The organism is Psychroserpens citreus (assembly GCF_055686305.1).
In genome coordinates this window covers 3468231-3583573 of record NZ_CM145999.1, presented here as the reverse complement: position 1 = coordinate 3583573, position 115343 = coordinate 3468231, and the positions used below count along the sequence as shown (strand labels likewise).

Annotated in this window: 108 protein-coding genes and 1 other RNA gene (2 of these 109 cut by a window edge); 63 read left to right on the top strand and 46 right to left on the bottom strand. The window is 32.8% G+C overall.

Annotated elements, in window-relative coordinates:
• The 3 genes in view from ACTU6T_RS16050 to ACTU6T_RS16040 are tightly spaced (each overlapping or abutting the next) and all read right to left on the bottom strand, a layout consistent with a single transcriptional unit that may run on beyond the window.
• Positions 1-212 carry the beginning of an HAD family hydrolase gene (locus tag ACTU6T_RS16050; protein ID WP_460219214.1) on the bottom strand. 406 nt of this gene lie to the left of the window's left edge, so only the first 212 of its 618 coding nucleotides appear in the window; the start codon lies at positions 210-212; the stop codon falls past the left edge of the window.
• Positions 199-1203 (bottom strand): bifunctional diaminohydroxyphosphoribosylaminopyrimidine deaminase/5-amino-6-(5-phosphoribosylamino)uracil reductase RibD, encoded by a 1005-nt coding sequence (gene ribD / locus ACTU6T_RS16045; RefSeq protein WP_460219213.1) that lies wholly within the window; start codon positions 1201-1203, stop codon positions 199-201. Before ribD ends, ACTU6T_RS16050 begins: the two co-directional genes overlap by 14 nt.
• On the bottom strand, positions 1200-1664 hold the full coding sequence (locus ACTU6T_RS16040; protein ID WP_460219212.1) for an LEA type 2 family protein: 465 nt from the start codon (positions 1662-1664) through the stop codon (positions 1200-1202). The genes ribD and ACTU6T_RS16040 overlap by 4 nt, the downstream gene beginning before the upstream one ends.
• Positions 1665-1673: 9 nt before the next feature.
• Here ACTU6T_RS16040 and ACTU6T_RS16035 point away from each other — a divergent pair, with 9 nt between their 5' ends.
• Positions 1674-2210, top strand: coding sequence for a GNAT family N-acetyltransferase (locus ACTU6T_RS16035; protein WP_460219211.1), 537 nt, complete (start codon positions 1674-1676; stop codon positions 2208-2210).
• Positions 2207-3064 carry a peptide chain release factor N(5)-glutamine methyltransferase gene (prmC, locus tag ACTU6T_RS16030; RefSeq protein ID WP_460219210.1) on the top strand — a complete coding sequence of 286 codons (858 nt, stop codon included), beginning with the start codon at positions 2207-2209 and terminating at the stop codon, positions 3062-3064. Before ACTU6T_RS16035 ends, prmC begins: the two co-directional genes overlap by 4 nt.
• Here prmC and ACTU6T_RS16025 read toward each other — a convergent pair whose 3' ends face one another.
• Genes ACTU6T_RS16025 through ACTU6T_RS16015 form a run of 3 tightly spaced genes read right to left on the bottom strand, consistent with a single transcriptional unit; the run spans position 3065 to position 8514 of the window.
• Positions 3065-5500, bottom strand: a complete 2436-nt coding sequence (locus tag ACTU6T_RS16025) for a beta-mannosidase (protein WP_460219209.1) — start codon at positions 5498-5500, stop codon at positions 3065-3067.
• Between the two features lie 28 nt (positions 5501-5528).
• Entirely contained in the window at positions 5529-6236 is a 708-nt protein-coding gene (locus tag ACTU6T_RS16020; RefSeq protein WP_460219208.1) for a copper homeostasis protein CutC, read from the bottom strand.
• 1 nt (position 6237) lies between these two features.
• Positions 6238-8514 carry a beta-N-acetylhexosaminidase gene (locus tag ACTU6T_RS16015; RefSeq protein WP_460219207.1) on the bottom strand — a complete coding sequence of 759 codons (2277 nt, stop codon included), beginning with the start codon at positions 8512-8514 and terminating at the stop codon, positions 6238-6240.
• A 48-nt stretch (positions 8515-8562) separates the two neighbouring features.
• Here ACTU6T_RS16015 and ligA point away from each other — a divergent pair, with 48 nt between their 5' ends.
• Positions 8563-10557, top strand: a complete 1995-nt coding sequence (gene ligA, locus ACTU6T_RS16010; protein ID WP_460219206.1) for an NAD-dependent DNA ligase LigA — start codon at positions 8563-8565, stop codon at positions 10555-10557.
• Positions 10558-10655: 98 nt separating this feature from the next.
• Entirely contained in the window at positions 10656-11402 is a 747-nt protein-coding gene (locus tag ACTU6T_RS16005; protein ID WP_460219205.1) for a hypothetical protein, read from the top strand.
• On the opposite strand, the gene ACTU6T_RS16000 is transcribed toward ACTU6T_RS16005, so the two are convergent.
• A complete protein-coding gene (locus ACTU6T_RS16000) occupies positions 11399-11782 on the bottom strand; it encodes a DoxX family membrane protein (protein ID WP_460219204.1) in 384 nt (127 codons plus the stop codon). The two genes, ACTU6T_RS16005 and ACTU6T_RS16000, sit on opposite strands and share 4 nt — an antisense overlap.
• 179 nt (positions 11783-11961) lie before the next feature.
• On the opposite strand from ACTU6T_RS16000, the gene ACTU6T_RS15995 reads away from it, so the two are divergent.
• A complete protein-coding gene (locus ACTU6T_RS15995) occupies positions 11962-12708 on the top strand; it encodes a hypothetical protein (RefSeq protein WP_460219203.1) in 747 nt (248 codons plus the stop codon).
• On the opposite strand, the gene ACTU6T_RS15990 is transcribed toward ACTU6T_RS15995, so the two are convergent.
• Both ACTU6T_RS15990 and ACTU6T_RS15985 read right to left on the bottom strand, forming a co-directional pair.
• The gene (locus tag ACTU6T_RS15990) at positions 12709-13620 is read right to left on the bottom strand and encodes a bifunctional metallophosphatase/5'-nucleotidase (RefSeq protein WP_460219202.1); all 912 of its coding nucleotides are present in this window, start codon (positions 13618-13620) and stop codon (positions 12709-12711) included.
• 2 nt (positions 13621-13622) lie between these two features.
• Entirely contained in the window at positions 13623-14339 is a 717-nt protein-coding gene (locus ACTU6T_RS15985) for a 5'-nucleotidase C-terminal domain-containing protein (RefSeq protein WP_460219201.1), read from the bottom strand.
• Between the two features lie 114 nt (positions 14340-14453).
• Between ACTU6T_RS15985 and ACTU6T_RS15980 the strand changes: the two genes are divergently transcribed.
• The 15 genes from ACTU6T_RS15980 to ACTU6T_RS15910 all read left to right on the top strand — a co-directional run bounded on the left by ACTU6T_RS15980 (position 14454) and on the right by ACTU6T_RS15910 (position 31572).
• Entirely contained in the window at positions 14454-14972 is a 519-nt protein-coding gene (locus tag ACTU6T_RS15980) for a DUF6913 domain-containing protein (RefSeq protein WP_460219200.1), read from the top strand.
• On the top strand, positions 14972-15853 hold the full coding sequence (gene dapA, locus ACTU6T_RS15975; RefSeq protein ID WP_460219199.1) for a 4-hydroxy-tetrahydrodipicolinate synthase: 882 nt from the start codon (positions 14972-14974) through the stop codon (positions 15851-15853). Before ACTU6T_RS15980 ends, dapA begins: the two co-directional genes overlap by 1 nt.
• A 121-nt stretch (positions 15854-15974) precedes the next feature.
• A complete protein-coding gene (locus tag ACTU6T_RS15970; protein ID WP_460219198.1) occupies positions 15975-16790 on the top strand; it encodes an outer membrane protein assembly factor BamD in 816 nt (271 codons plus the stop codon).
• A 12-nt stretch (positions 16791-16802) separates the two neighbouring features.
• Positions 16803-17132, top strand: a complete 330-nt coding sequence (locus tag ACTU6T_RS15965) for a DNA-directed RNA polymerase subunit omega (RefSeq protein WP_460219197.1) — start codon at positions 16803-16805, stop codon at positions 17130-17132.
• A 7-nt stretch (positions 17133-17139) separates the two neighbouring features.
• Positions 17140-18351: a bifunctional phosphopantothenoylcysteine decarboxylase/phosphopantothenate--cysteine ligase CoaBC gene (gene coaBC, locus ACTU6T_RS15960; protein WP_460220783.1), complete on the top strand. Its 1212-nt coding sequence runs from the start codon at positions 17140-17142 to the stop codon at positions 18349-18351.
• On the top strand, positions 18344-19234 hold the full coding sequence (porD, locus tag ACTU6T_RS15955; protein ID WP_460219196.1) for a type IX secretion system protein PorD: 891 nt from the start codon (positions 18344-18346) through the stop codon (positions 19232-19234). The genes coaBC and porD overlap by 8 nt, the downstream gene beginning before the upstream one ends.
• A gap of 108 nt (positions 19235-19342) precedes the next feature.
• A complete protein-coding gene (recN, locus tag ACTU6T_RS15950; protein WP_460219195.1) occupies positions 19343-20995 on the top strand; it encodes a DNA repair protein RecN in 1653 nt (550 codons plus the stop codon).
• 48 nt (positions 20996-21043) lie between these two features.
• Complete coding sequence (locus tag ACTU6T_RS15945; protein WP_460219194.1) at positions 21044-21859, top strand: enoyl-ACP reductase FabI; 816 nt, start codon at positions 21044-21046, stop codon at positions 21857-21859.
• Between the two features lie 191 nt (positions 21860-22050).
• A complete protein-coding gene (locus ACTU6T_RS15940) occupies positions 22051-24510 on the top strand; it encodes a T9SS type A sorting domain-containing protein (protein ID WP_460219193.1) in 2460 nt (819 codons plus the stop codon).
• 264 nt (positions 24511-24774) lie between these two features.
• Positions 24775-26583, top strand: a complete 1809-nt coding sequence (locus ACTU6T_RS15935) for a T9SS type A sorting domain-containing protein (protein ID WP_460219192.1) — start codon at positions 24775-24777, stop codon at positions 26581-26583.
• A gap of 72 nt (positions 26584-26655) precedes the next feature.
• Entirely contained in the window at positions 26656-27666 is a 1011-nt protein-coding gene (locus tag ACTU6T_RS15930) for a glycosyltransferase family 2 protein (protein ID WP_460219191.1), read from the top strand.
• An 88-nt stretch (positions 27667-27754) separates the two neighbouring features.
• Entirely contained in the window at positions 27755-28624 is an 870-nt protein-coding gene (locus ACTU6T_RS15925; RefSeq protein WP_460219190.1) for a CdaR family protein, read from the top strand.
• Complete coding sequence (gene coaE / locus ACTU6T_RS15920) at positions 28621-29220, top strand: dephospho-CoA kinase (protein ID WP_460219189.1); 600 nt, start codon at positions 28621-28623, stop codon at positions 29218-29220. The genes ACTU6T_RS15925 and coaE overlap by 4 nt, the downstream gene beginning before the upstream one ends.
• A 99-nt stretch (positions 29221-29319) precedes the next feature.
• On the top strand, positions 29320-30858 hold the full coding sequence (locus tag ACTU6T_RS15915) for a sensor histidine kinase (protein ID WP_460219188.1): 1539 nt from the start codon (positions 29320-29322) through the stop codon (positions 30856-30858).
• A gap of 3 nt (positions 30859-30861) precedes the next feature.
• Positions 30862-31572, top strand: coding sequence for a response regulator transcription factor (locus tag ACTU6T_RS15910; protein WP_460219187.1), 711 nt, complete (start codon positions 30862-30864; stop codon positions 31570-31572).
• 90 nt (positions 31573-31662) lie between these two features.
• Here the strand turns inward: ACTU6T_RS15910 and miaA are convergent, their stop codons facing one another.
• From miaA to ACTU6T_RS15870, 8 genes are read right to left on the bottom strand one after another with little or no spacing between them, the layout of a single operon-like run.
• Complete coding sequence (gene miaA / locus ACTU6T_RS15905; RefSeq protein WP_460219186.1) at positions 31663-32571, bottom strand: tRNA (adenosine(37)-N6)-dimethylallyltransferase MiaA; 909 nt, start codon at positions 32569-32571, stop codon at positions 31663-31665.
• Positions 32561-33397, bottom strand: coding sequence for an ion transporter (locus tag ACTU6T_RS15900; RefSeq protein ID WP_460219185.1), 837 nt, complete (start codon positions 33395-33397; stop codon positions 32561-32563). The genes miaA and ACTU6T_RS15900 overlap by 11 nt, the downstream gene beginning before the upstream one ends.
• Positions 33398-33419: 22 nt before the next feature.
• Positions 33420-35375 (bottom strand): DUF3857 domain-containing protein, encoded by a 1956-nt coding sequence (locus ACTU6T_RS15895; RefSeq protein ID WP_460219184.1) that lies wholly within the window; start codon positions 35373-35375, stop codon positions 33420-33422.
• 10 nt (positions 35376-35385) lie between these two features.
• Complete coding sequence (locus tag ACTU6T_RS15890; protein WP_460220782.1) at positions 35386-36747, bottom strand: exonuclease domain-containing protein; 1362 nt, start codon at positions 36745-36747, stop codon at positions 35386-35388.
• A 12-nt stretch (positions 36748-36759) separates the two neighbouring features.
• On the bottom strand, positions 36760-37422 hold the full coding sequence (locus tag ACTU6T_RS15885) for a YggS family pyridoxal phosphate-dependent enzyme (RefSeq protein ID WP_460219183.1): 663 nt from the start codon (positions 37420-37422) through the stop codon (positions 36760-36762).
• Positions 37423-37425: 3 nt separating this feature from the next.
• Positions 37426-38664, bottom strand: coding sequence for a DUF1015 domain-containing protein (locus ACTU6T_RS15880; RefSeq protein ID WP_460219182.1), 1239 nt, complete (start codon positions 38662-38664; stop codon positions 37426-37428).
• A gap of 55 nt (positions 38665-38719) precedes the next feature.
• Positions 38720-39610: a 3-hydroxyacyl-CoA dehydrogenase family protein gene (locus tag ACTU6T_RS15875; RefSeq protein ID WP_460219181.1), complete on the bottom strand. Its 891-nt coding sequence runs from the start codon at positions 39608-39610 to the stop codon at positions 38720-38722.
• Positions 39611-39647: 37 nt separating this feature from the next.
• Positions 39648-40607, bottom strand: coding sequence for a Gfo/Idh/MocA family protein (locus ACTU6T_RS15870; RefSeq protein WP_460219180.1), 960 nt, complete (start codon positions 40605-40607; stop codon positions 39648-39650).
• A gap of 155 nt (positions 40608-40762) precedes the next feature.
• Between ACTU6T_RS15870 and ACTU6T_RS15865 the strand changes: the two genes are divergently transcribed.
• Entirely contained in the window at positions 40763-41404 is a 642-nt protein-coding gene (locus ACTU6T_RS15865; RefSeq protein ID WP_460219179.1) for a protein-L-isoaspartate(D-aspartate) O-methyltransferase, read from the top strand.
• Positions 41405-41416: 12 nt separating this feature from the next.
• On the opposite strand, the gene ACTU6T_RS15860 is transcribed toward ACTU6T_RS15865, so the two are convergent.
• Together ACTU6T_RS15860 and smpB are read right to left on the bottom strand one after the other, a co-directional pair.
• A complete protein-coding gene (locus ACTU6T_RS15860) occupies positions 41417-43876 on the bottom strand; it encodes a DUF5686 and carboxypeptidase regulatory-like domain-containing protein (RefSeq protein ID WP_460219178.1) in 2460 nt (819 codons plus the stop codon).
• A gap of 171 nt (positions 43877-44047) precedes the next feature.
• Complete coding sequence (gene smpB / locus ACTU6T_RS15855) at positions 44048-44506, bottom strand: SsrA-binding protein SmpB (protein ID WP_460219177.1); 459 nt, start codon at positions 44504-44506, stop codon at positions 44048-44050.
• Between the two features lie 85 nt (positions 44507-44591).
• Here smpB and ACTU6T_RS15850 point away from each other — a divergent pair, with 85 nt between their 5' ends.
• Positions 44592-45356: a DUF6503 family protein gene (locus ACTU6T_RS15850; RefSeq protein ID WP_460219176.1), complete on the top strand. Its 765-nt coding sequence runs from the start codon at positions 44592-44594 to the stop codon at positions 45354-45356.
• On the opposite strand, the gene ACTU6T_RS15845 is transcribed toward ACTU6T_RS15850, so the two are convergent.
• From ACTU6T_RS15845 to ACTU6T_RS15825, 5 genes are all read right to left on the bottom strand, one after another.
• Entirely contained in the window at positions 45342-45860 is a 519-nt protein-coding gene (locus ACTU6T_RS15845; protein ID WP_460219175.1) for a SixA phosphatase family protein, read from the bottom strand. The genes ACTU6T_RS15850 and ACTU6T_RS15845 overlap by 15 nt on opposite strands.
• 131 nt (positions 45861-45991) lie before the next feature.
• Positions 45992-46654 (bottom strand): deoxyribose-phosphate aldolase, encoded by a 663-nt coding sequence (gene deoC, locus ACTU6T_RS15840; RefSeq protein WP_460219174.1) that lies wholly within the window; start codon positions 46652-46654, stop codon positions 45992-45994.
• Positions 46655-46874: 220 nt separating this feature from the next.
• Positions 46875-47735 carry a TraB/GumN family protein gene (locus tag ACTU6T_RS15835; RefSeq protein ID WP_460219173.1) on the bottom strand — a complete coding sequence of 287 codons (861 nt, stop codon included), beginning with the start codon at positions 47733-47735 and terminating at the stop codon, positions 46875-46877.
• Positions 47736-47792: 57 nt separating this feature from the next.
• Positions 47793-48281, bottom strand: coding sequence for an acyl-CoA thioesterase (locus ACTU6T_RS15830; protein WP_460219172.1), 489 nt, complete (start codon positions 48279-48281; stop codon positions 47793-47795).
• Positions 48282-48328: 47 nt separating this feature from the next.
• The gene (locus ACTU6T_RS15825; protein ID WP_460219171.1) at positions 48329-48925 is read right to left on the bottom strand and encodes a TetR/AcrR family transcriptional regulator; all 597 of its coding nucleotides are present in this window, start codon (positions 48923-48925) and stop codon (positions 48329-48331) included.
• A gap of 176 nt (positions 48926-49101) precedes the next feature.
• Between ACTU6T_RS15825 and ACTU6T_RS15820 the strand changes: the two genes are divergently transcribed.
• Positions 49102-49728 carry an OmpW/AlkL family protein gene (locus tag ACTU6T_RS15820; RefSeq protein WP_460219170.1) on the top strand — a complete coding sequence of 209 codons (627 nt, stop codon included), beginning with the start codon at positions 49102-49104 and terminating at the stop codon, positions 49726-49728.
• Positions 49729-49924: 196 nt separating this feature from the next.
• Here ACTU6T_RS15820 and clpB read toward each other — a convergent pair whose 3' ends face one another.
• Positions 49925-52534: an ATP-dependent chaperone ClpB gene (clpB, locus tag ACTU6T_RS15815; RefSeq protein ID WP_460219169.1), complete on the bottom strand. Its 2610-nt coding sequence runs from the start codon at positions 52532-52534 to the stop codon at positions 49925-49927.
• A gap of 207 nt (positions 52535-52741) precedes the next feature.
• Between clpB and ytxJ the strand changes: the two genes are divergently transcribed.
• On the top strand, positions 52742-53125 hold the full coding sequence (gene ytxJ, locus ACTU6T_RS15810) for a bacillithiol system redox-active protein YtxJ (protein ID WP_460219168.1): 384 nt from the start codon (positions 52742-52744) through the stop codon (positions 53123-53125).
• A 74-nt stretch (positions 53126-53199) separates the two neighbouring features.
• Here the strand turns inward: ytxJ and ACTU6T_RS15805 are convergent, their stop codons facing one another.
• Positions 53200-54384: a hypothetical protein gene (locus tag ACTU6T_RS15805; RefSeq protein WP_460219167.1), complete on the bottom strand. Its 1185-nt coding sequence runs from the start codon at positions 54382-54384 to the stop codon at positions 53200-53202.
• Between the two features lie 116 nt (positions 54385-54500).
• Positions 54501-55793, bottom strand: a complete 1293-nt coding sequence (gene fahA / locus ACTU6T_RS15800) for a fumarylacetoacetase (protein WP_460219166.1) — start codon at positions 55791-55793, stop codon at positions 54501-54503.
• A gap of 190 nt (positions 55794-55983) precedes the next feature.
• Between fahA and glyA the strand changes: the two genes are divergently transcribed.
• Complete coding sequence (glyA, locus tag ACTU6T_RS15795; protein ID WP_460219165.1) at positions 55984-57255, top strand: serine hydroxymethyltransferase; 1272 nt, start codon at positions 55984-55986, stop codon at positions 57253-57255.
• 68 nt (positions 57256-57323) lie between these two features.
• Here the strand turns inward: glyA and ACTU6T_RS15790 are convergent, their stop codons facing one another.
• The 4 genes from ACTU6T_RS15790 to ACTU6T_RS15775 all read right to left on the bottom strand — a co-directional run bounded on the left by ACTU6T_RS15790 (position 57324) and on the right by ACTU6T_RS15775 (position 61241).
• Positions 57324-58880: a right-handed parallel beta-helix repeat-containing protein gene (locus ACTU6T_RS15790; protein WP_460219164.1), complete on the bottom strand. Its 1557-nt coding sequence runs from the start codon at positions 58878-58880 to the stop codon at positions 57324-57326.
• 113 nt (positions 58881-58993) lie between these two features.
• Complete coding sequence (locus tag ACTU6T_RS15785; RefSeq protein ID WP_460219163.1) at positions 58994-59752, bottom strand: peptidase associated/transthyretin-like domain-containing protein; 759 nt, start codon at positions 59750-59752, stop codon at positions 58994-58996.
• 65 nt (positions 59753-59817) lie between these two features.
• Positions 59818-60207, bottom strand: a complete 390-nt coding sequence (locus ACTU6T_RS15780; RefSeq protein WP_460219162.1) for an acyl-CoA thioesterase — start codon at positions 60205-60207, stop codon at positions 59818-59820.
• Positions 60208-60209: 2 nt separating this feature from the next.
• Entirely contained in the window at positions 60210-61241 is a 1032-nt protein-coding gene (locus ACTU6T_RS15775; RefSeq protein WP_460219161.1) for a glutaminyl-peptide cyclotransferase, read from the bottom strand.
• Between the two features lie 87 nt (positions 61242-61328).
• Here ACTU6T_RS15775 and ffs point away from each other — a divergent pair.
• The 4 genes from ffs (at position 61329) to fsa (ending at position 63519) form a co-directional block, all read left to right on the top strand.
• Positions 61329-61427: signal recognition particle sRNA small type (ffs, locus tag ACTU6T_RS15770), an RNA gene on the top strand.
• Between the two features lie 62 nt (positions 61428-61489).
• Entirely contained in the window at positions 61490-62293 is an 804-nt protein-coding gene (locus ACTU6T_RS15765; protein ID WP_460219160.1) for an SDR family oxidoreductase, read from the top strand.
• A 45-nt stretch (positions 62294-62338) separates the two neighbouring features.
• On the top strand, positions 62339-62761 hold the full coding sequence (locus ACTU6T_RS15760; RefSeq protein ID WP_460219159.1) for a hypothetical protein: 423 nt from the start codon (positions 62339-62341) through the stop codon (positions 62759-62761).
• A gap of 104 nt (positions 62762-62865) precedes the next feature.
• Positions 62866-63519: a fructose-6-phosphate aldolase gene (fsa, locus tag ACTU6T_RS15755; RefSeq protein ID WP_460219158.1), complete on the top strand. Its 654-nt coding sequence runs from the start codon at positions 62866-62868 to the stop codon at positions 63517-63519.
• A gap of 36 nt (positions 63520-63555) precedes the next feature.
• On the opposite strand, the gene ACTU6T_RS15750 is transcribed toward fsa, so the two are convergent.
• Positions 63556-64995 carry a TlpA family protein disulfide reductase gene (locus ACTU6T_RS15750; RefSeq protein ID WP_460219157.1) on the bottom strand — a complete coding sequence of 480 codons (1440 nt, stop codon included), beginning with the start codon at positions 64993-64995 and terminating at the stop codon, positions 63556-63558.
• 244 nt (positions 64996-65239) lie between these two features.
• Between ACTU6T_RS15750 and ACTU6T_RS15745 the strand changes: the two genes are divergently transcribed.
• Positions 65240-66865 (top strand): ABC-F family ATP-binding cassette domain-containing protein, encoded by a 1626-nt coding sequence (locus ACTU6T_RS15745; protein ID WP_460219156.1) that lies wholly within the window; start codon positions 65240-65242, stop codon positions 66863-66865.
• A 21-nt stretch (positions 66866-66886) separates the two neighbouring features.
• On the opposite strand, the gene ACTU6T_RS15740 is transcribed toward ACTU6T_RS15745, so the two are convergent.
• The gene (locus tag ACTU6T_RS15740; RefSeq protein WP_460219155.1) at positions 66887-67123 is read right to left on the bottom strand and encodes a putative signal transducing protein; all 237 of its coding nucleotides are present in this window, start codon (positions 67121-67123) and stop codon (positions 66887-66889) included.
• Between the two features lie 370 nt (positions 67124-67493).
• Here ACTU6T_RS15740 and katG point away from each other — a divergent pair, with 370 nt between their 5' ends.
• Positions 67494-69701, top strand: coding sequence for a catalase/peroxidase HPI (gene katG / locus ACTU6T_RS15735; RefSeq protein ID WP_460219154.1), 2208 nt, complete (start codon positions 67494-67496; stop codon positions 69699-69701).
• Between the two features lie 68 nt (positions 69702-69769).
• Positions 69770-70240, top strand: a complete 471-nt coding sequence (locus tag ACTU6T_RS15730) for an ankyrin repeat domain-containing protein (RefSeq protein ID WP_460219153.1) — start codon at positions 69770-69772, stop codon at positions 70238-70240.
• Between the two features lie 65 nt (positions 70241-70305).
• Here the strand turns inward: ACTU6T_RS15730 and ACTU6T_RS15725 are convergent, their stop codons facing one another.
• Positions 70306-70944, bottom strand: coding sequence for a peroxiredoxin (locus ACTU6T_RS15725; RefSeq protein WP_460219152.1), 639 nt, complete (start codon positions 70942-70944; stop codon positions 70306-70308).
• A 105-nt stretch (positions 70945-71049) separates the two neighbouring features.
• Positions 71050-72525 carry a Na+/H+ antiporter NhaC gene (gene nhaC, locus ACTU6T_RS15720; RefSeq protein ID WP_460219151.1) on the bottom strand — a complete coding sequence of 492 codons (1476 nt, stop codon included), beginning with the start codon at positions 72523-72525 and terminating at the stop codon, positions 71050-71052.
• Between the two features lie 102 nt (positions 72526-72627).
• Here nhaC and ACTU6T_RS15715 point away from each other — a divergent pair, with 102 nt between their 5' ends.
• A complete protein-coding gene (locus ACTU6T_RS15715; RefSeq protein ID WP_460219150.1) occupies positions 72628-73653 on the top strand; it encodes a metal-dependent hydrolase in 1026 nt (341 codons plus the stop codon).
• A gap of 52 nt (positions 73654-73705) precedes the next feature.
• Here the strand turns inward: ACTU6T_RS15715 and ACTU6T_RS15710 are convergent, their stop codons facing one another.
• Entirely contained in the window at positions 73706-74932 is a 1227-nt protein-coding gene (locus tag ACTU6T_RS15710) for an aminotransferase class I/II-fold pyridoxal phosphate-dependent enzyme (protein ID WP_460220781.1), read from the bottom strand.
• 168 nt (positions 74933-75100) lie between these two features.
• Between ACTU6T_RS15710 and ACTU6T_RS15705 the strand changes: the two genes are divergently transcribed.
• Both ACTU6T_RS15705 and ACTU6T_RS15700 read left to right on the top strand, forming a co-directional pair.
• Positions 75101-75559 carry an Lrp/AsnC family transcriptional regulator gene (locus ACTU6T_RS15705; protein WP_460220780.1) on the top strand — a complete coding sequence of 153 codons (459 nt, stop codon included), beginning with the start codon at positions 75101-75103 and terminating at the stop codon, positions 75557-75559.
• Positions 75560-75586: 27 nt separating this feature from the next.
• Entirely contained in the window at positions 75587-76213 is a 627-nt protein-coding gene (locus ACTU6T_RS15700) for a CPBP family intramembrane glutamic endopeptidase (protein ID WP_460219149.1), read from the top strand.
• On the opposite strand, the gene ACTU6T_RS15695 is transcribed toward ACTU6T_RS15700, so the two are convergent.
• Together ACTU6T_RS15695 and ACTU6T_RS15690 are read right to left on the bottom strand one after the other, a co-directional pair.
• Positions 76210-76899, bottom strand: a complete 690-nt coding sequence (locus ACTU6T_RS15695; protein WP_460219148.1) for a LytR/AlgR family response regulator transcription factor — start codon at positions 76897-76899, stop codon at positions 76210-76212. The genes ACTU6T_RS15700 and ACTU6T_RS15695 overlap by 4 nt on opposite strands.
• The gene (locus ACTU6T_RS15690) at positions 76896-77948 is read right to left on the bottom strand and encodes a sensor histidine kinase (RefSeq protein WP_460219147.1); all 1053 of its coding nucleotides are present in this window, start codon (positions 77946-77948) and stop codon (positions 76896-76898) included. Before ACTU6T_RS15690 ends, ACTU6T_RS15695 begins: the two co-directional genes overlap by 4 nt.
• A 204-nt stretch (positions 77949-78152) precedes the next feature.
• On the opposite strand from ACTU6T_RS15690, the gene ACTU6T_RS15685 reads away from it, so the two are divergent.
• The 4 genes from ACTU6T_RS15685 to ACTU6T_RS15670 all read left to right on the top strand — a co-directional run bounded on the left by ACTU6T_RS15685 (position 78153) and on the right by ACTU6T_RS15670 (position 82735).
• Entirely contained in the window at positions 78153-79574 is a 1422-nt protein-coding gene (locus ACTU6T_RS15685) for a serine hydrolase domain-containing protein (protein WP_460219146.1), read from the top strand.
• A gap of 134 nt (positions 79575-79708) precedes the next feature.
• Positions 79709-80218 (top strand): hypothetical protein, encoded by a 510-nt coding sequence (locus tag ACTU6T_RS15680; RefSeq protein ID WP_460219145.1) that lies wholly within the window; start codon positions 79709-79711, stop codon positions 80216-80218.
• Positions 80219-80332: 114 nt separating this feature from the next.
• Positions 80333-81733, top strand: coding sequence for a dihydrolipoyl dehydrogenase (gene lpdA / locus ACTU6T_RS15675; RefSeq protein ID WP_460219144.1), 1401 nt, complete (start codon positions 80333-80335; stop codon positions 81731-81733).
• A 186-nt stretch (positions 81734-81919) separates the two neighbouring features.
• Positions 81920-82735: a DUF6090 family protein gene (locus tag ACTU6T_RS15670; RefSeq protein WP_460219143.1), complete on the top strand. Its 816-nt coding sequence runs from the start codon at positions 81920-81922 to the stop codon at positions 82733-82735.
• Between the two features lie 7 nt (positions 82736-82742).
• Here the strand turns inward: ACTU6T_RS15670 and ACTU6T_RS15665 are convergent, their stop codons facing one another.
• Complete coding sequence (locus ACTU6T_RS15665) at positions 82743-84473, bottom strand: tetratricopeptide repeat protein (RefSeq protein ID WP_460219142.1); 1731 nt, start codon at positions 84471-84473, stop codon at positions 82743-82745.
• Positions 84474-84650: 177 nt separating this feature from the next.
• Here ACTU6T_RS15665 and ACTU6T_RS15660 point away from each other — a divergent pair, with 177 nt between their 5' ends.
• The 3 genes from ACTU6T_RS15660 to ACTU6T_RS15650 are packed head-to-tail and all read left to right on the top strand — an operon-like array spanning position 84651 to position 86268.
• Positions 84651-84974, top strand: coding sequence for a hypothetical protein (locus ACTU6T_RS15660; RefSeq protein ID WP_460219141.1), 324 nt, complete (start codon positions 84651-84653; stop codon positions 84972-84974).
• 18 nt (positions 84975-84992) lie between these two features.
• Entirely contained in the window at positions 84993-85400 is a 408-nt protein-coding gene (locus ACTU6T_RS15655) for a DUF2721 domain-containing protein (protein WP_460219140.1), read from the top strand.
• A gap of 4 nt (positions 85401-85404) precedes the next feature.
• Complete coding sequence (locus ACTU6T_RS15650) at positions 85405-86268, top strand: DUF922 domain-containing protein (protein WP_460219139.1); 864 nt, start codon at positions 85405-85407, stop codon at positions 86266-86268.
• 5 nt (positions 86269-86273) lie between these two features.
• Here the strand turns inward: ACTU6T_RS15650 and ACTU6T_RS15645 are convergent, their stop codons facing one another.
• From ACTU6T_RS15645 to ACTU6T_RS15635, 3 genes are all read right to left on the bottom strand, one after another.
• Complete coding sequence (locus tag ACTU6T_RS15645; RefSeq protein WP_460219138.1) at positions 86274-86864, bottom strand: hypothetical protein; 591 nt, start codon at positions 86862-86864, stop codon at positions 86274-86276.
• A gap of 67 nt (positions 86865-86931) precedes the next feature.
• Entirely contained in the window at positions 86932-87648 is a 717-nt protein-coding gene (locus tag ACTU6T_RS15640) for a LytR/AlgR family response regulator transcription factor (protein ID WP_460219137.1), read from the bottom strand.
• The gene (locus ACTU6T_RS15635; protein ID WP_460219136.1) at positions 87641-88702 is read right to left on the bottom strand and encodes a sensor histidine kinase; all 1062 of its coding nucleotides are present in this window, start codon (positions 88700-88702) and stop codon (positions 87641-87643) included. Before ACTU6T_RS15635 ends, ACTU6T_RS15640 begins: the two co-directional genes overlap by 8 nt.
• 189 nt (positions 88703-88891) lie before the next feature.
• Here ACTU6T_RS15635 and ACTU6T_RS15630 point away from each other — a divergent pair, with 189 nt between their 5' ends.
• From ACTU6T_RS15630 to ACTU6T_RS15615, 4 genes are all read left to right on the top strand, one after another.
• A complete protein-coding gene (locus ACTU6T_RS15630) occupies positions 88892-89314 on the top strand; it encodes a MotA/TolQ/ExbB proton channel family protein (RefSeq protein WP_460219135.1) in 423 nt (140 codons plus the stop codon).
• 175 nt (positions 89315-89489) lie between these two features.
• Complete coding sequence (locus tag ACTU6T_RS15625; RefSeq protein WP_460219134.1) at positions 89490-90065, top strand: RNA polymerase sigma factor; 576 nt, start codon at positions 89490-89492, stop codon at positions 90063-90065.
• The gene (locus tag ACTU6T_RS15620) at positions 90065-90247 is read left to right on the top strand and encodes a hypothetical protein (protein ID WP_460219133.1); all 183 of its coding nucleotides are present in this window, start codon (positions 90065-90067) and stop codon (positions 90245-90247) included. Before ACTU6T_RS15625 ends, ACTU6T_RS15620 begins: the two co-directional genes overlap by 1 nt.
• A gap of 21 nt (positions 90248-90268) precedes the next feature.
• Complete coding sequence (locus tag ACTU6T_RS15615; RefSeq protein ID WP_460219132.1) at positions 90269-91099, top strand: mechanosensitive ion channel family protein; 831 nt, start codon at positions 90269-90271, stop codon at positions 91097-91099.
• Positions 91100-91230: 131 nt separating this feature from the next.
• Here the strand turns inward: ACTU6T_RS15615 and ACTU6T_RS15610 are convergent, their stop codons facing one another.
• Complete coding sequence (locus tag ACTU6T_RS15610) at positions 91231-92010, bottom strand: S1/P1 nuclease (protein WP_460219131.1); 780 nt, start codon at positions 92008-92010, stop codon at positions 91231-91233.
• 6 nt (positions 92011-92016) lie between these two features.
• Positions 92017-93384 (bottom strand): DEAD/DEAH box helicase, encoded by a 1368-nt coding sequence (locus ACTU6T_RS15605; RefSeq protein WP_460219130.1) that lies wholly within the window; start codon positions 93382-93384, stop codon positions 92017-92019.
• Between the two features lie 86 nt (positions 93385-93470).
• On the opposite strand from ACTU6T_RS15605, the gene ACTU6T_RS15600 reads away from it, so the two are divergent.
• The 4 genes from ACTU6T_RS15600 to ACTU6T_RS15585 are packed head-to-tail and all read left to right on the top strand — an operon-like array spanning position 93471 to position 98770.
• Positions 93471-94775 carry an anthranilate synthase component I family protein gene (locus ACTU6T_RS15600; RefSeq protein ID WP_460219129.1) on the top strand — a complete coding sequence of 435 codons (1305 nt, stop codon included), beginning with the start codon at positions 93471-93473 and terminating at the stop codon, positions 94773-94775.
• Positions 94776-94827: 52 nt separating this feature from the next.
• The gene (gene tilS / locus ACTU6T_RS15595; protein WP_460219128.1) at positions 94828-96153 is read left to right on the top strand and encodes a tRNA lysidine(34) synthetase TilS; all 1326 of its coding nucleotides are present in this window, start codon (positions 94828-94830) and stop codon (positions 96151-96153) included.
• Between the two features lie 60 nt (positions 96154-96213).
• A complete protein-coding gene (gene ade, locus ACTU6T_RS15590) occupies positions 96214-97839 on the top strand; it encodes an adenine deaminase (RefSeq protein ID WP_460219127.1) in 1626 nt (541 codons plus the stop codon).
• Between the two features lie 19 nt (positions 97840-97858).
• Positions 97859-98770, top strand: a complete 912-nt coding sequence (locus tag ACTU6T_RS15585) for a YheT family hydrolase (RefSeq protein WP_460219126.1) — start codon at positions 97859-97861, stop codon at positions 98768-98770.
• A 48-nt stretch (positions 98771-98818) separates the two neighbouring features.
• Here the strand turns inward: ACTU6T_RS15585 and ACTU6T_RS15580 are convergent, their stop codons facing one another.
• Positions 98819-100291, bottom strand: coding sequence for an SLC13 family permease (locus tag ACTU6T_RS15580; protein WP_460219125.1), 1473 nt, complete (start codon positions 100289-100291; stop codon positions 98819-98821).
• Positions 100292-100476: 185 nt separating this feature from the next.
• Between ACTU6T_RS15580 and ACTU6T_RS15575 the strand changes: the two genes are divergently transcribed.
• From ACTU6T_RS15575 to ACTU6T_RS15515, 13 genes are all read left to right on the top strand, one after another.
• A complete protein-coding gene (locus ACTU6T_RS15575) occupies positions 100477-103062 on the top strand; it encodes a hypothetical protein (RefSeq protein WP_460219124.1) in 2586 nt (861 codons plus the stop codon).
• Between the two features lie 39 nt (positions 103063-103101).
• A complete protein-coding gene (locus ACTU6T_RS15570) occupies positions 103102-104640 on the top strand; it encodes a YifB family Mg chelatase-like AAA ATPase (RefSeq protein ID WP_460219123.1) in 1539 nt (512 codons plus the stop codon).
• Between the two features lie 60 nt (positions 104641-104700).
• The gene (locus ACTU6T_RS15565; protein ID WP_460219122.1) at positions 104701-105975 is read left to right on the top strand and encodes an LVIVD repeat-containing protein; all 1275 of its coding nucleotides are present in this window, start codon (positions 104701-104703) and stop codon (positions 105973-105975) included.
• 119 nt (positions 105976-106094) lie between these two features.
• A complete protein-coding gene (locus ACTU6T_RS15560) occupies positions 106095-106649 on the top strand; it encodes an RNA polymerase sigma factor (protein ID WP_460219121.1) in 555 nt (184 codons plus the stop codon).
• Entirely contained in the window at positions 106646-108046 is a 1401-nt protein-coding gene (locus tag ACTU6T_RS15555) for a hypothetical protein (RefSeq protein ID WP_460219120.1), read from the top strand. Before ACTU6T_RS15560 ends, ACTU6T_RS15555 begins: the two co-directional genes overlap by 4 nt.
• A gap of 244 nt (positions 108047-108290) precedes the next feature.
• Positions 108291-109409, top strand: a complete 1119-nt coding sequence (locus tag ACTU6T_RS15550) for a DUF2891 domain-containing protein (protein ID WP_460219119.1) — start codon at positions 108291-108293, stop codon at positions 109407-109409.
• Entirely contained in the window at positions 109402-110628 is a 1227-nt protein-coding gene (locus ACTU6T_RS15545) for an Nramp family divalent metal transporter (protein ID WP_460219118.1), read from the top strand. The genes ACTU6T_RS15550 and ACTU6T_RS15545 overlap by 8 nt, the downstream gene beginning before the upstream one ends.
• Positions 110629-110631: 3 nt before the next feature.
• The gene (pxpA, locus tag ACTU6T_RS15540) at positions 110632-111366 is read left to right on the top strand and encodes a 5-oxoprolinase subunit PxpA (RefSeq protein WP_460219117.1); all 735 of its coding nucleotides are present in this window, start codon (positions 110632-110634) and stop codon (positions 111364-111366) included.
• 9 nt (positions 111367-111375) lie between these two features.
• The gene (gene pxpB, locus ACTU6T_RS15535; protein WP_460219116.1) at positions 111376-112107 is read left to right on the top strand and encodes a 5-oxoprolinase subunit PxpB; all 732 of its coding nucleotides are present in this window, start codon (positions 111376-111378) and stop codon (positions 112105-112107) included.
• Positions 112100-112951, top strand: coding sequence for a 5-oxoprolinase subunit C family protein (locus tag ACTU6T_RS15530; protein WP_460219115.1), 852 nt, complete (start codon positions 112100-112102; stop codon positions 112949-112951). Before pxpB ends, ACTU6T_RS15530 begins: the two co-directional genes overlap by 8 nt.
• Before the next feature lie 88 nt (positions 112952-113039).
• The gene (locus tag ACTU6T_RS15525) at positions 113040-113552 is read left to right on the top strand and encodes a hypothetical protein (protein ID WP_460219114.1); all 513 of its coding nucleotides are present in this window, start codon (positions 113040-113042) and stop codon (positions 113550-113552) included.
• A gap of 9 nt (positions 113553-113561) precedes the next feature.
• A complete protein-coding gene (locus ACTU6T_RS15520; protein WP_460219113.1) occupies positions 113562-114272 on the top strand; it encodes a hypothetical protein in 711 nt (236 codons plus the stop codon).
• Positions 114224-115039, top strand: coding sequence for a sensor histidine kinase (locus ACTU6T_RS15515; RefSeq protein ID WP_460219112.1), 816 nt, complete (start codon positions 114224-114226; stop codon positions 115037-115039). Before ACTU6T_RS15520 ends, ACTU6T_RS15515 begins: the two co-directional genes overlap by 49 nt.
• Here the strand turns inward: ACTU6T_RS15515 and ACTU6T_RS15510 are convergent.
• Positions 115036-115343, bottom strand: the 3' end of a protein-coding gene (locus ACTU6T_RS15510; RefSeq protein WP_460219111.1) for an RluA family pseudouridine synthase. The gene runs 400 nt beyond the window's last position; the window shows 308 of its 708 coding nt (coding positions 401-708); the start codon falls outside the window, past its right edge; its stop codon occupies positions 115036-115038. The two genes, ACTU6T_RS15515 and ACTU6T_RS15510, sit on opposite strands and share 4 nt — an antisense overlap.

Below are 115343 nucleotides of genomic sequence, written 5' to 3'. Positions count from 1 at the left end.
TGCTTAGAAAGTTTAGGAAAATTAGTAGTGTAAAACTCTAAAAACTCATTTGTTGTCATCAATCCTTGTTCGTAAAGAGAGTTGATTGCTATAAGATCTTCAGGTAATTCTTTTAAGCCAAAAAGATGAAGCGCATTTTCCATTGCACCTTGCTTATCTAAATTGATGAATACGTCACCAAAATCGAAAATGAGTGTTTTAATTGTTGACATATATATTTAATGTATCATTTAATATGTGATCTTCGGAAATAAGCTGACCTTGAAACTTTGGACCTTTAATCCCATTGTTAAAAACCGAAGTTCCAGTAAACACGCGAGCTTCATCCCAGAGATTTTCATTAATGAATGTTTGAATAGTTTTTGACCCACCTTCAATAATAATTGAATTAATTCCTTTTGAATGCAAAAAACTTGCAATTTGCTTGGCAAGCGGTTGATTGAAATCGAGATCGTTTTCAGTAAGACTTATAGTTTCTGCATGAACATTAAATATTGAATGATCTTTTGATAGCTTATTTATTTTGTCTATGACAACTCTTGTAGGTTGTTGTCCTGTCCAATCTCTAACGGTCAAGCTTGGATTGTCTTCAATAACTGTATTTGTACCAACTAATATAGCCTGTTCTTCTGCACGCCATTTATGCACCAATTGTCTTGAGAATTCATTTGTAATCCAAACGGGTTCTTTTTTATTCTTTGATTTCGGAGCAATAAAACCATCACTAGTTTCTGCCCATTTCAGAATAATATATGGACGTTTTTTATTGTGAAACGTAAAAAAACGTTTGTGGTGTGATTTACATTCAGATTCCAAAACACCAACTGTAACGTTACATCCTGCAGTTTGAAGTTTTTTAATGCCTTTTCCTGCAACTTTAGGATTGTCATCAATACATCCAATGACAGCTTCGGGAATATGGTGTTTTATTATAAGATCACTACAAGGTGGCGTTTTTCCAAAATGAGAGCATGGTTCGAGAGTTACATATAGAGTAGCTTCATTTAAAAGAGCTTTGTTTTTTACTGAATTAATTGCATTCACTTCAGCATGTGAGCCACCGTAAGAACTCGTATAACCTTCACCAATGATTTGATTAGCATGCACAATGACGGCGCCAACCATAGGGTTTGGAGCCGTAAATCCTAGGCCGTATTTTGCAATCTCTAAACAACGCGTCATGTATGTCTCGTGACAACTCAAAATTTTATTTTTATCATTTTAGTTTCATCTACGGGATACGTATAAGAAATACCAAGTGCCTTATAAATGATGTCGCCTTTATATTGTACTTTAATTTCTTTAGTTAAGAGGCTGTTCAGAATGGAGCCTAAGGCAGTTGTATTTTCCTTTTTTAAGATACTGTCTGTACTAACTAAGACTCTAAGTGGAATCGTAAATTCTTTTTTTGCAGGTACTTTAAAACTTTCAGAAGACACATGTGCTACTTTTACGTCGTTAACAAATACTGAAATATTATCACTTTCTAAAGCGCCTCCAACATCGTTCGGATTTTGAAAAATTGCATTAGCTTTTAGCGTGATTGTTCTCGAATTTGCATTTTCTAGATCAATGTCTTCTATAGCTACAAATAAAGGTTTTTCTTTTACAGAACAACTCAATATTGTTGCACAAACTGTTAATAATAAAATAAGCTTTCGCATGTTATTAAAATGGATTTATCTGTATCTTCACATCAGCAAAAATACTACAATAAAGTGAGTACAAATAATATCATAATTAGAGAAATTCAACCTGAAGATAATCCGCAAATTGAAGCTATTATTAAAGCCTGTTTTCCTGAATTTAAAATCCCACTAAAAGGAACGGCGTATGAAGACGCAGAAACCCCTTTTATGTATGAATCGTACCAAGGAGAACGTGAAGTATATTATGTTGTTGTTAAAGATCAAGAAGTCCTTGGAGGAGGAGGGGTCAAGCCATTAAAAAACTATGATGGCAATGTTTGTGAGCTTCAAAAAATGTATTTCTCTCCTAAGGTTAGGGGGAAGGGGTTTGGTAAAAAAATGTTTACCAAATGTTTAGAAGCTGCCAAAGATTTTGGTTTTGAGACTTGCTATTTAGAATCGGCATCGCAACTTAAAGCGGCTATCCATATCTATGAGCAATTCGGATTTGAGCACAGGAACGAACCTTTAGGTAATACAGGACACTATTCTTGTGGTGTTTGGATGACTAAAGCACTATGAGGTTAAAGGATATTCAGGATATTTATCATAAAGAGTTAGATGCTATCTACGGAAAAAATGAAGTAGATGCGTTTTTCAATCTTGTTGTTGATCATTATTTGAAACTCGATAGGGTATATCTTTTAATGGAACCTGATTATTCGATTACAAAAATAGAAGAGCAGCCACTATTTGAAACTTTGAGTCAGTTGAAATTAGAGACACCTATCCAGTATATTTTAGGAGAAACTGAGTTTTTTGGTTTGCCCTTTAAGGTTAATGAATATACATTAATTCCGAGGCCAGAAACAGAGGAGCTAGTGGCTTTAATCTTGGAAGATTTTAAAGGACAATCTTGTAAGATTCTTGATATAGGTACTGGTACAGGTTGTATTGCTATTTCATTGGCAAAGCATATAGAATATGCAAGTGTATCTGCTGTTGATATTTCCGAAGATGCAATAAGCATAGCAAAACAAAATGCCGAGATTAATACTGTTGATGTAAACTTTATTACAGATGATATTTTAAATTCTTGCCATACCGGATCTATTTCTGGCTCTCATAATTATGATGCTATTGTCTCTAATCCACCTTATGTACGACATTTGGAGAAAACCGAAATAAAACCTAATGTACTAGATCATGAGCCGCACCTCGCGTTGTTTGTAGATGATGAAAATCCGTTACAATTCTATAGAGCGATTTGTGAATTTGCACAAACACAATTAAAAGAGAGTGGTGTTTTGTATTTTGAGATTAATGAATATCTCGGTAAGGAAATGGTTGAACTCTTAACTAATTTTAATTTTAAAGATATTGAATTAAAACAAGACTTGTTTGGTAAGGATCGAATGATAAGAGGTGTTAAGTGATTAGTCTATCAAGTCATTTAAGGTCTTTATCTTTAAATCATCTAAATGTTCTGCCTCAGTCTCAAATTCAATTTCTAGTATTTCACCAGGTTTCAAATCAAAATAGTTATCACTAAAATGGCCCTTGGCATTGGTGTGAAGAAATACATTCTTTTGAAGTGTAGTGCTGTGTAAGAAGATTTTGAATCCTTTTTGGGTTTTAGCAATGCTTTGGTTTACTGGTGCTTTTTTAAGTTTTAGATCTTTAGGTTTTGCTAAATAAGAGATATAGCTTTTGTCGTTTAATGTCGTTAACACATAAACGTCTTCATAGTCAATATCTAAATCCTTTAAATCAAGTTCATTAACTAAAATACTTGAAGTATTATATAGTGTGGCGTCAAAATTATGTGCCCAAAGCATATCGCCATCAAAATTGAATATCATTTGAAACTCATTATGTATATCTATTTGTTTCAAACCATCATTTATCAAATACGTTTTTAAACTATTGTTTTCAACACTAGTTGATACTATTATATTATCAAAACTTTTTTTAGCATGATAATGCAACGCTTTCCAATTTCCGAAGTAATCAATACTTGACCACGATACAGCTGGCCAACAATCATTAAGTTGCCAATACAAAGTACCCATATTGTAAGGTCTAGCTCTACGATGAGCCTCAATGCCTTTTGTGATACCGTAAGCTTGTAATAACTGACTCACATATACGTAATCTTCAGCATTAGTTGGAACAGGGAAGTCACGTTTCATGTAGTTGTCTATAATCTGGAAACCTCGACTATGCTTTTGATGATTTTTAAAGCCTTGCGAAGTAATCTCAATGGAATCATTCTGGTTGATAAACTTAATCGTTTCATAACTAGGAAATGATTGAAATCCAAATTCACTCATAAATCGTGGTACGTTTTTTTCTAAGTGTTTAAAAGGATAACCATCATGCCAAATCCACCAGTCATGAGCATCGCCTTCAAACTTGTATTTTGGATTTCCTCGACCATATTTTGGTGAAGATTCCCAGTATGGTACATTAGTAAGATCTTTAACAGTATTTGGTAAAATAGAATCAAATACTTTTAAATAGTTATTCCATATGTTCACTTTTTCTGCCTCACTTCTATGAGTTTGCCAACCCCAACGATGCCAACCTTCTGAACTTTCATTATTACCGCACCATAAGGCAATTGAGGCATGATTACGAAGTCGTTTTACGTTTTGAGTTGCTTCCTTTTGTACAGTGTTTAAAAAATTATAATCTCCTGGATACATAGCACATGCAAACATAAAATCTTGCCAAATAAGAATGCCCTTTTCATCACATAAATCATAGAATATATCATTTTCATAAATACCACCTCCCCAAACTCTAAGCATATTCATATTAGCATCCACAACATCATCTAAAAGTTTTTCATAATGTGCATCAGTCACTTGGCTCTGCATGCTATTCTGCGGAATGTAGTTAGCACCTTTCATATATACAGGAATATCATTTATTTTAAAATAAAAAGACTCTCCAAGGCTATCTTTTTTAGTAACTAAATCAATAGTTCTGAGTCCTTTTTTCATTGAAATACTGTCAAGAATTTTGTTATTGTCTTTAACTACTACTTTAATATCGTATAAATAAGGTTCGCCTAAATTGTGTGGCCACCAAAGCTTTGGATTGTCGATTTTAAATTTGAATTCAGGTGTTATATTATTAGAGATATCCTCAAAAGTTTTATGAAGCTTATTATTGACATAAATTTCATAACTCAAAGCATTAGTGCTGCTGTTATTTGAATCCAAGTACATTGACAGGGCAGCGTTTTTTTGATTTAATTTATCGGTTCTAATATAGGTGTTATTGATTTTGTAATCATTCCATGTTTTCAATGTAATTGGTCGCCATATTCCACTCGTATTAAGTTTTGGGGCCCAATCCCAGCCATATTGAAATTGTGCTTTCCTAGTAAAAATTCTATTCCCTTCAGGAAGTTGATATGCTAGTTTGGTTTTCTCGCGTTCTTCGGAAATGGACGTGCGTTCAAATACGATGCGCAAATTGTTTTCAGGTTGCAATACTGACTTTACATTCACTGAATAGGATCTAAAAGCGTTATTCGTTTTCAGAATTAAACTATCGTTCAAAAATACCGAAGCGTAAGTGTCTAAGCCTTCAAAATTAAGCGTAATATGTGTTTTGTCTAATAGTTCATGGTCTACTGAAAATGTTGACTGATATTCCCAATCGGTTTGAGAAATCCATTGTAAACGATTTTCATTGTCGCTTATAAATGGATGTTCAATTTGTTTATTATTTAATAAATCTGAATGAACATTTCCAGGAACACTAGCCGATTTCCAGATGGAATCTTCTATGGATTTAAATTGCCAATTGTTATGTAAATCTATTGAAATAGGAACATCACCCTTGGGTTGACAGGACATTAAAACGAAGAGGATTATGGCAAATACACTATACCTCATTATTCATGATTTTTAAAAGGGCTTTAATTTCTTCAATACTTGAAACTGTTTGAGGTGTATTCCCAAAATACTCAGAAGATTTTTTATTTACAACTTTAGAAGCTGAGGCATGGAGCTCTTTGAAACCTGCATCTTTAAACTGTTTTGCATTTCCAGAGGATATTCCAGCTCCAGCTAAAATGGTAATTCGATTTTTGGCTTGCTGAAGTAATGCTTGTAAAGTGTGTAATCCATCAATAGCTTTAAGTTGTTGTCCAGAGGTTAGTATTCTGTCTGCGCCTAAATCAATGAGTAATTCTAGTGCCTCTGATGCATTTGGTACAATATCAAACGCACGATGGAAGGTAAATGACATGGGCTTTGATAATTCTATTAATTCTCGAGTTCTAAGGCTATCTATAGTTCCATCTTGATGTAATACACCAGAAACGATACCATGACATCCTAATTCTTTACAGATTTTAATATTGCTTTTCATTATATCAAATTCTTTTTCAGAATAATAAAAATTTCCGCTTCTCGGTCGTATCAATACAAAGATTTCTATATTTAGTTCTGAGACTACATTTTGAATTAAGCCATAACTAGGTGTAATACCACCAATAGATAATTCATTACAAAGTTCGATTCGGTGTGCTCCAGCATCTTGAGCGTTTTTCGCAGATTGGTAGGAGTTAGCGCAGATTTCTAGAAACATATTAATGAATTATAATTTCGTCAATAAATGTCCAAGCTTTATTACCAGCACCTTGTTTTCCGTCTGGAATGATTCCGTAATTTGGGACTTTAAGTCTAATGTATCTTGAGCGCTGCATTGGGTGAAATTGTGTTGAAAGAATGATATCTTCGTCTTGCTTTAAATGATTTATCAGTAAATCATTATCAAGCTCTAGTTTCACTTTATGTGGCGCGTATATCCATTGACCATTACTATTAAAAAAACGGGTCTCTACTGAATTAATTAAGACTTCTTCTCCGAGGTCAATGGTTACTTCAATATCTTCGCCCCAAAAGCCTAACCATTCTTTATCCCCAAAGCGTGAATCACTTCCAGAAATACTATTAATTAATCCCTCAGGACCACTTCCAGAATATGATGAATGTGCTTTTTTGTCAATGTTAATTGACTTGCCTACTGCTTTATGATAATTGAACTGTTGCTGAAATGTCACACCTAATTTAGTTTTAGAATTAGGATCAAAAATAGCCGCTTTAATAGTTTTAGATGTGTCAATCAGTATTGGTCTAGTATAAGTGCGAGAGTCAAAATTTGGTTCACTCCCATTGATGCTTAGACGTATTGATTGATTTGGTAAAACTGTATTTAATTGATAAAAAACCTCATTGTCCTGAGTTTTAATATCGCCTTCAATTTCATATAAATGATTCGCGTAATTTATATTCAAAGCATCTAAACGCTTATTGAAATGCTCAACGCGTTGAGCAAATGCTGTAAAATCTTTGGTCTTACTGTTAGACCAAAGCACTTCACTCATTGCTAGTATACGCGGAAAAGCCATATATTCTACTTGGTTGTGGGTTGGCATATATTCTGTCCAAATATTTCCTTGAGCACCTAGAACATATTTTGCATCAGCTTCGTTTAGCTCTGCTGGAATTGGATTAAAATGATACACTTTTTCTAAGGGTAAAAATCCACCAATTGCTATAGGTTCATCTGGATTTGTTGATTGGTAATAATCAAAATAGCAGTGTGATGTTGGTGTCATAATCACATGATGTTTCTGTTTAGCGGCTTCAATAGCACCTTTTGTACCTCTCCATGACATAACTGTAGCGTTTGGAGCTAAACCTCCTTCGAGAATCTCATCCCAGCCAATGATTTGTTTGCCTTTAGAGTTAAGATACGTTTCAATACGTGTGATAAAATAGTTTTGAAGCTCATGCTCGTTTTTTAGGTTTTCAGATTTGATGCGATTTTGGCATTTGTTGCAAGCTTTCCATTGGGTTTTTGGAGCCTCATCTCCACCTATATGAATGTAAGGGCCAGGAAACAATGCTATTACTTCATCTAAAACGTCTTCTAAAAAATCAAATGTTTCGTCTTTAGAGCAATAAATATGTTCAAAAACACCCCATTTGGTAGCAACTTCAACTTGCGCTCCAGTGCAGCCTAAGTTTGGGTAGGCACTAATAGCAGCTTGAGCGTGTCCGGGTAATTCAATTTCAGGAATAACTGTAACATGACGCATTTTTGCATAAGCAACAATGTCTTTAACTTCTTCTTGGGTGTAGAAACCACCATAACGTTTTCCATCAAACTGATGAGGTTGATCACTGTAATGTCCTATTAAAGTCTCATTTCTAAAAGCTGCAATTTCTTGCAGTTTTGGATAAGATTTGATTTCTATTCGCCAACCTTGATCTTCTGTAAGGTGCCAATGAAACGTATTCATTTTAAGCATGGCCAAAGCATCAATATATTTTTTAATAAAATCTACTGAAAACAAATGGCGACCAACATCTAAATGCATTCCACGATATTGAAATTGTGGAGCGTCGGTGATAGTTATACACTGAATATCTACACTATTTTCATTCATCGTATGATTTTCAAAATCTTCAGGCAATAATTGTCTTAAAGTTTGAACCCCATAAAAAGCACCACGATCTGTTTTGGCTTTAATTTTAATTTGATAAGACTCAATAGTCAATGTATATCCTTCATCATTCTCTATAGTGTCATCAAAGATAAACTGTATGCTATTGTCATCATCATTTAATTGGATATTACTTCCTTGCTCTATAAAGGTTTTTAGAAAATTTCCAGAGATGTTAAACCTGTCATCATATGAGATGCCGATACTATTATCTAACACAAAATAACCTTCATTAATAAATTGAGTAGAAGGCACAGGAATAATTTGTGGTACTTTGGCTGAATATTCTTCAGTATTGCAGCTTAATAAAAAGCTAATAAAAACAGAAAGAACTACAATTTTTTTGAATGACATTTTAGTATATTAGATGCTTTAAAGATAACTTTTTTCACGACGATTTTAATGAGTATAGCACAAAAAATAAATCAGCTTCGCGATGAGCTTCGCAAGCATAATTATAACTATTATGTTCTAGATAATCCTACCATTAGTGATTATAATTTTGATATTAAATTAAAAGAATTACAATCCTTAGAGGATGCTCACCCCGAATTTTATGATGCCAATTCACCTACCTTAAGAGTAGGCGGTGAAATTACCAAGAACTTCAATACAGTTGTACATGAATATCGTATGTATTCGTTAGATAATTCCTATTCTAAGGAGGATTTATTGGATTGGGAGAAGCGAATTAAAAAAATGATTGATGGAGATGTAAATTATACTTGTGAACTAAAATATGATGGCGCGTCGATAAGTTTAACTTATGAAAATGGTAGCCTACTTCGTGCTGTAACTAGAGGTGATGGAACTCAAGGTGATGATGTAACTGCAAATATAAAAACTATAAAATCTGTGCCATTGCAGTTAAAGGGAGATTTTCCACAAAAATTTGATATTAGAGGCGAAATTGTATTGCCATTTGAAGGGTTTCATAGATTGAATGAAGAGCGTCTAGAAGCAGGAGAGGAGCCCTATAGAAATCCTAGGAATACAGCATCTGGAAGTTTGAAACTTCAAGATAGTGCTGAGGTAGCAAAACGTCCATTAGAATGTTTATTGTATAATATCACAGGGACTAATTTAGGTTTTGATACTCAATTAGAGAGTCTTCAAAAAGCGCGTGATATGGGATTTAAAGTTCCTAATGCTGCAAGATTTGCTGATTCTATTGATGAGGTTTTAGCATTTATTGAATACTGGGATGTGCATCGTCATGATTTGCCTTATGAAACCGATGGCGTTGTAATAAAGGTGAATAATTTGCAGCAACAAGAGGAATTAGGATTTACCTCTAAAGCACCACGTTGGGCTATGGCTTATAAGTTTAAAGCAGAGCAAGTGTCAACAAGACTTAACGAAATCACTTATCAAGTTGGTCGAACTGGAGCTATTACGCCTGTTGCTAATTTAGAACCTGTAGAATTGGCTGGAACTACTGTAAAGCGAGCGTCTTTGCATAATGCAGATCAAATTGAAAAGCTAGATATACGAGAAGGCGATGAAGTTTATGTTGAAAAAGGAGGAGAAATTATACCTAAAATTATTGCTGTAGATTTATCCAAACGCCCAGATTATTCGAAACCAACAAAATATATTACAAAGTGCCCAGAATGTCAAACCGAATTGATACGTCAAGAAGGAGATGCAAAGCATTATTGCCCAAATTACAATGGTTGTAACCCGCAAGTTATAGGACGTATACAACATTTTATTTCTAGAAAAGCCATGGATATTGAAGGTTTAGGGGGAGAAACAGTAGCGCTTTTGGTAAATGAAGGCTTAATTTCAAATTATTCAGATTTATATACTTTAACTAAAGAACAAGTCTTGCCTTTGGAGCGTATGGCTGACAAGAGCGCTGAAAATTTAATAAATGGAATAGCAGCGTCAAAAGAAGTTCCATTTGAACGCGTTCTTTTTGCCGTAGGAATACGATATGTAGGAGAAACTGTTGCTAAGAAACTGGCAAAGCATTTTAAAAGTATTGATGCCTTAGCAGCTGCTAGTATTGAAAATTTGATTTCTGTAGATGAAATTGGAGGTCGTATTGCAGAGAGTGTAGTGGAGTTCTTTTCTTCCGAAGACAATATAATAATTATTGAAAAGTTAAAGATTCACAAACTTCAGCTTGAACTGTCTGCTGAAAAATTAGCGAACCAAACAGATAAACTTAAAGGGTTGTCAATAGTAGTTTCTGGTGTTTTTGAAACGGTATCTCGAACTGAACTTAAAAAACTTATAGAAGATAATGGCGGAAAAGTCTCATCTTCAATATCTTCTAAAACAAATTATTTGGTTGCTGGAGATAAAATGGGCCCGAGTAAGCGTGCTAAAGCAGAAACACTAGGAGTGCAGATAATTAGTGAAAATGACTTCTTGTTGAAATTGAAATAAAATTCTTACATTTATAATTATTTCATCGATTAAACGCAAAATAATACGTTTATATGTATAATTTGTATATATTTGTTCTAGCTATTAATGATCAAATTATGCAATTAACTAAAATATTAGGTGTTATACTTATACTTTTAAGTATTGTCTTTTTAGGACTTCAATCTTTGGGACGTGAGCTCGATGCATTTGGTATTAAAGCATTAGCGATGTCTTTGTTAATAATGCTCTATTTTATTCGAGTTAAAAACAAGCATATTCTATTTATTTTGTTTTTAGTGACGTATGCTGCTGCAGAAATTCATAACTATTTGACCTTTAATTCAATGCCATCTGAAACTGCTATTTATGATATTCCTTATTTAATAGGGAATGGATTGTATGTGTCTGCTTACTTATTTTTAATTGCCAGAATCTTTTCAATCATGAACTTTAAGAAGGCAATAAGTAGATTTCCAATTCAGTCGATGTTGCTTTTTGTTCTTGGTTTTTTTGTAGTGTATATGATCACAGATTTATCTCGACCAGTATTATGGTTTGATGATTACTCGTATAACGTAGAATTGATTTATAATTCAGTTATTATGTTTTTAGTGTGCTTGGCTTTAATCAACTACATGTATAATGACACTAAGAAATCTATGAATTTACTTGTTGGATCTATATGTATCGTATTCTCTGAAGTTATCCAAATTGCATACTATTATATTACAGATATGGATAATACACTGAGTGTTATATATTCTTTCTTTTTGGTTGGTGCTTTTGTGTTCTTTTACCTTCAATCGCGATTAGCTCAAGAATATAATGCTGTATATGAGCAACATCAAGAATTAAAAGCTTAGAGTTTTCCGCCTATGTAAGGAATATCTTTTCTGTAGATGTATAATATAATTGCAGATAGAATAAATGTCACTAACGCTGTGTAGAATAATACACCGCTATCACCATTAATTTCAATTCCTAATTGAGTGAGATGCATCATAATTGCTCCACCAATAATACCAATCGTTAGAGCTGCTCCAGACCAAGCTGTTTTTCTAAATAATAATAGCAAACCAGCAATAAGTTCGGCAACACCAATACCAATTCTGCCAAAGGGTTCTAATCCAACTTTTGTGAAAATGTATACACTATCTGGATGAGCAGTAAATTTAAATCGCAAGGTTTGAATTAAAATGACAGCAACGATAATTCTTAAAATTATTGGGAGATATTTTTTCATAATATAAAATTGTATGTTGTGTTAGACGCATAGAAATTAAAAACATACGTTAATGTGATAAAAAATCAAAAAAATCGATAAAATGTTGATATTATACGACGAAATACATATTTTTTGTTATATTTGTCTTACCCAATTATAAATCTACCATGTTAAAGACGCAAAAATTAAAGCCAAATATGGCATTAGTATTCGTTTTATTTGTGCTATTACTGTGCTCGGCACTAGCAGCATATTTCAATGTGTTAGTATTGCCAATGATTGTAAAGCTTATTACAGTTACAATTCTATTAACGTTTTATTATTGCCAGCTAAACAAAATGGCCAATGTATTTTTGACTATTTTTTTGGTCTTTTTTATTGGAGATGCTTTTTCAGTTTTCGATTTAGGTGAGTATTCATCTAAATTATCAAAAATAATGTATGTGGTTGCATATTTGATATTGATATTTGTGCTGCTAGGAAAACTTAAAAGGGTCAAGTTTGAAGGATTGGTAACGATTTATTTAGTCTTGGTGCTATTACTAAATTCGTATTTTTTATACGCTTTATATGAGGTTGCTAAAGATAGCTTTGTAGATGATGTTAATCTAGTGCTCTATGTGATTCACGGAATTACATTAATAGCAATGACTTATTTTGCTTTTGCTGTATATTTAAGTAGAGAAACTGCGCAATCCATTACTTTTTTATTAATGGTGTTTTGTTTTGTGTTTTCAGACGTGCTCAATTACATCTGTAACTTATATGTTTACTTCTGGATATTTGAGGTGTTTGAAGGTGTTTTACATACAGCTGGATTATTCTTACTTTATAAGTATGTGTATGATCATCATACCAATAGAAATAGTGATAAACGTATTAACTTTTCAGAATATTTTATACCTACAACAGATCAACTAAAAGATATTCAGGTACACTTTTAATTATACAATAATAGAAGTGCCATTAGCAGCTTTATTCTTATCAGAATCAAAGTAAAAGTCTATTTTTCCAAGATTTATACCATAACATCCTACCTGATTGACTAACATGTTCTTTCCTTCAGTATTTTTTACAACTGTAGGTTTCTTTAAAAATGTATGCGTATGACCTCCAATAATTAAATCAATATCTTTAGTTGTTTCAGCTAATTTTAAATCACTTATTTTTTCTGGACGATTACGATAGTTATAACCTAAATGAGACAAGCAAATAATTAAATCACATTGCTCATCTTGCTTTAAAATTCGGGTCATTTCTTGAGTGGTTTCTGTAGGATCAAGATATTTTGTCTCTTTGTACATACGCTGCTCTACAAGGCCTTGAAGCTTAATTCCTAATCCAAAAATCCCTATTTTAATCCCATCTTTTATAATGATGCGATATGGTTTTACATGTGTGTCTAAAATGGTATTTGAAAAATCATAATTTGCAGACACAAAATCAAATTTGGCATGAGGTAATTGTGCGTAAAGCCCATCAATACCATTGTCAAAATCGTGATTTCCAATAGTTGCTACATCATATTTAAGCATGCTCATAAGCTTAAATTCTAATTCGCCACCATAATAATTAAAGTAAGGCGTGCCTTGAAAAATATCTCCTGCATCTAATAACAAAGTATTAGGATTTTCTTTTCTAATATTGGCGATTAAAGTTGCACGTCTCGCAACACCACCTTGATTAGGGTTTCTTCCATCCTCTGGTCCAAAAGCATCAATATGACTATGCACATCATTGGTGTGGAGGATCGTGATTTTTTTTGTTGAAGATTTAAAGGAGGTTAATCCCATTCCACCTAGACCAATTAATGCCGAAGCTGCAGCTGTTTGTTGTATAAATTCTCTTCTTTTCATAATTAGTTATTTAGCTGAATAAATCGGTTATCAATTACTGGATTAAGTGTGTCGATTGTTTTGAAATAATCAATGAGCACATTTCGGATTTTATAATCCAGAACGTAGAGACTATCATTGGTTTTAAAAAAGTTCATACGATCTCCACCATTGTATAAGTAGTCATTAGTTGCTACATTATATGTTTTATTGAAATCTAATGCTTCGCCATTAAGTCCTGCAGATTTAAAATTTCCGTCAGAATCTAAAACAATATTTAATTTAGAAATAGGATGAGCTCGTTTTGCTTTTACAAGATAATCAATAAGTTCTTGTACTTGAGCTCCTTTAAGTTTAACTACCACAGTTGAATTATCAAAAGGCATCACCTCATATGCTGTTCTTGTGGTGACATTACCCTTAGAAATAATAGCGCGAATTCCGCCATGATTTAATAGTACAAAGTCGATATCTTCACCAGTTCTACTATTGAAAATAGGATTTGAATGCTCATAAACTGCGTCAGCCATCATATTACCTATTGCAGTATTAAGTTCGCCATCACTTTTTGAAAAAGTGTCTACAGCATAAGCTAAGACACTATCTAGATCTTTGTTAACATGATCTCTATAAGGTGTGATAAAATTTTCAATACTTTGGTCAATTTTTATACTATCTGAAATATTTATTTGCTGACCCTCAATTTTATTCAGGTGAACATCTTGCTTGCACGAACTCATAACGATGAGTAGAACAAAGAAACATATATGTTTATAATTCATGGATTATATTATGAAAGGTTTAATAATTGTTACAATGTGTTTTTACTACATTTGTACAAAGCATAAATATAAATGATTTTAAAGGTATTTAAAGAAAAATCCAATCAAAAATACATCAACAAATTGTTAAATGCTAGACGTGTTGCAGTTAGCAATACTAAAATGAATTCGGTTGGGGTTATTTTGAATATAAGTGAGTTTTCAGATTTTGAAGCCTTTAGAACTTATTTTAAAAGTTTGGGTTTACAAGAAGCTCGAACAAAAATTATTGCTTTTGTTGAGGACCCAAAAGATTCAAATGTACTTTGGGATACGTATTTTAACCCAAAAGATTTTGGATGGAAAGGAAAAATAAATAATATCGACTTACAAAGCTTCATTGACACTAAGTTTGATGTGCTTATAAGTTTTTACAGAACACATCACCTTGAGCTTAATTTAATAACTGCACTATCTAATGCGAATTTTAAAGTAGGTTTGACTAATGAAGATCAACGACTTTATGATTTAATGATAGATGTTAAACCTAAGGAGTTTTTGGTATTTAAAAAAGAATTGAAAAAGTATTTAACAGTTTTAAATAAATTATAATGACTAAATTTCATGGTACAGGTGTTGCTATTATTACACCTTTTAATGATGATCTTACAGTAGACCATAATGCATTGGCAAACTTGGTGAACTTTAATATCGACAACGGTATAAATTATATCGTAATTAGTGGCACAACAGGAGAAAGCGTTACCATTACTAAACATGAAAAGGAGGCTATTATAAAGACTATTGTTGAAGCTAATAATGGACGAGTGCCTTTAGTATTAGGAATTGGAGGTAACAACACTGCTAATGTTATATCAGAAATCAAATCAACAAATTTAGACAATATTGATGCTCTATTATCGGTGTCACCATATTATAGTAAACCAACTCAGGAAGGGATTTATCAACATTTTAAGGCAATTTCTGAAGCCTCTCCTATAGATGTGATTTTATATAATGTGCCTGGACGTACATCATCCAATATGTTGCCAGAAACTACATTGCGTCTAGCGACAGATTTTAGTAATATTATTGCAGTTAAAGAAGCTGGGAATAATGTACATCAATACCTAAAACTGTTAAGAGATAAACCAGAGGATTTTCTTGTTATTTCTGGAGATGATGATTTAGTTCTTGGTGTAGTGTTAGCTGGTGGAGCAGGAGTTATTTCGGTGTTAGGGCAAGCTGTACCTAAGCAATTTACGACTATGATTAATCTAGGATTAGAAGGAAAAGCAAAGGATGCTTATAAGATTCATTTTGAATTAATGGAATTGACATCTCTTATTTTTTCTGAAAATAATCCTGCTGGAATTAAAGCGGTTTTAGAAGCTTTAGACTTGTCTAAAGCTCTAGTAAGATTGCCACTTGTTGAGGCAACAAATGAACTTAAACAAAAGATTAAAAATGCTCTTCAAAATCTAGATTATTAGATTAAAAGTTAAATATTACTTAAACATAATGAGAGCCTGAATTCAACCGTTATTTTTGAGTATAATTTTTTGTTTTTATAATACGTTATAAATACGTACTTTTGCAACCTGTTTTTTATTTATGAAGAAATTAATTTACTTACTAGCAATACTATTAGCATGTTCATCGTGTAGCGAATATCAAAAGGCTTTGAAGTCCGAAGATACAGCTACTAAATTTAAGATGGGAACAGAAATGTATGAAGCTGGTAAATGGAATAAAGCAAATAGAATTTTTAAACAAATTGTTCCAAATTACGCTGGAAAACCTCAAGCTGAAAAGTTGATGTATATGTATGCTAAGACATTTTATGAGATGAAAAGTTACTTAGAAGCGGGTTATCAAATGGGGCGTTTTGAACAATCCTATGCTAATAGCGAGAAGGTACAAGAAATTGCTTTTTTAGCAGCGAAGAGTTATTACATGGTGTCTCCTGTATATAGTAAAGAACAGATAGAAACCGTTGAAGCTCTAGAAAAATTACAGTTGTTTGTTAATAAGTATCCAGATTCTGAGTATTTGCCACAAGCCAACCAGCTCATTAAAGAGCTAGATTATAAATTAGAGAAAAAAGCATTCGAAATTGCTAAACAATATAACAAAATTGCATACTTTGAATCTTCAGATTATGAAGCAGCAATAAAAGCCTTTGATAATTTTTTAGCAGATTATCCTGGTACGAGTTTTAGAGAAGAAGCTATGTTTTATAGATTGGATTCAGCCTATAAATTAGGAATAAATAGTGTTGAAGCTAAAAAAGAAGGACGTTTAAACACGGCAATTAATTATTATAATACATTTCATAAGTATTATCCTGATTCTGAATTTAAAGCGGATGCCGATAAAATGAATGATGAAATGACTGCAGCAATGCAACAATTTAATACAAAAAGTTAATTTACATATATAATGGATTTAAAAAAGACCAATGCTCCTGTAACTACAGAAACCTATGATAGAAATATCATTGATAAGCCAACAGATAATATCTATGAGGCGATTTCTGTAATCTCAAAAAGAGCAGAACAAATCAACACAGACATTAGACGTGAGTTAGTTGACAAATTAGAAGAGTTTGCTACTTACAACGATAGTCTTGAAGAAATCTTTGAAAACAAAGAGCAAATAGAAGTCTCTAAGTTCTATGAAAAATTGCCTAAGCCTCATGCTTTGGCGGTTCAAGAGTGGTTAGATGACAAAATTTACTACAGAAATACTGACGACGACGCTCAAGAATAATACAGCTATGTCAATATTGAGCGGCAAAAATATACTACTCGGCATAACAGCTGGTATTGCTGCTTACAAGACAGCCAGCCTTGTAAGGCTATTTATTAAAGCAGGCGCAAACGTAAAGGTCGTTATGACGCCTGCTTCTAAAGACTTTATTACACCTTTAACACTATCTACACTATCTAAAAACCCTGTATATTCTTCGTTTACAAATGAAGATGATGATAATGCTATGTGGAATAACCATGTAGAATTGGGGTTGTGGGCAGACCTTTTTATAATAGCTCCTGCTACTGCAAATACATTGTCTAAAATGTCTAATGGAACTTGTGATAATTTATTGATGGCCACGTATCTTTCTGCAAAATGTCCAGTGTACTTTGCGCCAGCAATGGATTTAGATATGTATAAACATCAATCTACTAAACATTCTTTTGAAACTTTAGAATCCTACGGAAATGTAATGATACCAGCAACATCAGGCGAATTGGCCAGTGGTCTTGTAGGTGAAGGTCGTATGGCAGAACCTGAAGATATTCTTACTTTTATTGAAAGTGATGTGTTGGGAAAATTACCATTACGTGGTAAAAAAGTATTGATAACGGCTGGGCCAACATATGAAGCTATAGATCCCGTTCGATTTATTGGTAATCATTCTAGCGGAAAAATGGGATTCGAAATTGCTAAAGCAGCCGCTAATTTAGGTGCTAAGGTTGTTTTAATCTCTGGACCTTCCTCACAAAAAGTCTCTCACAGTCTGATTAATGTGATACGAGTGAAGAGCGCACAAGATATGTATAATGAGGCGCATACGTATTTCAATGATGTTGATATTGCGATACTCTCGGCAGCCGTTGCAGACTATAGACCAAAAAATGTTGCTGATAAAAAAATAAAAAAGAAGGAATCTACGTTTACTATAGAGCTTGAGAAAACTAAAGATATTTTAAAATCTCTAGGTGTTATTAAAAACAAACAATTCCTTGTAGGTTTTGCATTAGAAACCAATAATGAACTAGAACACGCTAAAGGTAAATTAACATCTAAAAATTTGGATTTGATTGTTCTTAATTCGCTTAATGATAAAGGTGCTGGTTTTGGTGGTTCGACAAATAAAGTTACTTTTATAACAGCTTCTAATGAGGTTATCGCTCATGAGTTAAAATCTAAAGCTGAAGTGGCTCAAGATTTAATGCAACAAATTTTAAAACAAACACATGCGTAAATATATATACAGTCTTCTTATCATTCTAATCACTGCTAAGTCTTGGTCACAAGAACTCAATTGTAATGTTGTAGTTAATGCTCAGCAAACAGGAAATGAAAATGTTCAGGTGTTTAAAACTTTAGAGCGTCAGTTAAGAGAGTTTGTTAATAATACGCAATGGACTAACAAGTCCTATAAAAACCAAGAACGTATAGATTGCGGAATGGTCATTACCATAAATGATTATGATACAGATCGATTTAAAGCCACTCTGCAGATTCAAAGTTCAAGACCAGTTTATGGCTCTACCTATGGAACACCTATCTATAATTTTAATGACAAGGATTTTAATTTTCAATATTTAGAATTTCAGAATTTTGTATACAATCCAACTCAGTTTGAGTCTAATTTAATTTCAGTTATTTCTTTTCATATATATATGATGTTAGGTTTGGATGCCGATTCGTTTGCTCCAAATGGAGGTGATGAGTACTTTAAACAAGCGCAAACGATTTTAAATTATTCCCAACAAAATAATGCTAAAGGATGGAAACTTGAAGATGGTCAGCAAACTCGGTTTGTATTAATTGATAATATCTTGTCTCCTACCTTTATAGATTTTAGAAATGTAATGTATGATTATCATCGTAATGGATTAGATCTGATGAGCGAAGATGCCAAAAAAGGGAAACAAGGTATTGCAGATGCTATTGACGGACTTAAAAAAATGAATAGCCGACGCCCTAATTCTTTTTTAATGCGAGTGTTTTTTGATGCCAAATCAGACGAAATTAAAGATGTATTTAGTGGTGGACCTAATGTTAATGTTGCCGAACTCACATCAACTTTGACTAAAATTGCTCCAATGCACTCATCAAAGTGGAGAGCGATTAAATTTTAGGCACTTTCTTTAGTGCTAAATTTACTTACCATATATTATTAAGTTTTGCGTTTTATAATTTGTAAAGTGTAAATTTGTAGTCTATCTAATAGTAGTCTTCATACATTTATGTTAACACATCTTACCATAAAAAATTATGCGCTTATTGATGAACTTCAAGTGAGTTTCAATAACGGATTAACTATAATTACAGGTGAAACAGGAGCAGGTAAATCAATTCTTTTAGGTGGTTTATCTCTTATACTGGGAAAACGTGCTGAAATGAGTAGTGTGAAAGATGCATCGAAAAAGTGTATAGTTGAGGCAACCTTTGATATTGCAAAATATAATTTAAAACCTTTATTTAAGTCCGAAGATTTAGACTACGAATCTTTAACTATCATACGTCGCGAAATTTTACCTTCAGGAAAGTCAAGAGCATTTATAAATGATACACCAGTTAATTTAGATAGCCTTCAATTGTTAGGTGTACGATTATTAGATATTCATTCACAGCATCAGACCTTACAATTAACTAGTGATAGTTTTCAGTTTCAAATCATTGATGCACTAGCAGATAATGCTAAACGTCTAAATCAATATGCTAACACACTTAAAGATTATAAACGTTTAAAGGTTGATTTAGATAATCTTCAGCAGCAAAAATTAGACGCCATTAAGGAGTTGGATTATAATTTATTTCTTCTTAAAGAGCTGGAAGATGCTAGATTAAAACCTGGTGAATTAGAAACTTTAGAAGGTGAGTATGAAAGCCTTAATAATGTTGAAGAGATTAAAGATAAATTATCAAACGCACATCAATTACTCAACAATGAAGAGGTAGGTGTAATGACATATCTTACAGAGGTTAAAAATCATTTGACAAATTTGTCTAGCTATGGTAAACAATATGATTCAATTTATCAACGTGTTAATAGTTGTTTGATTGAAATTGATGATGTGTTTTCTGAAATTGAACAGCTTGAGAGTCAGTTGGAAGCAGATCCTAATCGCTTAGAAGTTGTAAATGCAAAATTACAAGTACTTCATAACTTGATGCAAAAGCATACTGTGGCTTCAGTTGAAGAACTTTTAATTATAAAAGCTGAGTTAGATTCTAAAGTTTCTGTTACTGAAAATTTAGATGAATTAATTTTAGTACAAAATCAAGCTATTCAAACTATTGAAGCTGAGCTAAAATCCTTGTCAGTAAGCATACATCAAAACAGAAAAAAAATAATTCCTGAACTAATAACGGAGTTAGAAAACACCTTATCTACTTTAGGCATGCCCAATGCTAAATTTAGTATAGAATTGGAGACTTCAGATTCATTTTTAAGTAATGGAACAGATAGGCTTGAGTTTTTGTTTTCTGCTAATAAAGGGGGGCAATTTAATGATCTTAAAAAAGCAGCCTCTGGTGGAGAGTTATCCCGAATAATGCTAGCGATAAAATCAATATTGTCAAAGTATACGCAATTGCCAACCATAATGTTTGATGAAATTGACACAGGCGTTTCTGGTGAAATTTCAAATAAAATGGCAACTATAATGCAGCATTTGAGTAAGAAAATGCAAGTGTTTACTATTACGCATTTACCACAAATTGCGGCTAAAGGAGATGCGCATTATAAAGTGTATAAAGAAGATATTGATGATGTTACACAAACTCAACTCAAAAAATTAGCGCCAGAAGAACGTATTGTTGAAATTGCTCAAATGCTAGGAGGTACGAATGTTTCAAATTCGGCCCTAGAACATGCCAAGCAATTACTCAATTAATAGTATCTTTGAATTTAAATAATCAACTAACATTTTAATTATTATAGCATGTCATACAACTTATTAAAAGGAAAACGCGGAATTATATTTGGAGCTCTAGACTCAAATTCGATTGCTTGGAAGACAGCTGAGCGTGTCCACGAAGAAGGTGGAACTTTTGTGCTTACTAATGCGCCAATTGCTATGCGAATGGGGCAAATTAATGAATTGGCCGAAAAAACTGGATCTCAAATTATTCCTGCAGATGCAACTTCTGAAGAAGATTTACAAAACCTTGTAGAAAAATCGATGGAAATATTAGGAGGCAAAATTGATTTTGTATTGCATTCAATAGGTATGTCTGTAAATGTTAGAAAAGGACGAGCGTATACTGATCAAAAATATGATTGGACCCAAAAAGGTACAGATGTGTCAGCAATGTCATTCCATAAAGTGATGCAAACCCTGTATAAGGCAGATGCGATGAACGAGTGGGGAAGTATTGTGGCTTTAACTTATATGGCTGCTCAGCGTGTATTTCCAGATTATAATGATATGGCAGATAACAAAGCCTATTTAGAAAGTATTGCACGTAGCTTTGGGTATTTCTTTGGAAGAGATAAAAAAGTAAGAGTAAACACCATTTCTCAATCTCCAACACCAACAACAGCTGGTCAAGGAGTTAAAGGCTTTGATGGCTTTATTGCCTATGCAGAGAAAATGTCTCCTTTAGGAAATGCAACTGCAATGGATTGTGCCAATTATACAGTTACCTTGTTTAGTGATTTAACTAAACGCGTAACACTACAAAACCTATATAATGATGGAGGATTTAGTAACATGGGTGTGAGTGATGCTGTGATGGATACGTTTATTCAAGAATAGATAAATGACATAAATAACCGCCATAAATTATTTGAAATTAAACCATTATACTTTGTATGATGGTTTTTTTGTTGACAAATCATTTTATTCATCGATGTTTTTTGCGTTTAATCGATTAGTAGGCTAGGCATAAATTTATTATTAATAATTAACATAATTTTAGAGAATAACTAATTTAAAACTGACTAAAAATGAAAAAAATTACTTTACTCTTATTTGTGTTTGCCATATTTACATGGCAATCTAATGCCCAATATGGTTGTGATTCTGGTGTAGCAATTACAGATGGTTACACAGCTACTGGAATTACTAGCCCTGGTACAGGAGGAGCTGAGGATTGGAATGATCCTAACCCTTCTATGATTAATATGTGTACTAATTCTGGCGGATCAGCATTAAGCGGCTTTTACTTTGATGATGATGTATATTTATTTACCTATACAGCTGGTGTTGATGACGAAGAGGTTTCTATGACTATCACTTCTAACACTACTTGGACTGGATTAGGAATTTTTGCTTCATGTACGGGTACCGCTTTAGATGATTGTATGGGATCTAGTGGAAGCTCTTCTGGAGGAACATTAACAGCTACAGCAAACATTTCTGGTGGTCAAACCGTCTATATTGCTGTTGGGCAATGGGGAACTCCTAATGCACTTGATTTTGATGTTGATTCATTTACGGCTTCTCCTTTAGTGAATCCACCAAATTGTGATGCAGCCTTAACATCTCCTGCAAATGGAGAAACGGATGCTAATCTTAACAATGGTATTACTTGGTCTGCTGCGACTGGAGCTCCTACAGGTTATAAAGTGACTATAGGTACAACTATGGGAGGAAATGATGTTGCTGATAATGTTGATGTTGGAGATAATTTAACTTACGCTGTAGCTTTCTCAGCTGCTACAACGTATTATACAACTATCACACCTTATAACTCAAATGGAGATGCTACTGGTTGTACTGAAGAATCATTTACTACAACAAGTGCGCCTGCTTGTCCTACTCTTACGACTACTCTAGATGCATGTGGTAATTTCGATGTTGAAGTTACTTGGGATGCAGTTGGAAATGCTGATAGTTACAGCGTAACTGTTGGTACAACTATGGGAGGAAATGATGTTGCTGATAATGTTGATGTTGGAAATAATCTTAATTATACAATTACTAACACTACAGTAAGTACTGATTACTATGTAACAGTTAATGCTGTTAATTCGGCAGGAACGTCTTCAGGTTGTACTGAAGCAATGTATACTACAGCTGCAGCTGCATGTTACTGTGATTCAACTCCATCAAGTAACGATGGAAATGGAATTGCTAGTTTAACTGTTGATGCAACTGACTTTACAAGTGGAGGAGATATTACTTATGAAGATTTCACAGGCTCTCCAGTTGATTTGCCAGCTGGAATCGTAGCAAATGTTCAAATTGTTTTTGAAACAGGGTATACCTATGATACTAATATTTGGATTGATTTTAATGATGATTTCAACTTCTCGGCTGATGAATTAGTGTTTGATGGCGTGTCTACTGCAGATAACCCAACTACGCTTGATGCTTCTTTTCAAATGCCTGTATCAGCAGCATTAGGTACACATAGAATGCGTATTGGAACAGCAGATTCAGGTCAAGCTACTCCAGATCCATGTTACACTGGATCTTATGGTGTAACTATGGATGTAGATGTTAATATTGTAATGGCTAGCTGTAATGCAGCTGATGCTACTGCGGCGATAAATGATGACTGTGGAAACAGCCAATTTTATGTTGATGTCGACGTGACTACTGTTGGAGATGCAACACAAGTTAATGATGGTACAAATACATATGCTATATCAGGTGCTGGAATTGTTCAAGCTGGACCTTATGCAAGCGGAGCAACTGTATCCTTAACTGTGGAGCACACGGATCCTACGTGTGATTTTAGTCTAGGTGATTTTTCATATACTTGTCCTCCAGTTAACGACGACTGTTCTGGAGCTATTGATGTGACCGTTGATGTTGGTTTCTGTGATGGGACAAATAATAATGGAGATAATACAGGAGCAACCGATTCAGGATTAGGCTTGGCAGCTTGCTTTAACTATGGTGAAAATGATGTATGGTTCTCGTTCACAGTACCAGCAACTACTGCTACTGTAGATATTTCTACTGATTTCCTTGGAGGTACTAATGTTGATACTGAAATCGCATTATACTCTGGAGTTTGTGGTAGTTTAACAGAAGTTGCATGTGATAATGATGGTGGAACTACAATTTTAAGTAATGGTTCATCTTGGAATTCATTAATTACAGATCAAGCTGTAACAGCTGGTGAAACATACTATGTTCGTGTTTCTGGTTATAATGCAGCTAGAGAAGGAACATTTTGTCTTGAATTGACTACTAATCAAACATTAAGCATTGATGATTTTGAAAGACTTGGGTTCACTTATTTCCCTAACCCAGTTAATAATACATTAACAATAAATGCTCAAAACGCAATTGATAATGTGTCTATACTAAACATGTTAGGTCAAGAAGTATTAAAAGCTGCTCCTAATAGCGTAAATTCTGTATTAGATTTATCACAATTACAAACTGGAGCGTATTTTGCTAAAGTTACAATTGGTAATTCTACTGAAACAGTTAGAATCATTAAGCAGTAATTGCTTTAAGATTAATAGCTTATATTTAAAAAAGAGGTCAGAAATGGCCTCTTTTTTTGTTTGTATATTGTAGAAGTAATAACACATAAGCTTTTATCAGATTGGTTTGAGTGCCAAATAAGCGCTATAAATAATGAAGGCTGCCTGTTTTAATTATGGGCATTTAACGATTATTGAACACTTTTAAACGATTTTGCAGCTTTATTTTCAGATTGTTATAGATTTATCCTAAATTTATATGCTATTAATTAAATTCAATGAAATATGAAAAAAATTACTTTTATCTTATTATTCGCACTTGTATGCAGCTTTAGTTTTGCTCAAACGTTTACAGATAGTGGTGGACCTTATGATATTCAAAACGGAGAAGGAGGTACAGGAGCAACTTGTGGAACGGCATTTGAATTGTCTTTACCATTAACGGTTTCAGGTATTGGAACTTTAGGAACTACTAACATATTACAGAGTGTAACCTTAAATATAACTCACAGTTGGAATGATGATATTGTAATTAGTTTGCAAGATCCTTCAGGTACAGTGACTGTATTATTAACTGATGATAATGGCGGAAATGGAGATGGATTTGTTGATGTGATTCTTCAGGATGGTTCACCTGAATTGCCTGATGGAAATACAGATCCTATTACAGGAACATTTGCACCAGACGAACCACTTTCTACTTTTAATGCAGCGTCGATTTCTGCAGATGGAGATTGGGTATTGTTAGTTTGTGATGATGCTGGCGGAGATACTGGTCAAATCGAAAATTGGTCACTAACATTTGCTCCAGCGCCTTCATGTGCTGATCCGGAAGCATTTACTGCCGTATCTAACTCTGGAACTACAGCAGATTTAGCTTGGACTCAAGTTGGTAGTGTATCTTTATGGGACATTGAATTAGTTGATATTACTGCTACAGGAACAGCTACTGGGACGCCTACATCGACGGGAGTATCTAACCCAACAACATTAACAGGCTTAACTCCTGAAAATGATTATGAAGTATATGTAAGAGCAGATTGTGGTATGACAGATGGTGTTAGTAATTGGGTTGGCCCTGTTGCGTTTACAACACCACCACTATGTAATATAGTAACAACTGTGCCTATAGATGCACTAACGGATATTAGTATAGACTTTTCTTGGGATGCACCAGCTACAGGTACTCCAGTTGGCTATAACTGGGAAATCGTTGAAGATGGTACCGGGCAAGGAGGAACGGTTTTAGCTAGTGGATCAACTACTGAGCCAACAAGAAGCGCCTCTTCTGGTGATGTATTAACCTTAGATACTGATTATGATATTTGGATTCAAACAGATTGTGGTGCCGATGGTACTAGTGTTTGGAATGGTCCATTTGAGTTTTTAACGCAACCTGGCCCAGCACCAGCAAATAATGATTGTGCTGGAGCACAATCTGTAACTCAGGAAACTTCAATTGTTGATGCTGCTTCAGCTACTGCGATTCCAGGATCTATTGTTGGAGCAACGCCTTCTGGTCTTGATGCCGAAGTGTGCAACGGTTTTACTGGTACTGCCAACGATGATGTTTGGTATTCTTTCGAAGCTTTAACAGCTAATGTGAATATCACTTTCGAATTTACAAACTTTGATGGTGTAGCTCAATTATATTCTGGATCGTGTGGATCGTTAGCTGTTGTTGATTGTTCAGATAGTACGTTTGGTACTGGTCCTCAAGAAGAGATTAATGCTACAGGTCTTACTGTGGGTGAGACTTACTATACTAGAATTTATCAATATAATACATCTAACACAGCTGGAAAGGTATTTAATGTAAAAGTATGGTCACCAGATGTGTTATCTGTTGAATCTTTAGATAATGAAAACGCATTTAGATACTTCCCTAATCCAGTTAATAACGAATTAACGTTAAGTGCTCAGAAGGATATTCAAAATGTAGCAATTTTCAATATGTTAGGTCAAGAAGTTTTAAGAACCGCTCCTAATACTGTTGAAAGTACAATTGATATGAATGGATTAAGTCAGGGTGCTTACTTCGTTAAAGTAACTATTGATAATACTACAGATACAATAAGAATTATTAAGCAATAAGCTTATTTACATAATTTTCAAAAGCCACCTATATGGTGGCTTTTGTTTTTTGTTTACTTACCTTTGTGCAGTATGAGTGCATTACATTATTCGTTTATAATACCAGTATATAATAGACCCGATGAGGTTGATGAATTACTTGGAAGTTTTAAGGATTTGGAAGGGAATTTCTCTTTTGAAATAGTCATCGTTGAAGATGGGTCTTCAATAGATTGTAAGTCTGTTATTGACACCTATAGTAATGACTTAAACTTGTCGTACTTTTTTAAGCCTAATTCTGGTCCAGGAGATTCTAGAAATTATGGAATGCGAAAAGCTTCTGGAGATTATTTCATCATCTTGGATTCTGATTGTCTTTTGCCTCCTCACTATTTAAAAGTAGTAGATGATTACTTGTCTTCTAAATATGTAGATTGTTATGGAGGTCCCGATGCAGCACATGAATCGTTTACTAATTTACAAAAGGCAATAAATTTTGCTATGACTTCTTTTATTACTACTGGAGGAATTCGAGGTGGTAAGACTTCAGGTTATAAATTTCAGCCTAGAAGTTTTAATATGGGTTTATCAAAAAAAGCATTTTTTGCCTCAAATGGATTTGGGAAAATTCACCCTGGCGAAGACCCAGATTTATCGATAAGACTAAATGAATTAGGTTTTGAAACTGTATTAATACAAGAGGCATTTGTATTTCATAAACGACGTATTTCTTGGCAAAAGTTTTATCAACAAGTGCATAAGTTTGGATTAGTAAGACCTATACTTAATAAATGGCATCCTAAAACGAGACGATTAACTTATTGGTTTCCTACGGTATTCTCTTTAGGATTTATACTTGCTATTCTAGCTTTTATTATTGGTTTAAAATGGCCTTTAGCTTTATACGGTTGCTATCTTGTATTAGCATTTGCTATGGCATTGTTTTTATCAAAAAATGTAAGTGTTGCATTTCAATCCATTTTAGCTATTTTTATTCAATTCTTTGGATATGGTTATGGGTTTTTAAAATCAACTTTTGCGATTGATATTTTAAATAAAAAACCTGAAACCCGATTTCCGAAATTATTTTTTAAAGATGCTTAATCGTGTACAATCTAAATTAACTCAATCCCTTAGGAATAAAAGACTTAATGTTTTTGGTTTTTTCTTTCTATTGGCATTCTTGATATTAGTGGTTACGAAGCTCTCTGAAACTTATGTCGAAACCATTCCGTTTAAAGTAGCTTATAAGAATCTTCCAGAAGCAAATATCATAGTACTTGATAGTACACCTAAGGTGTATGTTACAGTGTCTACACATGGTTTTAATTTAATGTCCTATTATTTTCAGGATAAAACTTATCTATTAGATATTAATGATAACACAAGTAAAACTGATGATAATTATATTTGGATTGCAGAAAAAGGGGCTTATGACTTAAAAGAACAATTGGGAAACTCGGTAAAAATAGTTTCAGTTAAACCAGATACATTGTTATTGCCTTATGGTGTTTTAAGTGTGAAAACGATACCAGTAACGTTAATGTCTCAGCATAGTTTTGCATCGGGTTATGATACACTAGAAGGTTTTAAACTAATTCCAGATTCTGTAAAAGTTATTGGAGCAGAGCAAGAGATAGCTGAAATTAATTCGGTTGACACTAAGCTATTAGAATTAAATGATGTACGTGCCAGTATTGATGATTATATAGATTTGGAATTTCCTAATTTATCTGAACGGTTAAAGCTTTCGGAAAAACGTGTAAAAGTTAAAGCTAATGTTGAGAAGTTTACAGAAGGCACTTTTGAAATTCCAGTTACAATATTGAATTTGCCAAAACAATTGGAAATTAACTATTTTCCAAAATATATTAAGGTAGCCTATTACTTAAGTTTGAAGGATTACAAAGATGTAAAGCCTACTGATTTTAGAATTGAATGTAATTACGATGATGTAAAAGGAGATAAATCGTTTTTTACACCACAACTTATAGTGAATTCTGAAAAAATAAAATCTGCCAAAATGAAGCAGAATAAAGTTGAATATATTATAGTAAAATGATTGTAATAGGACTTACTGGAGGTATTGGTAGTGGTAAAACTACAGTAGCATCCTTTTTCAAGGCGTTTGATATTCCTGTTTATATAGCCGATGTTGAGGCTAAAGGCTTAATGATGAGATCTAAAGTTATTAGACGAAAGTTGATTGCTCTTTTTGGAGAAAAGGCTTATGACCACAATCAACTTAATAGAGCTTATATTGCTTCAAAAATTTTTAATGATAAAAGTCTTTTAGATCAAATGAATACCATAGTGCATCCTAAAGTAGCGGCTCATTTTAAGCGCTGGTTGAAAAAGCAAGATGCACCTTATGTTATTAAAGAAGCTGCTATTATTTTTGAACATCATAAAGAGAGTCAATACGATTTAATCATTACTGTAATTGCAGATATTGAGGATCGAATTAAAAGAGTAATTAAACGAGATAATTCTAACAGATCTAAAATTGAAGCGATTATAAATAATCAAATGTCAGATGAGGATAAAATGGAAAAATCTCATTTTGTGATTGTTAATAATGACCTTGAGGACGCTAAACTACAGGTTGATAAAATCCATCAGTTGATACTTAACCATATCAAAAAAAACAAAAATTAACATATTTGTTAATGTAAGGTTAAACCTTAAGAGTTCTAAATGTTAAAATACTAAATTTGACTGATGGGCAAAAGGCTATTCATTTTATTGGTGGTTTTAATGAGTTTATCACTCATAGGTATCATTTTCGTTCAGGCATTTTTTATTAATAATACCTTGCAAAATGAAGGGAAGCAGTTTACATCTGATGTTAAGCGTTCCTTGATTTCCGTTTCCAAGGCAATTGAAGACAAAGAGCTTCTAAGTTATGATCGACTTTTTAAAGAAGTAATTAAAAACGGAAGAACGCCAGATACCACAGAAATAAAACAGCTATTGATTTTTGATTCTTTTGATGAAGAAACAAACTTAGCAATTCGTTTTAAAAGCGCCATTTCTGAAGAAAGTTTTAAAGTCCCAGCATTGTTCTTTGACATTGGTACAGATAGTATAAGCATTAGTCGTTTCACTAATAGAAACGAAACTAAAGTTTTTGAACGTAGCCCAATTGATGGTAAGATTAATTTAAATCCTATTCAAAAATTTACAGATTATAATACTTGGGATGATATTAGTCGACTTCAATATAAAATGGGATATCAAAAAGTGTATAAAAATTACCCAGTTTATAAACGTATTTCTAATGAGGAAGTTTCTGAGTTGTTAGAATCTCAATTTAAAATTAGTGGTATTAATACTGAATTTGAATACGCCATATATGATAAAGATTTGGCGACTAAGATACAATCAGAAGGCTTCGAATTAAATCCATCAACAACTATTGGAATCCCAGTGTTTATGGATGCGGAGAAAAAAAGCAATTATTCATTATATGTGGACTTTCCGCAGCGAAAAAATTATTTATTATCGTCAATAATTGGAATGATTGTATTGTCAATCATATTTACCTCTATTATTATACTGGCATATTCGAGTGCGATTTATCAGCTAATTAGACAACGTCAAATATCTCAAATAAAAACAGATTTTATCAATAATATGACGCATGAATTTAAGACGCCTATAGCAACAATTAACTTGGCTTTAGATTCTATTAGAAACCCAAAAATTATTGGGGATAAAGAGAAGGTAATGCGTTACTTAAGAATGATTAAAGATGAAAATAAACGTATGCATGCTCAAGTAGAAAATGTGTTGCGTATTTCGAAATTAGAAAAAAATGAGCTCAATATTAGTAAGGAAAGAGTAAAGTTACACGACCTAATCGAAGATGCCGTGACTCATGTTGAATTGATAGTTGAAGATCGAAAAGGTTATGTCAAAACGCATTTAGAAGCCGATAAATCGTCGGTATTAGCTAATGAGACGCATTTTACAAATGTAATTGTTAATATTTTGGATAACGCTATTAAATATAGTGATGATGCACCAAAAATTGATGTTTATACTGAAAATATAGGGACTAATATATTGCTTAAAATTTCAGATCAAGGCAATGGAATGTCTAAGCAAGTTCAAAAGCGTGTGTTTGAGAAGTTTTATCGAGAACATACAGGAAATGTACACAATGTTAAAGGTCACGGTTTAGGTTTGGCTTATGTGAAACGAATCGTTGACGACCATCAAGGTCATATATCAGTAGAAAGTGAAAAAGGAAAGGGTAGCACGTTTACAATAAAACTACCGTTAATATCATAAATTATGGAAGAGCAAAATAAAAAAATTCTTTTGGTAGAAGACGATCCAAACTTTGGAACCGTTTTAAAAGACTATTTAAACATGAATGACTATGACGTAGTTCATGCTAAAAACGGAATGGAAGGTTTCGAGAAATTCAAAAAAGATGATTATGATCTTTGTATTTTGGATGTCATGATGCCTTATAAGGATGGATTTACTCTAGCTAAAGAAATTAGGGAAAAAAATACAGATGTGCCAATTATTTTCTTAACAGCAAAAGCGATGAAAGAAGATGTGCTTAAAGGTTATAAAGTTGGTGCAGATGACTATTTAAATAAACCATTTGATAGCGAAGTTTTATTGATGAAGATTAAGGCTATAATGCAACGTAAAGCTACAGATACGATTGCAGATAGTAAACAATTTGAGTTCAAAATTGGAAGGTTTGATTTAAACTCTAAATTACGTTTCTTAAAGTTTGATGGTAAAGATCCAATTAAATTATCTCCCAAAGAAAATGAGTTATTGAGAATGTTGGCGCTTCATGAAAACGATTTGATGCCACGCGAACTTGCATTAACTAAAATTTGGAGAGATGATAATTATTTTACGTCTAGAAGTATGGATGTATATATTGCGAAATTACGTAAATACTTGAAATTAGATGCTAATGTTGAAATTCTAAACATTCATGGAGAAGGGTTTAGATTAGTTGTTAATCAAGAAGCTTAAGTATAACTTATAAATATAAAAAAAGCCAATCTATTAGATTGGCTTTTTTTATATTTAATCTGTAGATTTTCCTATTGTATTAGTTTGATTTCATACAATGTGCTTGTCTATAGTGGCTATAATATCGGAAACATTTGTTTGATAATCAAACCAAAATATATCTTCATTTTTTTTGAACCAAGTAAGTTGTCGTTTGGCAAAACGCCTTGTGTTTTTCTTAATTTCTGAAATTGCAAATTCAAGCGTCCATTCACCATCCAGATACTTAAAAATCTCTTTATAGCCTACAGTGTTGAGCGCATTCAAATCTTGTTTTGATTTTAAGAGTTTTACTTCATCAATTAAACCTTGGTCAATCATGAGGTCGACACGCCTATTGATTCGATCGTAAATAATGGTTCTTTCTGCGGTTAACCCAATCGTAATGGTTTTGAACGCTCTGAGTTTATTTGTATTTTTTAAAAAAGAAGTATAGGTTTTTCCACTAGTTAAACAAACTTCTAAGGCTCTTATAACACGTTTTGGGTTGTCAATAGCAATAGTTTCAAAAGCTTTAGGGTCTAATTGTTTTAACTGTAATTGTAGTGCTTCTAATCCGTTAGTTTTAAGCTTGGAGTTTAAGTCTTCCCTTATGTTATTGTTTACTTTTGGTAAGTCGTCAAGTCCTTTAATAACAGCATTTACATATAAACCCGATCCACCAACCATTATTGCTATAGGTTGTGCTTCATGAAGTGTTTTTAATTTGGCAATAGCATCTTTTTCGAAAGCGCCAACATTATAATCATCATCAACAGAAAGATGTTTAATAAAATGATGAGGAGCCGCAGCTAATTCTGTTGAAGTAGGCGCAGCAGTACCTATGTGCATATCTTTATAAAATTGTCGAGAATCTGCCGAAATGATTTCGGTATTATAATGATTGGCTAATTTAATACTAAGGGATGTTTTGCCTATAGCAGTTGGACCAACAATGGAAATTAAATATTTAGTTTTCATTTAAAGCATGTCCGCAATTATGACAAAAATGAGAATCATCTCTGTGGTTTTCAGCTAAACAATTAGAACAAGATTGGGTGTTTGTTTGAACTTCATGTTTGTTAACCTTTGTCATTTCTGATGATACAATCCCAGTTGGAACTGCAATAATTCCATAACCCATTATCATAATTAATGATGCAATTAATTGCCCCAAAGGTGTTGCGGGAGCAATGTCTCCGTATCCAACTGTTGTGAGGGTAACAATGGCCCAATAAACACTTCTGGGGATACTAGTAAACCCGCTTCCTTCTTCACTTTCTACTAAGTACATTATTGTGCCCAATATGATACAAAGTATGATAACAAATGATAGAAATACTGCAATTTTAGCACGACTGGTTTTTAAAGCTCTTACAAAAATTGTCGAAGCACCTATGTATCTCGTAAGTTTTAAAATTCTAAAGACACGTAAAAGACGGAGAGCTCGAAAAGCAACTAATGAGTGTGAACCGACTAAAAACAGAGATAAATATTTTGGAATAGTCGATAATAAATCAATGACACCATAAAAGCTTGTCATATACTTTATTGGTTTTTTTACTGTAACAATTCTAGCTATATATTCAAACGTGAATAGAATGGTAATTACCCATTCTGAAATATTAAGAAAATCATGATATTTTGTATCAATACTCTTAACACTTTCTAGCATTACTAAAATAATACTAGCAATAATGACAAAAAGTAGTACAACATCAAATAATTTACCAGAAGGTGTATCTGCCTCATAAATTATATCATGAAGTTTTTCTCTCCAATTTCGATGTTTAGTAGTTTTACTCATGATTCCAAATGTACTAAAAAGTTTAGTCTTTCTTTTTCAATACAATTAATGAATTCTTTTGAATATCAACAATAGTAGAGAAGTAGCTCTTCAATACATCGTAATAGTCAGAACTATATATGGCTTCTTTGAAGTTGAATTTAAAGAATACGACTACGGAGTTTTCTGTAACGTTGGTATTAAATATTAAAGTCCCTGTTTTGTTGGGCAAACTATAATTTACTGATTTTGGAACATCAATAACTTCATACCCTTCAGTCTTTAACTCTACAGAATATAGGAATGCATCTTTATATCCAAAATCGATAGGATAAGTACGTTCTTGAAGTTTTAATGGGTTTTTGTCAATAAATGTGATTTGAAACGGATTAACATATAGGTTGTCTCCAACAGTTTCAAGAGTTTGTTCTACTTCAAAAGCTTCTGAAAATTCTGACGATGTTTTGTTTGATATTTCTGATGTGTGTTCATTAAATTGTATGGATGGATATTTATTGATGTAATAGTTTAAATATTCTTCAGGATTTTTAGTATAACTTTTTTTCGCGCTTAAAGCATGTTGTCCCGTGTGATTTCCATAGATAGTTCCTTGTAATATATCGTTTTCTATACTTAGATTAACGCGATATTTTTTTATGCTCACACGATTAGGTTCAATATCAACCCAATATCCACCATCTTTAAAGTCAAGCAAACGCCCATACTGGTTGAGGCATCTAAACGGTAATTGTCCAAAAGTTAGATATTCATCGGTAGCATCTAGCATGTAAGTTGAGTCTCCAATAGTTGCTTGTACAATAAGGTAGTTAAAATCTGAAATTACTGGGTAAATACGTGTTGCTAGTCCATTATTTCTAGTTGATAAGAGTACAGGTTTAACATCGATATCATTAGCTTCCAATAAATTGTGAAGAAGGATGTTTATTTCTGAAACATTACCCGATTTATTTTTGACCAAATCTTTGACTGAAGCATCACTAAAAATTCTAAATTCACCATCCCATGTGTATGTTTGCTGTACAAAATCATAAATGGCTTTTGCTTTTTTTAGAGGATCAGTTAAGTTAGTGATATCGGTACTTAGAAGATCTTTTATAACACTACTTTTCTTTAACTGTCTGCCAATGTTATTATCGCTTTTAAGTTCTCCTTCAACACTTTTCCAAGTTTTTGTAATATTATCTACTCTGCCATCAAAACCTCTAAATACTTTTAGTTCATATACAATTCGGGCAATGTAATTTTCTTTTGTGGTCATAAATTCCTCTTCAACAAATGCAGGAATATCTTTCATCACATAGATGTAATCACCACAGTTTGAAGATCCAGCGCCACTAACAGATAGACAGTTTTTTCTTAAAGAAGATGTATTAGTATGCAATTTTTTACCTCCAACTAATTTGATGTTATATTCCCAGTTTCCAGGGATACTTGGCCTATATTCACTATATAACTTCGGAATATCTTCTTGAAAATACCAACTCTTATACTTAAACATATATGGAGATTCTAGTATATAGCTGTATACTATTACCGAGCCTTCTTTTATGTTTGGAAACGTGAACTTAACTAAAGTATAATTCTCATTATAATCTTCTTCAAAAATAGCAGACTTCTCTAATTTTATTTTAGAAACCTGACCATTTTCAAGATTATAGACGGTTGCCATAATTTTTTTTACACGCTCTTTTTTGCCATTTTCACCGTAGAGATAAATAGTTTCTGTTGCGTGGTCAAAACCTTCTCTATTTAGAATTTTGAGTTTTTTCTTTATTTCGGTTTTTAGTAGAAATGTTTCTCGATCCACATAACTTTTACCTGTTTCATATATAATTAAAGCATTAGCAGTAGAGTCTTTGTCATAAATATTTAACTCTAAATCTTGTTTTGTGACCACAAAATCTTCGTCATTAAAGCCAGATTGTGCCTGAATATTTATCGTAATTAATACAAGTATTAAACGTAATACTAATTTCATTGGGGTGTGTTTAAATTGCTATAGTTTTTAATTTTTTGTTACGTCTTAAATAACTTTGAATAATGTGTTGTGTATCTCTATTATTCTCCATTGGAGTGATAATAGACTCTAAGACGTCTATGTTATTGATTTGGTGGTTAAGATCATAAAAACCTAAACCTTTAAATGCGCCATTTTCAATATAAATAACACTTTTTTCATCAATATCTCTACCTTGATCTATAATGACCATATTTTTATTGTCGTAACTATTTTTGGCTATAAGTTCTTCAACACGCTTATTGTAATCTTCTGAAGTTTCTTTCAAAATACATGCGCCATTGCAACTTTTTATGGTGTAGTTAAAGCAATTAGATTTTGTTGGGTATAAACCAGTTAATTTTTGACATAAATTGTATTGTTCTATAACCTTAAACATAAAACTCTTGGCGCTTTGCATGTTGCTGAAGGTTGTGATAGGTTTTTCGTTAGAATTGGTTTTGGCAATTTTAAGGTTAATATATCCATTTTCATCTTTGAAACTATAGAGTCCATGAGTGAATATGTTCCTTCTTAAAGCTCTGTTATATAAGGGTTTATTTCTTTTTATTTCAGCACTTTCTTTAAGCAAGGCTACTAATTCGCTTCCAGTTGCTTCATAGGTTACAGACTTTACTAATAATTGTAATTTTTTTGATTTTGTACTCGTATTAGTTAGGTGTTGGTTAATACGATGTTTAATGTTCTTACTTTTTCCTATGTATATAATTTCGCCATTTTCATCATGAATATAATACACACCTGTTACAGCTGGAAGTTTGTCTATGATGACTTTGTGATTTTCGTTAAGGCGTTTTATAATTTCAGTTTTAACGTGATCTTTAATGATGTGCTTATCTAAATCTTTAGACAGTAACATTTTAAATAGTTTTACCGTAGCCATGGCATCTCCATTTGCACGATGTCTATCACTTACAGGAATACCTAGTGCTCTAGTAAGCTTTCCTAAACTATAAGAGGCTTGATCGGGAATGAGTTGCTTAGATAGTTCTACTGTACATAGTGTTTTGCGTTTAAAACCAAAGCCAAGTCGTTTAAATTCTGTTCTTAAAATGCGATAATCAAATTGAGCATTATGCGCAACAATGATACAATCTTCGGTGATTTCAACAATGCGTTTAGCTACCTCATAAAACTTAGGTGCTGTTTTGAGCATATTGTTGTTAATACCAGTTAAATTAACCACAAAGGGTTGTATTTCTCTTTCTGGGTTGACGAGACTTATAAATTTGTCAATGACTTGATGGCCATCAAACTTATAGATGGCAATCTCTGTTATGCCTTCTTCGTTGTACTTGCCTCCTGTAGTTTCTATGTCTAGTATCGCGTAGATAAATATGTGCTTTTAGTTTGAATAATTACGACTGCCAAATATACTACTTCCTACACGAATCATTGTGCTTCCACAATCAATTGCTAATTGATAATCTCCACTCATTCCCATGCTTATAATATCTAAGTTGGTATTGATTGTTTTGAGTCTGTCGAAAGTGGATTTTAATCGTTTAAATTCCTCTTCAATTTGTGAAGTGTTATCAGTGAAAGTTGCCATTCCCATTACGCCTTTTATATTAATGTGTTTTAATTCTAAAACGTCTTTCGATGTCAATAAGTATTCCGCCTCTTTTGGAGATATGCCATGTTTACTGTCTTCTTTAGCAATTTTTATTTGTAGTAAACAGTTGATGGTCCTATTGTACTTCTTTGCTTGCTTGTCTATTTCCCTGAATAGTTTTAAGCTATCTACACCATGAATTAAACTCACAAATTCTGCCATATATTTTACTTTATTTCGCTGTACGTGTCCAATCATATGCCATTCAATATCCTTAGGCATTTCCTCATATTTATCAACCATTTCTTGGATTTTGTTTTCTCCAAAAATGAGTTGTCCAGAGTTGTAAGCTTCCATAAGAGTACTTACGGGTTTTGTTTTAGACACAGCTACTAAAGTGACTTGTTTTGGAATTTGGGAACGTATATTGTTTAGGTTTTCAGCTATGTTCATATATTAGAATTCATAAATAGTAACACCACTCCGGAGTTTAGGTTCAATAAATGTGCTTTTTGGAGGCATTTTAAGTCCATCGTCAGCGATGTGCTTCATCTCATGTATATCTACAGGAACCATACCAAACCCAACTGCAAACTCACCATTATCGATACGATCTTTAACATTTATGATGTCCTTTTTCCCGTTAATGTAATCTATGCGTACATCATTTCGTAAATCGTTTATTCCTAAGATAGGATTTAAAATGGTGTTATACAGGATTTGTGGGTCTAAAGCATCTAATGCTGTTTTAAAATTATATAGAGATTTCCTCAAATATAAAGAATAAAATTCACCATCTAAATACATGCTGAAATGATGTTTTTTAGAGGGTTTATAAGGCATAATACCTCTATTTTCTATTCTGAAAATAGTATCTAACTGAATCAAAAATTCTTCTTTAGATAAGCCGTTTAAATCTTTGACTAAACGATTGAACTCATGAATTTTTAATTCTGATTCAGGAATCATAAAGGTCATGAAGTGATTATAAGGCTCGTCACCTTTATGTTTTGAATTGTTAGCTTTTTCTTCTTTATACAAAAGGTACGAAGATGCCGAACGATGATGTCCATCAGCAATATAAATCGTAGGCATTTGCTCGAACTCAGCTTTTATAATATCTATAGATGTTTTATGCTCTAATTTCCAGAGGTAATGCGTATCTCTATAAGTTGTTGTGAATTCAAATTCAGCACGCTCTTGTTGTGTTTCTTTAATGATTGCAGATATTGCTGAATTATCAGGATAAGTGAGTAGTACAGGTTCTGCATTAAATCCAACTGTTTTTAAATACTCTTTAAAAATGCGTTCACGATACTCTATGGTGTCTTCGTGTTTTTTGATGACATCGTTTTCATAATCTTCAGCACATGCAGCGGCAACAATGCCATTAAAAACTTGGTGGTCTCTATCTACAATCTTATAAATGTAGTACGTTGGTGTGTCATCCTGAACAAAAATATGGTCTTCTTTAAATTCTAAATATCTATTTTTTACTAATGTATAGCGTTCGGTTCCTGTGATCTCTCTGTCGTATTTATAACCTGGATTTACAATGTGTAAAAATGAAAACGGATTATAATCTAGCCGTGCTTCTCGTTCTGCTTGAGTATAAGTTTGATAAGAACGAGAGGCAACTAAACTCACCTTGTCACGTGTAGGTCTTACTGCTTTAAAAGGAAGTATTTTTGCCATAATTTAGTAATAAGGGTATGTAAGACTCATATAGGAATGACTTAATACTAAAGATCTATTTTGAAAATTGCTTAGCGACAGTTTCTGCTTTTCTACTTTCAGAATAATCATAAAAGCCTTCTCCAGATTTTACTCCTAATTTTCCAGCTCTAACCATATTAACCAATAAGGGGCAAGGTGCATACTTTGGGTTTTTAAATCCGTCGTACATCACATTAAGAATAGAAAGACAAACATCTAGACCAATAAAATCTGCTAGTTGTAATGGGCCCATAGGATGAGCCATTCCTAATTTCATGACGGTGTCAATCTCTACAACACCAGCAACACCATTGTATAATGTTTCAATAGATTCATTCAGCATAGGCATTAAAATACGATTGGCAACAAATCCAGGATAATCATTTACTTCAGTAGGTGTTTTGCCTAAAGTTCTAGATAATTCCATGATTGTATTAGTAACGTCGTCACTTGTATTATAACCACGAATAATTTCTACTAATTTCATGATTGGCACAGGGTTCATAAAATGCATTCCTATAACCATTTCTGGGCGAGAAGTTACAGCCGCAATCTGAGTTATTGAAATAGAAGAAGTGTTAGTTGCTAAGATAGTATCTTCGCCACAAGCTTCGTCTAGTTGTTTAAATATATTTAGCTTTAAATCGATGTTTTCCGTAGCAGCCTCAACAACTAAGCTAGCATATTCTACGCCAGCATTCAGATCTGTGAAAGTGGTGATATTGTCTAAAGTTGCTTGTTTGTCTGCTTCAGAAATTTTTTCTTTTGCGACCATCCGGTCTAAGTTTTTTGAAATAGTATTCATGCCTTTCTGTAAAGAGGCTTCACTTATATCTATTAGTTGAACTTTAAATCCAGATTGAGCAAAAGTATGAGCAATTCCGTTGCCCATTGTTCCTGCTCCAATAACTGCTACATTTTTCATATTTATGTATGTTTTTTCTTGTATTGGGAGTAAATATTTAAAATTGATTAATAATCATCGTGGCAACACGCAAAGCTTCGGTGCCATCATGAAGTGTGACAATTGGTGTTGTGTTATTATTTATAGCATCTGCAAAGGTTTCTAACTCATCCAAAATAGCATTATTATTAGCAATTTCAGGATTGTCAAAATAGATTTGCTTTTTGATACCTTCGGCATTTTGTAAGATCATATCGAAATCTCCAGGCTGTTCAGGAGCATCTTTCATTTTAACAACTTCACATTTCTTTTCTAAGAAATCTACTGAGATATAAGCATCCTTTTGAAAAAATCTTGTTTTTCTCATGTTTTTTAAGGAAATACGACTTGCTGTTAAATTGGCTACACAGCCATTTTCAAATTCAATACGAGCGTTGGCGATATCTGGTGTCTCACTAATAACAGAAACTCCGCTAGCTGATACATTTTTTACTTTAGACCTAACAACACTTAGAATGATATCGATATCATGAATCATTAAATCTAATACTACAGGAACGTCTGTTCCTCGCGGATTAAATTCGGCCAGACGATGTGTTTCAATAAACATTGGATTTTTGATTTGTTCTCTAACCGCAGTGAATGCTGGGTTAAAACGCTCTACATGTCCAACTTGTCCACGGATATCATGCTCAGCTAATAATCGTCTAACATCTTCAGCTTCTTCAACCGTATTTGTAATTGGTTTTTCAATAAAAATATGCTTGCCTTTTGCTATCGCTTTTTTGGCACAATCATAATGCGATAAGGTAGGGGTAACGATGTCAACCATGTCAACGGCTTCAATAAGGGCTTCAATAGAATCAAAGTACTTATAACCAAATTCGGTCTCTACTTTTTTTGCATTTGTTTCATCAGCATCATAAAACCCTATGAGGTCATATTTATCAGATTGATTGAGAAGTCTTAAATGAATTTTACCTAGATGTCCAGCACCAAGTACACCAGCTTTTAGCATTGTTTTACGTTTTCAACAAAAATAAGATTTTTACTGCTTTTTTGTGTGAAAATACCAATAAAAAATCGACGATTTAATGAAGATAAAAATTCCATCAAATTTAACTTTCAGTATAAAAATCTTTCAGTTATTTTAGCATAGTAAACCTAACCACTTTGAAAGATACATTTAAACACCAAGGCCTACGCCAACAATTAGTTGCAACCTTAAAGAAGAAAGGAATTTTGGATGAGAAAGTCTTACAGGCTATAGCTACAATACCTCGACATCTTTTTATGGATTCTAGTTTTTTGGATCATGCTTATCAAGACAAGGCATTTCCAATTGCTGCTAATCAAACTATTTCTCAACCGTATACTGTAGCTTTTCAATCTGAACTATTACAAATAGAACCTGGCGATACAGTATTGGAAATTGGAACAGGAAGTGGATATCAAACAGCGGTTCTATGTTTGTTAGGCGCTAAAGTGTTTAGTATTGAACGCCAGCATGAACTCTATAAAAAAACGAGTAAATTTTTACCTAAGTTAGGCTATCGAGCAAAGAAGCTCATTTTTGGAGATGGTTATATTGGATTAGAAGCCGAAGCGCCATTCGATAGTATTATTGTTACTGCTGGAGCTCCTTTCGTGCCAAAGCCCTTGTTAAGTCAATTAAAAATTAATGGAAGACTAGTCATTCCGGTAGGTGATGATATACAAATCATGACCTTATTTATTAGAAAAGGACCAAAAGAATTTGAACAACATGAATTTGGCGAGTTTAGATTTGTACCTTTATTGGAAGATAAAAATTAATTAGAATTTTAATTAAAAGAATTTCAAGCCGAAAAGAAGAGCATCACTCTGGAAACCGCTTTGATAAGATCTTACATAATCAAGCCTTAGAAACCTAAATTTCCCCCAGCCAATATTGTCAAGGCCAATGGTATATTCTTGATAGGGTTTATTGTTAGGTGTTGCTAATGCATGGGCGCCAACAACTAAATTAAAATTAAGCTTTTTAAGTAGTGGAACTCTTCCTAGTAGAAATCCATTAAAATCGTGCTCAGCATGCATTTCTAAATAAGAATCGTTGGTGCTAGCCGTATAATATGGTAAATTATTAAATACATTGAGATAAGATCCTGAGCCTATCTGTGTTTGATTACCGTTAAAATGTTGATAATCTACAAAAGCAATATCATCGGCATTAAAAAATGTTCCCGCTTTTATGTTATATTGAAAACGCCCTTTGTCTCCTGCATTGAGCCCTTGGCGAATTCGGATTTTAACTTGATCAAAATTATAATCATCAATAGAAGATGAGAACCCTTTTTCATAACCTAAAATAAGGGTTGGGAATTTAGAATTTGGAATATTATATTTTCCATCAGGATAACTCAAGTAATTTTGCGCAAAATTAATACGAGCTGTCATATTAAACTTCATAATATTGTGCGTGTCGAAAGGCGCAATGCCGTATGCGGTTTCGTCTAATGGATTATTACTCGTATAAACCCGATCATTTTGTGGATACCAAGCTTGATCTGTTGTATTAAATAAGGCTTTGCGTCGTTGATAACCTAAACTGGCATTAACTCTCAATCCATTGAATAATTCATTTGAATAGGAGGCTTGTACAAAACTGTTTTCATATAGTTTCATAAAGTTTTGTTCACTAAATAATGAAAACCCAGTATTTAAACTTTTTGAAATTGGATTACTCGAATTGAACTGTTGTGTGATAACACCACCAGCTAATGTGAGATAGGGCCTACTCTTATTATTAAATTTATAAGTAGCAGCAATGGTACCTCGAAGGCGGTCATCACTAAATCCATAATTGATATTTCCTCTTACTGAGAAGTAACGTTCGTAATCATTGTAATTCTTAGTGTAAAACGCTCCAATATTTGCGTTCCAGCCTTGAACTGTGTTGAAACTTATGGCTTCAATAGGAGAGGAGACACCAACACTCCAGTTTTCGTATGAATTCGTATAGGTATAGCCGCCAATTATGTCTCCTAGTTTGAATTTATTTTTAATAGTGTCAACAGAATCCTGATACGTTTTTGATGCTTTAATTGTTTGAATACTATCTTTTTTAATATAGTCTGTAACTTCTTCCACTGTTAAAGGTATAGGTCTAATTGTCGTCCAATAGATGGAATCTTTTTCGTTAGCATTTTCAACAAAAGACACAATCTCTCTTGTGAAATTTTTTCGAGTCAGTCCAGGGTTAAAACTATAATTACTATAAACAGCGGTGAAACGACCATCGCCTTTTATTCCAAACAGACCATATTTGAAATCAATATTTTGAGACATTTTAGCCCATATATTATCTTGTTCTGAAAACGAATAGGTTTGAGTTATGGTTACTTTATCTACCGCAGGAAGTCTTGCTTGAGTGCCAGTAACATCTAATTCGACGGCATAGATAGTCCATTGATCCTCTACAATATAGATGTAGCCCTCAAAAACTGGGTCATTTTCTCGTCTAGGAGTGACTTTGATTTTATTAATTAGGTGTCCTTTGTCATCATAGAAAACTCCTTCTAATTCAAATCTGTAATATCCAAATGCATTATTCGCGATTGGTGTGATGATTTGATTTCCAATAGATACGGAGTTTTCATATAAATCAAAATCAACATCTATAGCGTTGTTGAAACTAAATCCTTTGCTATCACCACTAACTTTTGATGCTAATATTTTTTCTTTAAGTTTATTAGGTCTTAAAAATTCTAATTTTGAGACGGTTTCTGATAGGTAAATTACACCACTTCTAGTAGAATCTAGACCATCAATTTCTATGTCTTCACCTAAGATTTTTTTTGGTGCATCTTTAATTCTTATAAGCCCTCGAGAGTAGAAATCGGAGGTATAGCTTAGAATTTTGTTTTGATTTTCTTTACGCTTAGAAATAGCTTTACGCATAATAATATTAGCTGGATTCTCTTCAGTATTAATGACTACTTCATTTAAAGAAATTTCTTCATCTATAAGTGTTGCATTTAAGGTAAACGGGAAAGCATCAATACGTACTGTTTTTTTTACGGTTTTATAACCTAAATACTGAAAAACTATAGTATAGGATTTAGGATCAGAAATATTGAGTTCATAATTACCATCTTCATTACTGGTAGTTCCAATATATGTGTTTTCGATGTATATATTGACAAAAGGTAAAGGTTCATTGTTGGTGCCAGTAACACTGCCTCTTATTTGGGAAAAAGAATTAAATGCAAGTAATACTAAAATTGTAGAGAGTAAAGTTTTTTTCATAAAAGTTGATTGATGGTGTTTTTTATATAGACGTACTTTTTTACTAAAAGGTTGCCAGCTAAAGGTCAAACATAGCTATAAAAATAGAGGAGCTTTGTTAAACAATGCTAAATAAAACTAACACAATTGTTAAATATTTTCTTACAACAATATTAGTGCCAAATCCGATCGTTATTTGTAGATTTTCTTAATTCGATCGAGGTTGCGTTTATTGTCTCTGTCTTTTATCGTTTCTCGTTTATCGAAGAGTTTCTTACCTTTTCCTAAAGCGATTTCAAGCTTAGCTAATCCTTTTTCATTAATAAACAAGCGTAACGGTATAATTGCGTTTCCTTTAATGTTGATTTCCTTTTCTAGCTTTTTGAGCTCACGTTTGTTTAGTAATAATTTGCGCTCTGCTTTAGGTTTGTGATTGTAGTAGTTTCCGAAGACATATTCTTGAATCGTCATATTAATAACGAATAGTTCCCCACGATCATTAAATTCACAAAAGCTTTCTGCTATTGAAGCTTTACTGTCTCTTATTGATTTAATTTCGGTCCCAGTTAACACAATTCCAGCTGTATACGTGTCGAAAATTTCGTACTCAAACTTTGCTTTTTTATTTAGTATGTTTACTGTTTTTTGCATGGAGAGCAAAGGTAATTATTTTTAACATTTATAAACTGTTATTAAATAATATGTTTTCCGACTTAAGTTTGAAACTATTAATTATATGAAATATTCACTTTTAGTAATAATTGGACTTTTATATTTTGGTTGTAAAAATGATGTAAGAGATACGATTTCAGCAAAGACGATTATTGATGATACGATATCTGTTTCTGGAGGAGATATTATTTCTTCGTCTCTAATAGCATTTGACTTTAGAGATAAGTATTATACAGCAAGTCGAGATAATGGAAATTTTCAATTAGAGCGCTCATTTAAGGATTCAACATCTCATTCGATATCACAAGTTAGGGATGTTTTGAGTAATCAAGGGTTTCAACGTTTTGTTGATGAATTAATAGTTGAGGTACAGGATTCTATGGTCCCTAGATATTCGGCATCAGTCAATTCTGTTCATTACTTTTCGGTACTTCCGTATGGGTTAAATGATCAGGCGGTTAATAAGACTAGATTAGATGATGTTTCGATTTTGGATAACACGTATTATACCATCAAAGTCACATTTAATCAAGATGGAGGAGGAGAAGACTTTGAAGACGAATTCATATATTGGATAAACAAGAAGACGTTTAAGACTGATTATCTAGCTTATTCTTATGAAGAAAATCACGGCAAAGGCTTACGTTTTAGAGAGGCTTATAATGAGCGATATATAGAGGGGGTTCGTATTGTAGATTATAATAATTATAAACCCGAGAACTCCTCAATTGGCTTAATAGATTTGCCTCAACAGTTTGAGAATGGGACATTAAACCTGCTCTCTAAAATTGAACTAAAAAATGTTACAATCGATTTAATTGATAGATAATACTTGATCGATTATATGTCCATCAGAAATGGTTACTATATAAAGATTACCATTATTATTGTCATCAATATCTGGATATTTTCTTTTTTTCAAAATTGAATTCACAAATGCAGGTGTAGTATTGCTATGTCCAACGACTAATACTGTTTTGCCTTTTGTGGCTTTTGCAAATTCTTCAGAATATAAAGCTCTTGGATCGTAAAATTTTACTTCCAACTCATTTTCTAAAGCTGTAGGTTCAGCGGTTTGCATTGTTCTGTTGTATTGCGTTGAGTATACTGCATCAAATTTGATGTTTTGTAGAATGACAGTCCAATTTTTTGCTCTTTCTTTACCTGTCTCTGTAAGGTCTGGGTTTCTATTAGTTTTATCGCTTCTGTCTTTTTCTGCATGTCGAATAAAATAATAAGTTGTTGTTTCAACTTCATTATTAGTAGTCATAGTTTGGGAAAATGACGGAAGACAGAATATAGCAATGAAAATAAATGTAAATAAAGATTTCATTAATTTAGGATTTAGTTATTTAAAGGTGATTGTAATTTTGAATATTATAAAGCGTTTTACGAATATAGACGACTCAGTTTTTAATTATAAAAAAACTTTGTTAAATCTTAATAGTATAGAACTCCCAATTATTAATAATCGGCATCAGACAGTTCGCCGTTAGAAATGTTTACGCCTTTTGAAGTACCTATACGTTCAACACCAATATCAATGTATTTTCGAGCAGTTTCGTAATCACTGATACCTCCTGAAGCCTTTATTTTGCAATGGTTTCTTACTGTCTTCCTAATGATTTTCACAGCAGTAAGCGTGGCGCCACTTTTGGTAAAACCTGTAGATGTTTTTACAAAATCTACTTTAGCATCTAAGCATATTTCTGAAGCTTTAACTATTCCATTTTTTGACAGTTCGCTAATTTCAATAATTACTTTTAAAGGTGTTCTTCCAATGGCAGTTTTTACGTCTTTTATATCTTTAAATACTTCAACGTAATTCTTGCTTTTAAAAACGCCAAGATTCATAACCATATCAATTTCATGAGCACCATCATTAATGGCTTGTTTGGCTTCAAATACTTTAGCTTCGGTAGAACTTGCGCCTAAAGGAAAGCCAACTACTGTGCAAATTTTTACATTAGTATCTTTAAGAAGTTGTTTGGCTAAGGGCACATAGCAACTGTGCACACAGACAGAAAAAAACTTGTGTTTTTTTGCTTGATTACAATGGTCAATAATGTCACGTTCAGTGGCAGAGGCACTTAACAAGGTGTGATCTATATATGAGTTTACGTTCATATTTAAGTAGGTGATTTATTCACTAATTCTTGATTTGAAGAAGAATTAGCTTGCTTTAACTAATGTAAATTTGGGAATTAATAGCAACTCAAAGTTAGTAATTAAATCTTATAATCATAACCTAAAATGCTAAAGTTTTATTGTGTTTTAAGGGAGTTTTGAACATGTTGTAAACAAAAAAGCCTCTATTTCAGAGGCTTAGATTCTATTTTGATCAATATTAATGAACCGCTTTAACAGTATAACCTGCTTCTTTAAGAAGGTTAATGACACCATTTTTACCTGCAAGATGAGCTGCACCAACACCATAAAAAGTAGGTTGTGCTTTAGAATAGTTCTCAATTTTTGAAATCCAATTCTTATTTCTATTATCTAACATTATGTCTTTATGTTTACTTGTAGATAGATTAACATCCTCTGCTACTAGCTTATCTAATCCTTCTATATCTTCATCATTATAAAGTTCTAACATCATATTAAATGATGCTTTGTCATAAGCCATATTATCTTTTGCAGAACGTAATAAGTCTTTTACTTGATCTTTGTACGGAATGTTATCAAATACGTCCAATTGTTCTTGAACAGTCTCAAGACCTAACACTTCTTCGTTTTGCTCATGTGCAACTTTCATTAGAGCCTCTTCATAAGATTGCACTTGACATCCTAAAAGCTGTGGGTAAAACATGGCCGTAATTAAAAAAGGTTTCATGTTGCCTAGCATGTCTAAAGGCATTCCTAATTGACTCTTTACAAAATCGGAAATTGTTTTATAGTCTTCTTCATTAACTAAGTTTTTAATGGTTTGTCCATCTTTCATATAAAGTCCTTTCATCATATTCATTTGCATGGATGGGTCATCCATATCTAATTCTAAAACTAATAAAGAAGTATCATTTAAAGCTTTTTTTACGTCATCGTCTAAAGATGCATCACAAGTCATATGTATAGTACCAAATAGATATGACGATTTTTCTAAACCATTACCCGAGATTTCCCACAGTAAAGATTTGTCTAGTTTTTGCGCGCTAATAGTGTTTGTAAGGCCTAAACATAATGTTAAGCATATGAGTAAGTTTTTCATATAGACGGTTTCAATTTGCTAATAGGTATGTTTTTCCTCGGAAATGTTACAAATACGTCAATTTTCAACTTTTACGGGTTTAAAAGAAGCTACACGATTTTCGAAATTGGTATCAGAAACTGGGTTTACAATAGATTCGAATAATGTTACCAAATCTTCGGAATGTGTTTCTCTTGTTTGTTTTAGTAAATTAAAATGTACGAAGCCACACCAAATTATAGCTTTAAGTTGTGTCATGTCTTCATTATACATGCGCATTTCAACTTTTAAATGACTAGAATCATGATGAATCAATTGAGATTCAATAGTCACAGTTTCCATCAAAAAAGCTGGTTTTAAATAGGCAATTTGATTGCTACTAGATACCCAGCTTATTCCTTTTTTTTGAGCCATTTTATATATGTCGATATTATAGTGTTGAATCAATTGATCTTCTCTATGATTCATGAAATAATCGATATACCTCCCATTATTAAGGTGGTTAAATGGATCACAATGTTGAAACCTGATTTTTGTTTGACTACGTACTGTTTTTGGTAAATTCATTGTGTTTGTTTTAATTATACCAAACGGTATATTTTTGATTAAAAAAATTATGCTTTCATATCGTTATGAATCATTTGATCTATTTGATTCATTGTGTCTTTCATATAAAATTCATCATCCATGGTGTAGGTCATAAATACTGCACCTTGTATCATAGTATCCAATCGCTTTGCGTATTGCATGGCGTTTATTTCAGTCGAAATTTCTCCTGCTTCTATGCCATTTTCAATAATCGTTGCTACTTGATCTTGAATTTTTTCTATTACAATTTTAACATTTTCTAGTAGTAAGGTGTTTTGATTATTGGCATCAACACCAATATTTAAGACAGGGCAGCCTCCTAATTGCTTGCTGTAATCATAGTAGTTACGGTAAAAATCAGAAATCAAGAATAGTTTTTGGATAGGAGAATCACTAAGTTCTATGTGATTGGAAATGCGTTTCATTAATGCTTTTACAGTAAACTTAAATGCTGAAATGGCTAAAGCTTCTTTGTTTTTAAAGTTACCGTAAATAGCACCTTTTGTTAGACCAGTTGCTTCTGTAATATCACTCATGCTTGTTGCTGCATACCCATTTTGATTAAAAATGGGAGCAACGGTCTCTAAAATATATTGCTTTGTGAGTTCTGCTTTTGTTTGCATGAATCAAATATATAAAAAATATACTTAACGGTATATTTTATGTCAAATTTCTTATTTTATAATATTTGTAGATACAGATTTAAAATAGGTGAAAACAAAAGTATTGAACAATGATTTTTATCATAATTGGAACTTTATTTTCAAAATATCTTTGTGTAAATAATAAATCAAACACCATGAAAAAAATAATTTTCGCACTGCTTATGACTGGCCTTTTTTCTTTAACACATGTTACTGCTCAAGAGGCAAACGCAAATGATGATGCAGCAACATTTAATAAATGGCAAGCTCGTTTTAGAATTATAGCTATAGTGCCTTCTCCAGATGATGATATTGATGGAGCAAATGTAGATATTTCTACAACCTTTGTTCCTGAGCTGGATTTTACATACTTCTTTAATAAGCATCTTGCTGCAGAGTTGATTTTGGCTACCACAAAACATGAAGTTGAAATTGAAAATGTTGCAGATTTGGGTTATGTGTGGTTATTGCCTCCAACACTTAATTTGCAATATCATTTTTATGCTGATGATTTTAAGCCTTATGTAGGAGCTGGTATTAACTACACCATATTCTATGAGGCAGATGCTGGAGATTTAGATGATATTGAGTATGAAAACACCATTGGGTTTTCATTGCAGGCTGGTGTAGACTATAATTTAAACGATAAATGGTTTTTAAATCTTGACATTAAAAAAATATTCTTAAAAACGGATGTTACTCCTAATGATGATGCTTCTGCAAAAGCTGAAGTGAACATAGACCCACTTATTGTAGGTTTAGGTGTAGGATTGAAGTTTTAATTCCATTGTATTAATAGTGAAAGAGGTCGCAGAAATGCGACCTTTTTTATATTAATTAAATGCATTGTATTCTTATCAGACTTGGTTATATAAAAAACGGAAAAGCAACGCTCATTTTATTACTAAAACTTACGTTGCTTTTCAACTAACCAACCACTTAAAAGACTGTTGTATAGCAGTTTTGTTACACTGAAGTTTAAATTTCTTCTGAAATAAAACTCGCTTCATTTCTAAATACCAGTTTATCATCAAATGCATCAAGTAAAATGATACTATCTGTAGTGACCTCTCCTGATAAGATTTCTTTACTTAAAGCGTTTAAGACCTCTTTTTGAATCACTCGTTTAACAGGTCGAGCACCATATTCAGGATTATATCCTTTGTCAGCAAGATAAGCTATAGCCTCTGGTGTTGCATCGAAAGTAATATTCTGTTTAGACAAAATCTTTTGTACGCCTTTGAGTTGCAATCCAACAATATCTTTTATATGAGCTCGAGTTAAGGGCGTGAACATAATAGTGTCATCAATTCGGTTTAAAAACTCTGGGCGAACACTTTGTTTTAATAAACCTAGTACATCCACTTTTGCCGATTCTATTGCCGAATCGATATCTTTAGTTGCTTCAAATCGCTCTTGAATTATATGACTTCCAAGATTTGATGTCATTATGATAATTGTGTTTTTGAAATCAGCAACACGGCCTTTGTTATCTGTCAATCGACCTTCATCTAATACTTGCAATAAAATATTAAAGGTGTCTGGATGCGCTTTTTCAATTTCATCAAGCAATACTACTGAATACGGTTTCCTTCTTACAGCTTCAGTTAGCTGTCCGCCTTCATCATAACCAATATAACCTGGAGGTGCGCCTACCAAGCGGCTAACACTATGACTTTCTTGAAATTCGCTCATATCAATTCTAGTCATTGCATTCTCATCATCAAACAAATATTCTGCTAATGCTTTTGCTAATTCAGTTTTACCTACTCCAGTCGTCCCTAAAAATAAGAAGGTTCCAACAGGTTTTTGCGGATTTTGTAAACCGGCTCTCGAGCGTCTTACAGCATCACTTACGGCAATTATAGCTTCCTCTTGACCCACTACGCGCTTATGTAACTCATCTTCTAATTTTAGAAGTTTATCACGTTCGCTTTGCAGCATTTTGGTAACAGGAATGCCAGTCCACTTAGCTACTACTTCAGCAATATCATCATAGGTAACTTCTTCTTTAATTAGAGAATTACCAGATTGATTTTCTTTTAATTCATTTTGATACGCTTCTAAAGCTTCTTGGGCTTCTTTAATTTTTCCGTAGCGAATTTCAGCGACTTTTCCGTAGTCTCCTTCACGCTCTGCACGTTCGGCTTCAAGTTTATAATCTTCAATATTAGATTTGGTCGTTTGAATATTATCAACGACTTCTTTTTCACTCATCCATTTTGCATTAATCTCATTACGTTCCTCTTTGAGGTTCGCTAAATCATTGCGTAAGGATTTTAATTTCACTTCATCTTTTTCACGCTTAATTGCTTCGATTTCTATCTCTAATTGCATAATTTTTCTATCCAAAACATCTAGTTCTTCAGGTTTCGAATTGATTTCCATACGTAATTTTGAAGCAGCTTCATCCATTAAATCTATGGCTTTGTCTGGTAGAAAACGATTGGTGATATAGCGTTCAGAAAGTTCTACTGCACCAATAATAGCTTCATCTTTAATACGTACTTTATGATGAGTCTCATATTTTTCTTTAATGCCTCGAAGTATAGAAATCGCACTTTCTGTATCTGGCTCATCGACCATTACTTTTTGAAAACGACGCTCTAAGGCTTTATCCTTCTCGAAGTATTTTTGATATTCATCTAATGTTGTTGCACCAACAGCGCGCAGTTCACCACGAGCTAAAGCAGGTTTAAGAATGTTTGCTGCATCCATAGCGCCTTGTCCACCACCAGCACCAACAAGCGTATGGATTTCGTCAATAAATAATACGATGTCACCTTCGCTAGTGGTTACTTCTTTGATAACTGCTTTTAATCGCTCTTCAAATTCACCTTTAAATTTGGCGCCTGCAATGAGAGCTCCCATATCGAGCGCATAAATTTGTTTATCGATTAAGTTTTCTGGAATATCACCATCCACAATACGATGTGCTAAACCTTCGGCAATTGCTGTTTTCCCAGTTCCTGGTTCACCAACGAGTATTGGATTGTTTTTAGTTCGACGTGATAAGATTTGTAGAATTCGTCTAATCTCTTCATCACGACCAATCACAGGGTCTAGTTTTCCGTCTTTAGCTAATTGATTTAAATTCTTAGCGTATTTGTTTAATGAGTTGTATGTATCTTCTTGACTCTGAGACGTCACACGATCACCTCTACGCAGTTCTTCGATTGCTGCATTCAACGCTTTTTCAGTGACACCTTGGTCTTTAAGCATCTGAGCAATCTTACTTTTTGATTTAAAAATGGCTAAGATTAAATGCTCTACGGAAACGAAATCATCATTCATTTTTTTAGCGATGATAGACGCTTCGTTAAGTGCTTTGCTAGCGTCACGTGAAATCATTAAATCAGCTCCTGAAACTTTAGAAAAACTTTCAATTTGCTTATCTAACGCTAGTTTTAAAACATCAATATTGACATTCAATTTTTTTAGTATGAATGGTAATACGTTTTCATCAACTTCGAAAATAGCTTTTATAATATGCTCATTTTCTATCTGCTGATGTCCCATGCTTTGAGCTAGCTGCTGTGCTTGTTGTATGGCTTCTTGAGATTTTATGGTATAATTATTAAAATTCATATATCTGAAATTATTTTTTTATTAGTATTTTACGATAGGCTTAGGTCAATAACCTTACCAATTGTAAAAGACAATAATGAAACGACAAAATGACCGGTTTAGTGCGTAACGACGTGACTTTTCGTCAGTTTGTAAGGCTTAAATAAAGATACGACTTATAGGATGTAAGCTTGTATTGTACAAGTGAAATTTATGTAAAGATTAACTATGGGATTTTTAAAAAATATATTTGGATCTACTGAGCCAAAAGAAGAAAAAGTATTGCCTTGGCAAGCATTAACTGATGTATCTCAATTGAGTGAAATTGAGAAGCGCTCAGCAACCAAAACGCAAGTCATTTTTAAACATTCTACACGCTGTGGGATTAGTAGTATGGTAATGAAGCAATTTGTAAGTATGTTTGAGCTTGATGCTAATATTGATTTGTACTATTTAGATTTATTAAGCTATAGGGAAGTCTCTAATGAAGTTGGGTATAAGTTTCAAGTGATGCATCAATCTCCACAATTAATTATTGTTAAAAAAGGAGTAACAGTAGCTCATGCTTCTCATGGTGCTATTAATGATATTGATTTAGAGCGCTTTGTTTAATTAAAATTATAAAAAAAACAAAACTCCCAAAGCATTCGCTTTGGGAGTTTTGTTAATGAACAATATATAGATAATCAACTTCTTTGTACTCTATAAGAGCTGATGATGTTTTTTAATTGTTGTTTTAAGTCTTCGCCTGTATCATAGACCATTTGCGAATCGCTTGGGAAATGAAGTGGTCTATTTCTCAATAATTCTCGTTCGGTTCTATTAAGTGCTCTACGATCTCCTCTAACAGTTGCATAGATATGCTCAAAAATAAATTCACTATCGATTGGAAATGCATCTAGAATCTGATTCGTTTTTAAATCTGTATACACAACATTAGCTTGAACAAGGGTTGATTTAAATTGGCTTACTTCAAAATATCTAGCCCTTACATTTACAATTTTATCGATTTGAATTTTGTTACCAAGGCTATCTGTAACGAAATTACCTTCATTATCTTTTTGATATTCCCAACCATCTATAATATTACGTTGTTTCAATTCTTGTCTTCTGTCCACCTGTTCTGGTGAAATATTGATACGCTGTAACTGCAATTGCATAGCGTAATCATAATTTATATCATTAACAGCATTCGCGTGATAGATTGTCCAAAACTGATTTAAACCATAAGTGTCAAAGTTTAATAAATCGGCTTCTAATTGTTGAGGGATGATTTGGTGTGTTTGGTTTTCAATAGATACCATCACATAATCAATGCCTTTGTTATGGGCTTCAGTTATTAACTCCCTTGTTTCCTCAAAATTTGGATTGATACGTTCTATATAACTGAAAAGGTTATAGGCTTTTCTTGCATTATATTTATCTTCAGAGTCTAATAAAGCAATACCTTCATCTATCAAATATTCAGATGTTTTGTATCTATAGTCAACTATTTCTGAAGAATAATCGTTGAATTTAAACGTAATTGGTTTGCCACCAATTTGTAATGGCATCACGCGCTTAATCGCATTTTGTCTTGCTTCCAGATCTAAATAGCGTTCGTAAATGGTTTTATATTGTTCAGGATTGCCATCTTTTTTTAAATGTGCAATATCTTGTAAATCTTCCTCTAAGACTTTGTGGTATGCGTCTTTGAGCATTATAACATAAGCTTGCTTACGTTTTTTGTCTTTATTGCGTTCAAGTTTTTTTAAAGCATCATTAATGGCTTGGTCATAGTTTCCATGACTAATGGCGCTTTCAATATGTTTTCTTCCGCTACAAGATGTTAGTACCAGAAGAAGTACTGTTGTAAGTAGTAATTGCTTCATAATTCTGGATTTAAATGATTATTTATACTATAAATCCAAATATGGTGCCAAACAAAAAACTCGAAGTTGAAAATTAGTTTTTCAGGCTTCGAGTTTAAACAGTATTTTTAAAATAATTATTTCTTTTTCTTCGGATTAAAGATAGGTAGTAGCTGTGTTTTTACAGACCCAAATCCAATGCGAGTACCATCATTTTCACAATAACCTCTCATAATAACGGTGTCATAATCGTTGATAAATTTGCGCTCAGTACCATCTTTCATTTTTAAAGGTTTGGTGCCTTTCCAAGATAATTCTAGCATAGAACCATACGAATCTTCGGTTGGTCCAGAAATGGTACCACTTCCCATCATATCACCAGAATTTACAGGGCAGCCATTTACAGTATGATGTGCTAGTTGTTGGGACATATTCCAATACATATATTTAAAGTTGGATTTAGCTACGGTCGTTTCTTTGGCACCTTTGGGTTGAATTGCGGCTTCTAAATGAATATCAAAACTTCTTTTTCCTTTGGATTGTAAATAGTCTAGAGGTTTTGGATTTTGTTTAGGACTTTCAACTCTAAATGGTTCTAAAGCATCAAGAGTTACAATCCATGGTGACATAGATGATGCGAAATTTTTTCCTAAGAATGGCCCTAAAGGCACATATTCCCATTTTTGAATATCACGAGCAGACCAGTCATTGAATAGTACCAAACCAAAGATGTATTCTTCAGCCTCGTCGATTGGAATTGGTTCTCCTAAATCGTTCGCATCTGTGGTGATAAAAGCCATTTCTAATTCGAAATCTACTAATTTTGAAGGTCCAAATACAGGTGTTTTTGCCCCTTCAGGCATGGTTTGTCCTTGAGGACGATGAATTGGAATGCCAGATGGGATTATTGAAGAACTACGTCCGTGATATCCCACAGGTAAATGTAACCAGTTTGGCATTAGCGCGTTTTCTGGATCTCTAAACATAGTACCAACATTAGTAGCATGTTCTTTACTGGCATAGAAATCTGTATAATCACCAATTTGAATTGGTAATTGCATTTCAATTTCATCTAAACGGAATAATACAATTTCTTTATGCGGATTGTTATTTTTTAGTTTGTCGTTTTCGACATCAAAAATTTCGGCAATACGATTACGGACTAAACGCCAAGTTTTTCTGCCATCTGCGATGAAGTCATTCAAGGTGTCTTGAAGAAAAATATCATCAGTTAAAGGAATGCCTTCAAAGTAACCAAGTTGATGTAGAGCACCAAGATCGATAGCAGTATCTCCAATTCGCGTACCAATTGTAATGATATCATCGCGAGTTAGAAATACACCAAAAGGAATATTTTGAATAGGGAAATCTGAGTTTTTTCCAACATGTAACCATGAAGACCTATCAGGATTATTTGCAGATAAAGGCATATTATAGAGGATTTTGTTGTTTTATATTTCTATTCAAACCTACATATTTAATTGGACAAAACCATGAAATTTTAAATGAATTTTACCTGTTGATAACCTGCTCATAAAAGATGAACTTAAACTCGTTTTTTTAAATCTTTTTAAGGTAATGATTTCTTATTTTTGAGGAAATTTAATTTAAACAAGACATATGCAACGTGATTCACAGATTTTCGAGCTAATAGATGCTGAAAACGACAGACAAATAAACGGTTTAGAACTAATTGCTTCTGAGAACTTTGTAAGTAACCAAGTCATGGAGGCTGCAGGTTCTGTGTTAACTAATAAATACGCCGAAGGTTATCCAGGAAAACGTTACTACGGAGGTTGCGCTGTTGTAGATGAAGTAGAGCAAATTGCTATAGATAGAGCTAAAACCTTATTTGGTGCGGCTTATGCTAATGTGCAACCACATTCTGGGAGTCAGGCTAATACTGCTGTTTTTGCTGCTTGTTTAAAACCTGGAGATACCATATTAGGTTTTGATTTGTCACATGGAGGACATCTAACACATGGCTCACCTGTAAATTTTTCAGGAAAACTGTATAATCCTACATTTTATGGAGTGAAAAAAGAAACTGGGCGTATTGATTATGATATGTTGTCTGATGCTGCAGAAAAAGAACAACCTAAGTTAATCATTGCTGGAGCATCGGCTTATTCTAGAGATATTGATTTCGCTAAGTTTAGAGAGGTTGCAGATAATGTAGGTGCAATATTAATGGCAGATATATCGCATCCTGCAGGTTTAATTGCAAAAGGCATTTTAAGTGACCCTCTGCCGCATTGCCATATTGTTACAACAACAACACATAAAACTTTACGTGGTCCAAGAGGTGGTTTAATTATGATGTGTGAAAACATTGAAAATCCATTTGGAATTCGTCTTAAAAATGGAAACTTAAGAAAAATGTCTGGACTATTAGATTCTGCTGTTTTTCCTGGAAATCAAGGCGGACCATTAGAGCACATTATTGCCGCCAAGGCGATTGCTTTTGGTGAAGCACTTTCTGATGATTTTATGCACTATATCCTACAAGTAAAACATAATGCAGCTGCTATGGCGAAAGCATTCGTTGATAGAGGTTATCATATCATTTCTGGAGGTACAGATAACCATATGATGCTTATCGATTTGCGAAATAAAAATATTACTGGTAAAGAAGCAGAGGAAGCTTTAGGTGTTGCAGATATTACTGTAAATAAAAACATGGTACCTTTTGATGATAAGAGTCCGTTTGTAACTTCTGGTATTCGAATAGGAACAGCTGCGATTACTACACGAGGTTTAAAAGAACCTGATATGGAAACTATCGTTGGTTTTATTGATGAGGCACTTATGAATTATCAGAATGAAGCTAAACTTGAAGGAATTGCTCAAAAAGTAAATGCTATGATGAGTGACAAGCCTTTGTTCGCTTAGATTTTACTCTTAAAAATAAAAAAGCCACTTTATTTAAAGTGGCTTTTTTATTTGTTTATACCTTGAAATTAGTCTTCATCAAAAGTAGTATGTTGATAGGCACCTACATCTGGAGGTGTAGTTCTATCAACATCTAATATATCTTTAAGGATCAGAAAATCTGTAGTTCCTATACCATTTGCTGCAGAATCATCACCAATCATTAGCATGTTTTCAAATGGTAATTTAAAATTTGGGTCACTATTAAAAACACAGCTGTCATATAAATCTGTATTACTAAAATTATAGTTCTCTCCCGTGAAGTTATTGTTGGTATTCTGAAAACGAATCAAACAGTTAGTGAATTTAAAGTTGAATTCAGCATCTCCATTATCTGCTTCTTCCAAAATAAATTCTGGATTATCATTTCCGAAGATAATACAGTTGTTAAATTTGGCTTCATTCAAGTCATTAGGCACTTGCATGTTATTTTCGTTTAATGCGAAGTTATTTAGAAATACGGATGGAAACTCTCTAAAGCTATTATTCCAGTAATTCGCAATTGTGCAGTGCGTAAAATTATAACTACCTCCAATGGTTCCAGCAAATGAGGATTGCCCAGAATTATTAATCACTAGATTCTCTCCTGTTACAGAACTCGCTCGAGCCCAAATTCCGTAGTTGCTTGAATTATAAATTTGGGAATTAGTAATGTTAAGTTTATCATCATTTTGATTGCCATCAACTAAAATTCCGATAGTCCCATTTTTAATAGTAGCATAATTAATATCAATATCTTGGCTTCCGCTAAATAACCAAATGGTTCCCCATTGCCCAGGTACATTAGCAAATAAAGGTTCTAATCTGTCACCTTCAAAAATGACCTCATTTTCTAATAAATCTTGATCGGTACTTAATTCGCCATCGACTTTTAATGACGCATTATTAGTAACTAGCAGCCCAGAATTTGCATGAAAATGTACACGAGCACCTGCTTCAATAGTTAGAACATCTCCTTCATCAACAGCTGCATATCCATAAATAACATAGGGTTTTTCATTTGTAAATGTAAGTTCGCTATCTTCAAGAAATCGACCTGGAAGATCAGTGTCATCAGGAGTTCCATCTCCATCAAAGTCAAATGTTAGTGTTTCAATTATTCCAGTAGTTTCATCACGATTTGGATAAATAAATACAGCGTCTTTTATTAATGTAACTAGTTCTACCTTTTGGAGATTATTGCCGCTGTCAAATTCGATAGCATCGGTATATAAAAATTCTAAGCTGTTTTGTGCTAGCGTTTGAATATCTGCTGTCGTTTCTACGAAAATGAATAAACTATCATTGGCGAGTAGTTCTACGTTTTGAAATTCTTTACCTGGAAGTCCGTCAACATTTAATCTATAATTTGAAGCTTCACCTTGACTCAAACGAACCGTTGGAATTGAGATGTCATTGTCACTTCGGTTGTATACTTTTAGGTTGTATGTACTAGATCCAATATTTGTGAATACCGTATCTAAATAGATAGTGTCTTTAGAAAAGGTTAAGCTTCCAGTACTTGGAGAAAATTCAAAATCTTTTCGACAAGAACTCCAAAAAATTAATATAAAAATGGTTAATATAAAATAGAGTATGCGTTTCATAAATATAACATTATTCTTTTGCACATGAGTAAATTATAAAATGTGCCTTGAGGCACTAAAATATAACTTTTGAAGTCATCTTTTAGTATCTATGTTGAAAAATTAATTGAAATCTAATTTTTTTTGTAATCTGTGATTATTTTATTAAAAGCTTTACTGTGTTTTAATAATGCTTCAAGAAGAATAAAATCGTTGTCGTTGGATAAGAGCTGAGCACTTAAATTTTGAGCACTACAATAATCAAAGAATAAAGATTGATACTCTTCTGTAATAAATAACTCATTTCTTAAAAGATCAATATTAAAAAGAGAACTTTCTTCAAATTTTTGAACTAAATCCTCTGGTTTAATGTATGCAATTATTGTCCTCTCTTTTTTCTTAAAGAGTTTACCGATTAGTTTTCCTATAGCAATAAAATCTATATTACTACTCGGTTGCTCTCCATAAAGCCAAGGCCTGTTTTTTATATCATTTGCCAGCTGCAAGCTGAAGCTTTTTGAAATGTTTAGTGTATCTAATGGCTTTTCGAGGGTTTTATTAACTAATACTTCGTCTAATACATTAGTGATTTTTTTAAGTTCAATAACTATATCAGAATTTAAATCATTTTGCGAAATGATATATTGCTTTTCAGTATGAAAATAGGAAGTTACGATTATTGTGTCACTTAACTTGGCGGCAATTTCAAAAACACCATGGTCATTAGTATAGGTTATGACATGTTGCGACATATTTAACAGCTTAGCACCTTTTACTACAGACTCTGCATCATAAATATAACCTTTAACGGTCTGAGAAGAGGACAAAAAGGGAACTAGTAAAACGAAAACATAATGGTGTAATTTCAATTCTAATAATGGTTGATACGTCAAATAACATAAATTATTTGAGGAAGTGAACTTAGTTAAGAGATTTTAACTTCTGTTTTAATGATATTTTAACTAAAAAGCATGTTGATGTTCTCAGGAATTCGAGTTGGACGATTGGTGTCATGGGACATAAAACACCAAATAGTTTCTGAGGTTGTAAGGAGCTTTCCAGTTGCTTTGTTATAGATGTCGACTATTCTAGTAGATTTTAAGCCTTGAGATTGTTTGACATACGTCTTTAAAAGTAATACATCATCTAAAATAGCTTCTGCTTTGTACTGAATATGATGACTTATCATTACCCAATAAAATTTTGATCTAATGTTTTTTGTAGACTTAATATTCCAATGTGATTCTGCTATGTTTTGGACCCATTCGACATAGCGAATATTATTGACATGATTTCGGCTATCAAGATGAGCTTTTGAAACTATTAATTCTTGTTCGTGGATTTGCATATTTATTTCTCAAAAACTTCGACTTCAAAGAGTTTATCCCAGCGTTTACCGGTCACAAAAATAGTGTTTGTTTCAGGATTATAAGCAATACCATTTAATACATCTAAACCTTGATGTTGGGTTACCAATTTGTGAAGTGGTGAAAAGTCTATTACTCCTTCAATGGCACCATTTTTTGGATTTATTATAGCAACTCCATTTTTTTGATAACGATTGGCATAAATTTTACCATTGATGTATTCTAATTCGTTAAGCCCTATTATTTTCCCTTTGTTAGTATAAACCTGAAGTTTACCATCCTCAACTAAGGTTTTAGGATTTAATAACCAAATGTTTTCGGTACCATCAGATTTATAAAACCGCTCTCCGTCATTGCATATTCCCCAACCTTCTTTGCTTTGTCCGTAAGTAAAACTACTCGTTTTTTTAAACGGACTTAAATCGTATACAAAACCAATATTTTCTTGCCATGTCAATTGATAAATCTTATCATTAAATATGGTTAAACCTTCGGCAAAATATTGTTGAGATAAATCCAAGTTTTGTAAAACTTCTCCAGTTTTATAATTTACTTTTCTCAATTTTGATTCACCATATTGTCCCGTACTCTCATATAGTTCTCCATTATGAAATTCTAAACCTTGTGTATAGGAAGTGATATCGTGCGGATAAGTGTTCACAATCTTATAACTATATACTTTTGGAGCAGCATTATTAAGAATAGTGATCTTAGTTGTGATGTCTTCAAAAGTGTCATCAAATAGAACTGTTGCTGTCAAATTATGGATGCCTAATGTCTCATCATTAAGTTTAAAAGAGGCATCGATTGGTTTGCCGTCTAACTTATAACTTATTGATGAAATCTCTAATCCTTTAGGGTTTTTAATTGACAATTCTCCGGTATCTCCAAGTACAAACACATTTTTATTAGCATTTGTGGCAATAGATAGTTTAGTTTTTTGATTTCCTGAGTTTCCGCAAGAACAAATTGTAACACATAATAGTATGAAAATGAAAGCTTTAATTGACTGCATATTTGATGAAATTTTGATGCAAGTTATTTAATAAAATTCAGTATAAAAAATCATTGGAAAAGTATTAAAAGATTGTATCTTTGCAATCGGCAAGTCCTACACAACCAGCTCCTGCTTAATCCTCCAGGTCGGGAACGAAGCAAAGGTACGCGGTCGTAGCGGTGTGATGTAGGTAGCTTGCCTTTTTTTGTATCCAAAACTTTCCTATTTATATTGTATTTTTGAAATTAAATTAGCCAAAGCTTACTATGTCTAAAGTTGTATTGATTACTGGAGGTTCTTCAGGAATTGGAAAGTCTATAGGAGAATTTTTATCTGATAAGGGGTATACTGTATATGGTACAAGTAGGTCGCCTGAACGCTATCCTGATTCTAAAATTAAATTGGTTACATTAGATGTTAGCAATATAAATACTATAGAAACGTCAGTTGCATCGATCATAGAAAAAGAAGGACGTTTAGATGTACTTGTTAATAACGCTGGAGCTGGAATCAATGGGCCAATTGAAGAGTTACCAAATGAAGAGATTAGGCGTAATTTCGATACCAATTTTTTTGGACCTATAAATGTGATTAAAGCGGTTTTGCCCCAAATGCGACAACAAAATTCAGGTTTAATTATTAATGTAACATCAATTGCTGGATATATGGGTTTACCTTATCGCGGAATTTATAGCGCGAGTAAAGGAGCATTAGGATTAATTACAGAAGCTTTTCGTATGGAGATTAAAGACTTTAATATTCATATGACAGATTTGGCTCCAGGAGATTTTGCGACCAATATTGCAGCAGGACGTTATCATGCTCCAGTTAAAGAAGGGTCTCCTTATGAATCAACCTATAAAGCCATTTTAAAAACGATAGATGAAGATGTTGATAATGGAAGTGATCCAATTTTAGTATCGAAAATGATTTTCAAAATTATTAATACTGCGAATCCTAAAGTGCATTATAAAGTAGGCACATTTATGCAGAAATTTTCTGTTGTATTAAAACGAATACTTCCTGATAAGGTTTATGAAAAACTACTTATAAACCATTACAAAGTTTAATATTTGGTATATTTTTTGAGGATAGTAGTTGCATAACTTACAACTATGAAACAACTATTTTATCCTCTACTTTTACTATCTTTTTTTGCATTAACCGGTTGCGAAGATATTTTGGAATGTACCATTGCAGGAAGAAGTCCAGAATTGCCAAATAAAGAATTTGATGTAGGATTGGTTAACCTTTATTACTTTGATGAATTTATTTCTGAAATTAATAATGAACCACGAGATGACGATTATATTTATGACTATGACATCTATGGAGATTTACCAGATGGATTAACGTTTTTTACAAATCATAGAAGAGTGACAATAGAAGGTAGTCCGCAAACTTCAGGGGTATTTGAATTTGAAGTGTTTTTATATGTTGATCCTCCATTGTATTGGGATGATGATAGACAAGAGTATGATGATGGGATGTGCTCAACAGCGACTTCAAAAGTATATACTATTATAATAAATGATTAGAGACTACATTGTTAATATCATTTAATAATATGTTCTTCTGTAGCTGTTATAAAATTGTAAATTCGTGCTCATAAAATTAACTCACAACTATAACAATTTTACAAATGAAATTTTTTATTGATACAGCTAACCTTGATCAAATTAAAGAAGCACAAGATTTAGGTATTTTAGATGGCGTTACTACCAATCCGTCATTGATGGCAAAAGAAGGTATTACAGGTCACGATAATATTATGAAGCATTATGTTAATATCTGCAATATTGTAGATGGCGATGTGTCTGCTGAAGTGATTTCTACTGATTTTGAAGGCATGATAAGAGAAGGGGAGGCATTAGCGGATTTACACGATCAAATCGTTATTAAGTTGCCTATGATAAAAGATGGTGTAAAAGCGTGTAAATATTTTTCAGATAAAGGCATTAAAACAAATGTGACTTTAGTTTTCTCTCCAGGACAAGCACTATTGGCAGCCAAATCAGGAGCGACTTACGTATCACCATTTATAGGTAGATTAGATGATATTTCTACTGATGGATTAAACCTTATTGGTGAGATTAGAATGATCTATGATAATTATGGTTTTGATACTGAAATATTAGCGGCTTCAGTGCGTCATACAATGCATGTTATTGATTGTGCAAAACTTGGAGCCGATGTTATGACTGGTCCATTAAGTTCAATTGTTGGATTATTAAAACATCCTTTAACAGATATAGGATTGGAGAAATTTCTTGCCGATTATAAAAAAGGAAACTAGGTTCAAAAATAATAACCATAAAAAAACTCTTAAATACTATTTAAGAGTTTTTTTATGGTTATTAGACGCTAAAGCTGTTTCAATTTGATAGCTGATATCGTTGCTAAATAAGTCGGCATTTGATTTTATAATCTTTCCGTTTTTATCAACAATAATAACTTTTTGAGAGTAGGCTATAGCAAATGTTTTTATTGCTTCATTAGGGTTTTTGAACATATACTCATTTTCTGTTGGATACTTTAATAAGTTCAAGGTTTGTTTCCAAGACTCAGTATTCATATCGTTAATATTAATGGCTATAAAGTTCATGTCTGGATAGTTTGACTTTAAACTACGCATCATATAATGGTTATTCCTATAACTCATTTTAAAGTTAGAAGACCAACAATAAATAACCGTAGGCTTTGTAATTATTGTATGTAAGTCTTTTGTATTATTGTTGAAATCTACAATTTTTATACTCGGGATTTTATTTCCAGGAAATAGATTTATTGTTGCAGATACTAGATTTGTTAAGTACTCAGTATTTGCTTTATCTGTACTTTTGTTGGTAAAAGCAGCGAGCATGCTTTTAGATTTTTCGGCATTGTTGCTATTAAAAATAAACTCTCTAGTAACATACATCAATACGTAATTTTTGATCGTTTTATTTTCAATAATGCTATCAATTAAATTAAGTTTTTCAAGATTATAATCTAATGCATGTCTGTCAAATGCATGATGAGACCCATCTTCATAATATTTTTGAAGTCCTATATTTTGAAAATGCCATAGTAAGAATCGATTGTAAGAATAGAGACCACTCAGAGTTTCGTCATTAAAATTAACATCTTTTCTATAGTCGTAAAAATCTTCTGGAAGATCCTTAACATGTATAAGCTTATTATTTCCAAAGTAGCCAAAAGGGTACAGTTCCTTATAAGTGTAATAATTATAATTAATGCTCGCTAGAGCAATTTTTTTAAATAATTCAGAAGTTTCATGAGCTGTTGTAAAATGCCCAAGCATATCTATTTTTTGCTCTCTTAGAGATTTAATAACCGTCTCAAAAGCCTCTGGTTCTAGATGTCTTTTCTTTTCAAACTTCTTACTTTCTATTTCATCTGTTAAATAAGACTTGATAAAATAGTTGTTTTTTTTCGAACCTTGACCAGTGTAAACTAAAGACTCATCAAAGTCTGCAGTATTTAATCTAAATAAAATACTGTCATTTGGTTCGATAAGTAGGGTTTGATATTCGCCGCCATGTGTAAACGAATATAATCCTGTATTTAAATTTTCAATTTTATGAATAAAACGATTGTTTTCGTCTAAATAGATAGTGTCTCTTTCTGTTTCATTACAGTAAAGCGTTACATAGTTATTGTTAGGATTAATAATTTCCCCTCCAAAATAAGCAATTTCTCCTTGATTCGTATTGGAGTCACATCCCAATAGGAGAGCAGTTATTAAAAAAGTAACTAAATAAAGTTTCATAGTTATAACGATAATGTAGGTCGTTCTATTTCTAACAAAAATAAAGGTTGCAAATAGTAAGTCTTGTTAATACGTTGTTAAATGTTGATTTTACTATTGTTTAGCCATAAATATGATATAAAAAATAAGTGATTAAGTTGTAAACAATACGTTTATTTTTCTACTTTTGCAAGCTGAAACTTTGACCATTGTTTTTCTTCGGAAATCATCTCAAAATCAAAGTTGTAACTTAAATAAACACAGCATGTTATCAGTATCAAACCTTTCAGTTCAATTCGGAAAAAGAGTGCTTTTCGATGAAGTAAATACCACTTTTAATAATGGAAATTGCTATGGAATCATTGGAGCCAATGGAGCAGGTAAGTCAACCTTCTTGAAAATTTTAGCCGGAAAACAAGAACCTACATCAGGACATGTACATTTAGAGCCTGGAAAACGTATGTCTGTTTTAGAACAAAATCATAATCTTTATGATGAACATACGGTTTTGGAAACGATAATCATGGGTAATAAACCGTTGTTTAAGTTGAAATCTGAAATAGATGCTCTGTATGCTGACTATACTGATGAGAATGCTGAGAAAATTGGAGAACTTCAAGTTCAGTTTGAAGAAATGAATGGTTGGAATGCCGATAGTGATGCTGCAGCAATGTTATCAAATTTGGGTATCAAAGAAGAGTTTCATTATACATTAATGAAGGATTTAGATGGTAAACAAAAAGTACGAGTGTTATTAGCGCAAGCTTTGTTTGGTAATCCTGATGTACTCATTATGGATGAGCCTACCAATGATTTGGATTATGAAACTATTTCTTGGTTAGAAAATTTCTTGGCTAATTATGATAATTGTGTTATAGTAGTATCGCACGATAGGCACTTTTTAGATGCTGTGTGCACACATATCTCTGATATAGATTTCGGTAAAATTAATCACTTCTCAGGTAACTATACGTTTTGGTATGAATCTTCTCAGTTAGCTGCAAGACAACATGCGCAACAAAACAAAAAAGCTGAAGAAAAGAAAAAGGAACTTGAAGAGTTTATTAGACGTTTCTCTGCTAATGTTGCAAAATCTAAGCAAGCTACTAGTAGAAAGAAGATGATTGAAAAATTAAATATTGCCGATATCAAGCGCTCAAGTCGTCGTTATCCTGCTATTATTTTCGAACGCGATCGCGAAGCTGGAGATCAAATTTTAAATATAGATGGTTTAGAAGCTTCAATTGAAGGAGATGTTTTATTCCGCAATATTGATATTAACCTAAATAAAGGAGATAAAGTGGTTTTGTTCTCTAAAGATTCTCGTGCAACTACAGCATTTTATCAAATTATTAATGATAAAGCCAAAGCAGATTCTGGAAAATATGCTTGGGGTGTTACAACATCACAATCCTATTTACCTCTCGATAATAGTGAATATTTTGATAATAATTTGACTTTAGTAGATTGGTTACGCCAGTGGGCAACTACAGAAGAAGAACGAGAAGAAGTTTATATTCGCGGATTTTTAGGTAAAATGATTTTTAGTGGAGAAGAAGCCTTAAAGACTTCTAATGTGCTTTCTGGAGGAGAAAAAGTACGTTGTATGCTAAGTCGTATGATGATGTTGAGAGCCAATGTGTTGATGTTAGATGAACCAACAAATCACCTTGATTTGGAAAGTATAACAGCCTTTAATAATTCTCTTAAAAACTTTAAAGGAACAGTGTTGTTTACAACTCATGACCATGAGTTTGCACAAACAGTTGCTAATCGTGTTATTGAATTAACCCCGAGTGGAATTATTGATCGTTATATGACTTTCGATGAATATATGAGTGATAAGAAAATTAAAGAATTGCGTGAGAAAATGTATGCCGTTACAGCATAATATTTTTGATGCTATTGTATATTAAGAAGCTAAATCCTCGTTTAGATCTGCAATAATAACTTGCGCTTGTTCTAGTTCTTCATTACTTACATATAATTCTTGGTAACCTTGAATTGAGGCTCCAAATCCTGCAAGTCGACCAGATTCTGATTCGTCTTTTATAATGGCATTTATGCCAGCGCTTTGTAACCTGTCCATAGCCAATTGTACAATTATAAAACTTCCCGAAAATATCTTTGTATAGGTTGAGTCTGTCATAATAAATTAATTTAAAGTTCTAACGTATTGGTCGTAATAATACTTTTAAGTTACAAAAAAACTGTCACTTATTTGTAGAATTCAGTATTTATTTAAACGTTAAAATTTGTATAAAGTATGTTGTTTTGTTTAATATATTTATAAATTTGTTAAACAGTAAAGTAAAAAGATTATCGCTAGATAATATTTTGATTGATTTAGTTAGGTTGTTAAAAAGCCATATTCAATAAGAATATGGTTTTTTTGTTTGACAAGGTAAAGTATAAATTTTATCGATTATAATATAAGTTATTATAATATCTATCTATAGGGTTTTAGTCTTTAAATTTTCTAACTTTATGAAATCGTAAATCATAAAAAAATAATCTAAATGGATAACAACGGAAATCATAATATGAATGGAGACGCAAGTCAATGTCCATTCTTAAGTGGAGAACAGAAAAAAACTGCAGGAAGAGGTACTAGTAATCGAGACTGGTGGCCAAATGAACTTAAACTAAATATTTTACGACAACATGCACCTAAATCTAACCCTTTAGGTGATGATTTTAATTATGCTGATGCCTTTAATAGTTTAGACTACGCGGCTTTAAAGCAAGATGTTATCGATCTAATGACAGATTCACAAGATTGGTGGCCTGCCGATTATGGTCATTATGGAGGATTTATGATACGTATGGCTTGGCATAGCGCTGGTACTTATCGAGTTGGTGATGGTAGAGGTGGAGCTGGAACAGGAACACATCGTTTTGCACCTTTAAATAGTTGGCCAGATAATGGCAACCTTGATAAAGCACGATTGCTATTATGGCCAGTTAAAAAGAAATATGGTAATAAAATTTCTTGGGCAGACTTAATGGTTTTAGCGGGTAATTGTGCTTTAGAATCTATGGGTTTTAAGACTTTTGGTTTTGCAGGTGGACGTGAAGATGTTTGGGAGCCAGAGCAGGATGTATATTGGGGAAGCGAAACAGGTTGGTTAGATAATGATGAGCGATATGATACAGGAGATGGTGATTTAGAAGGGCACTTAGGTGCTGTCCATATGGGATTGATTTATGTAAACCCTGAAGGACCTAATGGTAATCCAGACCCTTTAAAATCTGCACATGATATTCGAATTACTTTTGGTCGTATGGCAATGAATGATGAAGAAACAGTGGCTTTAGTTGCAGGTGGTCATACCTTCGGAAAAGCGCATGGTGCAGCTGACCCTGACAAATATGTGGGTGCGGAACCTCATGGCGCTTCCATAGAAGAAATGAGTACTGGTTGGAAGAATACGTTTAAATCTGGAGTATTACAAGATGCTATTACTAGTGGAATTGAAGGGCCTTGGACACCGAATCCAACACAATGGGACCATTCTTTTTTTGATGTATTATTGAATAATGAATGGGAACTAACTAAGAGTCCAGCTGGTGCTCATCAATGGACGCCAACTACAGCTTCTAATGCTCCAACGGCTCCAGCAGCAGATGGAAATGGTCAACAAGCATTAATGATGACTACTGCTGATATGGCTTTGAAAAGAGATCCGGGTTTTAGAGAAATATCTGAACGTTTTCATAAAGACCATAAAGCATTTGAAGATGCCTTTGCACGTGCATGGTATAAATTGACGCATCGTGATATGGGACCTATTCATCGCTATTTAGGCCCAGAAGTACCTCAAGAAGAATTATTATGGCAAGATCCAATCCCTGCAATTGATTATACATTATCAGATACAGAAATTTCTACATTGAAATCTATGATATTGGCATCTGGGCTTTCAGTTTCTCAATTAGTATCTACCGCGTGGGCATCTGCATCTACGTTTAGAGGTTCTGATATGCGTGGAGGAGCTAATGGTGGACGTTTACGTTTAGAGCCACAAAGAAGTTGGGAAGTAAACAATCCTTCAGAATTAAATAAAATCCTTAATATACTGGAAGGTATTCAAAATGAGTTTAATGGTTCCGTTTCCATGGCAGATTTAATTGTGTTAGCTGGTAATGTGGGTGTTGAAGAAGCTGCACGAAACGCTGGTCATACTATTTCAGTTGCATTTACTCAAGGTAGAGGAGATGCTTCTCAAGAGCAAACCGATATAGAATCTTTTGGTTATTTAGAGCCTTTAGCTGATGGTTTCAGAAACTATATGAATTCAAAATTGAATGTAGCTGCTGAAGATTTACTTGTAGATCGCGCTAACTTATTGACATTGTCTATCCCAGAAATGACCGCTCTAGTTGGTGGACTGCGTGTGTTAGGGGCAAATTATGATGGTTCAAATTATGGTGTGTTTACTGATAATGTTGGGCATTTATCAAATGATTTCTTTACAAATATTTTAGATTTTACTTACACGTGGAGTGCTACATCTGAAAATGATAGTGTTTTTGAAGGTCGTGATCGTAGAACTGGAGAAGTGAAATTTAAAGGAACTCGTGCCGATTTAATTTTTGGATCAAATACCGAATTAAGAGCGGTATGTGAAGTCTATGGTGCTAATGATGGGGAATTACGTTTTGTTAATGACTTTGTTGCGGCTTGGACCAAAGTGATGAATTTAGATCGCTATGATTTAAAATAAGATATTATAAACTATAAGAAGAAGGGATGAACTGTTAAAGTGCATTCCTTTTTTTAATTATTTAATTTATGACAGAAAATGAATTGTTTTTTGACGCTATAAAAAGTGGTAAAAATGATGTTTTAAAAACGATGCTCAATGCCAATCCTAAATTAGGAAATGAGAAAGATGCACGTGGGTTTACACCTTTAATTTTTGCAACCTATTTTGATAATGAACAAGCCACAATAATATTATTAGAACATGGCGTAGATGTTGATGCTCGAGATGGTACTGGCAATTCAGCACTTATTGGTGTTTGCTTTAAAGGTAATGTTCCTTTTGTTGAACGCCTTCTTAATTATGGTGCAGATATTAATGCTAAAAATAATTTGGGCACTACAGCTTTAATTTTTGCTACTATGTACAATAAGGAAGGTGTAATAAAATACTTAATAGAGAGAGGAGCAGATAAGACAATTACTGACAATGAGGGTAAAACTGCTTATCAGCATGCTGAGGATAAAGGTTATACTAATTTATTAAAGATACTCAAATAAAAAAACCACACCATTAGTTCGCAATACGTATAGAACTGGTGTGGTTTTTATTATGTGTATGTAGTCTAGTTTACGTGTTTTTCTAAAAACTCTGCAACACCTTCATGAGTAGCCTGCATTCCAGATTTTCCTTTGTTCCAGTTTGCTGGGCATACTTCACCATTTTCTTCAACAAATTGTAATGCATCCACCATACGTAAAGCTTCGTCAACGTTTCTACCTAATGGTAAATCATTAACGATTTGATGACGTACAATACCGTCTTTGTCAATTAAAAATAAACCTCTATAAGCAATTAGTTCTCCTTCAGCTTGAAGCATATCATTATCATCATAAAAATATTCCCCAGCTAAAACATCATAGTTTTTTGCAATGGTTTTATTCGTATCAGCAACTAAAGGATATGTAATACCTTTAATTCCTCCTTGATTTTTTTCTAATTGTAACCATCCATAATGCGATTGCTCTGTATCTGTTGATACTGCAATAACTTCAGTATTTCTAGATTTGAAGGCATCTAATTTTTCTTGAAATGCGTGTAATTCTGTTGGGCAAACAAATGTAAAATCTTTAGGGTAAAAGAACAATACAACATGTTTCTCACCAATAAATTGATCTAAAGAGAAATTTTCTACAAATTCGCGACCATTTACAACCGCTTGTGCATTAAATTGAGGTGCTTTTTTTCCTACTAATACAGCCATTTTTTAATATATGTTTTTGAGTTAATTTTAAATTTGGGTGCAAAGATATGCATTGCAATAGGATTAACAATGCTGAAGTATTTTAAAAATTTATGAACTAATAGATTATACTAATTTACCTGAGAGTTGCCTAATTTTTATTCTGAAAGCGGCAAAAAATAGAGTTGTAAATGGGCTGAGCCAATTGAAAATTGCATAAAAGAAATACTCACCTACACCAACGCCTAAAACACCAGATTGATAAGCACCACAAGTGTTCCAAGGAATAAGGACCGAAGTAACTGTTCCAGAATCTTCTAAAGTTCTACTTAAATTTTCTGGAGCCAATCCTCGATCTTCAAAAGCTTGTTTAAACATTTTACCAGGAATAACTAAAGCGAGGTATTGATCTGAAGCAATAACATTAAGTCCTAAACAACTCGCCACTGTACTAGCAAATAACCCGAAGACTGAAGTTGCTACAGATAACAATGCTTTGGTAATTCTAGCTAAAGCACCAATACCATCCATGATACCTCCAAAAACCATCGCACAAATGATAAGGTAAATTGTCCAAAGCATACCATTCATGCCACCTGCAGAAAACAAATCATTAAGCTTTTCATTTTCAGTAATAATATTAGTATCTGTGAAAATTGAATTGACAATAGCACTTGTTTTAGAATCTGATAAACCATTTAAAGTTTCAGGTTGAAAAATAAAAGCAAATATACAAGCCAGAATGACGCCAGTACCTAATGCAATTAATGGTTTTGTTTTCATTAAAATAAGGGCAACAACCGCTGCTGGAACTAAAAACAGCCAAGGAGAAATATTAAATGTTTGATCAATAGTTTCTAGTAAGTTACTAATATCTGCACTTCCTGTGGTCTCAATTGATGCGCTAATAATACCAAAGACAATTAATGTTACTAAAATCGTTGGCACAGTTGTATATGCCATATATTTAATATGTGTAAATAAATCGGTTCCAGCCATAGCAGGAGCGAGGTTGGTTGTATCGCTTAATGGTGACATTTTATCTCCAAAATAAGCTCCAGAAATTACGGCTCCAGCAATCATCCCTGGGTTAATGCCAAGCGCTGTACCTATACCAACTAATGCAATACCTACTGTCGCTGAGGTTGTCCATGAGCTTCCAGTAGCAATTGAAATTACTGCAGCAATAATAACAGATGCAGGTAAAAATATTTCTGGACTTAATACTTGTAATCCATAATACACCATAGCAGGAATGACTCCACTTACAAGCCAAGTTCCGGCCAATGCACCAACTAAAAACAAAATCATAATAGGAATAAAGACGCTTTTTAGATTTTCCCAAATCTCATTAAGCATACGACCTATGGTAACTTTATTAAAAAAACCAACAATAGCAGCCACGCCTCCACCTAATAATAAAATGATTTGATTCGTATAACCGCCAAACCATTCTTGATCTTCAACAAAAAAGATATTATAGGCTAGCATTCCCATAAGAATAACCACAGGAATCATTGCTTCGAAGAAATTAAGTTCCTTATTTTCAACAATGTTCTGATCTTTAGCTTTAAATTCTGAAATATTATTCTCGTCGTTCATTGGGTGGTTATCAAGATTAGTTCATGTAATGTTACAATAATGTTGGCTATTCTGCAAATCATTATTCTTCCTTACTTTTGCATTTCAATTCTAATAATCTATATGGATTCATTAACTCAAATTGTTTTAGGAGCTGCCTGCGGAGAAGCTGTTCTGGGGAAAAAAATTGGAAATAAAGCTTTGCTGTTTGGGGCTATTGGTGGCACCATTCCTGATTTAGATGTTATTGTTGGAAGTGTATTATACAACAATGAAATTGATGCCATGTTATTTCACAGAGGCTTTATGCATTCCATTTTCTTTTCCATATTTGGTGCTTTCGTTTTTGGATGGTTGGTTCATAAATTATATGACTCTGGAAAAAGATTGGGTTCAACTACAAAAAAGGATTGGACGTTATTGTTTTTATGGTCGTTGATTACGCATCCAATATTAGATTGTTTTACTCCTTATGGAACCCAATTATTTGCTCCGTTTTCTAATTATCGTGTGGCGTTTAACAATATTGCTGTTGCCGATCCGCTTTATACTCTTCCATTTTTAATTTGCCTTATCATTTTAATGTTTTATAATAGACAAAATGATAAACGACGATTTTGGCTGAAACTTGGAATTGGAATCAGCTCAGTTTATATGATATTTACAATATTTAATAAGTTATATATCGATAGTGTATTTAAAGCATCTTTAATTGAGGAAAGGATCTCGTTTGAACGCTTTAGTGTACAACCCTCAATTTTTAATAATATTCTATGGTATGGTATTGCAGAAACAGAACATACCTATGAAGTAGCCTTTTATTCGTTATGTGATACATCGGATCAATTTTCAGAATGGAAATCCATTCCTAAAAAAAGAATTTCTAATCATCAATATATAGAGGATATAGAATGTTTGGCCTGGTTTAGTAATGGTTATTATAATGTGGAGGCCATTGATGAGCAAGGCGAGTTTTTATATAGCGACTTGAGGTATCCATTAGTGAAAACAAGAGATGGTTATAAGTCGGTATTTAATTTAAAGCTCTATGAAACTGAAGATCGTTTAGATATGAAGCCTTTTACTCCAGAAATGGAAGATTTTAAATACACCATGTCGGCACTTTGGGAACGGCTTAAAGGCATATAAAAACCTTTCAATACTACATTGAAAGGCTTAATAATTAATTGTTGGTATGTGTTTAAGCTAATACTGCTTGAGTTTTTGGTTCTAAAATGTCTAAGGCTACCATACATTCACGCATCATTTCATAGGTACGTTCAATATCAGCATCTAATCCAATAGAAAAACGAATTAAGCCATCACTTAAGCCCATAGCTACTTGTTCATCTTCTGGTATTTCTGAAGATGTAGAGCTTCCTGGAGCAGAGAACAAAGTTTTATAAAATCCAAGACTCACTGCTAAATACCCTAAGTTTTTTTCTTGCATCATTTCCATAAGAGCATTGGCTTTGTCTAAGCTTCCAACATCTATAGTGAGCATACCTCCAAATCCATATTTTTCATTCATCATCGATTTAAAAAGCTCATGAGAAGGATGTGATGATAATCCAGGATATACGGTTTTAAGTCCGTCATTTTCAAATTGCTCAGCAAGGTAACTCGCATTTAAGCTATGTTGTTGCATTCGGATATGTAAAGTTCTTAAGTTTTTTAATACCGATGCCGCACGTAGGCTGTCCATTGTTGATCCTAAAAGCATAGACGCACCATCGTTTACATTTCTTAAGTCATCAATAAATTCTTGAGTTCCGCAAACAACACCACCAACAGTGTCACTAGATCCATTAATGAATTTTGTTAAACTATGAATAACCACATCTGCACCTAATTTAGCTGGCGAAATGGATAAAGGAGAAAAAGTATTATCTACAACTAATTTTAAATTATGACGCTTCGCAATCTCAGCTAGTCCTTTAATATTTGCAACTTCTAGCAATGGATTACTTACAGATTCACAATATAAAACTTTAGTGTTTTTGGTGATAGCTGCCTCAACGATATCTAGTTTTGTAATATCTACAAATGATGTTTCAATGTTGAATCGGGGTGTGAAGTTTTTTAAGAAAGCATAAGTTCCACCGTAAATGGTTCTACTTGATACAATATGATCTCCAGAACCACAAAGTTGTAGTAAAACTGGCGTAATTGCTCCCATTCCTGAGGCCGAAACATTTGCAGTTTCTGTACCTTCCATAGCCGCTAAAGCTTCTCCTAAGTATAAATTTGAAGGAGAGGAGTGACGAGAATATAAATAGCAACCATCTGCATTACCTTCGAAAGTATCGAACATAGTTTTTGCCGATAGAAATGTATAAGTTGATGAATCTGAAATGGAAGGGTTTACGCCTCCAAATTCTCCAAAATATTGTAAATCTTGAATATTGTTTGCTGGTTTAAAAGCCATTAGAGTTGAGTTTTTTAGTTTATTTGACATCAAATTTCAGATTAATAAGAATAATAATCAATAGTTGATTGTTTATTTAGTTTATAAAACTATATATAAAACTTTTTATGGTTATTTTTGCATTATAAATGATGTTTCAGACGATGAAACTGAAAATTTTTCAAAATGATACAGCTTGATGCAATCGATAAAAAATTGCTTGAATTTTTACAAGAGGATAGCAAACAAACCAATAAAGAATTGTCAAATAAATTGAACCTTTCGGTTACTGCTATTTATGAACGTATCAAAAAGTTAGAACGCGAAGGTATTATTAATAAATATGTAGCTCTAATCGATAAAAAATCTGTTGACAGAGGTTTTGTTACGTTTTGTAGTATCAAATTGTTGCAACACACAAAAAGCAATGTGGTTGATTTTGAAAAAGAAGTAACTAAATTAGATGAAGTCCTAGAATGTTATCATATAAGTGGAGATTACGATTATCTTTTGAAAATATTGGTAGCAGATATGGACGAGTTTAGGGAATTTTTAGTCAAAAAATTAACGAATATAAGTCATATAGGAAGTACGCAAAGTGCTTTTATGATTAATGAGGTTAAACATACTACAGCGATTTCAATTTAGAATCTACTTTTTGATTACATTTAGAGTATGCAATCTGTTACCTATAAGCTCACCGAGTTTTTTATCATTTTTATTTTAATTCCTGTAAGTTTTGCAGTTACTTATCCTGTATGGATTAAAATGGTTATTGGTGTTCTTGGATTTCTCTATGTTTTATTTGTGTTATTGCGTGTTGAAAAGAATAAGTTCAAGATCAATCAGCATTTGGATTGGAAGACTTTTTTTAGATACACATTTTTGAAACTTGCTGGAATAGCAATTCTCACAACAATGTATATGTGGTTTGTTGATAAGCAGAACTTATTCGTTGTGATTTTGAATAAACCATTGCTGTGGTTGATGATTTTGTTTATCTACAGCTTTTTTTCAGTTTATCCCCAAGAATTGATTTATCGTACGTTCTTTTTTCAGAGATATCAATCCTTATTTAAAGACCAACGATTATTCTTTGTTATAAATGCGGCACTATTTTCTTTAGCACATATATTCTTCGGAAATGGATTAGTCATGATCCTAACTTTTATAGGAGGATTATTGTTTGCATTCACATTTCAGAATACAAAATCTACACTTTTAGTGTCTATTGAACATGCTATTTATGGCTGTTGGTTATTTACTGTTGGGATGGGAGCAATGCTTGGTTTTCCATCTTAATTTAAATGGCGTTCTATTGTAGACTTGTATCGACTACTTAATGGAATTTTAGTAGAATTGATAGTTAAAAACTTTGATTTTAAAACATCTACATGATCCACAGAAATGATAAAAGATTTGTGCACTTGGATGAAAGATGCTGGCAATTTTTCTAAAGCCATGGCTATTGTTTCTCGAGCCAATATTTTTTTCGTTTTAGTATGATAAACCATATAATTTCCATCTTTTTCTAGATATAAAATATCATTTAAAAGAAGTTGATGTTTTTCATAGCCGCTTTTGATTACAATGGTGCGTTTAACCGTTTTCTGTTGAAGCTCTCTTTGTTGTGTTTTAAGCTCTAAAACTTTATGGACAGCTTTTAAAAAACGATGATATAATATTGGTTTTAAAAGATAATCAGTAGCGTTTAGATTATAACTTTCTACAGCATATTCAGGATATGCAGTTGTGAAAACAACATGGCTGTCTGAAGGGATTAGTTTTGCTAATTGAATTCCACTTAATTTTGGCATATTTATGTCAACAAATATCAATTGCGGATGATTATTTTCAATAAACTCAAGCGCCTCAATTGGGTTTCTAAATGATTTTTTACAATAAATATCATTAGATCTTTCGCAATAGTGTTCTAGTAACTCTATAGCTTTTGGTTCATCGTCAATTATTATTGCTTCAATCATCATATCAATTGTAGTTGAAGATTAACACAATAAGAATGATTTTCTTGAATTATTTCTAGATCATGTCTATTTGGGTATAATATTGCTAATCTACGTTTTACATTTTGAAGCCCAATACCAGAGTTTTTCGACATCGTTTCTGTAGACTCCTGCTTTGGTTTCAAAGAGTTTTTACACGAAAAGCATAAAGTGTTTTTCTCTTTTGTTAAACTAATATCAATATACGATTCAGTATAGATGTCAATACCATGTTTAAAGGCATTTTCTACAAACGGAATTAATAAGGCAGGCGCTATTTTTACGTTATCAATATCGCTATTGACTTTAAATGAGATGTCTATTGGATCGTTAGAGTCAAATCTCAATTTATTAAGTTGTATGTAATTTTTGATAAATTCTATTTCTTTTGAAATTAGAATGGTTTCTCCTGAGGTATCATGTAATAAAAAACGTAATAATTCTGAAAGTTGAGCAATTCCAGTAGATATTTCAGTTTGATGATGCTTTTCGGAAATGGATAATAAATTATTCAAAGCATTAAATAGAAAATGAGGGTTGATTTGAGATTTTAATAGTTGCAACTCAGCGGTTAATTTGTCTTCTTTAAGTTGCTGTTTTAGAGCTTCTTCTTTTTGCCATCTCAATATGATAATATGGACGAAAGACATGCCTACAAAAAAGATATATAACCATAAGGTTGCTATAAGAGTTTCAAAAATGTATAACTCAAATCCGTAAATAATTTTGTTTTTAACTAACTCTATTGCAATAGCAATAATAGTCGCTAAAAACAAAAATAAAATATACCTCTTCAATTGTTTTTGATAGAAATACCTTGATAAAAAGTAGACGTTGAAGTAATAGAGAGACATCTTTAAAATAAACCCGATAACTGTTCCAATAACACTCATGTTATCATAAGTAATTGTTACAATCTCTTTACCGTCAATGAGTTCAACTTCTCTATTTTGCGGACTTATAATCGAAAAGATTAAGTAAAAACAGATTAGCCAGAATAGGACGTTTAGTGTTATTTCTATTATTCGCTTCATACAATATAAGTATAAAAGTAATCTGAAAATTTAAAATAACTGATCCTTATATATAATTTGTGATGTAGATAGGTTTTAATGTGATGTAATATTAATTTTTTATGTTTTTTGAGGAAACACAACAATTAAGAAGGGATAATAACTTTTATTATTAATAATAATATACTCCGGTTAGTTTTGGATAAAATATTAAAATTTAAACTCATGAAATCAATCTTAAAACTAGTATTAATTTTTGCAATGTGTAGTATGAGCTCTAAAGCTCAAAATAAGTCTGACCAAAATTTAAAGATCAAAGTCTCTAACTATTTAAACCAGCTGGAAAAAAAACAATTTTCAGGAAGTGTTTTAGTTGCTCATAAAGGAAAAATCATCAATTCAAAAGGATATGGATTTGCCGACAAAGAGTCAAAAATAAAAAACAAAGCAGCTACTGTTTTTGATATTGGATCTATCACCAAACAGTTTACAGCTGCTGGGATTTTGAAATTAGAAGAGCAAGGTAAATTAACAGTCGATGATAAGATTGTTAAATATTTTAAAAATGTACCAGTAGACAAACGCAACATAACACTTCATCATTTATTAACGCACTCTTCAGGGTTACCACCTGCATTAGGTCATGATTATCACGAAATTTCAACTGCTGATTTTATTTCAAAAGCAATGTCTTCGAAGTTATTATTTTCTGAAGGTACCAATTATGAGTATTCCAATGTTGGTTATACCTTACTAGCAATGGTAATTGAAAAGGTATCTGGTCTACCTTACGAAACCTTTTTGTATAAAAACTTATGGAAACCATCACAAATGGAACAAACAGGATATCTGCGACCTAATTACAATCAAAAGGATGTCGCGGTTGGATATAAAGACTCCGGAAAATGGGGGAGACCTAATGAGAAATGGGAAAATGAAGTATCATGGCATCTCAAAGGTAATGGAGGTGTATTGTCAACTGTGGAAGACATGTATAAATGGCATCAAGCGCTATTAGGAACTAAGATTTTATCCAAAGCTTCAAAAGCTAAAATGTATGCTAAACATGTTGCTGAAGGCCAAGGAGCTCAATCCCATTATGGTTATGGATGGGCTATTTTCCCAACACCAAGAAACACTGATCTTATAGCTCATAATGGAGGAAACGGAATTTTCTTTGCAGATTTTTGGCGATATCTCAATGAAGATATTACAATCATTATGATGACTAATCATTCCAATCGAGGTTATGATGTTCTTACTTCTCAACTTGCAGGAATTATTCTAAGGCCAAATTTTGAACCAGATGTAAATATAAGAATAAGTCAAAACGAAGCTAAGTCTCAAGAAAAAATGGAACAAATTCTTGAAACCTTTTTAACCGTAATTCAAAATGATGACACTTCCGATTGGGAACATTTTATTACCGAAAATTTTTCAACCGAATTGATGAATTTGATGCCAATGAAAGATCATTTAGATATGTTTAAACAGATACATGAGGAGATTGGTAGTCAAGAAGTTAAGACAGTTGCTTTAACTGGAGATAATGATATTAATATCCAATTTGATAAAAACACATTGTTAATGAGTATCGAAGTTGATAGTACAAATAGTGTGAAAGTTGGAGGTATTCAAGTGAAATAAGATTTTTAACTTAAGGGTGTTTATGTGTTGGTTGGTAGTTCAATAAGAATAACTTTAACATAATGTGATGTTAAACAATTGTTTACGTTTTACCTTTTTAGGTATCTTATTGCTTCAACCAATACATTACTATTATGAATCGAAATCAATTTATTAAAACAGCAGCAATAGGTGCACTATTGGTTCCATCTTCTGGGATGGCTCTAAATTTAATTAAAGATCAAGACGAAAAGCCGCAATTAGATAAAGCACTTGTACAGAAATTTGTTGGTGCCTCTCATGGTAAATTTGATGTGGTAAAAAAACTCTTAGAAGAACATCCAACACTTTTAAATGCTGCTCATGATTGGAGAGGTGGTGATTTTGAAACAGGTTTAGGTGCGGCTAGTCATGTTGGTCATAAAGAATTAGTACGGTATTTTTTAGATAATGGTGCTCAAGCCAACATTTTTACATTTGCATTGTTTGGCAAATTAGATATTCTCAAAACAATGATAGCTTTTTCACCAAAACTTTTACACGCTAAAGGACCTCATGGTTATACCTTATTGCATCACGCTGATAAAGGCGGAGAGGAGGCTAGAGAAACTAAAGATTATCTGAAGTCTTTAGGTTTAAAAAAAACTATTATATCGCTATATTAGAAGCTCTTTTTTTTATTGCCTTCCCATAAAACATTTGTATTTTTGTAGTCGATTTTTTGCTTTGTTATCCTATATGATGTCAAAGCATAACTTTAACTCTGAAAATATATATTTATGAAATCATACGATGTAGCAGTAATAGGCTCTGGTCCTGGTGGATATGTAGCAGCAATTCGTTGTGCTCAACTAGGCATGAAAACAGCAATTATTGAAAAATATTCTACACTTGGCGGTACATGTTTAAATGTTGGATGTATTCCTAGTAAGGCATTGTTAGCATCATCACACCATTACGAAGAAGCTACCAAACATTTTGAAGAGCATGGAATTGAAATTCCTGGTGATATCAAGGTTAATCTTGAAAAGATGATAGCTCGTAAACAAGCTGTTGTAGATCAAACTACCGGAGGAATTGATTTCTTGATGAAAAAAAATAAAATTGATGTCTTTGAAGGCTTAGGGAGTTTTAAAGATGCAACTCATATTAGTATAGAAGGGAAAGATGCTCAAGAGATTGAAGCAAAAAATTGCATTATTGCAACGGGTTCTAAACCGTCAAACTTACCGTTTATTACTTTAGATAAAGAACGTATTATTACGTCAACTGAAGCGTTAAAGCTTAAGGAAATTCCAAAGCACATGATTGTAATTGGAGGTGGTGTGATTGGTTTGGAACTCGGACAAGTATACAGAAGATTAGGAGCTGAGGTGACTGTGATTGAATATATGGATCGTATTCTGCCAACTATGGACGCAGGTTTATCAAAAGAATTAAACAAGGTCTTTAAAAAAGCAAAGTTTAAAATGATGATGTCTCACAAAGTTCAGTCGGTTGAACGTAAAGGTGATGAAGTCATTGTTAAAGCCGAAAACAAAAAAGGCGAAGTTGTTGAGTTTGTTGGAGATTATTGTTTAGTATCTGTTGGGAGACGCCCATATACAGATGGATTAAACGCTGAAGCTGCTGGTGTGAAGTTAAATGATAGAGGTCAAGTAGAAGTCAACGAGCATTTACAAACCAATGTGCCAAATATTTATGCAATTGGAGATGTAGTAAAAGGTGCGATGTTAGCGCATAAAGCGGAAGAAGAAGGCGTATTTGTTGCTGAAACTTTAGCTGGTCAAAAACCGCATATTAATTATAATCTCATTCCTGGTGTTGTATATACATGGCCAGAAGTAGCTGCTGTTGGTAAAACTGAAGAAGAATTAAAGGAAGCAGGTGTAGATTATAAGGCTGGTCAATTTCCGTTTAGAGCACTAGGACGTGCCAGAGCAGGTGGAGACTTAGATGGATTTGTAAAAATCTTGGCAGATAAAACTACAGATGAAGTTTTGGGAATTCATATGATTGGAGCACGTTGTGCAGACTTAATTGCTGAAGCAGTTGTAGCTATGGAGTATAGAGCTTCTGCTGAAGATATTTCTCGTATGTCACATGCACACCCAACATTTGCAGAAGCAGTGAAAGAAGCTGCTTTAGCTGCAACAGATGATAGACCGTTACATATTTAAATAATTTGTCATTCCCGAGCACAGTCGAGGAATCTTATTTATAAATTAAATTATTATAAGCGAACTCAATGAGTTCGCTTTTTTCTGTGTAAAAACATCCATAGTTGCAGCATTTTAATATCTTTAAGCACAAACTGACTATCCTCAACTACCATCGACCTAATTTGCTTTCAATTTAGAAAGTGAATGATTAAATTTTTCCGCCATATTCGTAAATCCTTTATTGAGCAAAATAAAATAGGTAAATACTTTAAATATGCCATTGGTGAAATTATTCTTGTAGTTATAGGCATTCTAATTGCGCTTCAAATTAATAATTGGAATGAAAATCGTATGAGTCAAAAATTAGAATCTAAATATTACGAACGACTTTTAGAAGATGTTAGAGAAGAGATAGAAATTCTTCAAGCAACTTTAGAGTATTCAACTCAAGTTTATTCTCATGCAAAAAAAGCAACTGTAGTTTTTGAAAATTCTAATGAGATAGACCCTAATCCAGTTCAAAATTTAATAGATATATATCAGGCAAGTCAGTTGCATGACCCAAATTCTGCGGCATCAACTTACAAAGAACTGATTGCATCAGGTCAAATTAATTTAATTAGCAATGAAGATTTAAAAACAGCATTAATACGTTACTATGAAATTAATTGGGATGAATCAACTGTATTTAAACTTCAAAATAACTATAGAAAGAATTTAAGAGGTAAAATGCCAGATAATATTCAGTCAGAAATAAGATCCAAATGTGGTGATGTTTATATTAAAGTTAGAAATGGATATGAAGTAGCTTTGCCAAAAACATGTGAAATAAGCATTGATAAGTCTATCGCTCAAGTAGTTATTGAAAACTTGAAAAAAGACAAATCTATATTGAAAGATTTACGCTACTTAATAGGAAATGAAAGTGCAAAAATTGGAGTTTTAGAAGCAACTAAAAATCAATTAGAAGAGCTTATAGTACTATTAGAAAGTATTACTACTAGTAATGAAGCTAATTAAATTGAAACTATTTAGATTTCACTTTAGATCCAATAAGTTCAACATCTGCTGTCGACCAGCTCTCTTCAATTGCAGCATTCATTTTGGATACATTTTCGGCATCACCTAATTTTTCATAAGCAAGTCTCAATCCATGTTGAGCCCATCCATTTTTTGGGAGCCGTTTTAGATCTTCTTGATAAGTAGTAATAGCTTCTTGGTATTGCTTGTTTCGAATAAATATATCGCCTAAATGATGCCGAATAGAGAAGAACCAATCTGGAGGTTCATTATAATTTAAGGCATCTTCAATGCTTACGGCGTCTTTTAGCAAAGCTATACTCGTTTTAAAATTCCCTTGTGCTGCTAATAATTCGGCTTCTAGTACTTTATCGGCTATACCAATTAAATTGCCTACTGTATTTATATCCCAAATGGTAATATTATTCATACTTTCATCTGCAGCATATACTTTTAAAGCATTTAATTCGTTTTTGGCATTGTCAAGTTTTCCTTTTGCGATATAAGCCATCCCTTTAGCATAATGTTGCATTGCTAGTGGATATTTTAGGTTGCTCGATTCTTCTTTTTTAAGAATCTCATCCCACATCCCGAATTTTACCATAGAATAGTAAGGGATTACATAATAATGCTGTAATGTTCCCCAGCCTGGCTCAGCCATTATATCTGGATGAACATGCTTTGAAACTTTGTTTGCACCAATCATGGCCCAATGTTTATTACCTTCTAAAGCTGCTGTTGCTGCCATAAAATGATAATTGTGAGGATAATACGCTAGAGGATAAGCGCCTTGAGCATGACACAAGGTGACGTAAGTACTGTCGGCTTTTACAGCATTTATATTTGCTACTGTTCCTTTATGGTAATCTCCAGTTCTAATATAGACATGAGATGGCATATGAACTAAATGTCCAGCACCAGGAATTGTACCATCATCAAATACTTTTGCTGAGGCATACGCACGTTCGGGTGTATTTGATGCTTCAACAGCATGAATATAGAAATGATTAGCTCCAGGATGAGTTGGGTTGTTTTTAATAATACCATTGAGAAGTGCAACAATTTCTGGTGTCCAAGGTTTTTCAGTTCCATCTTTTTCATTGAGATCCCATGGATGTAAGTTCATGATTGATTCTGCATATAATGTAGCTACTTCCGAATCATTAGGATAGGTGTTATATATTTCTTTTAAGGCATTTGAATAATTAATGTCTAATGAAGTGCGATCCTCTGGAGGTGTTACAGAATAGCGTTCCGACATAGCATTTATTAATGCTTTTTCTTTGCCTGTACAGGTAGTAGATAGACGTTTAGCTTCTTGAATAGCATTATAAGCACGTTCATAATGATCGTCTTCCATGCCTGCATTATAGTTAGGACCTAGAACATAGGCATAACCCCAATAAGCCATTGCGCAATCTGGATCTAGCTTTGTTGCATAAAAAAATGAGCGAGCGGCTTCTGCATGGTTAAAGCCATAAGCTAAGGTCAATCCTTGATTAAAATAGTTTTGAACAAGCTCATTATTGGTAGTGATTGGATAGTTTAGAGTTCCTAAACCATCAAACAGAGGTGCTTTATTATCTGTTTTATACCAATCAGCATCTGTGATTCTGGGCGCACAAGTATACTTTCCCAAAGGCGGTGTTTTTACAACAAGTTGCTCTTCTGATTTGTCGGTTTTGCAAGAAAGGAAGCAGGTAATGAGGCAAAGTAGAAAACAATATGTGTTTTTCATCTTTGTTAAATTTTGATGGATTCGTAATTCAAGTTGTCTGTAAAATAACTAATCGACTATAGACAGACAATAACACATGTATATTTAGTGTGTTTTAAAGTATAGATGGAAAAAAATGAGTAAAGAGAATTCATTTAAAAACGTCTTTTGTAACTTTAATATCTAAATTCTTAGATTATGTGGGAAGACCGTTTAAAACTTTATGACAGCATTGTGGAGCAATGTCCAGATTTTGAGCGCAAAGGCAAAAAAATGATCTACACATCTGCCAATGGTTATATGTTTACACTCTTAAATAAAGATGCTGAAATTGGAATTCGGTTATCAAAAGAAGCGCAAAAAGAGTTTAAAGAACTGTATAATGCCACAGAATATCGCTCATATGGAGCGGTCATGAGAGATTATGTGAAAGTACCTGAGGCATTATATAGCGAGAAACAACTACTTATTGATTATTTCAATAAAAGTTATGCTTATGTGATGACTTTAAAACCCAAATAATAGCTTAATTTAGTTGTTATGGAAGAACTAACACTTACCACTCCTGCTTTACTGTTTTCAGCAATTTCTTTAATTATGCTCGCTTATACCAATAGATTTTTGGCTTATGCGGCTGTGATTAGAAATCTGCATGATAAGTATCTCGAGCATATGGACCAGTCTTTAATTGCGCAAATCAAAAATTTGAAACTTAGGCTTAACCTTACGCGTTGGATGCAAATATTGGGTATCTTAAGTTTGTTGTTATGTGTATTGACAATGTTTTTAATATATATTGATTATCATATTTTGGCTGTATGGATATTTGGTGTTGCCTTAATCTTATTAATTTTGTCTCTAGCGCTCTTAGTTAAAGAAATTCAAATTTCTATTCGTGCATTAAGCTTGCATTTAAGTGACATTGAAAGCCATTTAAAGGAAAAATAATACTATGACATTACTGTTTTCAACTAAACTTTCTGTAATAAAAAAGAGCGCGTTCTTATATCTAATTTTGTGTTTATCATGTGCTCCTAAGCTAAAAAGTAATATCACAAAGACTTTGCCACCATTGTCTAATGATGCAATTGTAGTTGTACTCGATGCTATTGATGATCAGTTGATTCCTAAAGAAAAGATTGGCGAAATTAAAGCCACAGATTCTGGCTTGTCTGAAAATTGTACTTATTACCAAAACATTCAAAATTTAAAGTCAATGGCTAGAGCTTCAGGAGCTAATTTGATGAAAATTGTTAAGCATAAAAAACCTGGTAATTGGAGTACTTGTCATCAATTATGGGCACATATTTATAACGTTGACGATCCAAAAATTTATGAATCACAAATTGAATGGCGAGCAGATAGAAAATTAACTTGGGACGATTTTAAAGGAGAGCCTGATTTAGAAAACTTCCCTAATGCTTTAGCAGTAACCAATTCTGGATTTGGCTATGAATCTGCTAAGAATCTTTTCAAAGATGGTAAGTTGTTTGTACAAAGCATATTTAATACAGATCGCAGTTGGGTTTTGCCACATGCCAAAAATGATTATGTATTGAGACATGAACAAATCCATTTTGATCTCACTGAAATTTATGCTCGAAAGCTAAGAAAAGCTTTTTCAGATGCTAAAATCAATAGCAGTAAACTGTATCGTGCGAATGAAATTTTTAATAAAATTTATGCAGAATTAAGATTTAAACAAGAACAGTATGATGAAGAAACCTTGCGAGGAGAGAAGACCGATATTCAAGAAAAATGGGAAGCTATAGTTATTATTGAATTAGAGAAGTATGATTTGTATAAATCAAACTAAGACATTTATAATTCTTTAATGAGGTCATAAATCCTGAGACGCTTACTGTAGTCATCTTCATTGATATCTCTAACAAAACAATAAACACTAATAGCTTTGTTATTTACTTTTTCTGAAAGTTCTTCAACTGTAAATGGTCCGAACTCCTCAGATTTCTCGATATAATAAAATTCGTGTTCGTATATTAAATTACTAACTTTTTGCTTGTATTTGTCACTCAGATACTTTTGGATGTCTTCAATCGAGTTCAAGTCTTTAGTATAATTGGTTGTATTTATAAATACTGCAAATTCCTTTTTATCTTGATGGTTAAGCACTAAAACATCATCGTCTTTAAAATAAGCCTTTACAGTAATAAGTCCGTCTTCTGTTTCAATAGAAAATACGTTTTGAATATCTAAAGTCCATGATGTTTCGATAATAGATTGCTTTCGTGATATTTCAAGAATATTATCAGCTTTAAACGTATAAATAGATTTCTTTTTTGAAATCTCATTAACTAAAACCCATTGTTGATTAATAAATAAATCATCATGATGTAATGTATAGTCAAATGGTTTTAAATTAGGAATAACGTTATGTAGATATTCTTTCATTAAGCAGGAATTTAAAAAAGTAGTTTATAAGGCAACGTCTAATATACGAGTTTTATTGAGTGAAATTTCAAAATTTCTCTAAATGTTGTAAAACCTCTTTTTTATAGCTTCTGCTAATGGGAAGCACTTTGTTGTTAATTGTAATGTGTTCGTTTGTAAAGGATTGAATAGAGTTTATTGAAATAATATACGATCTGTGAATTCTCAAAAACAAATGCTTTGGAAGCTTAGCTTCAATAGCACTTATAGTTTCTCTTGTGATTAGTGTTCTACCTTTTTGGTGAATTTTAAGGTAGTCACTATAACTTTCAATGTAGATAATAGTTGCATAATCTACTTTCATCATTTTGCGCTCAGACCTAATAAACATAAAATCAGATGCATCAATACTTGAAACAATTACTTCACGTTTGTGTCCGTAAATTTCAAAATAGTTACTTACTGCTATTTGTAAGCGCTCAAATGAAATTGGTTTTAATAAATAGTCAACAGCTTTAAGCTCAAAACCTTCTACAGCATAGTCCCTGTATGCTGTTGTGAAAATTACCTTGATATTATTATTTATAGATTTTGCAAATGATATGCCTGAGATTTCAGGCATATTAATATCCAAAAACACCAAATCTATAGTTTGGTTACTAATACAGTTAAAGGCATCTAAGGCGTTACTACACGAGGCTACGATAGTTACGTTTTTAATTTTGGATAAATGTGTAGCAATAATCTCTCGTGCAATGGCTTCGTCATCAACTATCAAGCAAGATATTGTGTGTGGTTTAGTCATAAATAGTTGAATTTAATTGTAGCGAAACTTCAAATGTATCAAGATTATCATAAATATTAAGATTATGATTATCGGGATATAAGAGTTCTAAACGCTTTTTTATATTCTCTAACCCAAGACCAGGTGTAGTTGTATTGTTTTTGGTATGAGTGTTTTTAATACTGAAATGTACCATATTTGATGTTGCAGTTAATATAATAGCAATATTGAGTGAGTTTTCAACAATGCTCCCATGTTTAAAACTATTTTCTATAAAAGGTAATAATACCATTGGAGCGATGGTGGTGGTATCTGATTCTATTGACATTTCAAATTGCACATTGATTTTGTCATTAAAGCGCATCTTTTCTAATTCAATATAATCATTGATATGTGCAATTTCTTCTGAAAGTAACACAAAGGGCTTTTCAGTTTGATAGAGCAGATAGTCCAAAAGGTTTGATAGTTTTAAAATCATATCTGGTGTTTCTTCTGCCTTTTTTAAAGCAAAACCATACATCGTATTAAGAGTATTGAATAAGAAATGTGGATGAATTTGCATCTTCAAATAATTAAGTTCTTGCTCTTTTAATTTGAGTTGTGTGCTAAGAATTTTCGCTTCTAACTGTTTTGTTTTAGAAATTTGTTTAAGGTTTAGTTTTAAAAGTTTAAAGGCACTTACTACAACGACTACTAAATAAACTGCGGTAATAATGAAAATGATATTTTTTGTAGCTGGATTCATTTCAGAATACTCAAAATTTGATAAATAAATCAAACTAAAAAAGATAGATACAGCAACGAGATATGCTGAAATTATAAGGGTATAGATACTGTAAACAGCAAAGCGCCAATAGCGTTTGGTAATAAGGTAATCTGGAATAAGTTTGTATGTAGATACATAGGTAGTTGCGATTGTTATAGGCATCAGAAAAAGAGAAAACTGTAACGTGTCATTAAAGTTGGTATGTGTACCTCCAAAAAAATAGGTGTAAAACAAAAGTACACCAATCCAAAACAGAAGGTGTAAAAGTGCTTGTCCTAATTTTTTTAAAATGAATTGCCTTGTAAACATATTTTAATTCTGCTCTACAATAATACTATATTTTTATTCTGAAATCAGCAATTAGAGACGAACTACTATTTTAGTTAGGGTTTTGACATTTATGTTATATCCATCAATAAATTGGGTATTGGTCGCATTAATGAAAACTGAGCGTATCTAATTTTTAAGTTTGGACATGTTTAACTAAATTTAAAAACTATGAACACACTAACGATTACATGTAGTACACTATTTGCTCAATCTATTTCTACTAATATTTTTATGGAAGGTGGCCCCTTATTTATGACCCTTATTTTGTTATGTTTAATAGCCTCATTGGCCTTTGTTGTTAAGGGAATTGTTAGCAATAAAACATCTGTAGTGACTGCTCAAAAAATGTTAAAGCTAGCAGTCGATTCAAGTTTATTAGGCTTAGTATTAGGTTTTTTAGGATCTGTTATCGGACTTATTACAGCGTTTGATTCTGTTGAAGCTATGGGAAATCCTGATCCTTCTGTTTTTGCTGGTGGACTTAAAGTGTCGTTGTTAACAGCAACTTTTGGGTTGTTTTCCTTTGTGTTAGCCAGATTAGGAATTCTAGTTTTAAGACTAACTCTACCATCTAAGGACGTTTCAGAATAAATCAAAAAACGATCAAAGTTAAAAGCGAGCATATTCATGTTCGCTTTTTTTTATGTCTATTTTTTAATCCTTAAGATTGTTAAATTTTTTAATTTTAGAATATTAATTAAAAAATGAGTGACTTTATTAAATGTGCTGTGTCTTAATATAAACCTTATAACTCAATCCAACATATTTGGAACCCTCTGGTAAAATTGACATATTAACTGACGAAGAGCTGGTAAGCGAAATTGTCAAAACGAATGATACACTCTTGTTTGGTGTATTGTACGATCGTTTTGCTAATTTAGTTTACAATAAATGCTATGGGTTTGCTAAAGACGAAGATGAAGCAAAAGATCTGACGCAAGACGTATTTTTAAAGCTGTTTGTCAAGCTGGCAAGTTTTAAAGGTCGATCAAAATTTTCGACATGGTTATACGCATTCACGTACAATCATTGTGTAAATTATGTGACTAGAAATACAGCTAAAAAGTTTGAAAAGAAATCTGTAGATTATGCAGATATTGAGAATATTTCTGAAGAATATGATGATTCTTCAGATTTTAGCGATATGCGAGTTGATAAACTCAAGAAAGCATTAGAATTGGTATCACCTGACGAGAAGATGATACTGTTACTAAAATATCAAGATAACCTTTCTATAAAGGAAATCGAAAGTGTTTTAGGTGTAGGAGAAAGCGCTGTCAAGATGAGAATCAAACGCGCTAAAGATAAATTGTTAACCGTGTATAATAATAACCTTAAGTAATGGAAAATCCGTTTAGAGACATAGATAAGCCATTGAAGTCAGTTCCTCAGGAATTGAAGTCTAAGGTTATGAATGATATTGCTGTAGCAAAACTACTTATGGAATTGGCAGAGCTGTTTTCATATAATCTTGGTGATGTCATTGAAACCGTTATAAGTAAAAGGGATATAAACAAATCATAGCTATTAAATTACTAATAAATCATGGATAAATTAACAGAATATAAAAATACCGCAATAGAATCCTTATCTGGAATGTGGCCAGATATAACTAGAGTTCTAATGAATGTTTTTGTGGCTTTAGTTGTGCTATTTATAGGATGGCTCATTGCTAAGATTGTTGTTAGATTAATAAAGAAGGCATTAAAATTAGCTAAAGCCAATAAGCTTGATGACAAGCTTAATGCCATAGAATTTGTAGAAGGCAAAAAGCTAAACTTTGATACTATTAAAATTGTAAGCTCTTTTGTGAAGTGGATGATTTATGTCATGTTGCTCATTATCGTGTCTGATATTTTAGGGCTTCAAATTATATCAGAACAGATTAGTAATTTCTTAGGATACTTACCTCAATTATTTGTAGCGCTAGTCATTTTTACTGCTGGATTGTTATTTGCTAATTTCGTTAAGAAAGGATTGCAATCGTTTTTTGAGTCTATGGACTTGTCTGGCTCTAAGATTATTAGTCAAATTGTTTTCTTACTATTATTGGTATTCATTTCAATAACTGCATTAAATCAAGCTGGAGTTAACACCGATATTATCACAAGCAATTTTACAATGATACTTGCAGCCTTTCTAGTGGCATTTGCATTAGCATTTGGCTTAGGTGCTAAGGATGTAGTTACCGATTTATTAAAAACGTTCTATACCAGAAAAACATTTGAAATTGGTAAGAAAATAGAATTTAAAGGTGAAGTTTATGAAATTGATGCCATTAATAATATTTCTGTGGTACTAAAAAACCTTAATGGCAAAAAAGTAATCATTCCAGTTAAAGATATTGTAGAAAGCCATATTAAGGTTGTAGACTAGACAATCTAGGGTTATAGATTATAATTATGTCAATTACAAGATCTAGTCTACTTTGGTTTTCTATAGTCCCTTCTCATTAAGTTGAGAAGGGATTTTTTGTCCATACCTTAATGTTGCAAAAATAAAGTTTTTTATAAAATGTCATTTAGAATTACAGCAAGTCTAATGGCGGCTTTCTGCATTTGCTGTCTAGCTATGTGTAAATATTTGTAAGAGTAGGAGTTACGTAAGTTTTCGCCTTCCTTAGCAGAATTATAAATAGTTTTAGTGAGTTGATGTGTCTCCGAAACCCAATCTAATACACTTCCTTTTCCTATTGCTTTTATCTCATCATTTGATAAATAATCTGCATTATTTGCTAATTCTGTAAAACTCATTCCGTAAGATTCTATCATTTGAGTATCCCATACCTTATGCATATTGGAGTCTTTAAAATTCCACTGTACATGAAAGTCATTACCACCACGATCATCTTTAAGCCCTATGTGAAATGGCTGGTGTAAATCTCCTATAAGATGAATTAGTAATTTTAGATAGAAGGCTTTGTCGTCATCTGTTGATGTTTTACTAGTAATGATTTCCTTACAATAGGCAATGCCAGTAACTAAGTCGCCATTAGGGTTTTTTTCAGAAGTTGCATAAGTCCCGTCTAGAGGCATATTGATATAATGCCAAGTTTTGTATTTGTCGTAGCGCTTATCAGCTTTAATCTCGTCTGCAAAGGTTGATACAAAAGCTAAAGATTCGTGATGTAGTAACTTCTTTAGTTTACGTTTGGTACTAGCTTTTAAATAGTTATCTGCAATAGAAGCTACAACTCGATGCCCTTTTTTTCCCCATGCCGTAGATTCTTTAGCGTGAATTTGTCCTAGAAAAACGAAGACAATTAACATTAAGAATAGTTGTTTCATTTTAGTCTATTTGCGTTTATTTCGTTTATTATAATTCTTATCTCCTCTAGTTTTTGGTTTTTTATACTTGGCTGCAATTTTAAACTTATAAGAGCCGCCTTTATTTTCTTTTTTATTCTTGTCTTTTTTCTCATGAAACGCAGGTCCAGGAGCATCTTCATCTTGTCTACGTTTTGTAGGATTATTTCGTTCTCTAATTTGAGGCCGTTCTTCTTCAATAAGCTGCTTTGATATTTCAACCTCCTGAGGAAATTCTATCAACTTAATCGACATATTCATATAGGATTCTATGCCTTCAATAGGCTCCTGTTCTTTATCTGTTGAAAAGCTAATGGCCTTACCTTTTTGTTCTGCACGACCTGTTCTACCAATGCGATGCATGTAGTTTTCTGGGTATATAGGAGTGTCGAAATTAATTACATGACTAATATTTTCAATATCTAACCCACGAGCCATCACATCGGTTGCAATTAAAATGCGATGTTCACCAGCTCTAAATTGTTCAATACTGCGTAGTCTGTAGTTTTGCGTTTTATTTGAATGAATGACACAGGATTGACCAGGAAAACGATCTTCTAATTCATTAAATAACCGATCGGCTAATTTTTTAAATGCAACAAAAATTAATACTCTACTGTAGGTCTCGCCATCAAGTAGTAAATGTTCTGTTAAATTTACTTTAGTGTAAAAATTGGCAACATTATAGCGTTGTTGCTCAATATTATGAAGAGGTGTTCCAGAAACTGCGACTGTTACACGTTGAGGTTTGGTAAAGAAATCGGTAATTAATTCATCTACATCTTGGGTCATTGTTGCCGAAAACATAATGTTTTGTCGTCGTTCTGGTAAGATGTCAAAAATATTCAATAATTGATGTCTAAAGCCTAAGTCTAACATCACATCAACCTCATCAATAATGAGTTTTTGGATTGACTTTAATTGCAATACTCGACTTACGGCTAAATCGAATAATCTCCCAGGAGTAGCTACAATAATATCCAAACCTTCTGCAATAGCTTGCTTTTGTGTGTTGATATTTGTGCCGCCATAAACACCTAAAACTCTTACGTTTATATATGCTGCGAGTTTCTCTATTTCATCGACTACTTGAACTACAAGTTCTCGAGTAGGAACTAGAATAAGTACTCTTGGATTATCTTGTGTAGAGTATTTTAAATGTCGTAAAACTGGCAGCATATATGCAAAAGTCTTACCAGTTCCTGTTTGCGCTATCCCTACAACATCTTTTCCAGATGCGACCACATTAAATGCTTGCTCCTGAATAGGTGTTGGGTATTCAAACCCTAAATCATCCAAAGCGTTATATAATGGTGTACTTAGGTTTAAATCCTGAAATGTGGTTTGTTGTTCCATGCTGCAAAGGTAATTTTTTACTTCGGAAAAAACAGACTTGTTAATGACAGCTTTAATTTGCAACTTTGTTATACATAATTATCCTATTGAGACAGCATACTACACAACATATATCTAATCCTGAAAGTTTTAAAGAAAACCTTTTTAATTGGAGCCAGCAATTTGATGAAGTTGTTTGGTTAGATAGTAATAATTATAATGATAATTTTGCTTCCTATGATGCTGTGTTAGCTATTGAAGCTTTTACTGTATTTCAAACAGATTATTATGATGCATTTAATCAATTAAAAGACTATCAGTCAGCTACTAAAGATTGGGTTTTTGGTTACTTGTCTTATGATTTAAAAAATGATGTTGAGCAATTGAAATCGGAGAATTTTGACGGACTTCATTTTCCGGAGTTGTTTTTCTTTCAACCTAAGAAACTCTTCTTTTTAAAAGGAAATACATTAGAAACACACTATTTAAATTTGGTTTCAGATGAATTACAAGAAGACTTAGAATGTATCAATATTGGTGATGATTGCCATTTTCAGCTCAATTCTAATACTACTGATAAACATATCAAAGTAAAGTTGCGTATTCATAAGGGTGAATATTTCAAAAAAGTAAATGATATGTTGTCACACATTCATAGAGGAGATATCTATGAAGCCAATTTTTGCCAGGAATTTTATACTGAAAACACAAGTATTAATCCTTATGATACTTACAATAAATTAAACGCAATATCAAAACCGCCTTTTGCCACGTTTATGAGGATTTATGATAAATATTTAATGTCGGCTTCCCCAGAACGATACATCAAAAAAGTAGGCTTAAAAATCACATCTCAACCTATAAAAGGAACAGCTAAACGGTCAGATAATATTACTGAAGATAACCAATTAAAAGAAGCCCTGTCTCTAGATATAAAAGAGCGCAGTGAAAATGTCATGATTGTAGATTTGGTAAGGAACGATTTATCAAAAACAGCAACTAAAGGAAGTGTGAAAGTTGAAGAATTGTGCAAAGTATATACTTTTGATCAGGTACATCAAATGATTTCTACTGTAACTTCTACTGTTGCACCTGAGACACATCCCGTAGATATTATTAGAACCACATTTCCGATGGGAAGCATGACTGGTGCTCCTAAAATTTCGGCCATGAAAATCATAGAACAGCTCGAAGAAACCAAACGTGGTTTGTATTCTGGAGCGGTTGGGTATTTTTCTCCAGATAACAATTTCGATTTTAATGTTGTGATTCGTAGTATTTTATATAATGAATCCAATCAGTATGTGTCATATTCGGTAGGAGGTGCCATAACTGCAAAAAGTGACCCTTTAAAAGAATATGAAGAGTGCTTAATTAAGGCCAAAGCAATGCGAGAAGTTTTAGAAGGTTAAAGAATTCAATTAAAAGTTTAAAATTAGTCTTTAAAAATTTACCTTTGATTTGGTGCTCGAAAGTTTCAAAACTCATATTACTAATAATTTTCCTTTCTTAACAGAAAGCAAACTCCTAATTGCTATTTCCGGCGGATTAGATAGTGTTGTGCTAACTCATTTATGTCACAAATTAAAACTCGATATTGCTTTGGCGCATTGTAATTTTAATTTGAGAGGTACTGAAAGTGATGCTGATGAAGAGTTTGTGTTGAATTTAGCTGAAACATTAAACTTAGAAGTCTTTATAGAGCATTTTGATACTGAAAATTATGCCATTTCTAAACAATTGTCTACACAAGTAGCTGCTCGTGAGTTGCGTTATGATTGGTTCTTAAATTTAGCTGAAGATTTGGGTTTCGATTATATTTTGACTGCACACCATGCCGATGATAATCTCGAAACATTTTTAATTAATTTATCTCGAGGTACTGGATTGAATGGATTGACAGGAATCCCCGAAATTAATGGTAATGTCATTAGACCGCTGTTACCATTTTCTCGAGCGAAAATTAAAGACTATGCGAATAAAAATCAGATTAAATGGCGTGAAGATAGCAGTAACACCTCTGACAAATACCTTCGAAACAAAATACGTCATCATGTTATTCCAAATTTAAAAGATATCAATTCAGAATTGTTACACAATTTTAAAAAGACCTTATCTCATTTGAGAGATTCGGTAGATATAATAGATGATAGTCTTAATTCTATTTCAAAACGAGCTATTGTAAGTAATAATGAGCAGCAATTAAAGTTTAAAATTTCAGAATTTAAAAGATTTAAAAACCCTAAAGCATATCTGTATGAATTGTTTAAAGATTATGGGTTTACAGAATGGAATGATGTTTTAAATCTATTAGATGCGCAAACAGGTAAGCAAGTGTTTTCAAAAACACATCGTTTAATAAAAGATAGAGAACACCTAATTTTAACCAAATGTTACACAGAGCGCAGTCGAAGTGCTAACGAAGACATAGTTGTAATCAACGCATCAGATAGAAAAGTGAATTCACCAGCAGGAATACTATTGTTTGATGAAGCTGATGCTATTTTCGGGACTCGTAGTAATGTGATTTTTGTAGATAGAGATGTGTTGGTATTCCCACTGCATTTACGTCGATGGCAAAAAGGAGATGCGTTTTATCCCTACGGAATGAAGGGGAAAAAGAAACTCAGTAAGTATTTTAAAGATGAGAAATTGTCATTAGTTGATAAGGAGAATATTTGGTTGTTAATCTCAAATGATACTATAGTATGGGTTATAGGAATGCGTGGTGATGAACGATTTAAGGTAACAGACAAAACATCTAATATTTTAAAAATTGAAGTGCAATAGCGTATGCTTTAGATGGACGCTGAGCGAAGTCGAAGCGCCATAAATCAAAATGATAATTAAATGAAAGTATTACAAGGTCAAATCGTCGATATAAAAAATAGGCGCATTTTTAAAGGAGAGCTTACTATTGAAGACGGAAAAATAACAGATATAAAAGAGGTAAATCATGATGTAGAACATTATATTTTACCAGGCTTTGTAGATGCTCATATTCATATTGAAAGTTCTATGTTAGTGCCTAGTGAGTTTGCGAGATTGGCAGTAAACCATGGTACAGTAGCTACAGTTTCTGATCCTCATGAAATTGCTAATGTTCTCGGAATTGAAGGCGTGCATTTTATGATTGAGAACGGAAAGCAAACGTCATTTAAATTCAATTTTGGAGCACCATCATGTGTGCCTGCTACTGCTTTTGAATCTGCAGGAGCAGTTATTGACTCTCATGGCATACAACAGCTTTTAGCAAATCCAGATATAAAATATTTAGCCGAAATGATGAATTATCCTGGTGTTCTTTTTGATGATAGCGAAGTGCTTAAAAAATTAGAATGGGCTAAACATTATAACAAGCCTATTGATGGTCATGCGCCAGGTGTTATAGGTGATGATATATCAAAATATATTGCTGCAGGAATCTCTACCGATCATGAGTGTTTTACATACGAAGAAGGTTTAGAAAAACTTCAAAAAGGAATGAAGATCTTGATAAGAGAGGGGAGTGCTGCTAAAAACTTTGAAGCTCTTATTGATTTACTTCCAGAACATTTTGAGCATATGATGTTTTGTAGTGATGATAAACATCCAGACGATTTAATAATTGATCACATTAATAAGCTTTGTGCTAGAGCAGTTGCCAAAGGGATTGATGTGTTTAAAGTATTACAGGTTGCTTGTGTGAATCCTGTGAAGCATTATAATCTTGATGTTGGTTTGTTGAATATTGGTGATGCTGCTGATTGTATTGTTGTTAAAGATTTAAAAGATTTTAGAGTTATACAAACCTATATTGATGGTGAGCTAGTAAGTGAACATGGTAAGTCAAGACTTCAATCTGTAGCTTTTGAAAACCTCAATAACTTTAATACTCATAAAAAGGAGGTTTCTGATTTTAGAATACCTTCGGAAGCAAATCAAATACGAGTTATTGAGGCTTTAGAGGGACAATTAATTACAAATGAGCTCATTGAAGATGCTACATTAGACCACGGAAATCTAGTGTCTAATGTAGAGAGAGATATCTTGAAAATGGCGGTTGTTAATAGATATAAAGATGATAAGCCAGCTTTAGCTTTTATTAAAAATTTCGGATTAAAAGAAGGTGCAATTGCATCTTCTGTTGGTCATGATTCACATAACATAATTGCTGTTGGTGTATCTGATGAGATGCTTGCCAAAGCGGTAAATCTTATTATAGAAAACAAAGGAGGAATTTGTGCTGTGTCTCCTAATGAAGCACATATTGTGTCGCTTCCTGTTGCAGGCATTATGAGTGACCAAGATGGAGAAACTATTGGTAAACAATATGCCGAATTAGATAAAATGGCAAAACAATTAGGCAGCACATTGCATGCACCTTATATGACGTTATCATTTATGGCATTGCTTGTCATTCCATCTTTAAAATTGAGTGATAAAGGTCTGTTTGATGGTTCGAATTTTAAGTTTACGACGTTAGAGATAGAATAATTAAAGAAATCTACGCTTCATGCCAATACTAGAATCTTCTTTTAAACCATCTTTTCAATTTCGAAACGGATTTGTGGCTACTGTCTATTCTGGTTTATTTCGAAAAGTAATAGGGGTAGAACAGAAACGTGAGCGCATTGAAACAAGAGACAAAGATTTTTTAGATTTAGATTGGAGTTATACTACTGATAAATCTGATGCCGTAATTATCTTATTACATGGTTTGGAAGGTCATGGGCAACGTCCTTATATCACAGGAGCTGCCAAGCTTTTTAATGAAAATGGCATTGATGCTGTTGCTGTAAATTTTAGAGGTTGTAGTGGTGAAGGTAATCGGTTTTATCATAGTTATCATTCTGGAGCTACTAATGATTTAGATGATGTGGTTAAGCACTGTATTCAGAATAAAAACTATTCGAAAGTATATATCAAAGGCATTAGTTTAGGAGCAAATATTACACTGAAATATTTAGGTGAAGAACGAGACGTTCCTGAGGAGGTGAAATCGGCTATTGCTATTTCTGTTCCAGTGTATTTAACAGGGTCAGCTCGAGAGTTACATACCTTTAAAAACAAAGCTTTTGCGATACGGTTTAGACAACACCTGGTTGATAAATTGAAGGTTAAAATAAAGCAATTCCCCGACAGAATCACCCAAGATGAGATAAATTCTATTAAAACATTGCGGGATTTTGATGAGGTATATACCTCAAAAGCACATGGTTTCAAAGATGCACTAGACTATTATGAGAAATGTAGTAGCCTTCAGTTTTTACCCAATATAAAAATCCCAACACTTATTATCAATGCATTGAACGATTCCTTTTTATCTCATGAATGTTATCCAGTAAAAGAAGCGAAAGCTAATAATAATTTATATCTAGAAATGCCAAAATATGGAGGTCATGTAGGTTTTATTCCAAAAAAGTGAGTTTTATTATAACGAAAAGCGGGCTTTAGAATTCGTTAATGACTTTCATTAATTTATTTTTAACACTTCAGGAAAACCTTCAACAGCAATAGCCCAAAGTTCAGGCAATACAAAATAGACAAAGAGGCTCACAATGATTATAGATATAATATTCATTACAATGCCTTTACTTACCATATCTGGAATACGTAAATAACCTGAACCAAAAACCACTGCATTTGGAGGTGTCGCAACAGGCAACATAAACGCGCAAGATGCAGCAACAGCTGCACCAACCATCAATACAAATGGATGTATATTGACAGTCATTGCCATAGGAGCTAATACAGGTAGTAACATAGCTGTTGTGGCTAAATTGGATGTGATTTCAGTTAAAAAATTTACAGCAGCTACCAAAAGCACAATTAATAGTAATGTAGTCACACCCTGTAATGCGGTCATTTGATTACCAATCCATTGCGCTAATCCGCTAGTTTCAAACCCTTTTGCAAGTGCCATGCCTCCTCCAAAAAGAATAATAATTCCCCAAGGTAATTTAACAGCTTCTTCCCAGTTAATAAGTTGCTCTTTTTTGTTTTTAGCTGGAATTAAAAATAACACAACAGCAAAAAATATTGCTATAATAGTATCATCAAGTGCAGGAAGTATGCCTTTCAATAAAAATGAGCGTGTAATCCAACAAAAGGCTGTAAGCCCAAATATGGATGCTACAACTTTTTCTTCATAACTTATGGTTCCTAGTCTTTTTAGTAACCGTTTTATTTCTTGCTTTCCTCCAGGGAATTCTGTTTGATTAAATGTAAATGCAAATCGTGTGAGATAGTTCCAGCAGATAAAAAGTAGGATAATAGAAATTGGAAAACCAAAAATAAACCATTGGGAAAAAGTGATTTCATAATCATAAAAATCGGAAACTACACCAGCCAGTACTAAATTAGGAGGAGTACCTATTAAGGTGGCTATTCCACCAATAGAGGCACTGTAGGCGATGGCAAGCATTAACGCTTTACCGAAGATTTTATTTTCATTGTCTTTAGTGTTTGGATTGTCTTTGAGTTGTTTAATAATTGCAATACCAATTGGTAGCATCATTACAGACGTTGCGGTATTAGAAATCCACATGGATAAAAAAGCCGTAGCTAACATAAAACCAAGAATAATTCGCCTAACATCACTGCCAATAATATTGATGATGTTTAGTGCAATTCGTTTGTGTAAATTCCATTTCTCTATAGTGATAGCAATTATAAATCCGCCTAAATAGAGAAATACATATTTGTGACCAAAGGCTCCTGTAGTTGTTGTTAAATCTAATCCGCCAGACAACGGGAACAAAATAATAGGCAACAAAGCTGTCACAGCTATTGGAATACATTCAGTAATCCACCAAATCGCAATCCATGCCGTAGAGGCTAAGACAGCATTTGCCTCTGGAGATAAGTCTTCAGGCTTGTAAAACAAAAGGATAAGCGTAAAAAGTGTTGGCCCTAAAACTAAACCAATTCGTTTTGTAATACTCATAAAAATTCTTGATTAGAGCTCATAATATATAATTTAAAATTGTTTTTAGTAATGCAATTTCATCTCTTTTTGGGTTTAAATGATGGATAATACTCATTTTTTTTGTAGATTAGAATCAACTTTCTCCCTATTAAATACACATATTAATTTTATTGACTCAGAAATAATAATTTAAAAAGTCTGTTATGGTGTTTGAACATTTAGGGAAATTCATTTTAAAGTTTCCAACCTTTATCAATAATCTCGTTTCTGCTTTCCAAAAATTTGGAAAATCTTCGTATTTAAGTTTGTTGTTTTTGGGTGCTATTCTATTAATGGTACAAGGTCTTGATCAAGCAAATACACTTTTAGTAGATATGGTTGAAGGTGATAAAACATCACTTATATTATGTTTTGTTGTCATTTCAATGTTTGCTGCTATACTATCTCACTATCCGAGATATATATATTATGCAGAAGATATAAATGATAGTAGAGATGATCATCATTGGTACGCATACAAATGGCTGGGATATCCAATTTTTATTTTCTCTAAAATCAATCAAAAAGATTATAAGCAAGATTATAAAGCTAAATATTTACGACAATGTTTGGGATTAGTTATCTTTATTATATGGCATTATTATATCTATCAAGCCTTTTATCCAAAACTCGTATTTGGTGAAATTGCTGTAGCATTAGTAAAAAGTATATCAGTAATATTATCAATAATTCCTGCTCTTATTCTCATTATATTATTGGATAGGTTTGATTATTATCAGGATAAAATATTCGATGCTGAAAATGTTCTCGATGAGAAAGAAGCCAAGACACAAAAACGAAAATTTTATACAAAAGGAGTAAATGCACTTTTGTTTATGATAGGATTGGTTTTTGTTATGGGATGTATTATTACTTATAGTATAACGTTTAGCTTGTCTGGCTATTGGTTGTTGCAAATATTTACATTCTTACTAGCGATATTGTATATATTATTTAGAGCATTTAGAGTGTATGTTATAGCGGTTCACTTTAAGCTAAATTTTATAAGTGATAGTATAGCTTATTTGCGATTATATTTTGTGTTCTCCGTGTTAATTGTTTTTTTAATGGTGTATAGCAATATAGCTGTAGTTAAAGGGTGGAGTTTATTAAATGCAATGCTTATTCTATTGTGTTATCTCTTTCTCTTTTATTATATCATTGCATGTTTGGTGAAATACTTTTTTATGCTACAGATTTTTAAATCTCAAGAAGAAGATCTAAAAAATCAAGGAATAGCCGATACACGATACTTAAATAATTCTAGAGTGCTTAGTAAAAAGAGAGAGCGTCTCTTGCCTTTAACTAAGCAACGTAAATTTGCCGTTAGACGTCGCAGAATTGCTTCAGTGTTAATATTGCTTTTAGTTGTTTTATGTGCTGTTTCTTTGAAAACCGAAAGCGTCATTCATCAACTAGAGGTTTATCAACCTGATGCAGAGTCTTCAGTCTTGTATATTGATGAATTCAAAGATAAGCTAAGAGAACGTACTGATAAACCTTTGTTTTTTGTTGCAGCCCATGGAGGAGGACTTAAAGCTAATATTTGGACTATGAAAGTATTGAATGAAATTCAAGAACAATCTGAAGGTGAGTTTTTAAACCAAACAGTATCATTTTCTGGTGCTTCTGGCGGTATGATGGGCTTGTCGTTATATTCTGTTTTAGATGGAGAGTATACAAATGACTTTGCTAAGATTTCTAAGAAAATTGATAAGGTAGCCTATGAAAATTTCGCCTCTAAAGATTTGGCTATGATGTTTGGAAGTGATTTTTTAAGAAAGCTTTACCCGTTGAGTAAAATTGGTGCGCATCGTGACCGATCGTATTATTCTATGGTAACCTATCGAAATATTCTAGAGAATGATACCACTCGAACATTAGACTCTTTGTCGTTCAATGCCTATTGGAAATCACATATTTTTAATAACCAAAGAGGATATTTTCCGTCTTTAATTATTAATACAGCTAAAACAAATGGAAAACGTGGTGTGTTTTATTCGGTGAAGTATCCACAAGATTCTACCCTGTTTTATAATTCTGATAACTTATCTCAGTTATACAATGGATCTATAGCTTATTATGAGGCGATGTCGTCTACAAATAGATTTCCTGGATTGAGTCCTGCAGCAAAGATTAAGGGTCATGGACATTATATAGATGCTGGTGCGATTGATAATAGCGGACTTCTTAGTTCTTTAGATTTATATAATTATCTAGAAAAAGATTCGACGCTCAATAAAACGCCAAAAGTCTTTGTTGAAATTATTAATGGTCGTAATAATTATATCTGGCATCTTATTCAGAAATTCAAAATTGAAAAAGGAATTGCTGATTTTCATATTGATGAAATTGAGCAAGATAATATTGTTGCCGATTTAAAAACGGGTCTAAATTTAGATAAGATTCCAAATTACCTAGCCGATTTTTTAGTTGATAGAGGAAAGAGCCCAAAAATCACTTATATACCTATTTATTTACCATTTCAGATTGAATTGAAAGAAGTAGAAGGTTTCTTAGGAGGTAAACTTACAGATACTGGCCAAAAGGATGTATTAAAAGCTTTTCTTGACCGTGAGAATGCTAAGGTTAAAAAAGAAATTAATGATAACGAAAGCGTTTGGAAAACTTATGAACCTACATTAGCAAGACATTTGAGTAAAAGCACAATAACATATTATGATAGAGTGATTCAGAGTAAATTAATCACAGATCAAATTAAAGAAATTCAGGCACTACTCGAAGAATAGTTATAGAATATTATCTATATTTGAGTAAATATTCTATATATGCTCAAAAAAGTTTTTGGTAGTGCAGTTTTTGGTGTTGAGGCTACTACGATTACAATAGAAGTTAATGTCGATTCAGGAATTGGTTACCATCTTGTTGGTTTACCAGATAATGCCATTAAAGAAAGTAACTTTAGAATAGCTGCTGCTCTTCAGAATAATGGTTATAAAATTCCTGGTAAAAAAATCATTATTAACATGTCTCCTGCCGATTTACGTAAAGAAGGATCTGCTTACGATTTAACGCTTGCTATAGGAATTCTTATTGCAACCAAGCAAATTAAAGCTAATACTATTGAGAAATATCTTATTATGGGCGAATTATCTCTTGACGGAAATTTGCAGCCCATTAAAGGGGCTCTGCCAATTGCAGTTAAGGCTAGGGAAGAAGGTTTTAGAGGTTTTATTCTGCCTAAACAAAATGCCAAAGAAGCTGCTATTGTTGACGGATTAGAAGTTTATGGTGTTGATACTATTAAACAAGTCATTGACTATTTCGATACCTCAACGCCATTAAAGCCTACTGTAATTAATACACGTGAAGAATTTAACAAAAGTCTCAATTGTCCTGAGTTTGATTTTGCCGATGTAAAAGGACAAGAGAGTATTAAACGCTGTATGGAAATTGCTGCTGCTGGTGGTCATAATATTATTTTAATTGGACCGCCTGGAGCTGGTAAAACGATGCTGGCAAAACGATTGCCTAGTATTTTGCCACCTATGACATTAAATGAGGCCTTGGAAACAACTAAGATTCATTCGGTGGTTGGACGTGTAAAAGCACATACAGGATTAATGGTGCATCGACCATTTAGGAGTCCACATCATACCATATCTAACGTTGCTTTAGTTGGAGGTGGAAGTTACCCACAACCAGGAGAAATCTCCCTATCTCACAATGGTGTATTGTTTTTAGATGAATTGCCAGAATTTAAGCGAGAAGTTTTAGAAGTGATGCGTCAACCTCTCGAAGATAGAGAAGTGACAATTTCTAGGGCAAAATTTACCGTTACTTATCCATCATCATTTATGTTAGTTGCAAGCATGAATCCGAGTCCTGGAGGTTATTTTAATGATCCTAATGCGCCTGTAACATCATCACCAGCTGAAATGCAACGCTATTTAAGTAAGGTGTCTGGGCCTTTATTAGATCGTATCGATATACATATTGAAGTCACACCAGTACCTTTTGATAAACTGTCTGATGATCGTAAAGGAGAATCTTCAGTTGAAATTAGAGCACGAGTAACCAAAGCTAGAGAACGGCAAACGAAACGTTTTGAACTTTCAAAAAATGTTCACTATAATGCTCAAATGACCACAAAACAGATTGCAAAGTTTTGCAAGCTAGATAAAGCCTCGTTAGATTTGTTGAAATCCGCCATGGAGCAATTAAATTTATCAGCAAGAGCTTATGATCGTATTTTGAAAGTATCTAGAACCATTGCCGATTTAGAAGGTGCGGCAAACATTTCAGGCACTCATATTTCCGAAGCTATTCAATACCGAAGTATGGATCGTGAAGGTTGGTTAGGATAATTTTTTCACTAAAGATTGCAACCTTTTACTTTTTTTTCATCTTATTAATAAACAATAATCATGAAAACTAAAATTTTATCCTTAGCTCTAATCGTATTTGTCTGTCTACAACTCATAAATTGTAATAGCGATAATGATTTTGATGCACTCGTAGATCCAGTTAGTGTGACTATTCCAGTAATAAAGTCTAAATCTGAAATTAGAAATTCAATTGAAATTTCTGCAGCTAGGTCAACAAATTCGGATGGTAAAATATATGTTTATGAGGATTTGCTATTTTATATAGCGCAAAATTCTGGTATTCATATATTTAATAATGAAAACCCTGAGAATCCCATAAATATGTCATTTATTGAATTAGAAGGTGTTCATGATATTTCAATCAAAAATGGCATTCTATATGCTGATAATTTTATGGATTTGGTGGTGTTTGATATTAGTAATTTGTCAAGTATACAACTTGTTAATATAGAAGAAGATATGTTGTCATACTATGCAGGTTTTCCTGAAGATATTTTGTATTATCATTCTGGTATAAACCCTACAAACGAGAATGAGTTTATTGCAGAATATATAACTATCGATATGGAGCGGGTAGAAGTTGAGAATAATACTGATATTTATGACTTGAACTCAGAAATATTTATTGATTTTTTAGATACTGCAATAGCAAATAATATTGGTGTAGGAGGCTCTTATGCTAAATTTCAAATTCTAAATGATGCTTTGTATACTATAGATGATTATATGTTATATACCTATGATATTACAGACTACAATTCGATTTCTTTAGTATCAGAGACGTGGATGGAAGGTTGGTTTGGTGGTGAGTTGGAAACCACATTTATTCTAAAAGATAATTTGTTTATTGGTGCCACTAACGGGATGCATATCGTTGGTTTGCAAGATGAATTTAATCCAGTGTATACATCCTCATTTTTACATGCAACAGGTTGTGATCCAGTTGTGGCTGAAGAATCTACTGCTTATATAACTGTGCGAGGAGGTAATACTTGTGGTGCAATTGAGGATCAAATTAATGTGATTGATATTTCTAATATTAGTACGCCAGTAGAGTATTCAACATATTTTTTAACTAATCCATATGGTTTGGGAGTTAAAGATCAAGTGTTATTTGTGTGTAATGATGAAGGTATAAATGTGTTTGATGCTCAAAACCCAAATAACTTAGTGTTAGAAAATATCTATGAATCTAACTCTAAAGATGTTATCCCGTTGTCATCACATTTAATTACTGTGGGAGAAAATATGATTCAGCAATATAATTATGTGGGTGATTTTGGATTAGAACTTGTTAGTACGATTCAATTTTAAAGCGTATTAGTTTCAAAATTTAAAAATCTTTTCTTTTTGAATTTTAATATTATCAGTAGTTATACATAGATATTTATAAATTTAATTATAATTAATAAACATTATAGCTTAGGGTTAATTTGGATAAAGAACTACGAATACTCATACAAAAATGTGTTGAGCATGATAAGGAAGGGCAGCGTGAATTGTATACGCTGCTTTCTCCAGTATTATATGGTATTTGTTTAAAATATATGAAGAATAGATCTGAAGCCGATGATGTGTTTCAAGATGCATTTATTATTCTATTCCAAAAAATTAATCAATATAAATTCGATGGAAGTTTTGAAGGCTGGGCTAAGCGTATTTTCGTAAATCAAGCTTTACAGGTCTTACGAAAAAAACAGCACCAGCTATACATTCCAATTGAGAATGCTAATCTTAGCAATCATATAGACGATAAATCAAATGAGTTTGGTATTGTCTTGTCTCAAGAGAAGTTATTAAGACATATACAGCAATTACCAGATAATTATAGGATGATTTTCAACTTGTATGTTTTTGAAGGTTATAGCCATATAGAAATTGCAAGGAAGTTAAAAATGGCAACTGGAACTTCGAAGTCATTATTAAGTCGAGCTAAAAATATACTGAGAACAAAAATTAACGAGGAATTAAACAAAAAAGTGTCATGAAGAAGGATCGTATTGAGGAGGTGTATGGTGATTTAGAAGCGTTCTCTAAAGAGCCTCCTAAGGAATTGTGGGATAACATAGAAGCTAGACTTCATCCAAAAAAGAAAAAAAGAAGAGTATTGTTTCTTTGGGGGTCTGCTGCTGCTGTATTAGTGATGCTATTTGGTTATATGATTATAAATTCGTCTGCAATTAATAGTAAATCTATAAATGAGATCACAGATATTGAACAATCTGAAAATGATAATATTATAAATGAATCAAAAGAGAAGACTAATACAATAAATGAAAATATAAATATTAGTCAGACGAGTAGAGATTCATTAGAAGAAGATAAAGATATTATAAAGGAATCACTAAAGAAGGAAGGTAGTCTACAGCAATTAACAGAAAGACATGGAAAACAGGATTATAAAAGACAAACAAAGAATAACAGAAGCAGTACTCACAAAAAAATAGCAGAAAAAGAAGATCGTCAAAATTATAATAAAAGCTATGCCCAAAATAAATTAAAGCAACAGGTTGACAACGTTAATAATCAAGATAGTTTAGATTTTAAGGGGAAGACTAAAAAGATAATTACATATCAAGAAGAAACATTGATTGCAAGTAATGATTCGATCTCTAAGACTGAAGATGACACTCTGTTAGGTTTGTCAGAAGAGCTTATGGCAGAAAATGTGGCAATTAATGATAGTATTAACACGAATGTAGTTGCAAATTCTAAATGGTTTGTAGAGGTGTTAGGAGGCTTATCTAATACTGCTTCTAATGCATCTATTGAAGGTACAGATATAAATACAACCTCTCAAAATGGCTTTGTGTATGCTTTTAAGATTGGGTATTCGATATCAGATAGAGTAACTGTAAAATCTGGTGTTGGTAAGAATGTGTTAGGTCAAGAAATTAATAATATCCAGTATGCTATTTCAAACGACACTTCTTCAGATGTTGATTCTCAGGGTATTGTAAGTGATCAATCTGTAGTTTTGTTTGTGTCTCAAGACCCAGTTACTGATATCTCTTCTTTTGAAAATGGTATTAATGAAGGAACTTTTCAGCAACAGTTTGATTATATTCAGGTACCAATAGAGATATCGTATAATTTACTTAGAGAGCAAAAATATAATATATCATTAGGCGTTGGTGGAAATATAAATTTTTTAACAGACAATAAAGCATTTTTAGATAATGAACAAATAGGTGAAACTTTAGGTGTTAATTCAACAATTTTTGGAGCAACTATAAATTCTAATATTTCATATGAGTTAGCAAAAAAAATGACGTTGTTTTTAGAACCAAGTTATAATTATTTTGACAAGCCTATAGATAATAAGAACCAAACATTTAATAACACGCAATTAAGAGTATTGTTTGGATTGCGATATAAATTATAAAGTAAAAATCCATACGAGGATACGATTTATGGTATCAACTGAAAAAATCCTTGGAGTAGTATTTTAATGTTAGGTATTAAGAATTTTGATAAGGCTAGCATTTCTGAAATTATTTGTAATGTAGAGAGTTAATGATGGTTGAAGCATAGTACTGTTCATAATGTTTATGAATGTATGAGCTTAAAAGTTCCAGAAAAGTTCATTTTAATTGTATTTTTACTTGACTAACCTAATACAATTATTGATGAAATTTTATACCACGTTAATTATGCTCATATTGTTTCTGAGTTGTAATTCTTCGGAAAAAAAACCTGCTGAAACTTCAGAGACTTCAGTGGTAATAGAGCAAGCAAAAGTGCCAGAGATTGATATTATACAAGCCAATCGTCTCGCACAATTGCCAATTCATTGTATCCAAACCGAATATCCAAATAAGTTAAATCAGACGATTGGAAGTAATGCCGATTTACAATCACCACAGGTATTGCATCCTGCATTTTATGGTTGTTTTGATTGGCATTCGGCAGTTCATGGTCATTGGAGTTTAGTGAGTTTATTAAAGCAATTTCCAGATCTAGAAGTTGCAGATCAAGCAAAACAAATGCTATTAGAGAATATGTCTCAATCTAATATGGAAATTGAAGTTCAGTATTTCTATGGAAAATATAACAAAAGCTATGAACGTACCTATGGTTGGGCTTGGTTGCTTAAACTGGCTGAAGAATTGCATACTTGGGATGATCCGGTTGCGAGATCATTAGAAGCTAATCTCCAGCCTTTGACTAATCTAATTGTTGAAAAATACTTAGAGTTTCTTCCAAAATTAAATTATCCTATTCGAGTAGGAGAACATCCTAATACAGCTTTTGGCTTGTCTTTTGCCTACGACTATGCTAAAACTGTTGGGCATAAAGAGCTGTTAGCGCTGATAGAGCAACGCGCCATAGATTTTTATAGAAATGATGAAGGTTGTCCGCTCGCTTGGGAACCAAGTGGCTTTGATTTTTTATCACCTTGTTTTGAAGAAGCAGCGTTGATGAAGCGTGTGTTGTCAAAAGAAGAATTTAGAACTTGGCTCAGCGCATTTTTACCTCAGTTGAAAGATGAGAGTTTTTCAATTGATACTGGAAAAGTTAGTGATCGTACTGATGGTAAATTGGTGCATCTTGATGGGGTTAATTTTTCAAGAGCTTGGAGTTTAAATGAAATAGCAAGAGACCTCCCAGAATACAGTCATCTCAATAATATAGCTAATTTGCATATTAATTATTCGCTGCCAAGTATTGTTGGCGATAGTTATGAAGGTGGTCATTGGTTAGGAAGTTTTGCAATATATGCTTTAAATTCTGTTACTCGTGATTAAAAACTGGTTTAAAAATATTGGTCCAGGACCATTAGTAGCAGCTGCTTTTATTGGACCAGGTACGGTTACAGTGTGCACGCTTGCTGGTGTGAATTTTGGGTTTTCTCTTTTATGGGCAATGCTTTTGTCTATTGTAGCGACTATCGTTTTACAAGAAATGTCGGCGAGAATAGGAATCATATCTCAAAAAGGATTGTCTGAAGTGATTAGATCAGAAATTTCAGATCCATTATATCGTACTTTAACTGTTATATTAATTCTATCTGCAATTGTTATTGGTAACGCGGCATATGAAGCAGGAAATATAAGCGGAAGTGTTTTAGGCTTAGAAACTATCTTAGGAAACGGAATTCTCGATTTAGGTGTTTTTAAATTGAATTTGTGGAGTCTTTTAATTGGTTCTATTGCTTTTGTGTTATTGTATATCGGGAATTATAAGGTACTTGAAAAAGCATTAATTTCATTAGTAGTCATAATGAGTATAGCATTTTTAATTACAGCAGTAATGACCAAGCCAGACATGTCTCAGGTGTTTAAGGGTTTGTTTGCACCAAGTTTTTCGGATGATAATATTCTTACTATTATTGCTTTAGTAGGAACCACTGTTGTGCCTTATAATTTGTTTCTACATGCCTCGCTAGTTAAAGAGAAATGGAAAAATAAATCCGATTTAAAATACGCAAGAAAAGATACAATTATAGCCGTAGTCTTAGGAGGTTTGGTATCGATGTGTATTATTATATCTGCTGCCGCTATTAAGTCTGCTGAAGTAAGTAATGCTGCAGATTTAGCAAAAGGATTAGAGCCTTTATTTGGGAATTATGCGTCTTATTTTTTATCTCTCGGACTTTTTGCTGCTGGAATTACTAGTGCAATTACGGCACCTCTGGCAGCAGCATATGTTGCTTCTGGTTGTTTGGGTTGGTCTTCAGATATGAAATCTAAACGTTTCAAGCTAGTGTGGATATTTATACTTGGTCTAGGTGTCTTGTTTTCTATAATCGGATTTAAATCTATTGAAATAATAAAATTTGCTCAGGTTGCTAATGGATTACTACTTCCTGTAATAGCCGGTTTTTTACTATGGATAATGAACAAATCCTCTATTCTTGGTAAATATAAAAACACAACTATTCAAAATGCTCTTGGATTTATTATCTTCGGAATAGCATTGTTTTTGGGTGTTAAAAGTGTTTTGAAGGTGTTTAATTTACTGTAGAAAATGATTACTATAGATATTAACTGTGATTTAGGAGAAGGATTAGGTAACGAATCCCTGCTAATGCCATTAATTTCGTCATGTAATGTTGCTTGCGGTGGTCATGCTGGAACTAAAGATACTATGGCTGCTGTTGTAATGATGGCGAAAGCATATAGTGTTAAAGTTGGCGCGCATCCATCTTTTCCTGATAAAGAAAATTTTGGAAGAAAAAGATTGCATATGAACCCCGAAACTTTGTTTGATAGCATTTATGAACAAGTATGTAATCTAAAAATTGTACTAGATCATAAGGATATGGCGTTACATCATATCAAGCCGCATGGTGCATTGTATAATTTGGCTGCTATAGATAAAAAAACAGCGCACATCATCATTGAAGCTACTAAACAGTTTGGGGATGGCATCTTTTTGTATGTGCCTTATCGGTCTATGATAGCAAAAATAGCTCAGAAAGAAGGTGTAAAAATTAAATATGAAGCTTTTGCAGATCGAAATTATAATGAGGATTTAACTTTGGTGCCTCGACATGAAAATGATGCATTAATTCAGGACTCTAAATCGATGTTTCAACATGTTTTTAAAATGATTTCTGAAGGTAAAGTACGCACTAAAAATGGAGTAGAAGTAATGCTGAAATCGGATACATTTTGCGTACATGGTGATGGAGAGAATGTTGTTGAAAATCTACGAGATTTAATTGCTCAATTAAAGGATAATAATATTGGAATTTTATAGCTAAATTTATTGAAGTTTGAACTTACATATCGACGCTTTTCAGAGCGCTCCATTTTAATAGAATGGCCTTCTATAATTAATAAAAACATCCTCAAAGATATTATCAATTTTAAAAATTGCATTCTAAACTCAAATATTAAATCAATAGTTCAAGTAAATAATGCATACAACTCGATATTAGTTATTTATGAGTTTGCTATTGATGAAATCAATGATGAAATATTATTGCTCAAAACGCAATATGCTAATCAAGTTAATATATCTAACCATACTTTGAAACGTTGGAAAATCCCAGTATGTTATAATGATGAATTCGCTTTAGATTTGCATGAGATTTCTAAAGAAAAAAAGCTTTTAAAACAAGATGTAATTACTTTGCATTCTGAAACAATATATACTGTTTTTTTTATAGGTTTTTTGCCTGGATTTTTATACTTAGGGGGATTAGATAAACGCTTGCAAGTTTCGAGGAAAAAAAGCCCAAGGTCTTATGTAAAAAAAGGTGCTGTTGCTATTGGCGGACAGCAAACAGGAATATATCCAAATGCAAGTCCTGGAGGTTGGAATATTATTGGAAATTCCCCCATAGAATTCTTTAATCCAGATAAACCGTTTCCATGTTTTGCTAAAAGTGGAGATCAAATCCAATTTGTTCCTATATCAATGTCTAATTACAATGCGATTTTTGCACAAGTAAGAAAAGGAGTCTATAAAATAGAAAGTGAGGTGATAGATGGTTGAGGTTTTAAAAGCAGGTTTATATGATTCGATTCATGATTTAGGGCGTCATGCTGTTCAGGAATATGGTGTTCCATACTCCGGTGTTATGGATAGGTTTTCTACAATTAAGGCAAACGCTCTATTAGGTAATCATGATAATGCTGCCGTTTTGGAATGCACAGTAAGTGGTCCAAAGCTTAGATTTGACACTCAAACCCAAATTTGTATTACTGGAGCGACTATGAATGCGAGGTTAAATGGTGTTTTTATAAAAAATGATAGGGTCATTGATATTAACTCTAATGATGTTTTAAGTTTTGGAACTTTAGAGAAAGGTTGTAGAATGTACATTGCAGTGGTTGGTGGATTTTTAACTGAAGAAAAAATGGGAAGTCGTAGTATGTATCAAGGAATAACATCTAATTTCAAGGTGAAAAAAGGAGATATACTTCCGGTTAATGTTAATTATAAAAAACATGAGCCTTCATTTTCATCTATTAAATTCCCTGAAGATTATAGTGAAGATCATAACATTCAAGTGCTTGAAGGCCCAGAATTTAATTTGCTGAATGAAGAGAATCAGAGTCTATTATTTGAGCAAGAGCTTACAATTGCTAATGATAGTAATCGTATGGCTTATCAATTTGAAGAGCGGTTTATTAATGATATGAAGCCAATCATTACGTCATTAGTATTACCAGGAACTGTTCAATTAACACCTTCGGGTCAATTGATAGCCCTAATGAGAGATTGTCAAATTACAGGAGGATATCCAAGAGTTCTTCAACTAACAGAGATGTCTATAAATACAATGTCACAAAAGTTTTTTGGTGATAAGATTCGGTTGAAACGCATAAAAGAGTAAGAAAAACCTCGAAAATTAACATAAATAGTGGTTTTGTAATGAGATTTTATATACATTACGTTGCAATTAATTCAAAACTAACCAAATTATGAAAAAATTAGGACCAATTATTTTAGGGATTATCATTGGCGCTATTGCCATGTATTTTTATTTTCATAATAATAAACATGTTGACAGTATGAGTAACACAACAACACCGGCAGGTATTATTTCGCCAGGAGAAATCGAAACATTAACTAAGGCTTATGATGTAAGATATCAAGCCATTAACGATGCTATTTTTAGAGGCGTTGAAAGTGGCGATAATCGATCGTCATGGTATTCACTTGAAGATTTGAGAAGTTTTCTCGAATTAGCAGAGAAACAGGCTTCGGAATTAGGGTATACCATGAATGGTGTTAGATTATATCCAGGAGCTCATCCTGCATTGAAAGAACGTCCAGGCTATTCTACGTTTTTATTTGTGCCTACAGGTTATGAAAACACTTCACAGGGAGGAATGATGAAGTCGATGCAACCGTCTAATAATGATATTCCAGGAGCAAATGGATTTGATAGAGGAGAGCATGGTGATCCACCAAGTGCAAATTATCCACAATAATGAAAAATTTTGAATGAATTTTTATATGAACATCGCTCTTTAATTGGTAAGTTATTTGAAGCCACTGCAGCAATTTCTGGAAGTTGGTATTTGAAAAAAACGAAGAACGTACAACTTAAAGTTTTTGTTTATTATTTATGGTTGACTGTTTTAGTTGAAACCTTGGGAGTCTATAAATCATTTTTGCAAAATAATTATGATTATAACTGGTTTATAGCGTGGAAAAATAGTGTGTTCTGTCAAAATCATTGGCTGTACAACATATATTCTTTTTTGGCTATAGGTTTATTAGGTATCTTTTATTCAGATTTAATAAGTAATAAATCTTTTAAATTAATTATTAGAGGTATTGTATTTATTTATAGTGTTTTTTCTATATGGTATTATACATTTACAGATGCCTTTTTTGTCATGGGGCTGCCCTATGACTTCATTCTAGCATCTATAATTGTATTTATTTATGTGATGTTATATTTTATTGAACTAATGAATAGTGAGTTTATTCTTCAGTATTATAAACTGCCATCGTTTTATATCAGTGTAGCATTATTGTTATGGCATTTATGTGCTACACCTTTGTTTATCTATAATAGCTATTTTAGGATTTTTAACACAGAATTTGTTAGTTTTAGAACCTTACTGTTATTATATATTAATATATTCACCTATTCATGCATTGCATTCGGCTTTTGGTATTCGCTCAAGAAGCGCAGACAATAAATCAAGAAGAAATTGCCTTAATTGGCTATGTCATCTTTGCGGTCTTATTTCTGGCAATTATGGTCATATTCTTTTTTGTGACCTTTCAAAAGCGAAAAAATAAACTTTTATTAGATCAAGTTGAGCAACAAAAAGCCTTTGATGAAGAGATCTCCAGAACACAAACCGAAATTCAAGAACAAACCTTAAAACATATCGGTTGGGAGTTACATGATAATGTAGGGCAGCTTTTAGCTTATGCAAGTATGCAGCTTAATATGCTCGGAACAAAGGTGCCTGAAGATATAAAAGGAAAAGTATCCGAAACATCAGACATTGTAAAAGAAAGCCTTAAAGAGGTAAGGTCATTATCAAAATCATTAAATAATGATGTGATTCTAAATATTGGTTTTGAACATTCTATTACTAATGAACTCAATCGCTTAAAGCGTATGAAGTTTACATCTGCCGAATTGCATATTAGTGGAGATAAGCGTGAATTTAAAGATAAAAAGCATGAGATTATCATATTTAGAATTTTGCAGGAATTCTTTTCTAATGCTGTGAAATATTCTGAAGCAGATCATCTTAAAGTGAATTTAAATTATAAGCTAGAAGCTTTAATCATAACCGCTTCAGATGATGGTATTGGATTTGATATGTCTTCAGTTAAAAAAGGGTCTGGTCTTGTTAATATGAAAAGTAGGGCAGAACTAATTGGTGCTAAATTTACTATCACGTCTCAACCAAATGAAGGCGTTAGTATTACTATAAATTATCCGTTTTAGCTTTCACAAGCTAGCCACAATGAGTTATTTGGCAGAGTAGCAGTTACATCAATAGGCTCTTTAGAAACGGGATGTTCAAATTGTAATCGTCTTGCATGTAAATTAATACTAGCATCTTTATTACTTCTGTCAAAACCATATTTTAAATCTCCTTTTATGGGAGAGCCAATATGTGATAACTGACATCTAATTTGGTGATGTCGTCCAGTTTCTAATGTAATCTCCAAGAGACTATAATTGTCTAAAGACTTAATTGTCTTATAATGTAAAATTGCTTTCTTACTGTCCTTGACTTCTTTTAGGT

Coding starts and splice junctions, on each gene's coding strand:
- ACTU6T_RS15830 (WP_460219172.1), bottom strand. CDS start 48,281: ATGAATTTACCAAAAACAGTACGTAGTCAAACAAAAATCAGGTTTCAA.
- ACTU6T_RS15715 (WP_460219150.1), top strand. CDS start 72,628: ATGGATTCATTAACTCAAATTGTTTTAGGAGCTGCCTGCGGAGAAGCT.
- ACTU6T_RS15690 (WP_460219147.1), bottom strand. CDS start 77,948: ATGAAGCGAATAATAGAAATAACACTAAACGTCCTATTCTGGCTAATC.
- ACTU6T_RS15915 (WP_460219188.1), top strand. CDS start 29,320: ATGAGTTTATCACTCATAGGTATCATTTTCGTTCAGGCATTTTTTATT.
- ACTU6T_RS15805 (WP_460219167.1), bottom strand. CDS start 54,384: ATGAAGCAATTACTACTTACAACAGTACTTCTTCTGGTACTAACATCT.
- ACTU6T_RS15845 (WP_460219175.1), bottom strand. CDS start 45,860: ATGAAATCTTTATTTACATTTATTTTCATTGCTATATTCTGTCTTCCG.
- ACTU6T_RS15530 (WP_460219115.1), top strand. CDS start 112,100: ATGGTTGAGGTTTTAAAAGCAGGTTTATATGATTCGATTCATGATTTA.
- ACTU6T_RS15575 (WP_460219124.1), top strand. CDS start 100,477: ATGGTGTTTGAACATTTAGGGAAATTCATTTTAAAGTTTCCAACCTTT.
- ACTU6T_RS15820 (WP_460219170.1), top strand. CDS start 49,102: ATGAAAAAAATAATTTTCGCACTGCTTATGACTGGCCTTTTTTCTTTA.
- ACTU6T_RS15900 (WP_460219185.1), bottom strand. CDS start 33,397: ATGAGTAAAACTACTAAACATCGAAATTGGAGAGAAAAACTTCATGAT.
- ACTU6T_RS16035 (WP_460219211.1), top strand. CDS start 1,674: ATGGATTTATCTGTATCTTCACATCAGCAAAAATACTACAATAAAGTG.
- ACTU6T_RS15555 (WP_460219120.1), top strand. CDS start 106,646: ATGAAGAAGGATCGTATTGAGGAGGTGTATGGTGATTTAGAAGCGTTC.
- coaE (WP_460219189.1), top strand. CDS start 28,621: ATGATTGTAATAGGACTTACTGGAGGTATTGGTAGTGGTAAAACTACA.
- ACTU6T_RS16005 (WP_460219205.1), top strand. CDS start 10,656: ATGCAATTAACTAAAATATTAGGTGTTATACTTATACTTTTAAGTATT.
- ACTU6T_RS15765 (WP_460219160.1), top strand. CDS start 61,490: ATGTCTAAAGTTGTATTGATTACTGGAGGTTCTTCAGGAATTGGAAAG.
- ACTU6T_RS16025 (WP_460219209.1), bottom strand. CDS start 5,500: ATGTCCTGTCAACCCAAGGGTGATGTTCCTATTTCAATAGATTTACAT.
- ACTU6T_RS15700 (WP_460219149.1), top strand. CDS start 75,587: ATGCAATCTGTTACCTATAAGCTCACCGAGTTTTTTATCATTTTTATT.
- ACTU6T_RS15990 (WP_460219202.1), bottom strand. CDS start 13,620: ATGAAAAGAAGAGAATTTATACAACAAACAGCTGCAGCTTCGGCATTA.
- ACTU6T_RS15620 (WP_460219133.1), top strand. CDS start 90,065: ATGGAAAATCCGTTTAGAGACATAGATAAGCCATTGAAGTCAGTTCCT.
- ACTU6T_RS16020 (WP_460219208.1), bottom strand. CDS start 6,236: ATGTTTCTAGAAATCTGCGCTAACTCCTACCAATCTGCGAAAAACGCT.
- ACTU6T_RS15680 (WP_460219145.1), top strand. CDS start 79,709: ATGAATCGAAATCAATTTATTAAAACAGCAGCAATAGGTGCACTATTG.
- ACTU6T_RS15750 (WP_460219157.1), bottom strand. CDS start 64,995: ATGAAACTTTATTTAGTTACTTTTTTAATAACTGCTCTCCTATTGGGA.
- ACTU6T_RS15970 (WP_460219198.1), top strand. CDS start 15,975: ATGAAGAAATTAATTTACTTACTAGCAATACTATTAGCATGTTCATCG.
- ACTU6T_RS15525 (WP_460219114.1), top strand. CDS start 113,040: ATGAAAAAATTAGGACCAATTATTTTAGGGATTATCATTGGCGCTATT.
- ACTU6T_RS16000 (WP_460219204.1), bottom strand. CDS start 11,782: ATGAAAAAATATCTCCCAATAATTTTAAGAATTATCGTTGCTGTCATT.
- ACTU6T_RS15660 (WP_460219141.1), top strand. CDS start 84,651: ATGTGGGAAGACCGTTTAAAACTTTATGACAGCATTGTGGAGCAATGT.
- ACTU6T_RS15550 (WP_460219119.1), top strand. CDS start 108,291: ATGAAATTTTATACCACGTTAATTATGCTCATATTGTTTCTGAGTTGT.
- katG (WP_460219154.1), top strand. CDS start 67,494: ATGGATAACAACGGAAATCATAATATGAATGGAGACGCAAGTCAATGT.
- ACTU6T_RS15935 (WP_460219192.1), top strand. CDS start 24,775: ATGAAAAAAATTACTTTTATCTTATTATTCGCACTTGTATGCAGCTTT.
- ACTU6T_RS15790 (WP_460219164.1), bottom strand. CDS start 58,880: ATGAAACGCATACTCTATTTTATATTAACCATTTTTATATTAATTTTT.
- ACTU6T_RS15825 (WP_460219171.1), bottom strand. CDS start 48,925: ATGCAAACAAAAGCAGAACTCACAAAGCAATATATTTTAGAGACCGTT.
- smpB (WP_460219177.1), bottom strand. CDS start 44,506: ATGCAAAAAACAGTAAACATACTAAATAAAAAAGCAAAGTTTGAGTAC.
- prmC (WP_460219210.1), top strand. CDS start 2,207: ATGAGGTTAAAGGATATTCAGGATATTTATCATAAAGAGTTAGATGCT.
- ACTU6T_RS15585 (WP_460219126.1), top strand. CDS start 97,859: ATGCCAATACTAGAATCTTCTTTTAAACCATCTTTTCAATTTCGAAAC.
- ACTU6T_RS15995 (WP_460219203.1), top strand. CDS start 11,962: ATGGCATTAGTATTCGTTTTATTTGTGCTATTACTGTGCTCGGCACTA.
- ACTU6T_RS16015 (WP_460219207.1), bottom strand. CDS start 8,514: ATGTCATTCAAAAAAATTGTAGTTCTTTCTGTTTTTATTAGCTTTTTA.
- recN (WP_460219195.1), top strand. CDS start 19,343: ATGTTAACACATCTTACCATAAAAAATTATGCGCTTATTGATGAACTT.
- ACTU6T_RS15565 (WP_460219122.1), top strand. CDS start 104,701: ATGAAAACTAAAATTTTATCCTTAGCTCTAATCGTATTTGTCTGTCTA.
- ACTU6T_RS15940 (WP_460219193.1), top strand. CDS start 22,051: ATGAAAAAAATTACTTTACTCTTATTTGTGTTTGCCATATTTACATGG.
- ytxJ (WP_460219168.1), top strand. CDS start 52,742: ATGGGATTTTTAAAAAATATATTTGGATCTACTGAGCCAAAAGAAGAA.
- ACTU6T_RS15850 (WP_460219176.1), top strand. CDS start 44,592: ATGAAATATTCACTTTTAGTAATAATTGGACTTTTATATTTTGGTTGT.
- ACTU6T_RS15835 (WP_460219173.1), bottom strand. CDS start 47,735: ATGAAAAACTTACTCATATGCTTAACATTATGTTTAGGCCTTACAAAC.
- ACTU6T_RS15870 (WP_460219180.1), bottom strand. CDS start 40,607: ATGCTAAAAGCTGGTGTACTTGGTGCTGGACATCTAGGTAAAATTCAT.
- ACTU6T_RS15710 (WP_460220781.1), bottom strand. CDS start 74,932: ATGGCTTTTAAACCAGCAAACAATATTCAAGATTTACAATATTTTGGA.
- ACTU6T_RS15615 (WP_460219132.1), top strand. CDS start 90,269: ATGGATAAATTAACAGAATATAAAAATACCGCAATAGAATCCTTATCT.
- ACTU6T_RS15985 (WP_460219201.1), bottom strand. CDS start 14,339: ATGAGTTCGTGCAAGCAAGATGTTCACCTGAATAAAATTGAGGGTCAG.
- ACTU6T_RS15930 (WP_460219191.1), top strand. CDS start 26,656: ATGAGTGCATTACATTATTCGTTTATAATACCAGTATATAATAGACCC.
- ACTU6T_RS15650 (WP_460219139.1), top strand. CDS start 85,405: ATGACATTACTGTTTTCAACTAAACTTTCTGTAATAAAAAAGAGCGCG.
- ACTU6T_RS15605 (WP_460219130.1), bottom strand. CDS start 93,384: ATGGAACAACAAACCACATTTCAGGATTTAAACCTAAGTACACCATTA.
- ACTU6T_RS15725 (WP_460219152.1), bottom strand. CDS start 70,944: ATGGCTGTATTAGTAGGAAAAAAAGCACCTCAATTTAATGCACAAGCG.
- ACTU6T_RS15775 (WP_460219161.1), bottom strand. CDS start 61,241: ATGCAGTCAATTAAAGCTTTCATTTTCATACTATTATGTGTTACAATT.
- ACTU6T_RS15910 (WP_460219187.1), top strand. CDS start 30,862: ATGGAAGAGCAAAATAAAAAAATTCTTTTGGTAGAAGACGATCCAAAC.
- deoC (WP_460219174.1), bottom strand. CDS start 46,654: ATGAACGTAAACTCATATATAGATCACACCTTGTTAAGTGCCTCTGCC.
- ACTU6T_RS15610 (WP_460219131.1), bottom strand. CDS start 92,010: ATGAAACAACTATTCTTAATGTTAATTGTCTTCGTTTTTCTAGGACAA.
- ligA (WP_460219206.1), top strand. CDS start 8,563: ATGAGTATAGCACAAAAAATAAATCAGCTTCGCGATGAGCTTCGCAAG.
- ACTU6T_RS15745 (WP_460219156.1), top strand. CDS start 65,240: ATGTTATCAGTATCAAACCTTTCAGTTCAATTCGGAAAAAGAGTGCTT.
- lpdA (WP_460219144.1), top strand. CDS start 80,333: ATGAAATCATACGATGTAGCAGTAATAGGCTCTGGTCCTGGTGGATAT.
- ACTU6T_RS15635 (WP_460219136.1), bottom strand. CDS start 88,702: ATGTTTACAAGGCAATTCATTTTAAAAAAATTAGGACAAGCACTTTTA.
- ACTU6T_RS15780 (WP_460219162.1), bottom strand. CDS start 60,207: ATGCAAATCCACGAACAAGAATTAATAGTTTCAAAAGCTCATCTTGAT.
- clpB (WP_460219169.1), bottom strand. CDS start 52,534: ATGAATTTTAATAATTATACCATAAAATCTCAAGAAGCCATACAACAA.
- ade (WP_460219127.1), top strand. CDS start 96,214: ATGAAAGTATTACAAGGTCAAATCGTCGATATAAAAAATAGGCGCATT.
- ACTU6T_RS15570 (WP_460219123.1), top strand. CDS start 103,102: ATGCTCAAAAAAGTTTTTGGTAGTGCAGTTTTTGGTGTTGAGGCTACT.
- ACTU6T_RS15895 (WP_460219184.1), bottom strand. CDS start 35,375: ATGAAATTAGTATTACGTTTAATACTTGTATTAATTACGATAAATATT.
- glyA (WP_460219165.1), top strand. CDS start 55,984: ATGCAACGTGATTCACAGATTTTCGAGCTAATAGATGCTGAAAACGAC.
- ACTU6T_RS15665 (WP_460219142.1), bottom strand. CDS start 84,473: ATGAAAAACACATATTGTTTTCTACTTTGCCTCATTACCTGCTTCCTT.
- ACTU6T_RS15695 (WP_460219148.1), bottom strand. CDS start 76,899: ATGATGATTGAAGCAATAATAATTGACGATGAACCAAAAGCTATAGAG.
- fsa (WP_460219158.1), top strand. CDS start 62,866: ATGAAATTTTTTATTGATACAGCTAACCTTGATCAAATTAAAGAAGCA.
- fahA (WP_460219166.1), bottom strand. CDS start 55,793: ATGCCTTTATCTGCAAATAATCCTGATAGGTCTTCATGGTTACATGTT.
- miaA (WP_460219186.1), bottom strand. CDS start 32,571: ATGAAAACTAAATATTTAATTTCCATTGTTGGTCCAACTGCTATAGGC.
- ACTU6T_RS15515 (WP_460219112.1), top strand. CDS start 114,224: ATGCATTGCATTCGGCTTTTGGTATTCGCTCAAGAAGCGCAGACAATA.
- ACTU6T_RS15730 (WP_460219153.1), top strand. CDS start 69,770: ATGACAGAAAATGAATTGTTTTTTGACGCTATAAAAAGTGGTAAAAAT.
- ACTU6T_RS15980 (WP_460219200.1), top strand. CDS start 14,454: ATGATTTTAAAGGTATTTAAAGAAAAATCCAATCAAAAATACATCAAC.
- ACTU6T_RS16040 (WP_460219212.1), bottom strand. CDS start 1,664: ATGCGAAAGCTTATTTTATTATTAACAGTTTGTGCAACAATATTGAGT.
- ACTU6T_RS15760 (WP_460219159.1), top strand. CDS start 62,339: ATGAAACAACTATTTTATCCTCTACTTTTACTATCTTTTTTTGCATTA.
- ACTU6T_RS15965 (WP_460219197.1), top strand. CDS start 16,803: ATGGATTTAAAAAAGACCAATGCTCCTGTAACTACAGAAACCTATGAT.
- pxpA (WP_460219117.1), top strand. CDS start 110,632: ATGATTACTATAGATATTAACTGTGATTTAGGAGAAGGATTAGGTAAC.
- ACTU6T_RS15885 (WP_460219183.1), bottom strand. CDS start 37,422: ATGAACATAGCTGAAAACCTAAACAATATACGTTCCCAAATTCCAAAA.
- ACTU6T_RS15630 (WP_460219135.1), top strand. CDS start 88,892: ATGAACACACTAACGATTACATGTAGTACACTATTTGCTCAATCTATT.
- coaBC (WP_460220783.1), top strand. CDS start 17,140: ATGTCAATATTGAGCGGCAAAAATATACTACTCGGCATAACAGCTGGT.
- ACTU6T_RS15875 (WP_460219181.1), bottom strand. CDS start 39,610: ATGAAAAATGTAGCAGTTATTGGAGCAGGAACAATGGGCAACGGAATT.
- ACTU6T_RS15645 (WP_460219138.1), bottom strand. CDS start 86,864: ATGAAAGAATATCTACATAACGTTATTCCTAATTTAAAACCATTTGAC.
- ACTU6T_RS15945 (WP_460219194.1), top strand. CDS start 21,044: ATGTCATACAACTTATTAAAAGGAAAACGCGGAATTATATTTGGAGCT.
- ACTU6T_RS15740 (WP_460219155.1), bottom strand. CDS start 67,123: ATGACAGACTCAACCTATACAAAGATATTTTCGGGAAGTTTTATAATT.
- ACTU6T_RS15640 (WP_460219137.1), bottom strand. CDS start 87,648: ATGACTAAACCACACACAATATCTTGCTTGATAGTTGATGACGAAGCC.
- ACTU6T_RS15655 (WP_460219140.1), top strand. CDS start 84,993: ATGGAAGAACTAACACTTACCACTCCTGCTTTACTGTTTTCAGCAATT.
- nhaC (WP_460219151.1), bottom strand. CDS start 72,525: ATGAACGACGAGAATAATATTTCAGAATTTAAAGCTAAAGATCAGAAC.
- ACTU6T_RS15685 (WP_460219146.1), top strand. CDS start 78,153: ATGAAATCAATCTTAAAACTAGTATTAATTTTTGCAATGTGTAGTATG.
- dapA (WP_460219199.1), top strand. CDS start 14,972: ATGACTAAATTTCATGGTACAGGTGTTGCTATTATTACACCTTTTAAT.
- ACTU6T_RS15670 (WP_460219143.1), top strand. CDS start 81,920: ATGATTAAATTTTTCCGCCATATTCGTAAATCCTTTATTGAGCAAAAT.
- ACTU6T_RS15580 (WP_460219125.1), bottom strand. CDS start 100,291: ATGAGTATTACAAAACGAATTGGTTTAGTTTTAGGGCCAACACTTTTT.
- ACTU6T_RS15880 (WP_460219182.1), bottom strand. CDS start 38,664: ATGGCAAAAATACTTCCTTTTAAAGCAGTAAGACCTACACGTGACAAG.
- porD (WP_460219196.1), top strand. CDS start 18,344: ATGCGTAAATATATATACAGTCTTCTTATCATTCTAATCACTGCTAAG.
- ACTU6T_RS15860 (WP_460219178.1), bottom strand. CDS start 43,876: ATGAAAAAAACTTTACTCTCTACAATTTTAGTATTACTTGCATTTAAT.